The sequence below is a fragment of the Colwellia sp. BRX8-4 genome (assembly GCF_014077345.1).
In the GTDB taxonomy this organism is placed as follows: domain Bacteria; phylum Pseudomonadota; class Gammaproteobacteria; order Enterobacterales; family Alteromonadaceae; genus Colwellia_A.
In genome coordinates this window covers 288,358-403,700 of sequence record NZ_JACGVS010000001.1, presented here as the reverse complement: position 1 = coordinate 403,700, position 115,343 = coordinate 288,358, and the positions used below count along the sequence as shown (strand labels likewise).

General features: G+C 37.9%; 102 protein-coding genes, 1 pseudogene and 1 riboswitch (2 of these 104 only partly in view). Of the genes and pseudogenes, 67 read left to right on the top strand and 36 right to left on the bottom strand.

Annotated features, from left to right (window positions below; all coding sequences use genetic code 11):
• From H4J56_RS01765 to H4J56_RS01740, 6 genes are all read right to left on the bottom strand, one after another.
• Positions 1–1,394, bottom strand: partial view of an acyl-CoA synthetase gene (locus H4J56_RS01765; protein WP_182222573.1) — the 5' portion only. 232 nt of this gene lie to the left of the window's left edge; the window shows 1,394 of its 1,626 coding nt (coding positions 1–1,394); its start codon is at positions 1,392–1,394; the stop codon falls past the left edge of the window.
• A 254-nt stretch (positions 1,395–1,648) separates the two neighbouring features.
• Positions 1,649–2,152, bottom strand: a complete 504-nt coding sequence (gene purE, locus H4J56_RS01760; RefSeq protein ID WP_070375268.1) for a 5-(carboxyamino)imidazole ribonucleotide mutase — start codon at positions 2,150–2,152, stop codon at positions 1,649–1,651.
• Positions 2,153–2,190: 38 nt separating this feature from the next.
• Complete coding sequence (locus H4J56_RS01755) at positions 2,191–2,766, bottom strand: topoisomerase DNA-binding C4 zinc finger domain-containing protein (RefSeq protein WP_182243351.1); 576 nt, start codon at positions 2,764–2,766, stop codon at positions 2,191–2,193.
• Between the two features lie 75 nt (positions 2,767–2,841).
• Positions 2,842–3,315 (bottom strand): DUF494 family protein, encoded by a 474-nt coding sequence (locus H4J56_RS01750; protein ID WP_070375270.1) that lies wholly within the window; start codon positions 3,313–3,315, stop codon positions 2,842–2,844.
• 9 nt (positions 3,316–3,324) lie between these two features.
• Complete coding sequence (gene dprA, locus H4J56_RS01745) at positions 3,325–4,482, bottom strand: DNA-processing protein DprA (protein ID WP_310733822.1); 1,158 nt, start codon at positions 4,480–4,482, stop codon at positions 3,325–3,327.
• Between the two features lie 57 nt (positions 4,483–4,539).
• A complete protein-coding gene (locus tag H4J56_RS01740) occupies positions 4,540–5,637 on the bottom strand; it encodes a LysM peptidoglycan-binding domain-containing protein (protein ID WP_182217480.1) in 1,098 nt (365 codons plus the stop codon).
• 124 nt (positions 5,638–5,761) lie between these two features.
• Here H4J56_RS01740 and def point away from each other — a divergent pair, with 124 nt between their 5' ends.
• From def to trkA, 4 genes are read left to right on the top strand one after another with little or no spacing between them, the layout of a single operon-like run.
• The gene (gene def, locus H4J56_RS01735; RefSeq protein ID WP_070375272.1) at positions 5,762–6,271 is read left to right on the top strand and encodes a peptide deformylase; all 510 of its coding nucleotides are present in this window, start codon (positions 5,762–5,764) and stop codon (positions 6,269–6,271) included.
• 35 nt (positions 6,272–6,306) lie between these two features.
• Positions 6,307–7,299, top strand: coding sequence for a methionyl-tRNA formyltransferase (gene fmt, locus H4J56_RS01730; protein ID WP_182250785.1), 993 nt, complete (start codon positions 6,307–6,309; stop codon positions 7,297–7,299).
• Positions 7,299–8,600: a 16S rRNA (cytosine(967)-C(5))-methyltransferase RsmB gene (rsmB, locus tag H4J56_RS01725; RefSeq protein WP_182258763.1), complete on the top strand. Its 1,302-nt coding sequence runs from the start codon at positions 7,299–7,301 to the stop codon at positions 8,598–8,600. Before fmt ends, rsmB begins: the two co-directional genes overlap by 1 nt.
• 54 nt (positions 8,601–8,654) lie before the next feature.
• Positions 8,655–10,034, top strand: a complete 1,380-nt coding sequence (trkA, locus tag H4J56_RS01720; protein WP_070375275.1) for a Trk system potassium transporter TrkA — start codon at positions 8,655–8,657, stop codon at positions 10,032–10,034.
• A gap of 82 nt (positions 10,035–10,116) precedes the next feature.
• On the opposite strand, the gene H4J56_RS01715 is transcribed toward trkA, so the two are convergent.
• From H4J56_RS01715 to H4J56_RS01695, 5 genes are all read right to left on the bottom strand, one after another.
• On the bottom strand, positions 10,117–11,568 hold the full coding sequence (locus H4J56_RS01715; RefSeq protein WP_070375276.1) for a TrkH family potassium uptake protein: 1,452 nt from the start codon (positions 11,566–11,568) through the stop codon (positions 10,117–10,119).
• Positions 11,569–11,675: 107 nt separating this feature from the next.
• On the bottom strand, positions 11,676–12,035 hold the full coding sequence (locus H4J56_RS01710; RefSeq protein ID WP_182222570.1) for a 5-carboxymethyl-2-hydroxymuconate Delta-isomerase: 360 nt from the start codon (positions 12,033–12,035) through the stop codon (positions 11,676–11,678).
• 34 nt (positions 12,036–12,069) lie between these two features.
• Positions 12,070–12,687 carry a YigZ family protein gene (locus H4J56_RS01705; RefSeq protein ID WP_182258762.1) on the bottom strand — a complete coding sequence of 206 codons (618 nt, stop codon included), beginning with the start codon at positions 12,685–12,687 and terminating at the stop codon, positions 12,070–12,072.
• Positions 12,688–12,719: 32 nt separating this feature from the next.
• Complete coding sequence (gene pepQ, locus H4J56_RS01700; protein WP_070375279.1) at positions 12,720–14,039, bottom strand: Xaa-Pro dipeptidase; 1,320 nt, start codon at positions 14,037–14,039, stop codon at positions 12,720–12,722.
• Between the two features lie 56 nt (positions 14,040–14,095).
• On the bottom strand, positions 14,096–16,015 hold the full coding sequence (locus H4J56_RS01695) for a transglycosylase SLT domain-containing protein (protein WP_182222567.1): 1,920 nt from the start codon (positions 16,013–16,015) through the stop codon (positions 14,096–14,098).
• Positions 16,016–16,335: 320 nt separating this feature from the next.
• Between H4J56_RS01695 and tusA the strand changes: the two genes are divergently transcribed.
• Positions 16,336–16,596 carry a sulfurtransferase TusA gene (gene tusA, locus H4J56_RS01690; protein ID WP_182222566.1) on the top strand — a complete coding sequence of 87 codons (261 nt, stop codon included), beginning with the start codon at positions 16,336–16,338 and terminating at the stop codon, positions 16,594–16,596.
• Positions 16,597–16,656: 60 nt separating this feature from the next.
• Here the strand turns inward: tusA and glyS are convergent, their stop codons facing one another.
• The 6 genes from glyS to dnaA form a co-directional block, all read right to left on the bottom strand.
• Positions 16,657–18,723 (bottom strand): glycine--tRNA ligase subunit beta, encoded by a 2,067-nt coding sequence (glyS, locus tag H4J56_RS01685; RefSeq protein WP_182250791.1) that lies wholly within the window; start codon positions 18,721–18,723, stop codon positions 16,657–16,659.
• A gap of 2 nt (positions 18,724–18,725) precedes the next feature.
• Positions 18,726–19,646 (bottom strand): glycine--tRNA ligase subunit alpha, encoded by a 921-nt coding sequence (gene glyQ / locus H4J56_RS01680; RefSeq protein ID WP_182258761.1) that lies wholly within the window; start codon positions 19,644–19,646, stop codon positions 18,726–18,728.
• Between the two features lie 211 nt (positions 19,647–19,857).
• A complete protein-coding gene (gene gyrB, locus H4J56_RS01675; RefSeq protein WP_070375292.1) occupies positions 19,858–22,302 on the bottom strand; it encodes a DNA topoisomerase (ATP-hydrolyzing) subunit B in 2,445 nt (814 codons plus the stop codon).
• Positions 22,303–22,312: 10 nt separating this feature from the next.
• Positions 22,313–23,401, bottom strand: coding sequence for a DNA replication/repair protein RecF (gene recF, locus H4J56_RS01670; RefSeq protein WP_070375293.1), 1,089 nt, complete (start codon positions 23,399–23,401; stop codon positions 22,313–22,315).
• Positions 23,401–24,504 carry a DNA polymerase III subunit beta gene (dnaN, locus tag H4J56_RS01665; protein WP_070375294.1) on the bottom strand — a complete coding sequence of 368 codons (1,104 nt, stop codon included), beginning with the start codon at positions 24,502–24,504 and terminating at the stop codon, positions 23,401–23,403. Before dnaN ends, recF begins: the two co-directional genes overlap by 1 nt.
• 42 nt (positions 24,505–24,546) lie before the next feature.
• Positions 24,547–25,902 (bottom strand): chromosomal replication initiator protein DnaA, encoded by a 1,356-nt coding sequence (gene dnaA, locus H4J56_RS01660; protein ID WP_070375295.1) that lies wholly within the window; start codon positions 25,900–25,902, stop codon positions 24,547–24,549.
• 475 nt (positions 25,903–26,377) lie between these two features.
• Here dnaA and rpmH point away from each other — a divergent pair, with 475 nt between their 5' ends.
• From rpmH to glmS, 22 genes are all read left to right on the top strand, one after another.
• A complete protein-coding gene (gene rpmH, locus H4J56_RS01655) occupies positions 26,378–26,512 on the top strand; it encodes a 50S ribosomal protein L34 (RefSeq protein ID WP_070375296.1) in 135 nt (44 codons plus the stop codon).
• A 40-nt stretch (positions 26,513–26,552) separates the two neighbouring features.
• Complete coding sequence (rnpA, locus tag H4J56_RS01650) at positions 26,553–26,909, top strand: ribonuclease P protein component (RefSeq protein WP_070375297.1); 357 nt, start codon at positions 26,553–26,555, stop codon at positions 26,907–26,909.
• Complete coding sequence (yidD, locus tag H4J56_RS01645) at positions 26,876–27,124, top strand: membrane protein insertion efficiency factor YidD (protein ID WP_070375298.1); 249 nt, start codon at positions 26,876–26,878, stop codon at positions 27,122–27,124. The genes rnpA and yidD overlap by 34 nt, the downstream gene beginning before the upstream one ends.
• Positions 27,125–27,130: 6 nt before the next feature.
• On the top strand, positions 27,131–28,768 hold the full coding sequence (gene yidC / locus H4J56_RS01640) for a membrane protein insertase YidC (protein WP_182222564.1): 1,638 nt from the start codon (positions 27,131–27,133) through the stop codon (positions 28,766–28,768).
• 101 nt (positions 28,769–28,869) lie between these two features.
• Positions 28,870–30,246: a tRNA uridine-5-carboxymethylaminomethyl(34) synthesis GTPase MnmE gene (gene mnmE / locus H4J56_RS01635; RefSeq protein ID WP_182230301.1), complete on the top strand. Its 1,377-nt coding sequence runs from the start codon at positions 28,870–28,872 to the stop codon at positions 30,244–30,246.
• A 39-nt stretch (positions 30,247–30,285) separates the two neighbouring features.
• Positions 30,286–30,729, top strand: a complete 444-nt coding sequence (locus H4J56_RS01630; protein WP_182230302.1) for a flavodoxin domain-containing protein — start codon at positions 30,286–30,288, stop codon at positions 30,727–30,729.
• 436 nt (positions 30,730–31,165) lie between these two features.
• Positions 31,166–33,055: a tRNA uridine-5-carboxymethylaminomethyl(34) synthesis enzyme MnmG gene (gene mnmG / locus H4J56_RS01625; protein ID WP_182217500.1), complete on the top strand. Its 1,890-nt coding sequence runs from the start codon at positions 31,166–31,168 to the stop codon at positions 33,053–33,055.
• Between the two features lie 27 nt (positions 33,056–33,082).
• Entirely contained in the window at positions 33,083–33,715 is a 633-nt protein-coding gene (gene rsmG / locus H4J56_RS01620; RefSeq protein ID WP_182222561.1) for a 16S rRNA (guanine(527)-N(7))-methyltransferase RsmG, read from the top strand.
• Positions 33,716–33,736: 21 nt separating this feature from the next.
• Complete coding sequence (locus tag H4J56_RS01615; RefSeq protein ID WP_070375304.1) at positions 33,737–34,534, top strand: ParA family protein; 798 nt, start codon at positions 33,737–33,739, stop codon at positions 34,532–34,534.
• 27 nt (positions 34,535–34,561) lie between these two features.
• Positions 34,562–35,446 carry a ParB/RepB/Spo0J family partition protein gene (locus tag H4J56_RS01610; RefSeq protein WP_182217502.1) on the top strand — a complete coding sequence of 295 codons (885 nt, stop codon included), beginning with the start codon at positions 34,562–34,564 and terminating at the stop codon, positions 35,444–35,446.
• Between the two features lie 311 nt (positions 35,447–35,757).
• Entirely contained in the window at positions 35,758–36,153 is a 396-nt protein-coding gene (locus H4J56_RS01605) for an ATP synthase subunit I (protein WP_182217504.1), read from the top strand.
• A 47-nt stretch (positions 36,154–36,200) separates the two neighbouring features.
• Positions 36,201–37,055, top strand: coding sequence for a F0F1 ATP synthase subunit A (gene atpB, locus H4J56_RS01600; protein ID WP_182175911.1), 855 nt, complete (start codon positions 36,201–36,203; stop codon positions 37,053–37,055).
• Positions 37,056–37,127: 72 nt separating this feature from the next.
• Positions 37,128–37,355: a F0F1 ATP synthase subunit C gene (gene atpE, locus H4J56_RS01595; protein ID WP_086745850.1), complete on the top strand. Its 228-nt coding sequence runs from the start codon at positions 37,128–37,130 to the stop codon at positions 37,353–37,355.
• A gap of 40 nt (positions 37,356–37,395) precedes the next feature.
• Positions 37,396–37,866, top strand: a complete 471-nt coding sequence (gene atpF / locus H4J56_RS01590) for a F0F1 ATP synthase subunit B (RefSeq protein ID WP_070375308.1) — start codon at positions 37,396–37,398, stop codon at positions 37,864–37,866.
• Positions 37,867–37,880: 14 nt separating this feature from the next.
• Positions 37,881–38,414: a F0F1 ATP synthase subunit delta gene (gene atpH, locus H4J56_RS01585; RefSeq protein WP_070375309.1), complete on the top strand. Its 534-nt coding sequence runs from the start codon at positions 37,881–37,883 to the stop codon at positions 38,412–38,414.
• Between the two features lie 16 nt (positions 38,415–38,430).
• Positions 38,431–39,972: a F0F1 ATP synthase subunit alpha gene (atpA, locus tag H4J56_RS01580; protein ID WP_070375310.1), complete on the top strand. Its 1,542-nt coding sequence runs from the start codon at positions 38,431–38,433 to the stop codon at positions 39,970–39,972.
• Between the two features lie 27 nt (positions 39,973–39,999).
• Positions 40,000–40,860 (top strand): F0F1 ATP synthase subunit gamma, encoded by an 861-nt coding sequence (gene atpG / locus H4J56_RS01575; protein ID WP_070375311.1) that lies wholly within the window; start codon positions 40,000–40,002, stop codon positions 40,858–40,860.
• Positions 40,861–40,918: 58 nt separating this feature from the next.
• Positions 40,919–42,304 carry a F0F1 ATP synthase subunit beta gene (gene atpD / locus H4J56_RS01570; RefSeq protein ID WP_070375312.1) on the top strand — a complete coding sequence of 462 codons (1,386 nt, stop codon included), beginning with the start codon at positions 40,919–40,921 and terminating at the stop codon, positions 42,302–42,304.
• 74 nt (positions 42,305–42,378) lie between these two features.
• On the top strand, positions 42,379–42,801 hold the full coding sequence (locus H4J56_RS01565; protein WP_070375313.1) for a F0F1 ATP synthase subunit epsilon: 423 nt from the start codon (positions 42,379–42,381) through the stop codon (positions 42,799–42,801).
• Between the two features lie 266 nt (positions 42,802–43,067).
• Positions 43,068–44,441, top strand: a complete 1,374-nt coding sequence (glmU, locus tag H4J56_RS01560; RefSeq protein WP_182250792.1) for a bifunctional UDP-N-acetylglucosamine diphosphorylase/glucosamine-1-phosphate N-acetyltransferase GlmU — start codon at positions 43,068–43,070, stop codon at positions 44,439–44,441.
• Between the two features lie 191 nt (positions 44,442–44,632).
• On the top strand, positions 44,633–45,394 hold the full coding sequence (locus H4J56_RS01555) for a DeoR/GlpR family DNA-binding transcription regulator (protein WP_182217845.1): 762 nt from the start codon (positions 44,633–44,635) through the stop codon (positions 45,392–45,394).
• 12 nt (positions 45,395–45,406) lie between these two features.
• Entirely contained in the window at positions 45,407–47,239 is a 1,833-nt protein-coding gene (glmS, locus tag H4J56_RS01550) for a glutamine--fructose-6-phosphate transaminase (isomerizing) (RefSeq protein WP_182222558.1), read from the top strand.
• Positions 47,240–47,736: 497 nt separating this feature from the next.
• Here the strand turns inward: glmS and H4J56_RS01545 are convergent, their stop codons facing one another.
• Complete coding sequence (locus H4J56_RS01545) at positions 47,737–50,757, bottom strand: TonB-dependent receptor (protein WP_182258760.1); 3,021 nt, start codon at positions 50,755–50,757, stop codon at positions 47,737–47,739.
• A 1,057-nt stretch (positions 50,758–51,814) separates the two neighbouring features.
• Here H4J56_RS01545 and H4J56_RS01540 point away from each other — a divergent pair.
• Positions 51,815–52,696 (top strand): NAD(P)-dependent oxidoreductase, encoded by an 882-nt coding sequence (locus H4J56_RS01540; RefSeq protein WP_182217840.1) that lies wholly within the window; start codon positions 51,815–51,817, stop codon positions 52,694–52,696.
• 175 nt (positions 52,697–52,871) lie between these two features.
• Here the strand turns inward: H4J56_RS01540 and H4J56_RS01535 are convergent, their stop codons facing one another.
• Entirely contained in the window at positions 52,872–53,612 is a 741-nt protein-coding gene (locus H4J56_RS01535) for a FadR/GntR family transcriptional regulator (protein ID WP_182217838.1), read from the bottom strand.
• Between the two features lie 430 nt (positions 53,613–54,042).
• Between H4J56_RS01535 and H4J56_RS01530 the strand changes: the two genes are divergently transcribed.
• From H4J56_RS01530 to pgi, 9 genes are all read left to right on the top strand, one after another.
• Positions 54,043–56,313, top strand: a complete 2,271-nt coding sequence (locus tag H4J56_RS01530; RefSeq protein WP_404842629.1) for a polysaccharide lyase 6 family protein — start codon at positions 54,043–54,045, stop codon at positions 56,311–56,313.
• A gap of 85 nt (positions 56,314–56,398) precedes the next feature.
• Positions 56,399–58,564 carry a heparinase II/III family protein gene (locus tag H4J56_RS01525; RefSeq protein WP_259368140.1) on the top strand — a complete coding sequence of 722 codons (2,166 nt, stop codon included), beginning with the start codon at positions 56,399–56,401 and terminating at the stop codon, positions 58,562–58,564.
• A gap of 9 nt (positions 58,565–58,573) precedes the next feature.
• Positions 58,574–58,951, top strand: a complete 378-nt coding sequence (locus H4J56_RS01520; protein ID WP_182217836.1) for a cupin domain-containing protein — start codon at positions 58,574–58,576, stop codon at positions 58,949–58,951.
• Positions 58,951–60,249 (top strand): MFS transporter, encoded by a 1,299-nt coding sequence (locus H4J56_RS01515; RefSeq protein WP_182217835.1) that lies wholly within the window; start codon positions 58,951–58,953, stop codon positions 60,247–60,249. The genes H4J56_RS01520 and H4J56_RS01515 overlap by 1 nt, the downstream gene beginning before the upstream one ends.
• Positions 60,250–60,312: 63 nt before the next feature.
• Positions 60,313–61,263: a sugar kinase gene (locus H4J56_RS01510; protein WP_182258759.1), complete on the top strand. Its 951-nt coding sequence runs from the start codon at positions 60,313–60,315 to the stop codon at positions 61,261–61,263.
• Between the two features lie 20 nt (positions 61,264–61,283).
• Positions 61,284–61,907 (top strand): bifunctional 4-hydroxy-2-oxoglutarate aldolase/2-dehydro-3-deoxy-phosphogluconate aldolase, encoded by a 624-nt coding sequence (gene eda, locus H4J56_RS01505; protein WP_182217831.1) that lies wholly within the window; start codon positions 61,284–61,286, stop codon positions 61,905–61,907.
• Between the two features lies 1 nt (position 61,908).
• Positions 61,909–62,997 carry a class II fructose-bisphosphate aldolase gene (fbaA, locus tag H4J56_RS01500; RefSeq protein WP_182258758.1) on the top strand — a complete coding sequence of 363 codons (1,089 nt, stop codon included), beginning with the start codon at positions 61,909–61,911 and terminating at the stop codon, positions 62,995–62,997.
• Positions 62,994–63,971, top strand: coding sequence for a class 1 fructose-bisphosphatase (locus H4J56_RS01495; protein ID WP_182258757.1), 978 nt, complete (start codon positions 62,994–62,996; stop codon positions 63,969–63,971). The genes fbaA and H4J56_RS01495 overlap by 4 nt, the downstream gene beginning before the upstream one ends.
• Before the next feature lie 104 nt (positions 63,972–64,075).
• A complete protein-coding gene (gene pgi / locus H4J56_RS01490; RefSeq protein ID WP_182217826.1) occupies positions 64,076–65,704 on the top strand; it encodes a glucose-6-phosphate isomerase in 1,629 nt (542 codons plus the stop codon).
• Between the two features lie 107 nt (positions 65,705–65,811).
• Here pgi and H4J56_RS01485 read toward each other — a convergent pair whose 3' ends face one another.
• Positions 65,812–66,132: a hypothetical protein gene (locus tag H4J56_RS01485; protein ID WP_182217824.1), complete on the bottom strand. Its 321-nt coding sequence runs from the start codon at positions 66,130–66,132 to the stop codon at positions 65,812–65,814.
• 238 nt (positions 66,133–66,370) lie between these two features.
• Here H4J56_RS01485 and H4J56_RS01480 point away from each other — a divergent pair, with 238 nt between their 5' ends.
• From H4J56_RS01480 to H4J56_RS01470, 3 genes are all read left to right on the top strand, one after another.
• Positions 66,371–67,135: a SapC family protein gene (locus tag H4J56_RS01480; RefSeq protein WP_182217822.1), complete on the top strand. Its 765-nt coding sequence runs from the start codon at positions 66,371–66,373 to the stop codon at positions 67,133–67,135.
• Positions 67,136–67,248: 113 nt separating this feature from the next.
• A complete protein-coding gene (locus H4J56_RS01475) occupies positions 67,249–67,848 on the top strand; it encodes a YjaG family protein (RefSeq protein WP_182217821.1) in 600 nt (199 codons plus the stop codon).
• A 46-nt stretch (positions 67,849–67,894) separates the two neighbouring features.
• A complete protein-coding gene (locus H4J56_RS01470; RefSeq protein WP_182258756.1) occupies positions 67,895–69,463 on the top strand; it encodes a serine hydrolase in 1,569 nt (522 codons plus the stop codon).
• A gap of 62 nt (positions 69,464–69,525) precedes the next feature.
• Here H4J56_RS01470 and rsmD read toward each other — a convergent pair whose 3' ends face one another.
• A complete protein-coding gene (gene rsmD, locus H4J56_RS01465) occupies positions 69,526–70,110 on the bottom strand; it encodes a 16S rRNA (guanine(966)-N(2))-methyltransferase RsmD (RefSeq protein ID WP_070375326.1) in 585 nt (194 codons plus the stop codon).
• A gap of 341 nt (positions 70,111–70,451) precedes the next feature.
• Between rsmD and ftsY the strand changes: the two are divergent.
• The 3 genes and pseudogenes from ftsY to ftsX form a co-directional block, all read left to right on the top strand.
• Positions 70,452–71,378: pseudogene (ftsY, locus tag H4J56_RS01460) on the top strand (signal recognition particle-docking protein FtsY); the annotation flags it as partial.
• A gap of 71 nt (positions 71,379–71,449) precedes the next feature.
• A complete protein-coding gene (ftsE, locus tag H4J56_RS01455) occupies positions 71,450–72,148 on the top strand; it encodes a cell division ATP-binding protein FtsE (protein ID WP_182217164.1) in 699 nt (232 codons plus the stop codon).
• Positions 72,132–73,118 carry a permease-like cell division protein FtsX gene (ftsX, locus tag H4J56_RS01450; RefSeq protein WP_404842489.1) on the top strand — a complete coding sequence of 329 codons (987 nt, stop codon included), beginning with the start codon at positions 72,132–72,134 and terminating at the stop codon, positions 73,116–73,118. The genes ftsE and ftsX overlap by 17 nt, the downstream gene beginning before the upstream one ends.
• A 21-nt stretch (positions 73,119–73,139) precedes the next feature.
• Here ftsX and H4J56_RS01445 read toward each other — a convergent pair whose 3' ends face one another.
• Positions 73,140–74,357, bottom strand: a complete 1,218-nt coding sequence (locus tag H4J56_RS01445; protein WP_259368136.1) for an EAL and HDOD domain-containing protein — start codon at positions 74,355–74,357, stop codon at positions 73,140–73,142.
• A 336-nt stretch (positions 74,358–74,693) separates the two neighbouring features.
• On the opposite strand from H4J56_RS01445, the gene rpoH reads away from it, so the two are divergent.
• Together rpoH and H4J56_RS01435 are read left to right on the top strand one after the other, a co-directional pair.
• The gene (rpoH, locus tag H4J56_RS01440; protein ID WP_182175927.1) at positions 74,694–75,557 is read left to right on the top strand and encodes an RNA polymerase sigma factor RpoH; all 864 of its coding nucleotides are present in this window, start codon (positions 74,694–74,696) and stop codon (positions 75,555–75,557) included.
• Positions 75,558–75,846: 289 nt separating this feature from the next.
• A complete protein-coding gene (locus H4J56_RS01435; protein ID WP_182258755.1) occupies positions 75,847–78,480 on the top strand; it encodes an EAL domain-containing protein in 2,634 nt (877 codons plus the stop codon).
• Positions 78,481–78,498: 18 nt separating this feature from the next.
• On the opposite strand, the gene H4J56_RS01430 is transcribed toward H4J56_RS01435, so the two are convergent.
• The gene (locus H4J56_RS01430; RefSeq protein ID WP_182230307.1) at positions 78,499–79,521 is read right to left on the bottom strand and encodes a hypothetical protein; all 1,023 of its coding nucleotides are present in this window, start codon (positions 79,519–79,521) and stop codon (positions 78,499–78,501) included.
• Positions 79,522–79,613: 92 nt separating this feature from the next.
• On the opposite strand from H4J56_RS01430, the gene tatA reads away from it, so the two are divergent.
• From tatA to H4J56_RS01395, 7 genes are all read left to right on the top strand, one after another.
• The gene (gene tatA / locus H4J56_RS01425) at positions 79,614–79,853 is read left to right on the top strand and encodes a Sec-independent protein translocase subunit TatA (protein WP_070375334.1); all 240 of its coding nucleotides are present in this window, start codon (positions 79,614–79,616) and stop codon (positions 79,851–79,853) included.
• Between the two features lie 3 nt (positions 79,854–79,856).
• Positions 79,857–80,276, top strand: coding sequence for a Sec-independent protein translocase protein TatB (tatB, locus tag H4J56_RS01420; RefSeq protein WP_182217157.1), 420 nt, complete (start codon positions 79,857–79,859; stop codon positions 80,274–80,276).
• 4 nt (positions 80,277–80,280) lie between these two features.
• The gene (tatC, locus tag H4J56_RS01415; RefSeq protein ID WP_182217156.1) at positions 80,281–81,024 is read left to right on the top strand and encodes a twin-arginine translocase subunit TatC; all 744 of its coding nucleotides are present in this window, start codon (positions 80,281–80,283) and stop codon (positions 81,022–81,024) included.
• 21 nt (positions 81,025–81,045) lie between these two features.
• Positions 81,046–81,834 carry a TatD family hydrolase gene (locus tag H4J56_RS01410; RefSeq protein WP_182221389.1) on the top strand — a complete coding sequence of 263 codons (789 nt, stop codon included), beginning with the start codon at positions 81,046–81,048 and terminating at the stop codon, positions 81,832–81,834.
• Complete coding sequence (locus H4J56_RS01405) at positions 81,834–82,673, top strand: GGDEF domain-containing protein (RefSeq protein WP_182258754.1); 840 nt, start codon at positions 81,834–81,836, stop codon at positions 82,671–82,673. The genes H4J56_RS01410 and H4J56_RS01405 overlap by 1 nt, the downstream gene beginning before the upstream one ends.
• Before the next feature lie 38 nt (positions 82,674–82,711).
• Positions 82,712–83,731 (top strand): porphobilinogen synthase, encoded by a 1,020-nt coding sequence (gene hemB, locus H4J56_RS01400; protein ID WP_070375340.1) that lies wholly within the window; start codon positions 82,712–82,714, stop codon positions 83,729–83,731.
• 154 nt (positions 83,732–83,885) lie between these two features.
• A complete protein-coding gene (locus H4J56_RS01395) occupies positions 83,886–84,737 on the top strand; it encodes a DMT family transporter (RefSeq protein ID WP_182221386.1) in 852 nt (283 codons plus the stop codon).
• A gap of 72 nt (positions 84,738–84,809) precedes the next feature.
• Here H4J56_RS01395 and H4J56_RS01390 read toward each other — a convergent pair whose 3' ends face one another.
• Together H4J56_RS01390 and rhlB are read right to left on the bottom strand one after the other, a co-directional pair.
• On the bottom strand, positions 84,810–86,348 hold the full coding sequence (locus H4J56_RS01390) for a guanosine-5'-triphosphate,3'-diphosphate pyrophosphatase (RefSeq protein ID WP_182230310.1): 1,539 nt from the start codon (positions 86,346–86,348) through the stop codon (positions 84,810–84,812).
• Positions 86,349–86,354: 6 nt separating this feature from the next.
• Entirely contained in the window at positions 86,355–87,617 is a 1,263-nt protein-coding gene (rhlB, locus tag H4J56_RS01385; RefSeq protein ID WP_070375343.1) for an ATP-dependent RNA helicase RhlB, read from the bottom strand.
• Between the two features lie 177 nt (positions 87,618–87,794).
• Here rhlB and trxA point away from each other — a divergent pair, with 177 nt between their 5' ends.
• The 5 genes from trxA (at position 87,795) to arfA (ending at position 92,265) form a co-directional block, all read left to right on the top strand.
• The gene (gene trxA, locus H4J56_RS01380) at positions 87,795–88,121 is read left to right on the top strand and encodes a thioredoxin TrxA (RefSeq protein ID WP_070375344.1); all 327 of its coding nucleotides are present in this window, start codon (positions 87,795–87,797) and stop codon (positions 88,119–88,121) included.
• Positions 88,122–88,335: 214 nt separating this feature from the next.
• Positions 88,336–89,595: a transcription termination factor Rho gene (gene rho / locus H4J56_RS01375; RefSeq protein ID WP_070375345.1), complete on the top strand. Its 1,260-nt coding sequence runs from the start codon at positions 88,336–88,338 to the stop codon at positions 89,593–89,595.
• Between the two features lie 138 nt (positions 89,596–89,733).
• Complete coding sequence (ubiD, locus tag H4J56_RS01370) at positions 89,734–91,236, top strand: 4-hydroxy-3-polyprenylbenzoate decarboxylase (protein ID WP_070375346.1); 1,503 nt, start codon at positions 89,734–89,736, stop codon at positions 91,234–91,236.
• 53 nt (positions 91,237–91,289) lie between these two features.
• Entirely contained in the window at positions 91,290–91,985 is a 696-nt protein-coding gene (fre, locus tag H4J56_RS01365; RefSeq protein WP_070375347.1) for an NAD(P)H-flavin reductase, read from the top strand.
• Positions 91,986–92,061: 76 nt separating this feature from the next.
• Positions 92,062–92,265 carry an alternative ribosome rescue factor ArfA gene (arfA, locus tag H4J56_RS01360; protein ID WP_070375348.1) on the top strand — a complete coding sequence of 68 codons (204 nt, stop codon included), beginning with the start codon at positions 92,062–92,064 and terminating at the stop codon, positions 92,263–92,265.
• A 100-nt stretch (positions 92,266–92,365) separates the two neighbouring features.
• On the opposite strand, the gene H4J56_RS01355 is transcribed toward arfA, so the two are convergent.
• Genes H4J56_RS01355 through cyaY form a run of 7 tightly spaced genes read right to left on the bottom strand, consistent with a single transcriptional unit; the run spans position 92,366 to position 98,149 of the window.
• On the bottom strand, positions 92,366–92,794 hold the full coding sequence (locus H4J56_RS01355; RefSeq protein ID WP_182258777.1) for a hypothetical protein: 429 nt from the start codon (positions 92,792–92,794) through the stop codon (positions 92,366–92,368).
• Between the two features lie 53 nt (positions 92,795–92,847).
• Positions 92,848–93,486: a hypothetical protein gene (locus H4J56_RS01350; protein ID WP_182217145.1), complete on the bottom strand. Its 639-nt coding sequence runs from the start codon at positions 93,484–93,486 to the stop codon at positions 92,848–92,850.
• A complete protein-coding gene (locus H4J56_RS01345; protein ID WP_182258753.1) occupies positions 93,483–94,727 on the bottom strand; it encodes a heme biosynthesis HemY N-terminal domain-containing protein in 1,245 nt (414 codons plus the stop codon). The genes H4J56_RS01350 and H4J56_RS01345 overlap by 4 nt, the downstream gene beginning before the upstream one ends.
• Positions 94,727–96,151 carry a uroporphyrinogen-III C-methyltransferase gene (locus tag H4J56_RS01340; protein WP_182230313.1) on the bottom strand — a complete coding sequence of 475 codons (1,425 nt, stop codon included), beginning with the start codon at positions 96,149–96,151 and terminating at the stop codon, positions 94,727–94,729. The genes H4J56_RS01345 and H4J56_RS01340 overlap by 1 nt, the downstream gene beginning before the upstream one ends.
• Positions 96,144–96,902 (bottom strand): uroporphyrinogen-III synthase, encoded by a 759-nt coding sequence (locus H4J56_RS01335; RefSeq protein WP_182221380.1) that lies wholly within the window; start codon positions 96,900–96,902, stop codon positions 96,144–96,146. The genes H4J56_RS01340 and H4J56_RS01335 overlap by 8 nt, the downstream gene beginning before the upstream one ends.
• Positions 96,889–97,824: a hydroxymethylbilane synthase gene (hemC, locus tag H4J56_RS01330; RefSeq protein ID WP_182258752.1), complete on the bottom strand. Its 936-nt coding sequence runs from the start codon at positions 97,822–97,824 to the stop codon at positions 96,889–96,891. The genes H4J56_RS01335 and hemC overlap by 14 nt, the downstream gene beginning before the upstream one ends.
• 4 nt (positions 97,825–97,828) lie before the next feature.
• A complete protein-coding gene (cyaY, locus tag H4J56_RS01325; protein WP_070375355.1) occupies positions 97,829–98,149 on the bottom strand; it encodes an iron donor protein CyaY in 321 nt (106 codons plus the stop codon).
• An 81-nt stretch (positions 98,150–98,230) separates the two neighbouring features.
• Between cyaY and H4J56_RS01320 the strand changes: the two genes are divergently transcribed.
• From H4J56_RS01320 to H4J56_RS01285, 8 genes are all read left to right on the top strand, one after another.
• Positions 98,231–98,437, top strand: coding sequence for an LPS translocon maturation chaperone LptM (locus H4J56_RS01320; protein ID WP_070375356.1), 207 nt, complete (start codon positions 98,231–98,233; stop codon positions 98,435–98,437).
• Between the two features lie 2 nt (positions 98,438–98,439).
• Complete coding sequence (gene lysA, locus H4J56_RS01315) at positions 98,440–99,690, top strand: diaminopimelate decarboxylase (RefSeq protein ID WP_182221378.1); 1,251 nt, start codon at positions 98,440–98,442, stop codon at positions 99,688–99,690.
• A gap of 25 nt (positions 99,691–99,715) precedes the next feature.
• The gene (gene dapF / locus H4J56_RS01310) at positions 99,716–100,546 is read left to right on the top strand and encodes a diaminopimelate epimerase (RefSeq protein ID WP_182221377.1); all 831 of its coding nucleotides are present in this window, start codon (positions 99,716–99,718) and stop codon (positions 100,544–100,546) included.
• 48 nt (positions 100,547–100,594) lie between these two features.
• Complete coding sequence (locus tag H4J56_RS01305) at positions 100,595–101,278, top strand: DUF484 family protein (RefSeq protein ID WP_259364684.1); 684 nt, start codon at positions 100,595–100,597, stop codon at positions 101,276–101,278.
• Positions 101,279–101,286: 8 nt separating this feature from the next.
• Entirely contained in the window at positions 101,287–102,048 is a 762-nt protein-coding gene (locus tag H4J56_RS01300; RefSeq protein WP_182221376.1) for an HAD-IA family hydrolase, read from the top strand.
• A 46-nt stretch (positions 102,049–102,094) separates the two neighbouring features.
• Positions 102,095–104,269 carry a DNA helicase II gene (uvrD, locus tag H4J56_RS01295; RefSeq protein WP_182221375.1) on the top strand — a complete coding sequence of 725 codons (2,175 nt, stop codon included), beginning with the start codon at positions 102,095–102,097 and terminating at the stop codon, positions 104,267–104,269.
• 63 nt (positions 104,270–104,332) lie between these two features.
• Complete coding sequence (locus H4J56_RS01290) at positions 104,333–105,586, top strand: diguanylate cyclase (RefSeq protein WP_182221374.1); 1,254 nt, start codon at positions 104,333–104,335, stop codon at positions 105,584–105,586.
• A 116-nt stretch (positions 105,587–105,702) separates the two neighbouring features.
• Positions 105,703–107,613, top strand: a complete 1,911-nt coding sequence (locus H4J56_RS01285) for a YfiR/HmsC family protein (protein ID WP_182258751.1) — start codon at positions 105,703–105,705, stop codon at positions 107,611–107,613.
• A 233-nt stretch (positions 107,614–107,846) separates the two neighbouring features.
• Here H4J56_RS01285 and rarD read toward each other — a convergent pair whose 3' ends face one another.
• Both rarD and H4J56_RS01275 read right to left on the bottom strand, forming a co-directional pair.
• Positions 107,847–108,770, bottom strand: coding sequence for an EamA family transporter RarD (gene rarD / locus H4J56_RS01280; protein WP_182258750.1), 924 nt, complete (start codon positions 108,768–108,770; stop codon positions 107,847–107,849).
• Positions 108,771–109,023: 253 nt separating this feature from the next.
• Positions 109,024–109,491, bottom strand: coding sequence for a thioesterase family protein (locus tag H4J56_RS01275; protein ID WP_182230316.1), 468 nt, complete (start codon positions 109,489–109,491; stop codon positions 109,024–109,026).
• A gap of 165 nt (positions 109,492–109,656) precedes the next feature.
• Here H4J56_RS01275 and recQ point away from each other — a divergent pair, with 165 nt between their 5' ends.
• Positions 109,657–111,468, top strand: a complete 1,812-nt coding sequence (recQ, locus tag H4J56_RS01270) for a DNA helicase RecQ (protein WP_182217126.1) — start codon at positions 109,657–109,659, stop codon at positions 111,466–111,468.
• A 72-nt stretch (positions 111,469–111,540) separates the two neighbouring features.
• On the opposite strand, the gene H4J56_RS01265 is transcribed toward recQ, so the two are convergent.
• Both H4J56_RS01265 and H4J56_RS01260 read right to left on the bottom strand, forming a co-directional pair.
• Complete coding sequence (locus tag H4J56_RS01265; RefSeq protein WP_182217124.1) at positions 111,541–111,840, bottom strand: cytochrome c; 300 nt, start codon at positions 111,838–111,840, stop codon at positions 111,541–111,543.
• 250 nt (positions 111,841–112,090) lie between these two features.
• Entirely contained in the window at positions 112,091–113,092 is a 1,002-nt protein-coding gene (locus H4J56_RS01260; RefSeq protein ID WP_182230318.1) for a GGDEF domain-containing protein, read from the bottom strand.
• Between the two features lie 230 nt (positions 113,093–113,322).
• Positions 113,323–113,405, bottom strand: a riboswitch (cyclic di-GMP riboswitch).
• 159 nt (positions 113,406–113,564) lie between these two features.
• Between H4J56_RS01260 and H4J56_RS01255 the strand changes: the two genes are divergently transcribed.
• Positions 113,565–115,343 carry the 5' portion of a hypothetical protein gene (locus H4J56_RS01255; protein ID WP_182244642.1) on the top strand. Its footprint extends 54 nt past the window's final position, so 1,779 of the gene's 1,833 nt are visible here — the first part of the coding sequence; its start codon is at positions 113,565–113,567; its stop codon lies off the right edge, out of view.

Sequence of the window (115,343 nt, the reverse complement as noted above, 5' to 3'; positions counted from 1 at the left end):
AATATGTCAGGGTGTTGATATAAAATACTTTCGACTTCTACTGAAGATATATTTTCTCCACCTGAAATAATAATATCTTTAGAACGATCTCGTATTTCAATATAACCATCAGGATGCTTAACGGCTAAATCACCAGAATGGAACCAGCCATGTTTGAATGCTTCATTGGTCGCTTTCTCATTTTTTAGATAACCTTTCATCATACTATTACCACGAAACATAATTTCACCAACCGTTTCAGCATTACAAGGGACGGGCTGCATAGTTTCAGGGTCTAATACATCGACTTCTTCTTGTGTAGGATAGCGTACACCTTGACGTGCTTTTAACGCTGCTCGTTCATCATCGCTTTTATCATTCCATTCATCTTTCCACTCACTTACCACACAAGGCCCATAAACTTCAGTTAAACCATAGCCTTGGGTAATATCAAACCCCATTGCTTCCATCCCTTTAATAACGGATGGTGGTGGCGGAGCCCCCGCGGTCATGATATTTATGCCACGTGGTACTTTTGCCAGTAACTTTTGGTCTGCATTTAAAATCATATTTAAGACGATTGGCGCACCACAAAAATGGCTGACCTTATGTTCAATTAAACTTTCAATGATTGCGCCAACTTCTACCTGCCTTAAACAAACTTGTGTTCCACCCACAGCAACAACAGTCCATGGAAAACACCAACCATTACAATGGAACATTGGCAGTGTCCATAGGTACACTGAGTTATTGCCTAATGGCCAGATCATGTTGTTACCCAGCGAATTTAAATAAGCGCCGCGATGTGAATAGACCACACCTTTTGGGTTACCCGTTGTCCCTGAAGTATAATTTAACGCCAGCGCTTGCCATTCATCATGAATTAAATTTCCGGTGAAATTTTCATTACCTTCGGCAAGTAAGTCTTGATACTCAACAGAACCTAAACGTTCACCGCCTTCACTCATTACATCGTCGATATCAATAATCAGCGGTTGACGTGAACATAAGGTTAGTGCTTTTTTTACCACACAAGAAAATGCCGTATCGGTTAAGAGTACATCACATTCGCCATGGTCGAAAAGAAAAGCAATACTTTCAGCGTCTAAACGAATGTTTATAGAATGTAATACTGCACCCGTTAACGGCACACCATAATGGGCGTCTAGAAAGGCAGGAATATTAGCCGCCATGATGGCTACTGTATTACCGGGCTTAACACCGCGTTGCATTAATGCTGAGGCTAGCCGTCTAACATTATTACGATATTCACGATAAGTGATTTTTTGTTTACCATGAATGATGGCAACGCGTTCAGGATGTACGTCGGCGGTTCGATTTAAAAAGTTAATCGGTGTTAAAGGCTGGCTATTGGCTGCAACTTTGTCTAAGCCTTGGTCATAAATATTGTTCATCGACTTTCCTCATTATATTACGGTGCTGGTAGCTATTTAGTGCTACTTAACTTCTGCACTTACTAAGGATAGTTTACGCCTATTATTGCGTATAAAAATTATCCTTTGGTCTAATGGGGGAATTGGGGTATTCACATTCGATCGCAGTAAATATCTAGCGGAATATTTATATTTTAGCTAAACAAAAGTATCAGGGTAAATTTTGGACATAAAAAAACCAGCAAGTAGCTGGTTTCTCAAATAACACATAAAATTTATGTTAATTTTTCTTGCATCGCTTCATCTTTTGCAAGTAAAGCAATAACATTAGCAGCGCGTTCTGCTTTTACTTTTTCTGCAATAGACGGATCAGCAACACCTAATATTTGTGCGGCTAAATAACCCGCATTTTTTGCACCAGCTTTACCAATAGCAACTGTTGCAACCGGTATTCCACCAGGCATCATAACCGTTGAAAGTAAGGCATCATGACCTTGTAATGGTCCGTTATCAATTGGAACACCAATAACTGGACGTGTGGTCATTCCTGCAACAGCACCGGCTAAATGAGCCGCTAAACCTGCAGCACATATAAAGACTTTACAGCCACGTTCTTCGGCATCTTTTACGTAAGCTTTAGCAGCATCAGGGGTTCTATGTGCTGAACGAACACGTACTTCATGTTCAATACCAAATGTTTTTAAAACGCTGATGGTTGCTTGCATAACAGGTAGGTCAGAATCTGAACCCATTAAAATTGCAACAAAAGTTGATGACATTTTGTCTCTCCAGAAGTTTAGTTAAATAATTGCGCGTATTATATCTCTTTACGCTTATAGGTGCATTTCTTTTCTGGACAGATTATGACGTTACCACTCGCCATTTTACGCTTCACTAATATCGGCCAATGGCATTCAGGGCAATTTTCAGCAACGGGTGGATAATTAAGGACATACTTGCATTTAGGATATTGTTCACAAGAATAAAATGTTTTGCCATAGCGATTGGTACGCTCAATTAATTCGGCTTGCTTACCCTTTTTCTGGCACTGTGGGCAAGCTACGCCAACATCTTCTTGACCACTAGTATCTTCAATATGATGGCATTGGGGATAATTGGAACAACCGATAAACATTCCATATCGCCCTTGTTTAACCGCAAGTTCATGTTGGCACTCTGGGCATTCAGTTCCAGCTAAAATTTTATCTTCGACACGTTCGTGTTCGACAACTGGACGAGTGAAATCGCAGGCAGGATAGGAAGCACAACCAAAAAACTTTCCCGACTTACTATTCTTTATAACAATTTCACTGCCACATTCTGGGCACACTTCATATGCTTTTTCTAAAGCATGTTCGTGCTGTGAAAATAAGGGTTTATCAGAATTAGGCATAATGCAATCACTAGAATATTGTTAACGTTATTATGCCACGATTAGCCAAACTTAAGCGAGTTATACGATTGACACTTAATGTAATGGGCCTTCTTGCTCATCAAAAATAAGATCTTCCATTTGCGAGTAAGCATTTTCTTTACCTGGCACGTTAAATAACACCATAAGTACCACCCACTTTAAATCATCAATCGAGAAGAACTTAGTATCTAACTCCATCACGCGGTCAATAACCATTTCTCGTGTGGTAAAATCTAGGACATTCACTTGCTCTAAAAATAAAAGAAACCCTCGACACTCGACATCAAGTAATTGCATTTCATCATCAACATAGACACGTACTGAACGACGCCCTACTCGCGTTAAATACGGATAAGCATCGGTGTCTTGAAGTGCTGCTAGCTTTTCTAACCAACTTAGCGCTTTATATATTTCGTCTTGATGAAAACCTGCTCGGGTAAGTTCATCCGTTAATGACTCATGATCCACCATAATTTCGGCTTCACTATGTATATAGTTTTCAAAAAGATACATCAGTATATCAAACATAATTAGCCCCTATTTTACTCTTAGGTAACCCCCTGGAACCGAAGCAACCAGACCTTTAAGCTCTAACATTGTTAACCGAGTTAGTACGACATCTATCGGTAATTTGCTTCGTGAAACCACCATATCTACGGGGGTGATCTCATAACCCACACTAGCTAACAATGAATCGTTAAACAAGTGTTGTTTTTGACTTTTTTCTAAGCGTTGTTCTTTCTCTTTGTTTATCGTTAAGTGTAGACCTCTTTGTGGCAGTAGATCTAATTCATCAACTATATCGGCAATATTATCGACAAGTTTAGCACCTTGTTTAATCAGCCAGTGACACCCTTTAGCTTGTGGGTTATTAATGGTACTTGGGATAGCAAACACGTCACGATTTTGTTCTATGGCACAACGAGCGGTTACCAAAGAGCCACTTTTAATAGTGGCTTCAACCACCAGCACCCCCACACTTAAACCACTAATCAATCTATTTCGTTTGGGGAAATAACCTGGCTTAGGTGGGGTGTTTGGAGGAAACTCACTGATAATAGCACCGTCATTGTCTAGAATGTTTTTTGCTAATAATCTATGTCTTGCTGGATAGACCTGATCTAAACCGGTCGCGACAACCGCGATGGTTTTACCTCCTGCCGATAACGTCCCCTGGTGAGCGGCGCCATCTATACCTAGCGCTAAACCACTCGTGACCACTAATCCAGCATTTGCTAACTGTTGTGCAAATTTAAACGCATTCTCTCGACCATTAATACTGGCATCTCGGCTACCGACCATCGCAATTTGCATTTGGTTTAATAGGCTAATATTTCCTTGGGCAAATAAAACCAATGGCGGATCATAAATTTGCTTTAACTGTGAAGGGTAACGAGAGTCAACAAAAGGAATAATGGCACTAATACATCGTTCAGTGGCGGCAATAATTTCAGAAATTCTTTGCCAATCAGGAGATCTAATCGCCGCTATCTGTTTTTGAGTAAGGTTTAATGATGACAGTTCTTGTGAGGAATGAAAAAGTTGTTCTACTCCAAAGAGTTCAACAAGTCTTAATTTTTTATCGATAGCTAGGCGTGGTATAAGCTTAAGCGCCAGCCAAAAGTGACTCGCGCTTTTCTTTTTATACTCATCACCCTGTTGAGGGATAACAGCTAAATTATACTTTATTGTCACTGTCTTCTCCCTAAGTACAGCGGTTTTACTTGTAAATTAAGATGAATTGCCTGTTGGTTAGTTTTCCACGGGTGAAGTAATAATATCTTGTAATCGAAGCGGTTTACTTGAACGCATAACGAGCGCTAAACTCACTTGCTGATACACTTTAAAAATCATCATTTCGCCAACAACCTCTTCTGGCATTTTATAATCAGAGCTCTCAACATTTGCCATACGATTCCACCGTGAAGCATCTTTGCTATACGTTGGGCCGTTACTTGTTTCAACAACACCTGGGCTGATTCGTTTTACCGAAACAATATCTCCTTGCTCAACGGCATGTTCGGCGCCACGATTAATCATTACGACGTCGAGTTTTCCAAATTCACTTAACCCACTCATACTGTTGATAATTAGTCCACGTAACGACTTAGTCGCTGGCTTTAGACTAAAAAATGACGGGTATTGTTGGTTTTCATTGACGGGCAGAATGAAATCACCGGAACGAATCTCTTCTTTAACGCCATCGACATACAAGGTAGCAGGCACTTTATTGTCAATATCACCGGTGCGTAAGACTTTTCCGGTACCTACAACACTAATGTTGTAGCCTAAAAGTTCTTGTGTTTCAGGGTCATAAATAGGCTTTTCTTTCTGATATATACCATAACCTTTGCCTAACTCTAATTCGCCGTTTACATAGAGATTAAAGCCGTCAATACTAGAGTTATAACCTTCATCACTCCCTAGTATATAAGGGAGCTTTGCAATGTCATCTTCAGATAAAATGCTACTGTAATTAATATAAGGCGCAATCACGTCCAAGGATAAACTTGAAATAGCAGATTGATCTTTTAATTTAACTCGTGCTCGGGGCGACCATTTAAGTTCAGGCTTTCCTCGCACTAACATTGGTTGCCCTTTTTCGTCAAAAACTAAACGAAGCTCGTCACCAGGATAAATTAAATGAGGATTATCAATATCAGGATTCAATCGCCACAACTTTGGCCAGAGCCAAGGCTGCTTGAGAAATATTGCTGAAATATCCCACAAAGTATCCCCCTTTTTAACAAAGTAAGATTTTGGGGCATTTTTATTTAATGTTAACTCATCAGCAGTAACCAATACTGAAAAAGACAAGCAGAGTATTAACAAAAAACTACGTATTAGCATGATAGTTCGCCTATTAAACAGATATATTAAGCTTTTAGCCTAAACCACTATTATTAATTATATTTAATAGCTAAAATTGAAACATAACACTCAATGCGATATTTCGCGAATTATTTGAATATTTATGACTATTTTAAACGTACTTAGATTTCCTGACGAACGCTTGCGCACTAAAGCGTTACCTGTAGAAGATATTAACAGTGATGTACAACAAATAATTGATGACATGTTTGAGACCATGCGAGAAGAGAACGGTGTTGGTTTAGCTGCCACCCAGGTCAATATCCATCAACGTATTGTCGTCATTAATGTTTCAGAAGACGAAGACCAGTCTTATGTCTTGATTAACCCAGAAATAATTAGCCATAGTGATACAACCGAAATCAATGAAGAAGGTTGTTTATCTGTGCCCGGTTGTTACGCAAAAGTTGACCGTTACACAGAAGTTACCGTGAAAGCGCTCGATCGTGAAGGACAAGCCTTTACCTTAAATGCAACTGAGTTACTCGCAGTTTGTATACAGCATGAATTAGATCATTTAGATGGTAAGTTATTTGTTGATTATCTATCACCATTAAAACGCCAGCGGATAAAAGCAAAACTAGAAAAAGAAGCTCGTTTAGCCAACAATTAATTATTGTTTTTATTAATATAATTCGGAATAAAACTTTGTCAAAAGCTCTTAAAATTATTTTTGCTGGCACGCCAGACTTTGCTGCACAACATCTGGCGGCGCTAATTAACTCTCATCATGAAGTGGTCGCGGTTTACTGTCCACCCGATAAACGTGCTGGACGTGGTAAAAAGCTAACCGCTTGTGCTACCAAAGAACTCGCTTTATCGCATGGTATTGTTGTTGAGCAACCAGTTAATTTTAAAGACGCTGGCGATCAAGAAAAGCTAGCCAGTTATAATGCTGATATTATGGTTGTTGTCGCTTACGGCTTATTATTGCCAATGGTTATTTTAGAAGCTCCGCGTTTAGGCTGTGTAAATGTACATGGCTCGATATTGCCAAAATGGCGTGGCGCCGCACCTATTCAACGTTCATTAGAGGCCGGTGATAAAGAAACAGGTGTGACGATTATGCAGATGGACAAAGGTTTAGATACCGGAGACATGATAGCTAAAGCAACCTGTGAAATTACTCAACAAGATACTAGCGCCACACTCTATGAAAAATTAGCGGATATCGGCCCTATTGCTTTACTAAGCACGCTTGATTTAATGGCTGAGAACAAGCATAGCGCCGAGCCTCAAGATAATAATTTAGCTAACTATGCGGCCAAACTTGATAAAGATGAAGCAGAATTAGATTGGCAATTACCCGCTGTAGAACTTCATCGTAAAGTTCGTGCTTATATGCCATGGCCAGTTGCACAATTTACCTTTACTGATGAAAAAAATATCGAACATCGTATTCGGGTTTGGCAAGCCAGCTATACTGATGAGGCTCATGGTTGCCTGCCTGGCACAATAATTTCGGCAAATAAAAACGGCGTTACTGTTGCTACAACTTCAGGTTCACTGTGCTTAGAGTCATTGCAATTACCCGGTAAAAAGCCAATGCCAGCGCGTGATATTTTAAACGGAAAAGCACTATGGTTTGCTGAAAACAGCCATATTAATAATTTAACTGCAAACAACATGAGTGAACAATAATGGCGACTAATATTAGAGCCCTAGCGGCAAGGTGTTGTTTTGCTGTTGTTGATAAAGGCAGAAGCCTTAGCGATGAGTTACCCAAAGCTCAAGCAAAAGTAGAAGGGAAAGATAAAGGACTTTTACAAGAACTTTGTTACGGCGTTTTACGGTATTTACCGGCACTTGAATATGACTTACGCCAGCTAATGGATAAGCCATTAAAAGGTAAACAACGGGTTGGCCACTTTCTTATTCTAGTGGGCATATATCAAGTAAAGCATACGCGTATTCCTGACCACGCGGCGGTAAGTGAAACAGTAGCAGCAACAAAACCTTTAAAGTGCGACTTTTTAAGAGGTTTAATTAATGGTGTCTTACGTAATGTTCAACGTAACCTAGCCAAAGACGATGCAGCAGAAATCGCAGCGAAGTTACCTGATCCAATAAAATATTCACACCCAAGCTGGTTTATCAAAAAGGTACAAAACGCTTACCCTGATCAATGGCAAGAAATTCTTAATGCTAATTTAGAGCGACCGCCGATGTGGTTAAGAGTCAATCAACGCCACCATAATGTGACTGAATATTTAGCTTTACTCGAGCAAGCAGAAATCCCTGTAGCACTCGTTGACGATAAATCATCAGCGATTAAACTCATTGCTGCTGTAGATGTTAATAAGCTTCCTGGCTTTATTGATGGTTGGATCTCAGTTCAAGATGGTGCGGCTCAACAAGCCGCGATATTACTCGATACTCAAGCGGGTGACTTTGTACTTGATTGTTGTGCTGCCCCAGGCGGTAAAACTTGCCACATTCTAGAATTAACCCCTGACTTAGCAAAAATGACGGCCATTGATATTGAAGAAAGTCGTTTATTAAGAGTAGAAGAAAACTTATCGCGCCTTAACTTATCAGCCGAGGTAATTACTGCTGATGCTGCTTCACAAGAATGGTGGGATGGACAACTTTTTGACCGTATTTTACTCGACGCCCCCTGCTCGGCTACCGGTGTAATTCGTCGCCACCCCGATATAAAATGGTTGAGAAAAGCAGAAGACATTGAAAAACTGGCAATATTGCAGCAAAAAATATTAAAAAACATTTGGTCTTTACTTAAACCTGGCGGTATTTTGCTTTATGCAACCTGTAGTATTTTACCCGAAGAAAATATTCAACAGATAGAAGAGTTCTTATCTGAGAATAACAATGCTAAATTAGTACCAATAACAAATGAAAAAACCGACATAGGCTGGCAAATTTTGCCAAATGAGCAATCAATGGACGGTTTTTATTACGCTAAATTAGAAAAAACAATATAGGCTCTGATGATCTTTCAACCTTGCCGCTTAAAGACTAAAAATGAAAGTTAACTTATGAAAATAATAATAATTGGCGCAGGGCAAGTGGGCGGAACATTAGCTGAAAATCTTGTTGGTGAGCGTAACGATATTACGCTCATTGATACCAATGCAGAAACCTTGCATGAATTACAAGATAAAATGGACTTGCAAGTTGTTATTGGTAATGGCTGTCACCCTGATGTATTAAAGCAAGCGGGTGCAGAGGATGCCGAGTTGGTTATCGCGGTAAGTAGTGATGATGCAACGAATATGCTCGCCTGCCAAATTTGTTATACTTTATTTAACACCGCAAATAAAATAGCCCGAATTCGTTCATCACAAATATTGCGCTACCAAAAAGAACTCTTTCAATCAAAAAACATACCCGTAGACCATGTTATTGCTCCAGAACAATTAGTTACTCGTGATATTGCGCGTTTAATTGATTACCCTGGCGCACTACAAGTCTTAGAGTTTGCACAAGGAAAAGTCAGTTTAGTTGCCGTAAAAGCTTATTACGGGGGGTTATTGGTTGGTCATGCCCTGTCAACTTTGCGCGAGCATATTCCTAATGTTGACACACGAGTAGCGGCTATTTATCGTAACGGAAAACCTATCCGTCCGCTGGGTACTACCGTTATTGAAGCAGATGATGAAGTGTTTTTTATTGCTGCCACTATCCATATTCGTGCGGTAATGAATGAACTGCAAAAACTTGAAGCCTCATATAAAAGAATTATGATCGCTGGCGGTGGTAATATAGGCGCCGGCTTAGCTAAAATCTTAGAAAAAAATCATCAAGTTAAACTTATTGAACGTTCACCAAAGCGTGCGGAATACTTAGCCTCTGAGCTCAATGATACCTTAGTTTTTATTGGTGACTCTTCCGACCAAGAACTGTTACTCGAAGAACATATTGATCAATTCGATGTGTTTATTGCGGTCACCAACGACGATGAAGCAAATATTATGTCATCTTTGTTAGCAAAACGCTTAGGTGTACGTAAAGCGATGGTGCTAATTCAGCGAAGTGCTTACATAGATTTAGTACATGGCAGCGATATCGATATTGCCGTATCACCGCAACACGCTACTATCTCGGCATTATTGACACATGTACGCCGTGGTAGTATTGATAACGTATATAGCTTACGTGGTGGTGCTGCAGAAGCGATTGAAATTATTGCTAAAGGTGATGAAAAATCTTCAAAAGTAGTCGGCAAAACCATCCAAGCAATAAAGTTGCCGCCGGGGACCACCATTGGCGCCATTGTTAGACAGGATGAAGTGTTAATTGCTCACTCTGACACTAAGATAATGTCAGAAGATCATGTTATTCTTTTCTTAGTCAATAAACGTTATATTTATGATGTAGAAAAACTTTTCCATGTTGACGCGCTAACATTTTATTAAGATAAAAAGTGAATATCGAGACATAAAAAACCCCAGATTTATCTGGGGTTTTTTATGTCTATTATTACACTATACTCTACATCTAAGAGCGCCAGAAACCTGGAGTAAAGAGTACTAATAAAGTAAATATTTCTAATCGCCCAAAGAGCATAGCAACAATTAATACCCATTTACTGAAATCGGTGATCTCAGCAAAATTTGCGGCTACAGCACCTAAGCCTGGACCTAAGTTATTCAGACAAGCAGCCACTGCTGTAAAAGCCGTAATGTCGTCCATACCTGTGGCAAGCAGTAACAACATACAAATAATAAATACCGCAGCATAAGCTGAGAAAAAGCCCCATATCGCTTCAACAACACGATCAGGTAAAGCTTTACGACCTAATTTTATTGTAAAAACGGCTTTAGGGTGTACTAAACGGTTTAATTCTCGTAAGCCTTGTAGATATAAAAGTACCACTCGTACAACTTTCATTCCGCCACCTGTACTCCCCGCACAGCCACCAATAAAACTAGCAAAGATTAAGAGTATTGGCAGTAATGTCGGCCAATCGGCAAAGCTGGTTGTTGCAAAGCCGGCGGTGGTACTAATAGAGACTGACTGGAATAAGGCTTGGTCGAATGCTTCAAAACCATCTTCGTAAGTGCCCGTTGCTAACAGCACAATTAAACAAATGAGCGTTAAGACAAATTGGATAGCAATAAAGACTTTAAATTCTGGATCGAAGAAGTAATTTTTTAAGGAGCGACTGTGCAATACAGCAAAATGCAGCGCAAAATTTACCCCTGCGATCAGCAAGAAAAACACACAAACAAAATTTATCGCGGGGCTATTAAAATAGCCGATACTGTCGGTATGTGTAGAGTAACCCCCGATAGCAATTGTTGAGAAAGCATGACAAATGGCATCAAAGATAGACATGCCTGCTCCCCAATAGCTAATCGCACAGGCAATAGTTAAAAATAAATATATATACCATAAATGTTTTGCTGTATCGGCAATGCGCGGCGTCATTTTTGAATCTTTAACCGGTCCCGGTGTTTCAGCACGGTAAAGCTGCATACCACCAATACCTAGCATAGGTAAAACGGCAACCGCTAAAACTATAATACCCATACCGCCAAGCCACTGTAATTGCTGGCGATACCAAAGTACTGCATGCGGTAAACCATCAATCTCTTTTAAGATGGTCGCCCCAGTTGTTGTTAAGCCAGAAAATGATTCAAAAAAAGCATCTGCAACAGATAAATTAGGCTTGTCTAAGAGCAAAAGCGGCACCGCAGAGAAACTCGCCAGTACTACCCAGAATAAAACGACAATTAAAAAGCCTTCACGTGCGCGCAAGTCACTTTTTTCATTTTTAAACGGATACCAAGCAAGTAAACCTGCAAATAAGCAAAACAGAAATGCAGTCAGAAAGGAGACACCACCACCATCACGGTATAATAGTGCAATTAAAGCAGGCGGTAACATGGTTACACTCAACAGAGCAACCAGTAAGCCAAGAATTCGAATGATATTTTTTATTTGCACGAGTTAATTTTTATTATTCAGTAAAGTCATCGACCACATGTTTTTTGATGATAAAGCATAAAGATAAACACTGCGACTTTAAATCACCTATTTCGTCTTTAATTTATTCAGCTGACACGTTTATTATAAGATTCACGTTCCATATCGACTATTTCGACGCTAATTGAAATTGATTTAATAGCAAAGGAATTTAGATGACTTAACACGAGTTTAGATAGCTCTTGCCTTTGTTCTAAATTGCGACCTGACAGGATTTTGCAACAAACATGAATAAACCTTTGTTGATTATTGCTAGTTTGACTTTCATTTCCCACAGTAAAATATGTAAAGGGTGTTGCTCTTACTTTAATATCAGTCGGAGAAAATAATAAAGACTTAACTGCTCCTGCAAAAACGGCAGACATAATTTCTTTAATATCTAGTTCTTGAGCCAGTTCTTGTGAATATTCGATAATACAATGTGGCATGAAGGTATCCTTTTTTATCTGATATTATCTTATATTACGGTTCAGTAGACCTAAGGGTTAATAACCCGGCAGAAAGCGTTTGTAATTGTTGCTTAACTTTTGTTAGTTGTTCTTCAGGTAACGCTATAATCAATTCTACTTGAGCGGCAAAGTCTTGTTGAATAATTTCACCCTTAGCTTGTTCAACAAAATACAAGACATCGTTTATCTGTCCGTAATCGCACGTTAATTGCTTTTCTACCATAGGAACTTTTGTACTTGTTTCTACTAACAATAATGCTTGACGAACACTGCCACCATAAGCCCGTTGTAACCCACCCGTACCGAGCTTAGTACCGCCAAAATAACGAACAACTATTGCACATAACTCACCAACATCACCTCCTTGTAAAACAGCTAACATCGGTCGTCCTGCTGTACCCGAAGGTTCACCATCATCAGAAGAGCCATAACCTTGGCTATCATCTGGTTTTCCTGTGAGGAATGCATAGCAATGATGGCTTGCTTGAGGATGTAATTTTCGACAGTTAATTAATAGTTCTTTAGCATCTTCGTGGCTTGTACATGGGGAAATAAAACAAATAAAACGACTACGGCTAACGATTGTTTCATCAACAATACTGTTAGCCGCTACTTTGTAAGGTTTGTTCATAAAATATAAAGTCGTAAATATAGTCTTAAGGGTTATTTCAACTCTAATTCACGGGTCATATTTTCGTTATGCAATTGATGAACAATAATATTATCTTCAATACGAATGCCACCAAATGGACGCATAGCCTCTATTTTTTCCCAATTTATCATTTTGCCATTTTTTGAAGCTTTAAGATCGGCCAATAATGATTCAATAAAATATAAGCCTGGTTCAATGGTAAACACTTGATTACTTTCAATAATACGTGAAGTACGTAAAAAAGGATGTTGTTCTGGTGTATTAGCATGAGTACCGCGTTCATCGGCCATAAAGCCGCCAACATCATGAGTTTGTAAGCCTAAATGATGACCTAAACCATGCGGAAAGAAGGTTGAAATAATACCCGTTTCAACTGCTGTATCAACATCAACATTAATAAAGCCGAATTCATGTAAGACATTACCAATATCACGATAGGTTTCAATATGTAAATCTACATAGCTTTTCCCGGGTTTTAAGCCATCAACAGCATTGAGCATCAATTTGTTCATGCGGGCAATCAATTCAGCAAACTTATCTCGTTTAAATGAATAAGTACGTGTTATATCAGAGGCATAACCATTAAAGCTTGCGCCTGCATCAATTAAAAATGAACGATGTGCTTGCGGTACACCGCGGTCTAAAGCGGTGTAATGTAAAATTGAGGTATTCGTGTTCAGTGCAACAATATTGCCATAAGGTGTTTCGTCACCGGTATGATTGGTTGCTTTTAAATAGGCTTGCTGAATATCAAACTCTGACGAGCCTTGCAAGAAAGCGCTTTTTGCCGCTTTATGACCAGTAACAGCAATCGCGTTCGACTTACGTAAACACTCTTGTTCATATTGCGTTTTATAAGCGCGATGATAATGTATGTAATTGAGTAAAGGCTCAGGGTTTATATTTTTAAATCCTAGCGCTTTTGCTACTTCGATATGTTCGCCTATGTAGGCAAAATCGGTTTTATCATAGGGTAGCAATTTCTCAACATCAGTCGCTTTGGTCAGCACTTTAACATCAAAAAAATCATTCCAATAGTCATTAGCTAAAGGTGTAATTTTATGCCAAAAATCAACAGGTTGGTAATAGATAAGTGTTGGTTTATCTTCACCATTAATAATCAACCAGCAATTGGGAATATTCACTAATGGTAACCAAGCTTTAAAATGAGGATTTACTTTAAAGGGGTAACCATAATCATCGAGAAATACTTTAATTTCTTGACCAGAATGAATCACTAAACCTTGTAGATTCTCACGTTTTAAAACAGACTTCGACCGTTGCTGAAGTTCGCTAATATGGGCTGGGTAAAGTGTTGCTAATTTGATCATTGATCGCGCCTCTGAAAATTTTCCAATATCATATCATACTCTTCTAACGTTTGAATTTACTGAGCAATACTCATCGTAAATATCTGATCAAAGAGTGATACATCCTGCCCTACTTTTATTTGATATATTTCTTGATACGCCATAACACTTTTCACATACTCACGTGTTTCTTTATAAGGAATCGTCTCTATCCAAATATCCGCTGGCATAGGCTCCAAGCCTTTTAACCAACTCCGAACACGATACGGACCGGCATTATAAGCTGCTGTAGCAAGCACTTGATTACCATCATGTCGGTCAAGTAAACGCTTTAAATACTTTGTACCTAGCTTTATATTGTCTTTCGCATTCATTAAACGCTTGTTAGTCACTTTACGCTTCTGTAAATGTTTAGCTGTTGCGGGCATAACTTGCATTAACCCCTTTGCGCCTGCGGGTGAGTTAGCATCGGCCATAAATGAGCTCTCTCTGCGCGCTATTGCAAATGCCCAGGCAGGGTTTATTTTGTAAATTCCGGATGAATGCGTTATTTCATCAGCAAATGCTAATGGAAAACGTAAATCAACATCATTCAAATAACCCACTTTAGATAAGGTAAAAATGGCGCGATCAAACCACTGTGCTTCATAAGCTATTCTTGATGCGGCCAATTTTTCTCGATCACTTAACTGCGATAACCAATAATTCCATTCAAGCCGAGCTTGATGAAAACGTCCAATATGGAAGAATTCAAAAGCCCGCTTTGCTGCTGGGTTTTTCAATAAGTCGACTTTTTCAGCATCAGTAATCGCTAATGGATAATTTTGTAGGTTAACACTTTGCTTTATAGCACTTGCGGCAAGGAACCCATAGTAATGACGTTTATTCGCTAGTTCACTTAATACTTCATGCCCTAGTGCTGTTTCTCCAGTTTCAAGTAGGCTACGTCCATACCAGTAGCGCCATTGATTTTTCTGGTGTAATGTTTCAGGTAGTGCCCTTAAATCAGCTTTAATCGCTGGCCAATCTTGAGCTCTAAGTAGATCAGCCATTCTCCATTGCACAATGTTTGTCGACTGCAGTTTCTCATCCACTTTAGCTAGCCATGTCGCTGAGCTTTTATGGTTTTTACTGGCTAACGCAATAGCGAATTTTAAAACAATTTGCTGTTGTTGTGCTTCTGAAAAAGGTAATACTTCGATAGCCTTACTATATGTCTTTAACGCTTTTTCAGAGTCACGCCAAATTAAACGTTTTAAACCATAAGCGGCAATAGAGGCTTCTTTAACAGATTTCTGTGGAAAGCGTTTCATATTGCTAATGTAGGCAGGATCACGTCGCACTTTATGCCATAAGCTGCCTAAATACTGATCTTTTTTTGGTAGTAGTTGAGTCAAATAAGGGATTAAGGTGTGTTTACCGCCATCTGCAGCCAGAGCTATACGTTGCCATATACGTTCATCGGTTCTATAACCTGCTTTTTGCCAAAGCGTAAAAAGTGGATCACACACTTTCGGCTGAGACTTTCCTACCACCCATAGTTTAGTGACTTCAGGTAAAATTTTTGACTCCGCCACGCCTGATTGTAATTGATAACGATAATACTGACAGGTTAATTCCACATCAGAGGTCGGCTTAAAGAAGTCCTGAAATAATAATGCGTTGTCTTGTTTAGCTAAATAGTTCAGCCATTTTTTACGCAGTGGCCAGTCGAGTGGTGATCCGCGATATGTTTCAAGGAACTGACTAATTTCACCTGTATATGACATATTCATGCCATACATTAATCGTTGCTGATCTAAGTAAGGCTGCAATGGGTAATAGTGTAACTGCTGATACAAGGTTTGATAATGCAATGAATTGGGTTGCCAGACGTACTTTTCTGCTTCTTGAAATGCATCACGAATACTGGTTTGACTTATTGATGTTGTTGCACTAATTGTACTTGAGAGGAAAAGTGAGAATATTATTAACACTGACGATGTTAAACGAAACATAGCGTTACCTTAATTATAAGAAAATTTACTTCCCTTGGCCGTTAATTGACCCGTTCTACCTAAAAATATTTCTGTTTACATCTGTAACTCTACCCTTAACAGACTAGTTAGCAGTTACCCTTAATTTTTCATGCATAGCCCAACAAAGCAAGTGAAATTAGCATTCTGTAATGCTTGATACTTATCATCAATAAATTAGCTTTTAAAGTCGTTACAAGGTAATGATAATTTAGTTTTTATAAATAAAATTTAGTCTTGATACCCTGCTTTCATTTTTTTTGCTAACATTGCCTTATTAATTATCTCCTTTGTATATCACCATGAATAATAACCCTGAAGATGTTTTCAAAAATCCCGACCATTTATTAGATGCTGTTGGGTTACGTTGCCCAGAGCCCGTCATGATGGTAAGGAAATCGATTCGAAAAATTTCCGCTCAAGAAACTTTATTAATAACGGCAGACGACCCTTCCACAACTAGAGATATACCCAGTTTTTGTCGTTTTATGGATCATGAACTTATCGCCCAACAAACTCATGAAAAACCTTTCCTTTATTTGATCAAAAAAGGGAAAGCTTAACACTTTCCCTTTTTAAATATTCAGCACTAATAAGTAAGTGTCGATACGACTAACGCTTACCTATTGTAAAAGTGCAACATCAGCAATCGCAAAGAAACTATTCCTAATTTCATTTAATAGCGTTAAACGATTAGTTTTTATCGCTTCATCGTCAGCCATCACCATAACATTATCAAAAAAGTTGTCTATCGGTGCTTTTAAACAAGCAAGCTCTGTTAATGCCGCCTGGTAATCTTTTGCCAACATCATCGGTGCAATCGTAGCTTTCACTTCATTAAATGCTTCAGCTAACGCTTTTTCTTGTGTTTCAGTGGCTAAATCAGCTTTAAACGTTGGGTAAAGTTCACCGCTAAATTTAGCTAAAATATTACCAACACGTTTATTAGCGGCAGCTAGTGTTGCGGCTTGTTCCAATGATTTAAAGTGACTTACCGCTTTAATACGTTTTTCAAAGTCTAAAGGTTCAGTTGGCGCATTGGCTAATACTGCTTGAATAACGTCAACTGATATACCTTGCTCTTGGTAATAGGCTCTAAATCTACCCAAAACAAAATCAACAACTTGGACATTAACGTTTTCATTTGAAAGTTTTTCACCGTATAAACTAACACTCTCTTCAATTAAGGTATTGATATCTAATGGTAATTTTTTCTCGATGATAATTCGAATCAAACCAATTGCCGCACGACGTAACGCAAAAGGGTCTTTATCACCTTTAGGAGCTTGGTTAATACCAAAAATACCCACTAAGCTGTCAATTTTATCTGCAATAGCGACTGCACAACCAATATTACCTTCAGGTAAGGCATCACCAGCATAGCGAGGTCTATATTGATCTTCTAAGGCTTGAGCAACTTCAGGTGCTTCGCCATCATTCTCAGCGTAATATTTACCCATAGTACCTTGTACTTGAGGAAACTCTAAAACCATATCAGACATCAAATCAGTTTTACTGAGTAAACCTGCTCGTTTTGCTTGTTCCGTGTTCTCGCCTATTTGTCCGGCAATAACTGCGCTTAATGAAGCAATACGTTCAGATTTCTCTTTTAATGTTCCTAACTGTTTCTGAAATAATACCGATGATAAACTTTCTAAACGTGACGCTAACGTTTTGCTCTTATCCGTTTTAAAGAAAAACTCCGCATCTGCCAAGCGTGGACGAATGACTTTTTCATTGCCCTTAATCACTTGAATAGGGTCTTTACTTTCAATGTTGGTTACAAAAATAAACTTATTTAATAACTGACCATTTTTATCATTTACCGGAAAGTATTTTTGGTGATCTTTCATTGAATAAATAAGTGGTTCAGCGGGAACATCTAAAAAGGCTTTGTCAAAACTACCAATTAATATTACCGGCCATTCAACTAAACCAGTAACTTCTTCCAATAACTCATCGTCAATTAATGCAATGCCATCTAATTGCTGAGCGGCTTTATTAATTTCTGACAAAATTAATGCTTGGCGCTCTTGGTAATTAACTTGAACGAATGCCGACGTTAGTTTGTCTTCGTATTCATTTGCATGCGCTAAAGTAACGAAACCTTCATGATGAAAACGATGTCCCGTGACAACATTACTTGAACTTACTTCTAAAGTTTCACCGGCAATGATTTCTGCGCCAAACATTATGGTCAAGGTATGGACTGGGCGAATAAATTGAGTACGAGTACTGCCCCAACGCATAGGTTTAGGAACAGGTAGTTTACTTACCGCAATATTGACCATAGCAGGAATTAACTCTGCTATGGTTTTTCCTGTTTGTGTCGCACGATGTAATAACCATTCACCTTTGTCAGTCTTTAAGCGCTGAGCTTCTTCAACACTAATACCATTGGAACGTGCCCAACCTTGCGCGGCTTTGCTAGGATTGCCTTCAGCATCAAATGCTACATCAATGGCTGGACCCCGTTTTTCAATTTCTTTATCGGCCTGTTTTTCAACTAACTGACTGACCTTTACCGCTAAACGACGTGGTGTAGCAAACCATTGAATATCTTCGTAAGTTAAACCTGCGCTATCTAGTTGATCTTTTATTTGCTGATAAAATGTAACGGCAAGATTTTTTAATGACTTCGGTGGTAATTCTTCAGTACCTAGCTCTATTAGTAGTGTTTCTGTGTTCATTATTATTTCCCACCAGCAGTATTATTATTTTTACAAAGAGGAAAACCTAATTCTTCACGCTTATCGTAATAAGCCTGTGCACAAGCTTTTGATAATGTTCTGACTCTTAGTATATAACGTTGGCGTTCGGTCACTGAAATAGCGTGACGAGCGTCTAATAGGTTAAAGGCGTGTGAGGCTTTCATAACTTGCTCGTAAGCGGGTAATGCTAAACCTGCTGCAATTAACTTCTGGCTATCTTTTTCACATTGATCAAAAGTATTAAACAAAGCATCGACATCTGCATGTTCAAAATTATACGTTGACTGCTCAACCTCATTTTGATGAAAAACATCACCATAAAGTACAGTACCCATAGGACCATCAGCCCATACTAGGTCATAGATACTATCAACATTTTGGATATACATAGCTAAGCGTTCTAAGCCATAGGTTATCTCACCTGTGACTGGCGTACACTCTAAGCCACCTACTTGTTGGAAGTAAGTAAATTGTGATACTTCCATACCGTTTAACCAAATCTCCCATCCTAATCCCCACGCGCCTAGCGTTGGTGATTCCCAGTTGTCTTCAACAAAGCGGATATCATGAACTAAAGGATCAATGCCCAGTTCTTTTAAAGAATTTAAGTATAATTCTTGAATATTTTTCGGCGAAGGTTTTAACATGACTTGGAATTGATAGTAATGTTGTAAACGATTAGGGTTTTCACCATAACGGCCATCAGTTGGACGGCGACAAGGTTGAACATAAGCACTGCTCATTGGCTCAGGACCAATAGAACGTAAAAATGTCATTGGGTGAAAAGTACCAGCGCCGACTTCAAGATCAAGCGGTTGTACGATGACACAACCTTGGCGTGACCAGTAGTCTTGCAACTGAAAGATTAATCCTTGAAATGTTTTTATATTGAACGTACTCATAATTTTCCGATTCATTATTCGTGTGAGTTTTACCGATAACGGCTAATGATATTAAGTATACCGATTGCATTATTATTAACCTAGTAACAAGTTAACAAACTTTGAGTTTTTACTCGGTAATCAATTTACTTTAGCTATTACCGTATTGCAGAATGTTAAAATGCCCAGATTTGATGTCCGGGCATTTATAATTTTAAAATAACGCGCTTAACTATATATCTAAGTTAGCTACATTTAACGCATTCGCTTCAATGAAGTTTCTACGTGGTTCAACATGATCACCCATTAATGTAGTGAACAATAAATCCGCGGCAATAGCATCTTCAATGGTAACTTGTAACATACGACGAGTTTCAGGATCCATGGTGGTTTCCCATAACTGGCTTGGGTTCATTTCACCCAATCCTTTATAACGTTGTATATACTGACCACGTTTAGATTCAGCCATTAACCATGTTAGTGCGTCTTCAAAAGTAGTAACCGTTTTAATTTTTTCACCACGTTTAACATAACCACCTTCTTCAATGAGACCATTGATAGCAGTATTTAAACCAAAAATAGTTTCAAATTCTTTTGAATGAATGAATTCATAACCACAATCATAAATATGATCAATACCATGTTGGCGAACGTTAAAACTTGGATAGTAGATATTTCTTTCTTGGTCATGCTTAATATCTGCAGAATAGATAGAACCATTACCATCTTGTTCGTCTAATTGTGCGACTAAGTCACCAACCCATGCTTCTACTAACGCTTTATCATGAAAATCAGTTTTAACAATTTCTCTGCTGTAGATCATTTTTTCTAATATATCAGCAGGTATTTGACGTGAAACACGCTTAATAATGTCATGCGTTTTACGATACTGTTTCACTAACTGTTCTAAAGCTAAGCCTGAAATAGCTGGTGCTGATTCATTAACATAAATCTCGGCACTATCTAGAGCTAACGTTGTTAAGTACTCTGTTAAGCCGTCATCATCTTTAATGTAACGCTCTTGCTTACCTTTTTTCACTTTATAAAGTGGTGGTTGAGCAATAAAGATATGACCACGTTCCATTATTTCTGGCATTTGACGATAGAAAAACGTCAGTAATAATGTACGTATGTGAGAACCATCGACATCGGCATCGGTCATAATGATGATACTGTGATAACGAAGTTTTTCTGGATTATATTCATCGCGACCAATACCACAACCTAAGGCGGTGATTAATGTTCCAACTTCTTGTGATGAAATCATTTTATCAAAACGTGCTTTCTCAACGTTAAGAATTTTACCTTTCAACGGTAATATTGCTTGGTTTCTACGATTTCGCCCCTGCTTGGCAGAGCCGCCAGCAGAGTCTCCTTCGACAATATATAGTTCAGAAAGAGCAGGATCTTTTTCCTGACAATCAGCTAATTTACCTGGTAAGCCAGCAATATCTAATGCACCTTTACGGCGCGTCATTTCACGGGCTTTACGAGCAGCTTCTCGCGCTCTAGCTGCATCAACAATCTTCATGATAATAGTACGAGCAACAGAAGGTTTTTCTAAAAGGTATTCACCAAGTTTTTCGCCCATCGCTTGTTCAACAGCTGTTTTTACTTCTGAAGATACCAATTTATCTTTGGTCTGCGATGAGAACTTAGGATCAGGAACTTTAACCGATATTACCGCGGTTAATCCTTCACGAGCGTCATCACCCGAAGCACTTGTTTCTGTGCTACCACCTTTCTTCGTTTTATTAAGGCCTTCTTTAACCATGTAACTATTTAGTGTACGTGTTAAAGCAGTACGGAAACCGCTTAAGTGAGTACCACCATCACGTTGAGGAATATTATTAGTAAAACAATGAATACTTTCTTGGAAACCATCATTCCATTGCATAGCAACTTCAACAATAATGCCGTCTTCACGCGCTAAATCAAAATAGAATATTTCTTCATTGACGGGTGTTTTATTGGTATTAAGGTAATCGACGAAAGCTTGAATACCACCATCAAATTTAAAATGGTCTTCTTTGCCTTTTTCACGTTCATCAATTAAACGAATTGAAATACCAGAGTTTAAGAAAGATAACTCACGGATACGTTTAACTAATAAGTCATAGTGAAATAAAATATCTGTGAAGGTATTTTCACTTGGCCAAAAACGTACTTCAGTACCTGTTTTATCACTAACACCAACTTCAGCTAAAGGAGCTTCAGCAACACCTTCGTGATATATCTGCTCAAATAATTTACCTGCTCGGCGAATATTCAGTTTTAGCTTACTACTTAAAGCATTTACTACAGAAATACCAACACCATGAAGACCACCTGAAACTTTATAGCCAGAGTCTTCACCACCGAATTTACCACCAGCATGAAGTACTGTCATGATAACTTCAGCAGCAGAAATACCTTCTTCAGGGTGAATGTCAGTTGGAATACCACGACCATCATCTCTAACCGATACAGAGCCGTCTATGTGTATTTTAACAACAATTTCAGTACAATGACCTGCTAAGGCTTCATCGATAGAATTATCTAAAACTTCAAATACCATATGATGCAAGCCACTGCCATCATCCGTGTCACCAATGTACATTCCTGGTCTTTTACGTACAGCATCAAGTCCTTTTAGAACTTTGATACTGTCTGAGCCGTATTCATTTTCTACTGTCATAGCGTATAGCCTATTTACCTATTGCTGAGATTTGTCCATGTTTCACGTGAAACATCTTATAATTATTATCAGTAGGAACCAAGGGTTCTACTGCGATTTTATCAATTGCCGTGATGATAACTTGGCAGTCTAATTTATTTATCGCGTTGTTTAATAAGGTTCTAGAATTTAAATCTAGTTCCGCACCAACATCGTCAATTAATAAAATTGGTTTTACTCGCTTAACTTTTTCTATTAACTTAGCTTGCGCAAAAGTTAACGCCAGTAAAAACAACTTTTGTTGGCCACGTGATAACTGATTGTCGATTACCACATTACCCGTTAAAAATTTCACATCAAACTTTTGTGCACCGTATAAACTAAAGCCTGCTTTTTTTTCTCTCTCTCTATTTTGTAATAACACATCACTCAATGTTTTTTTACTATTCCAACCTTGGCTATAAGATATCGATATACCTTCAGCTAAGCTAGGCAACATCAACTCTAACCAAGGTTGAAGCTCTAAAGAAAGCTCCTTAATATATTCGTCACGTAATTTTGCAACCCTTACCGATGCCTCGCAGAATACTTGGCTCCAATAATCTAAGGTATCAACATCAGACCTATTACGTAAACAAGCATTTCTTTGTTTTAGTATTCTTGAAAATTCTTTCCAACAATCTGAAAATGAATGTTTCACGTGAAACAATCCTAAATCAATGAAACGTCTTCTTTGTTTCGGTCCACCAAAAAATAATTTAAAACTTTCTGGTGTAATAACTTGTACCGCAATATTTATTGCTAATTGAGAAAGCTGTCTATGCTTTTCACCAGCAATTTTAATTTCTGTTAAGCCGGTAGCAAAATCTTTGGCAACACCTAACTGTAATCCTTTATCGTCTTTAGCACTAACAATGAATTTACTTTTATTGTGAGTGACTAAATTTTCAACTTGCGACGTTCTAAAAGACTTACCATGACCCAAGTAAAAAATAGCTTCAAGTAAACTGCTTTTACCACTGCCGTTATCACCGATAATAAAATTTATATTATCGTTTAATTCAATGGTATCTGCTGCTAAATTTCTAAAATCATAAGCGGTAAGTTTTTCTATACTCATTAAAGTCGCATTGGCATAACAACATAAATAGCTTCGTTACTTTCAGCACCTTCGATAACTACACTACTATTTGCATCGGCTAAAGTAAATTTAACCTCAGGCTCTTTTATTGCGTTTAGAACATCTAGAACATAATTTACGTTGAAACCTATTTCAACTTCCTCGTAAGGAAAATCAATTTCTAATATTTCTTCGGCTTGTTCTTGTTCAGGGTTATTAGCGGTAATTTTTAATTCGTGTTTAGAAAAATTAAGACGGACACCTTTAAACTTATCATTAGATAATATCGAAGCGCGGGATAATAATTGTCGTAAATTTTCTTTACTGGTGTTGAGTACTTTATCACCATTGCGTGGTAAAACACGACGATAGTCAGGAAAACGACCATCAACTAATTTACTGGTAAATGAAAAGCCACTATCAATAATACGAATATGATTTGAGCCTAAAAAGACTTGAACGTTTTCTTCGACTGGGTCAAGTAAACGAATAATTTCTAAGATACCTTTACGAGGCACAATAACTTGTCTAGACGGCAGTGTTAATTCATTTGACGAAATTTTACATATCGCTAAACGGTGACCGTCAGTAGCTACAGAGCGAATTTCGTTACCTTCTGTCTCTATAGACATACCGTTAAGGTAGTACCTAACATCTTGATTTGCCATAGAAAAATGAGTGCTTTCTATTAATCGAAGCAAGTCAGATTTAAATATTTGAAATTCAACATCACCTTTCCACTCTTCTATATTAGGAAAGTCAGCAGCAGGTAGCGTTGCTAAAGAATATTTACTTCTACCGGTACTGATAATGATTGCTTCATTATTCGATTCAAAAGATAACATTGAATCTTCGGGTAAACTTTTACAGATATCGAGAAGCTTGCGGGCGGGAATAGTAATTTTTCCATCCTCACCTTGGTTATCTATTTGCGTACTAGATACCATTTCAAGCTCTAAATCAGTGGCTGTTAACGTAAGTGACTGCCCACTTATATCTAAAAGAATATTACCAAGGATAGGTAATGTACTTTTACGTTCTACGGCACCAGAAACCAATAAAAGTGGTTTCAGTAATAATTCCCTATTTAATGAAAACTTCATTTATCTACCTATCTTTTTATGTACTTATTATTATAACGAAAGCTATGACGAAAGTGTTCTAGTTAAATTAGAATAATCTTCCTTAATGTCATGCGACTCTTCGCGTAACGCTTTAACTTTTCGACATGCATGGAGAACAGTCGTATGATCTCGCCCACCGTAGGCATCACCTATCTCAGGTAAACTATGATTAGTTAACTCTTTAGATAATGCCATTGCTATTTGTCTAGGTCTAGCAACAGATCTATTTCTACGTTTTGAAAGTAGATCCGCCACTTTAATTTTATAATATTCTGCAACAGTTCGTTGGATATTATCGATAGTAACTAACTTGTCTTGTAAGGCAAGCAAATCTCGTAATGCTTCGCGGACAAAATCAATAGTAATTGGCCGGCCGGTAAAATTAGCATTAGCAATAACGCGATTCAATGCGCCTTCTAACTCACGAACATTAGAACGTAAACGTTTAGCTATAAAAAACGCAACTTCATCAGCCAAATTAATATGACTTTCTTGTGCTTTACGCTTAAGAATGGCGACACGCGTTTCTAGTTCGGGTGGTTCTATTGCTATCGTTAATCCCCAACCGAAGCGAGATTTAAGTCTGTCTTCAACATCGACTTCTTTAGGATAACGGTCGCTGGTTAAAATAATTTGTTGATTGCCTTCAAGCAAGGCATTAAAAGTGTGAAAAAATTCTTCTTGGGTACGATCTTTACCGGCAAAGAATTGAATATCATCTATCAGTAATGCATCGACACTACGGTAGTAATGCTTAAATTTTTCCATCGCATTATTTTGTAACGCACGCACCATATCTTGAACAAAACGTTCAGAGTGCATATAGGCGATCTTTGCATTGGGTTTATTCAGTAAAATACCATTACCAACAGCGTGTAATAAATGGGTTTTACCTAACCCTGTACCACCATAAATAAATAAAGGGTTATAAGCAGAACCAGGATTATCAGCAACTTGAGAAGCGGCAGCACGTGCTAATTGGTTAGACTTACCTTCAACGAAATTGTCAAAGGTATATTTAACTCTAACATTGGTCGTTTTAGGTAAATTACTTTGTGGCTCTTCTCGTTTTTTATTCGAGGTAACAAGTTGAGGAATAGTATTAATAATATTCTGAGAGCTACTTTGGTTTGGAATACTGCCAACATCAAACCTGAGTAAAGGAGGATTTGTACTTTCTTGCAAAGTGACCAATTCATTTATACGACTTACATACTTATCTCGAACCCAATCAAGCACAAAACGATTAGGCGCATATAAAGTCATGATATTATCGGCAACAACACACTGTAATGGACGTATCCACATACTAAATTGCTGTGCAGGCAATTCTTCTTGTAGAACTGAAAGGCATCGCTGCCAAAGTGAATGATCCAACCAAATGCTCCTGAAATTACGCTATCTTTTGTTAAATCATCTTTTAGCTAATATGACAAATAAAACAAAAGTCGGTAAATATGGTATTTTGTAATGTGTCTATTATCACCATAGTTATCCACAACATCAATATTGACTTTTAAATAGTTGCCCTTTTAGAGAAAATAAATAAAAAAAACCACACATAAGCAATTAAAACGGTCTTCTTAGACTAATTTACTGCTAAAATATCGTTTACATATTATTTAGCTATTAGTGGCAATTGCTTATATTATTATGGAAATTATTTGATCAAATGTTATAAAACTGTGGATATAAATAATTAACCTAAAGATCTATTAGGATCTTTTTAAAATAGATTACTATAAGCATTGACAACACCTGCTACAAACTATAAAATTCGGCCTCTTTTTTTAGAACCAGTGTGCTCAATACGGCTGTTTGCCAGGGCAACAACAACAGACGGATGAGCGTAATGAAAAGAACATTTCAACCTAGTGTATTAAAGCGTAAACGCAACCACGGTTTCCGTGCACGTATGGCTACAAAAAACGGTCGTGCAGTAATTTCACGTCGTCGTGCGAAAGGCCGTAAAAGCCTTAGCGCATAATCTCTTCTTTAATCTTTAATTAAGAGATATTTTAACCATCATGGTTAATTATGAATTTAATCGGGAGTCACGCTTGTTGACTCCCGGTCACTTTCAATCTGTATTTTCTAAACCTCTTCGTTTCGGCTCTAGCCACATAACCATTCTTGTTAGTCCAAATATTGATGAACGTAATCGTTTAGGCTTAGCTATTGCTAAAAAACGCGTTAAATTAGCTGTTCAGCGAAATCGTATTAAACGTCAAATCAGAGAAAGCTTTCGACTCAATCAGCACGACTTACCTAACATCGATATGGTTGTAATGGTAAAGTCTGGTACTGATCAGTTAGAAAATGCCGAAATAAGAAAACAATTAGAAAAAATATGGCGAAAGATAATTCAGCGGCACAACAGCTAGCCATAGCTCTTGTAAAAGCTTACCAGCGCTGGCTTAGTCCACTACTGGGTAATAACTGCCGATTCCATCCAACTTGCTCTTTTTATGCTGTTGAAGCGATAAATCGCTTCGGTGTGATAAAAGGTTGTTGGTTAGCAGCCAAACGTATACTAAAATGCCACCCATTAAACGCGGGTGGATTAGATCCCGTGCCACCATCAAAAGAAGAGAAATAATAAATTATGGAATCTCAACGCAGTTTTCTTTTTATTGCGCTTATGGTTGTTACTTATTTGCTATTCACTGAATACCAAAAAGATAATGCACCCGTAGTAGCTCAAACAACAATGACTCAAACATCTGATCAAATTGCTACCGGCAATGGAGATTTTGTTCCTGAATCATCAAGCTCAGCAATGCCAATGTCAGCGCCTACTAAAGCAAAAGAACAAGTCATTACAATTAATACTGACGTGTTAATAGTAAAAATTGCGACTAGCGGTGGTGATATCATTGATGCGAAATTAGTCAAATTTAATACCGAACAAGGAAACGATATTCCTTTTACCGTTTTGCAAAACGGTAGCCGTAAATACATCGCACAAAGTGGTTTAATAGGCGCGCAAGGCATAGATAAAGTGTCCGGACGTCCTATTTACCAAACGAGTAGCAAAAACTACCAGTTAGAAGGCGATGATCCATTAATCGTTGATTTACAATATACTGCTGAAAATGGCTTAAACGTAACAAAGCGTTTTACATTTACAAAATCAGACTACAGCGTAAATGTTGAATATATTATAAACAACACTGCAACTACCGCTGCTACCGTTCAAATGTACGGACAACTAAAACAGTCTACTTTAGTAGAAAGTGGCAGTTCATTAATGCCTACGTATCGTGGTGCAGCCTATTCGACAACTGAAGATCGCTATGAAAAATACGATTTTGGTGACATTGAAGAAAAAAGATTAAATGTAGCTACTGCTGGTGGATGGGTTGCAATGCTTGAACATTATTTTGTTTCCGCATGGGTACCGAGTCTAACTGCCGATAACAATATTTATTCAAGTTATTCTGCTAACAATGAAGCAGTTATTGGGTTTAAGTCACCATCTGTGACTATTCAACCAAATAGCCAAGCGACAACCTCAGCTATTTTTTATGTTGGTCCTAAGGATCAATATAAGCTTGATGAGATAGCGCCAAACTTAGGGTTAACTATAGATTACGGCTTTTTATTCATGATCAGTAAGCCACTATTTTGGTTATTACTTCAAATTCAGTCTTTAGTTACTAACTGGGGTATTGCGATTATTGTAATTACCTTAGTCGTTAAGGGTGCTATGTATCCATTAACAAAAGCACAATACACCTCAATGGCTAAGATGCGTGAACTTGCGCCTAAAATGGCACAGTTAAAAGAACGCTTTGGTGATGACCGTCAGAAAATGTCACAAGCTACCATGGAAATGTACAAAAAAGAAAAAGTGAACCCAGCCGGTGGTTGTTTACCAATGATCATTCAAATGCCAATATTCTTAGCATTGTATTGGGTATTTTTAGAAAGTGTTGAACTACGACATGCACCGTTCTTTTTCTGGATAGAAGATCTTTCTACTATGGACCCTTACTTTATATTACCGGTATTTATGGGTGTAAGTATGTTCGTTATGCAAAAAATGCAACCGATGACGATACAAGATCCGATGCAACAGAAAATAATGCAATACATGCCAGTGGCATTCTCTGTATTTATGGCTTGGTTCCCATCAGGTTTAGTACTTTACTGGTTTGTCAGTAACATGATTTCAATTGCTCAAATGAAAATTATTTTCAGTGGTATTGAAAAAGCTAAACTAGCCAAAGCTAAAGATTAATTTCTACAGCGTAAAATTATTAAAGGCGGCCTATTAGGTCGCCTTTTTTATTTCCAGTGAAAAATGTTTATAATAGCTAAGCTATTATCTAGGAAATGATTATGACCGAAATTTTATATCAAAAAGAAACCATTGCCGCACAAGCTACTGCACCTGGTAGAGGTGGCGTTGGTATTATCAGAATATCTGGACCTGAAGTTAAGAGTGTTGCTCAGGCTATTTTGGGCAAGATACCTGAAATTAGAAAAGCTGAGTATTTACCCTTTAATGATGCTAACCAGCAAACGCTCGATCAAGGCATTGCCTTATATTTTAAAGCGCCCCACTCATTTACTGGTGAAGATGTCCTTGAATTGCAAGGACATGGTGGACCCGTGATTTTAGATATGCTGTTAAAAGAAATTTTAGCACTACCTAAAGTACGTATGGCAAAACCCGGTGAATTTAGTGAGCAGGCATTTATTAATGACAAATTAGATTTAACACAAGCTGAGGCCATCGCTGATTTAATCAACTCGAGTTCAGAGCAAGCGGCTCGTTGTGCATTACATTCACTACAGGGTGATTTTTCTAAGCTTGTTAATCAACTTGTCGAAAGTACTATTCATTTAAGAATGTATGTTGAAGCCGCAATTGATTTTCCTGAAGAAGAAATAGACTTTCTTGCTGATGAAAAAGTTGTTGGCGATCTGAAAAAAATCATAAGTCAGGTAGAAAAGGTTCAAAGCCAAGCCCATCAGGGCAGTATTATTCGTGAAGGAATGCGCGTAGTTATCGCTGGACGACCTAATGCCGGTAAATCAAGCTTGTTAAATGCATTAAGCGGACGTGAAGCAGCTATTGTCACAGATATAGCAGGAACAACACGAGATGTCCTTACAGAGCAGATACACATCGATGGTATGCCACTGCATATTATTGATACGGCCGGCCTACGTGAAAGTAACGATCAAGTAGAGCAAATTGGTATTGAACGCGCTTGGCAGGAAATAAATCAAGCAGATAGAGTGCTTCTTATGATCGATGCTTGTGATGATAATAATGATGATCCACAGAAATTATGGCCAGAATTTTTTGCCAAACTTCCCAAAAATATTGGTTTAAGCATTATTAAAAACAAAGCAGATATTAAGGGCATAGCGACCGGTTTATCGGCGACTAATGATATTCCTACGGTAACCTTATCGGCAAAAAATGGTGATGGCATAGCAGAGCTCAAAGACCATTTAAAAAGTATTATGGGCTATCAGGGCAGTACCGAAGGAGGATTTATGGCAAGGAGACGACATTTAGCCGCATTAGAACAAGCTCACCATCATTTAATTATTGGTTTAGAACAGCTTGAATCTTATGTCGCAGGAGAAATTCTTGCTGAAGAGTTACGTTTATGTCAGATAGAACTCAATAAAATAACTGGTGAATTTACCAATGACGACTTATTAACAGAGATATTTTCGTCTTTTTGTATCGGAAAATAACGCTAAATACCACTTTAAATTTAAGAAAAAAGGGACAAAATGAGCTCATTTCAAATCATTGTTGGCAGTATGTTAGGTGGATCTGAGTATGTTGCTGAAGCCTGTGAAGAGACATTATTGGCACTAAATCACCAAACAACTCTTCACTTGCAGCCCGAATTTGAACAAATAATAGCCGATAATCAAACTTGGCTAATTTGTACATCGACTCATGGTGCTGGAGACTTTCCTGACAACATTCAAAAATTTGTTGAAGATCTTAAAAATAGCACTATAGATCTATCCCCAGTTAAATTTATGATCATAGGTTTGGGTGATTCAAATTATGATACCTTTTGTAAAGCCGCTAAAGATTTTCAAAAGTTATTACTATCAAGGGGTTGCAATGAAATAGTCGTGATCAAAACCTTAGATATGAGTGATGAAATAGATCCAGAGGATCTTGCTCAACGTTGGTTAGAAACTAATAAAGATCTTTTATAAAGATCTTACTCATAAGTTATCAACAAAACTGTCCCCTACAACAACCATCTGTGGGTAAGTCTGGGTAAAAGCTATTAATTTCTTATTATTATTCAGTGTATAGAATTCTAATTTATTTAGCTTGTGGATAACTAGCCATTTTGATCATAGGTTTAAAACCCTTTGATCAAAGTTTGATCACAGTGTTATGATCGTACTAATGAACTGTTATTTATAAGAAAAAAGGACTTATCAACAGAAAATGGCTTTACTAATAAGTAATAGTAATAAGATCTCTTTAAAGATCTTATATATTATAAGAAGGATCACACTCAGATCTTTTTAGTCATTTGATCATTCCCCTCATCGCAAAAAAGCGCTAAAATACGTTCCCTAATTTTTGAATAACAAATTATTCATAAAAATATTTTTAACGTTTAATCAAGGCCTGAAATTTATGTGGTACCAAGAATCTTATGACGTAATCGTAGTGGGTGGTGGTCATGCCGGAACTGAAGCATGTCTTGCAGCAGCACGTATGGGTTGTAAAACATTATTGTTAACGCATAACATCGACACCTTAGGTCAAATGTCATGTAATCCAGCCATTGGCGGAATTGGCAAAGGACATCTTGTTAAAGAAATTGATGCCTTAGGCGGATTAATGGCAACGGCTACAGACCATGCTGCAATTCAATTTAGAACATTAAATGCCAGTAAAGGTCCTGCTGTTCGTGCTACACGAGCACAGGCTGATCGAATTTTATATCGCTCGTATGTTAGAAGTCATTTAGAAAATCAAGAAAATCTTACTATTTTTCAACAACCTTGTGACGATCTTATTCTAGAAAATAATAGAATTGTCGGTGTATCTACACAAATGGGATTGAAATTTAAAGCGAAGTCCGTTGTTTTAACCGTTGGCACATTTTTAGCAGGACAAATTCATATCGGTTTGAATAATTACCAAGGTGGCCGAGCAGGAGATCCTGCAAGTGTAAATTTAGCAAAAAATCTACGTGATATGCCATTTCGAATGGATCGTTTAAAAACAGGTACCCCACCTCGTTTAGATGCACGCAGCTTAGATTTTACTAAAATGGAGCAACAACCAGGCGATGATCCTCGACCGGTATTTTCATTTATGGGATCAAGAGATGATCATCCAGCTCAAGTACCTTGTTACATTACCCATACCAACAGTAATACCCATGATATTATTAGAAATGGTCTCGATAGATCGCCAATGTACACTGGCGTTATTGAAGGCGTTGGACCAAGATATTGTCCTTCAATAGAAGATAAAATAACTCGCTTTGCAGATAAAGATTCTCATCAAATATTTGTTGAACCTGAAGGGTTAACAACCCATGAAATATATCCTAACGGTATATCAACAAGTTTGCCTTTCGATGTTCAAATGGCATTAGTACGTTCAATCAAAGGTTTTGAAGACGCTCATATCACTCGACCGGGCTACGCTATTGAATATGATTACTTTGATCCTCGCGATTTGAAACAAACCCTTGAAAGTAAATTTGTTGAAAATTTATATTTTGCTGGACAAATTAACGGTACGACTGGTTATGAAGAAGCTGGAGCTCAAGGGCTATTAGCGGCGACGAATGCTGCAGCTCGAGTACAAGGAAAAGAAGAACTTATTTTAGGCCGCGATGAAGCTTACATGGGCGTATTGGTTGACGACTTAGCGACGCTAGGCACTAAAGAACCTTACCGTATGTTTACTTCACGTGCTGAATACCGATTATTGTTACGCGAAGATAACGCTGATATCAGATTAACAGAAAAAGGTTATAAACTGGGCTTAGTTGATGAAGCTCGCTGGAAAGCCTTTAACGAAAAAATAGAGATGGTTGAACTAGAGCGTCAACGCTTAAAAACAACCTGGATCCAAAAAGATCACTCTGGCGTAGATCAAATCAATGAGCTACTTAAAGCCGATATCAGTCGAGAAAATAGTTTAGAAGATCTGATCAGACGCCCTGAAGTTCGTTACGATGATTTAATGAAAATAGAAGGTTTAGGACCGGCAATTACAAATAAACAAGCTGCAGAGCAAGTTGAAATTCAAATTAAATATGCAGGTTATATTGATAGACAACTTGATGAAATATCAAAAAAGAAACGACACGAAAATACGCTGATCCCACTAGATTTTGATTTTACCCAAATATCGGGTTTATCAAATGAAGTTGTGGCAAAATTAAGTGATTCACGACCTGAAACAATTGGCAAAGCATCACGTATATCCGGTATTACACCAGCAGCGATATCGTTATTATTGGTTTATCTTAAAAAGCATGGTTTGTTACGTAAGATTGCCTAATTAAAATTATTAAAACGCGAAAAAAAAATGACACTTAAAACTGAACTAACATTACTCATTGATAAAAGCGAATTAACACTCGATGAAGCACAAATAGATTTATTAATTCAATATGTTGAATTGTTAGATAAATGGAATAAGGCTTATAACCTAACATCTGTCCGTAATACCAGTGATATGCTGGTTAAACATATAATGGATAGCCTAATGGTAGGCAAAGAGTTAAAAGGTCAATCATTTATTGATGTAGGTACAGGACCAGGTTTACCAGGTATACCGCTAGCTATTTTATACCCTGAAAGAAATTTTGTTTTATTGGACAGTTTAGGTAAAAGAATCACTTTCTTACGACAAGTGGTTTTTCAACTAAAGCTCAAGAATGTCACACCAGTTTTATCCAGGGTTGAAAAATATCAACCTGATGAACTCTTTGATGGTGTGTTAAGTCGAGCATTTGCATCACTTGAAGATATGGTCAATTGGTGTCAACATCTGATTGCGGATGAAACGGGGCGATTTTATGCACTAAAAGGTCAATTTCCCCGCGAAGAAATAGAACAATTACCAGAACATATAAAGTTTGTAGACAGTAGCGAAATAATCGTGCCTAATTTACAAGGCGAACGCCATGTTATTAAACTAAAAAAAATAATAATATAATAAAATACTTTCGAGGTCATTGTGGGAAAAATCATTGCGGTTGCTAACCAAAAAGGTGGGGTTGGTAAAACAACAACATCTGTTAATTTAGCTGCCTCACTAGCAGCAACCAAACGAAAAATATTATTAATTGATTTAGACCCTCAAGGCAATGCCACTATGGGCAGTGGAATCGATAAGTATGAAGTACACGCAACATGCTATGAATTACTTGTCGAACAAAAGTCTTTCGAAGAAGTGGTATGTCGAGAAACGTCAGGTTTATATGATTTAATTGCCGCCAACACTGATGTTACTGCTGCTGAAATCAAATTAATGCAAGTGTATTCTCGAGAACATCGTCTAAAAAATGCCTTAGCCCCTATTCGCGATCAATATGATTATATTATAATTGACTGCCCTCCTTCATTGAATATGCTGACAGTGAACGCCATGACTGCTGCTGATTCGGTGTTGGTGCCCATGCAATGTGAATACTATGCATTAGAAGGCTTAACAGCACTTATGGACACAGTTTCGCAGTTAACATCGGTAGTGAATGCTGACTTACACATAGAAGGCATTTTGCGAACGATGTACGACCCCCGTAACCGATTAGCTAATGATGTCTCAGAACAATTGAAACGTCATTTTGGTGATAAAGTTTACCGAACCGTAATTCCACGTAATGTCCGTTTAGCTGAAGCACCCAGTTTTGGCTCACCAGTAATGTATTACGATAAGTCATCAACTGGTGCAAAAGCGTATTTAGCACTTGCCGGTGAAATATTACGTAAAGCAGAACAAAAAAAACAAAAACCTGAAAAAACAATTGATTAACTATTTAGATAAACCCGAAGGAAAATTATGAGTCCAGCAAAACGTAGAGGCCTAGGTCGTGGCCTTGATGCATTATTAACATCAAATAAAGAAACTGATGATGCGACTCAACGTAATTTATCTTCTAATCAAGACAGTGAATTACAATATTTACCCATAGAGCAATTACAACAGGGTAAATACCAACCCCGCAAAGATATGTCGGCTGAGGCTTTAGAAGATTTATCAAATTCTATTCTTTCTCAAGGAATTATACAGCCAATTGTTGTTCGAAATATTAGTGAAAACAATTATGAAATAATTGCTGGCGAGCGTCGATGGCGAGCCGCGCAATTAGCTAAAATGGACAAGGTTCCTTGTTTAATTAAAAATGTACCCGATGAAGCTGCAATCGCTATTGCCTTAATTGAAAACATTCAGCGTGAAGATCTTAATGCAATGGAAGAAGCTATTGCATTAGAGCGTTTATTAACAGAATTTGAGTTAACGCACCAAGAAGTAGCCAATGCGGTGGGTAAATCTAGAACGACTGTTTCTAATCTACTGCGTTTAAATAATCTCAACGAAGACGTTAAGACATTGCTAGAACACGGTGATATCGAAATGGGACATGCACGTGCGTTACTAGCATTAGAAAAAGACATACAAAGTAATGCGGCTAGAACTGTTGTTGCTAAAGATTTAACCGTTCGTGAAACAGAAGCGTTAATTAAAAAGATACAAGCACCAGAGAAGGTGATTGAAGAAAAAGAAAAAGACCCAGATACTAAAAGTTTAGAGCAAAATTTATCAGAAAGATTTGGTTCACAGGTGACAATTGCTCATAACAAAAAAGGTAAAGGAAAATTGGTTATCTCCTACAGCGACCTATCTGAGCTTGATAGTATTATTTCTCGCTTCAACTCTTATTAGATTGCGCGCATATTATATTTAAGGTAGTTAACGGGTAATAATAAAAAATATTGTTTATTACCCATTAACCACGATAAAAAATAAGTTTTATTTAACTATTTTATCTTTAGTTATGTCATTCAAAGGTAACGTTTTCATTTTCGATTAAAGCTTTCTAAATTTAGTGTTAAATTTTGTACATATTGGGGCAATCAACGCCCTATTTTGTTGCATTAGTGCTGTAATTAAGTATACTTGCGACGACTTTTTTAAAGTTAAAGTATTAACTTTAAAAAATACTATGACTACGAAGCATTACGTTGGAGACCGCAGTGGCGAAAGGTTATCAAAATTTATTAACTACGCCTGGTCGAAAATTAGCGTCGAGACAAATCGGTATAATGACAATGTTGGTCGTTATATGCGCGGTAATAACATATTTCAATTGGGGACTCTTATACGCTTACTCTTTACTTGTAGGTGGAGTAGTGGTGATAGTTCCTAATATTATTTTCGCTTATAAAGCATTTAAGTATGCAGGTGCAAATGCCTCAAGAAAGGTTATGGAATCTTTTTATACCGGCGTAAAATTAAAAATGCTCTATACAGCGTTATTATTCGCGCTAGTATTTAAATTTTTAGTGATTTCACCCTTAATATTTTTAAGCACATATTGTGTGGTGGTGTTTTTAACATTACTACTGCCAGTTTTTTTAACTGAACGTTAATTCACTGGCGATAAAGATTTATAAACTTTAACTTTTGGGATAATAAAATGGCAGAAGAAGTCACCTTATCAAGCCATATCCAACACCATTTAACTAATGCAAAAATGTGTACAACCGATACTGGTTTAGCATTTAATAAAGCATGTAGTGACAGTGGGTTTTGGACATGGCATATAGATACACTAGCATGGTCAATTGGCCTAGGTATGCTGTTTTTGTGGACTTTTCGCAAAGCTGCTAAAGGAGCTACTGTAGGTGTTCCTGATAAATTTCAATGTTTTATTGAAATGGTTGTCGAGTTTGTCGGTGACAACGTTAATAAAACGTTCCAAGGAAAAAGTACATTAATTGCACCATTAGCCTTAACGATATTTGTTTGGGTCTTTTTAATGAACTTAATGGACTTAATTCCAGTTGATTTCTTACCTGCATTTGCTGGTTTTGTCGGTGAAACTGCTTTCGGCATGGACAGTCACGATGTCTACATGAAAGTTGTACCAACAACAGATATTAATTTAACGGCTGCTCTAGCACTTGGCGTGTTTTTATTGATGATTTTTTATTCAATAAAAATAAAAGGTCTTGGCGGTTTTGTTAAAGAATTAACCTTGCACCCGTTCAACACCAAAAACAAGTTAGCGATGGTATTTTTGATCCCTTGTAATTTATTACTTGAAACCATTGCTCTTGTTGCTAAGCCATTTTCGTTAGCACTACGTTTGTTTGGTAACTTATATGCAGGTGAATTAATATTCATCTTAATTGGCGCTGTTGGTTTGATGCAGCTTCCATTGCACTTTGTCTGGGCTGTATTCCATATATTAGTTATCGTATTGCAAGCATTCGTCTTTATGATGCTAACAATCGTTTACTTAAGTATGGCGAGTTCTGATAATCATTAATTTTTAACCTTTAACCTTAACTTTAACTTTACAATTAAAACTTTGGAGAAAAAAATGGAACAAATATTAACAATGCCTGAAGCGATTAAGTTTATCGCAGTTGCTTTACTAATCGGTTTTGGTGCTATTGGTACTGCAATTGGCTTTGGTAACATGGGTGGTAAATTCTTGGAAGCGTGTGCACGTCAACCAGAACTAGCTCCTTCACTACAAGTGAAAATGTTTATTTTAGCTGGTTTAATCGATGCCGTTGCTATGATCGGTGTTGGTATCGCGATGGTATTATTGTTTGTACTTTAATTTCATTATTTGAACAGCTTACTATTAAGGAGGAGCGGTTGTGAATTTAAACGCCACTCTAATTGGTGAATTAATAGCATTCGTTGTTTTTGTTTGGTTCTGCATGAAATATGTATGGCCACCATTGAACGATGCTATTGAAGCTCGCCAGAAAAAGATCGCTGATGGACTTGCTGCTTCAGACCGTGCTGCAAATGATCTTGAGCTTGCTCAAGAAAAAGCTACTGCTCAACTTAGAGAAGCTAAGTCACAAGCTGCCGAAATTATCGAAGCAGCGAAAAAACGTGAAACGCAAATAGTTGAAGAAGCTGCAGTAAAAGCTCAAGCTGAGAAAGAAAAAATCTTAGCTACAGGTCACACAGAAATCGAAACTGAACGTAACCGTGTTAAAGAAGAATTGCGCAAACAATTTGCTATTCTTGCTGTCGCCGGTGCCGAGAAGATTCTTGAACGTTCTATTGATGCCGCCACACATAGTGACATCTTAGATAAATTCGTCGCTGAACTTTAAGAGGGAATAGAGCTATGTCTGAATTGACAACTGTCGCTCGTCCTTACGCTAAAGCAGCGTTCGATTTTGCTGTTGAAGCAAAGGCTATTGATAGCTGGTTATCACAGCTGACCTTTGCTGCTGAAGTTGCCAAAGATGAAACCATTAAAGGGGTTCTTTCTGGTGGTGCTTCAGTCGAGCAGGCACAAGCACTTTTTTTAAGTGTTTGTGGCGAGCAAATAGACAGTCAAGGCCAAAATTTCTTGAAAATAATGGCAGAAAACGAACGCTTGTTGGTGCTACCACATGTTTTGACGCAATTTTTAGCACTTAAAGCTGAATTTGAGCAAGAAGTTACTGTGGATGTAACCTCAGCTGTAGAAATTACAGCAGAGCAAAAAACAACACTTAGCGCCGCGCTTGTAAAGCGTTTGGCTCGAAAAGTAAAGCTTAATTGTATTGTCGATGCGACTATTATTTCAGGTTTAATTATTAAAGCTGATGACATGGTAATTGATGGCTCTATACAAGGTAAATTGAGCCGTTTAGCAACAATTTTACAATCCTAGAATAAGGGAAAAGAGCATGCAACTGAATTCCACTGAAATCGCCGAACTGATCAAAAATCGTATTGAACAGTTTGACGTTGTCAGCGAAGCTCGCAACGAAGGTACTATCGTTTCTGTAACTGACGGTATTATTCGTATACATGGCCTTGCTGATGTAATGCAAGGTGAAATGATCGAACTTCCTGGTAGCCGTTTTGCTATCGCGTTAAACCTTGACCGTGATTCGGTCGGTGCGGTAGTTATGGGTCCATACGCTGACTTAGCTGAAGGCGTAAAAGTTAAAAGTACTGGTCGTATTTTAGAAGTACCAGTAGGTCGTGGTTTATTAGGTCGAGTGGTTAACACTTTGGGTGAACCTATTGACGGTAAAGGACCTATTGAAAATGATGGTTTTTCTCCTGTTGAAGTTTTAGCACCAGGTGTTATCGAACGTAAATCTGTTGATCAACCTGTACAAACAGGTATTAAATCAATTGATTCAATGATTCCAATTGGCCGTGGCCAACGTGAACTTATCATTGGTGACCGTCAAATTGGTAAGTCTGCCATCGCTTTAGATGCCATTATTAACCAAAAAGATACTGGTATTAAGTGTGTATATGTAGCAATAGGCCAAAAGGCTTCTACAGTTGCTAACTTAGTACGTTCTTTAGAAGAACACGGCGCGTTAGATAATACTATCGTTGTTGTTGCTGGTGCTTCTGAAGCTGCCGCACTACAGTACTTGTCAGCATATTCTGGCTGTACTATGGGTGAATACTTCCGAGATCGTGGTGAAGATGCATTAATCGTATATGATGATTTGTCTAAGCAAGCAGTTGCTTACCGTCAAATTTCATTACTTTTACGTCGTCCACCAGGTCGTGAAGCTTACCCAGGTGACGTTTTCTATCTTCATAGTCGTTTACTTGAACGTGCTGCTCGTGTAAACGAAGCATACGTAGAAAAGTTTACCAACGGTGCAGTTAAAGGTAAAACGGGTTCATTAACAGCTTTACCTATCATTGAAACGCAAGCGGGTGATGTATCTGCTTTCGTACCAACTAACGTAATATCAATTACTGATGGTCAGATTTTCTTAGAGTCTAACCTATTTAACTCAGGTATTCGTCCTGCTGTTAACGCTGGTATTTCTGTTTCTCGTGTTGGTGGTGCTGCGCAAACTAAGATCATCAAGAAGTTAGGTGGTGGTATACGTTTAGCCTTAGCACAATATGCTGAATTAGCTGCATTTGCTCAATTTGCTTCAGATTTAGATGACGCGACTCGTGCTCAATTAGAGCATGGACAACGTGTTACTGAACTGATGAAGCAAAAGCAATACAGTCCATTGTCAATTGCTGAAACAGCTGTATCGTTATTTGCTGCAGAAAAAGGTTACTTAAACGATGTTGAAATCGCTAAAGTGGTTGATTTTGAAGATGCATTACGCACTTACGTAAACAATGATCACGCTGAGTTGATGGCTACTATCAATGAAAAAGGCGACTATAACAAAGATATCGAGTCTGGTTTAGCGAAAGCAATTGAAGCTTTTAAAGCTACTCAAACTTGGTAATTTAGTTCACCTTTTTGGAGAATAGTCATGGCTGGTGGTAAAGAGATTAAATCAAAGATTGGAAGTGTAAAAAATACACAGAAGATCACCAGCGCAATGGAAATGGTTGCAGCTAGTAAAATGCGCAAAGCGCAAGATAACATGGCTGCATCTCGTCCATACGCTGAGAATATGCGAGATGTGATCGGTCGCGTCGCACTTGGTAATTTAGAATTTCGTCATCCATATATGGTTGAACGTGAAGTCAAGCGTGTAGGTTATATCGTTGTCTCAACAGACCGTGGTTTGTGTGGTGGTTTAAATATTAATTTATTTAAAAAGGTACTTGTTGATGCGGGTACACACCAAACAGCGGGCGCCGATGTTGAATTTGCCATAGTGGGTTCTAAAGCTACGTCATTTTTTAACAATATCGGTGCTAAAATAGTGTCGCAGAAGTCTGGATTAGGTGACAATCCTTCACTAACTGATTTAATTGGTAGTGTTAAGGTGATGTTGAATGCCTATGATAGTGGTGAAATAGATAGATTGTTCATTGTATATAACAAATTTGTTAATACCATGACGCAAAAACCAACAATCGATCAACTTTTACCTTTGCCTAAGTCAGATGATGACGCATTTAAGCATAGCTGGGATTATTTATACGAACCTGATGCTCAAGTTTTACTTGAAAAACTGCTCGTTCGTTATACGGAATCGCAAGTATATCAAGGTGTGGTTGAAAATCTCGCCTGTGAACAAGCTGCTCGTATGGTTGCAATGAAAGCTGCAACAGATAATGCGGGTGACTTAATTGATGATTTACAATTGGTATATAACAAAGCGCGTCAAGCAAGTATTACTCAAGAATTGGGTGAAATCTGTGCTGGTGCAGCAGCGGTATAAACAAAAGTTCTTTGTTTATTTTATTAGTAAATAAGAGCACAAGATTAGAGGATTAAACATGAGTACAGGTAAAGTCGTCCAAATCATTGGCGCAGTTGTGGATGTAGAATTTCCACAAAATGCTGTACCTCAGGTATATGACGCGTTAAAAATAACTGAAGGTAACCTTAGTGGCTTAGTACTTGAAGTACAACAGCAACTTGGTGGTGGCGTAGTTCGTACTATCGCCATGGGTTCATCTGACGGTTTACGTCGTGGTCTGAATGTAGAAAACACAGGTGAGAACATCCAAGTTCCAGTAGGTACTGCAACTTTGGGTCGCATCATGAACGTATTGGGTGAGCCTATCGATGAAGCTGGCCCAATCGGCGAAGAAGAAAAGTGGTCAATTCACCGCCAAGCGCCAGCATATGCTGACCAAGCGATGTCAAATGAGCTACTTGAAACTGGTATCAAAGTAATCGATTTAGTTTGTCCATTCGCTAAGGGTGGTAAAGTTGGTTTGTTCGGTGGTGCTGGTGTTGGTAAAACCGTTAACATGATGGAACTTATTCGTAACATCGCGATTGAGCATAGCGGCTACTCAGTATTTGCTGGTGTAGGTGAGCGTACTCGTGAAGGTAACGATTTCTATCATGAAATGAACGATTCAAATGTACTTGATAAAGTATCACTTGTTTACGGTCAAATGAACGAGCCTCCAGGAAACCGTTTACGTGTTGCCTTTACAGGTTTAACAATGGCAGAGAAATTCCGTGACGAAGGTCGTGACGTATTATTCTTTGTTGATAACATTTACCGTTATACATTAGCCGGTACTGAAGTATCTGCACTTCTTGGTCGTATGCCATCAGCGGTTGGTTATCAACCAACACTTGCTGAAGAAATGGGTGTACTTCAAGAGCGTATTACTTCAACTAAGAAAGGTTCAATCACTTCAATCCAAGCGGTATATGTACCAGCAGATGATTTGACTGATCCCTCTCCAGCTACTACTTTTGCTCACTTAGATGCAACGGTTGTATTGAGTCGTGATATCGCTTCGCAAGGTATTTACCCTGCAATTGACCCACTAGATTCTACTTCTCGTCAACTTGATCCATTAGTTGTTGGCGCTGAGCATTATGAAACTGCCCGTGGTGTTCAATCAACATTACAACGTTACAAAGAACTTAAAGATATTATCGCCATCTTAGGTATGGATGAATTATCTGAAGAAGACAAATTAGCTGTGAATCGTGCACGTAAGATTCAACGCTTTTTATCTCAACCGTTCTTTGTTGCTGAAGTATTCACCGGTTCTCCTGGTAAGTATGTGTCACTTAAAAACACTATCAGTGGTTTTAAAGGCTTACTTGCAGGTGAATACGATGATTTACCTGAGCAAGCTTTTTATATGGTTGGTTCTATCGAAGAAGCAGTTGAAAAAGCTAAAAACATGTAATTTGCTTGGGCGTGTTAGGTTAACGTAAGTCATCGACTTATTGACTATCTAACCGCCTACTTTAGGAGGTCAAAATGTCAGCAATGACGGTAAATCTAAATGTAGTAAGTGCAGAAGAGAATCTATTCTCTGGACGTATTGAATCATTACAGATCACAGGTTCAGAAGGTGAACTAGGTATTATGCCTGGTCACGCACCTTTATTGACCTCGCTAAAACCTGGTATGGCTCGTATTGTTAAATATGGTGGCTCAGTAGATGTTATATATCTTTCTGGCGGCATGTTAGAAGTTCAACCAAATAACGTAACCGTATTAGCTGATATAGCGATACGTGCAGACGATTTGGATGAAAAAGAAGTATTAGAAGCTAAGCAACGTGCAGAAAAACACATGAACGCCCATGGCGGAGATGTTGGTTTTGCTGAAGTTGCGGCTGAATTAGCGCGAGTAACTGCGCAATTACGCGTAATACAAGCGTCTAATAAAAAAGTCTAACTTTACAGACAAAGCACTAAGTTTTAGTGACAGAGAAGCGATATTTACTTAAGGTCTATATCGCTTTTTTTTGTCTTTAATATACTGGCTAATTAAGTCTTACTACACAGCCACTCGGTTAAATTTACTGAACCTTGTTAAACAATTAATCTTGATGATGTAAAAATATATCAGATACTTATAGCGCTACTTGGCTATAGTTTATCTGTTAAAACAAGGTTACAATATTTGTTATTACCATCAAAAACATAAATAACGGATATACTATGTCTCTTTCAGTTGTCATTCTTGCCGCGGGTAAAGGTACTCGCATGCGTTCATCACTCCCTAAAGTACTTCACGCAATTGCTGACAAACCTATGGTTAGCCATGTCATTAATGCTGCACGCCAATTAAACGCCGATAATATCTATATTGTCTATGGCTTTGGTGGTGAAGTATTAAAAGCGACAATAGCGAATAGTAGTGCAAATGATGATTTAACATTTATTGAACAAAAAGAACAACTAGGTACCGGACATGCCGTAGATATGGCATCACCTTTCATTAAAGATAATGAAAATGTTTTAGTGCTTTATGGTGATGTACCACTGACCAAAGTTAGTACATTAGAAAAATTATTAGCGGTTAAACCAGACCATGGTATGGGATTACTAACGGTAAATTTAGCTGATCCTACTGGCTACGGTCGTATTATGCGTAAAGATAATGCAGTGGTTGGCATCATAGAGCAAAAAGATGCTTCGGCCGAACAGTTATTAATTACCGAAGCTAATACCGGCATTTTATTAGCAAATGGTGGAGATTTAAAACGTTGGTTAGCAAATTTGTCAAGTGACAATGCCCAAGGTGAATATTACTTAACTGATATTATTGCCGCATGTCATCATGAAGGTAAAACTATTGCTACTGCTCATCCCGATACCGAGATTGAAGTTGAAGGTGCCAATAATCGAGTGCAACTTGCTTCATTAGAACGAGCTTTCCAACTACGTGAAGCCGAAGCGTTAATGATAGCGGGGGCAAGCCTACGTGATCCTAACCGCATCGATATTCGTGGAAACGTAGTCATTGGAGAAGAAGTGCATATCGATATCAATTGTATTTTCGAAGGTGATGTTTCCTTAGCGAGTGGTGTGCAAATAGGAGCCAATTGTATTTTAAAAAATTGTACAATCGGCGAAAATAGCATAGTTAAAGCAAATAGTATTATCGAAGACGCCGTTGTTGGTAAAGACTGTTCTGTCGGACCATTTGCTCGACTGCGCCCCGGCTCTGTAATGAATAAAGACTCTCATGTTGGTAATTTTGTTGAAATGAAAAAAACAACCTTAGGAGCTGGGAGTAAAGCGGGACACTTAACTTATTTGGGCGATACGATTATTGGTCAAAATGTTAATATTGGTGCTGGAACCATCACTTGTAACTATGATGGCGTTAATAAGTTTAAAACCATTATAGATGACGGTGCTTTCGTCGGTTCAAATAGTTCGTTAGTGGCCCCGGTTACTATCGGTGCTAATGCCACCATAGGTGCAGGCTCTGTTATTGCTAAAGATGTAGCAGCCAGTGAATTAGCGGTTGCTAGAGGTAAACAAAGAAATATAACCGGCTGGCAAAGACCGACCAAAAAAAGCTAGGTTAATTGATATTTAAAATGAAAGGGGCGCAATATGTGCCTCTTTTTTATGTTCACTGATATTAATTAGGATTAATATCAGTGAAATAAATATTTATTGCCATAAAAGCATACTTTTGTTCTAATAGCTTAAGTTACTAAACGAAACTTATTCTGTAAGATAAGTGTCGAAACAAAAGATAAACTAATCGCATGTCAAAAAGAAACACCCAGCAGCGTCGCCACAGTATTATCTCTGAGCTTAATGAGCACGGAGAAGTAAGTGTCGATAGTCTTGCAAAAAAATTCGTTACTTCAGAAGTAACCATCAGAAAAGATTTAGCTGCGCTAGAAAATAGCGGATTATTGCTCAGACGCTACGGTGGAGCTGTGCCTTTGCCTAGAGATATTATTGAGCATAAGTCTGATAAAGTTTCGAAACGAAAGGTTTCAATTGCCAGTAAAGCGGCAACACTTATTCGTGATCATAACCGCATCATTATCGACAGCGGTAGTACGACTTCGGCCTTAGTGAAAGAGCTTAATAGCAAACAAGGTTTAATCGTAATGACCAACTCTTTAGCTATAGCTTCTGACTTGCATGCGCTTGAAAATGAACCGACATTATTGATGACCGGGGGCACTTGGGATACACATTCTGAGTCTTTTCAAGGTCAAGTAGCGGAAAGTGTCTTGAGATCTTATGATTTTGACCAACTTTTTATTGGTGCCGATGGTATCGATATAGAGCGTGGCACGACTACTTTTAATGAGCTTTTAGGGCTTAGCCGCGTGATGGCCGACGTCTCTCGTGAAGTTATTGTACTTGTTGAATCTGAAAAAATTAATCGTAAAATACCTAACGTTGAAATTCCTTGGCAAAATATAGACATACTGATCACTGATGCAGATCTGTCTGATGAACTCAAAGCCAAACTCTTAGAACAAGACGTTAAATTACTCATTGCAAAATAAAAGGAAAAAACTATGTGTGGGATCGTAGGTGCTGTAGCACAACGTGATGTAGCAGATATATTAGTTGAAGGGTTAAAACGCCTAGAATACCGTGGATATGACTCAGCCGGTGTTGCTATTATCGATAATAACAACCAATTAAACAGAGTACGCCGCTTAGGCAAAGTACAAGAGTTAGCAGACGCTTTAATAACAACCCCTTTATCAGGTGGAACAGGTATTGCTCATACGCGCTGGGCTACTCATGGTGCGCCAAGTGAAGTGAATGCTCACCCACATGTATCTAGTGAAAATATCGCTGTTGTTCATAATGGTATCATCGAAAATCATCAAAGTTTAAGAATACGTTTGCAGGGCTTGGGCTACGAATTTGTTTCAGAAACAGATACTGAAGTTATTGCTCATTTAGTTCATCTTGAATTGAAAACATCAGCGACCTTACTTGAAGCAGTACAAAAAACAGTTAAGCAGCTTGATGGCGCCTATGGCACAGTTGTACTTGATACGACCGATAAGAGTCGTGTAGTTGTTGCACGCTCTGGCAGCCCTTTAGTGATAGGTTATGGCGTAGGTGAAAATTTTATAGCCTCTGATATGATGGCGCTATTACCGGTCACGCGAAAGTTTGCTTTTCTTGAAGAAGGTGACGTTGCTGAAGTCACTCGTTTTGAAGTTAACGTATTTGATACTAACGGCGTACCCGTAAAGCGTGAAGCAAAAGAACAAGATATCAGTCAAGACAGTGGTGATAAAGGTGAATACCGTCACTACATGCTAAAAGAAACTTACGAACAACCTACGGCTATCCGAAATACTTTAGAGGGTCGCTTGTCTGGTAATGTGCTCGATATGAATACTTTTGGTGAAGGCGCGGATGAAATATTTAAGGGTATCGAACACGTACAGATTATTGCCTGTGGTACTAGCTACCATTCAGGTATGGTGGCACGGTATTGGTTAGAGTCGCTAGCGGGTGTTTCTTGTAATATAGAGATTGCTAGTGAGTTTAGATACCGAAAGTCTCATGTTCCTAAAAATGCCTTAATTGTAACTATCTCTCAGTCGGGTGAAACAGCTGATACTTTAGCGGCACTTCGCTTAGCAAAAGAGCTTGGCTATAAAGCCAGCTTAGTTATTTGTAACGTAGCCGGTTCATCTTTAGTACGTGAATCTGATCTCGCTTTCATGACCAAAGCGGGTGCAGAAATTGGCGTTGCTTCTACCAAAGCATTTACCACACAGTTAGTCGGCTTGTTAATGATGACATGGGCTATAGGTAAACATCACGGTATGAGTGAAACGGTTCAAAATGAAATCGCCAGTTCATTAATGGCTTTACCCAGTAAACTAGAAGAAGTCTTAGCATTAGCAAGTTCTATCGAAGATTTAGCAGAAGACTTTGCTGACAAACACAACGCTTTGTTTTTAGGTCGTGGCGACCAATATCCTATCGCTATGGAAGGGGCTTTGAAGTTAAAAGAAATCTCTTATATCCACGCTGAAGCATACGCCGCTGGTGAATTAAAACATGGACCATTAGCGTTAATCGATGCTGATATGCCTGTAATCGTTGTTGCGCCTAAAAATGATTTAATTGAAAAGCTTAAATCAAATGTTGAAGAAGTCCGTGCGCGCGGTGGCTTAATGTATGTGTTCGCTGACAGTGAAGCAAATTTTGCCAGTGATGATACGATGAAAGTTATTAATGTGCCGGTATGTGACGATTTAATCGCACCCATTGTTTATACGTTACCACTGCAATTGCTTTCATATTATGTCGCAATAATTAAAGGCACAGATGTTGATCAACCTCGTAACTTAGCAAAATCAGTTACCGTTGAGTAATAAGTCTTATATTAAAGAAAATTGTTGTTATCGATAAATAGGTTTGAGATCTAATCAGTAGATATGAGATCTTAATTATAAAGCGACTTACTCTTTTGAGTGGTCGCTTTTTTATTGGTCATAGATTCATTGTTAGGGTCTTTCATCTAATCTAGTCGAGTAATGACTTAAAATAAAATGCTTTAGTGCTTAAGGGGTTAATCTCGTCTGGAATTATAATTTTTTAGTCTACTAATCACTAATGCCACATAGCCGAGCTAATGTAGACACTAATTTGTCTTAATAAATAGTCCGCTTAACCTCCATTACACTTTTATCATTTTAGAAAATCACTCTTTATTTTCTACGATAACCTTGGTTGTTATCACAGCACTATTTTTATTTAAAAAAAAGTCATTAACGAGATTTTTCTCATTAATGACTTAGTTGATGCTTTACCTACAGCGCTTACATACAAATAAATATAACTATAGAACGGAATAAGCGCTTTTTATTTCTTAGAACTTGTAGCTAATACCAAAGGTAATACGACGGTCTGTTATACCTTGAGCACATAACATAGCCCCTTCATTAACACATGACTGTGTAATGTCTGACTCTGTTAAGTTGACAGCTTCAACACCAAGGTTTAAATTTTCATCGACGTCATAACTTACACTAGCATTAAGTTGTCCTCTGTCATGCGTTACGACAGGGAAGCCTAATGTAGAGTTAAGGCTAGCACCCGCTGCAGTATCTTCAGTGCGGAACGCATCACGCCACGTATAACGTAATCTTGCTGAAAGACCAAATTTTTCATAGTAAACAGCTACATTGTAAGCGTTTTCTGAAAAATCAAGTAAACCTCGTTCTGATGAATACGTGACAAAGTTTGCATCGTCATAAACACCTTGTATTGCATTAAGGATATCTGTTCCGCGTGACGCTGAAGTGTAAAAAGCTGAACCGCCTTTATACTCTTGTATGGTGTAGTTGGCGACAATGCCGAAACCTGATGCCCAACCTAAGTCTTCTTCGAAGCTGGAAAGGTCATACTGGACAGCCATTTCTATACCTGATTGAGTCGTTGTTGCAGTATCATTAAAAAGTGTTTCAACATCAACACACAAACCTGTGGTATTTGGATCTCCGATTGCATTAGGCTGAACAGCAGGGTTATAGATACCGCCTCCTGCACATGTAGGTCCAGGTTCACGCCAACCGTTTGCGTCAATTGCAGCACTTTCTAATTGAGTAACAAATAAGTTAGTACGTTCTTTTTTGAAATAGCCGATACTAACTACTGCTGCCTCAGCAAAATACCATTCAGCAGAAAGATCAAACGAAGTGACTTCTTCAGGTTCCAAACCAGCATTACCAATTTCGACAGATTGATTTTCGTTTGTACCAAATGATACCGAGGTATTTAAATCGCCAAAGTTAGGACGAAGAATGTCTTTACCCCAACCTAAACGTAAAACCACATCGTCAGTTACATCGGCAACTAAATTCAAACGAGGTAATGTATAACTATAATCACCTTTGTTTGTTGCTGGCGTTGCAACACCATTGACTACTGTATTACCTGTTGATGCAATATCTGTTGATATATGACGAACACCAAAATTACCACGGAACATTTTATATTCAAAGTTTGCTTGTGCGTATAGCGCATGCGTTTCTTCTTTTATTTTAAAAGCTGCGGTATCTGAAGGTGTTAGGTTTGAAAAGTCTTGGTTACCACCATGAGCAACAATAGCCGCTTCTAAGGTCGCTAACACACCGTCTGGGTCATTGAATGCTAAGTCTGGATTAACAATAAGAAAATTTCTAAGGGCTAGTTCTCTGCCATCAGCATCACCAAAGTGGCTAGGACCAGCAATAAGAAGTTCTGAAAACAAAGCGCCGTTTGGACTATCAACCATTTTGCTGAAGCCACCAATACGATCAGATATTGATACTGCACTATGTTTTGTTTCATTGTAGCGATAACCGAAATCAACAGAAGTGATCATACTTTCATCGATAAAATAAGTGAAATCAGTGCGGAATGCATTTTCAGAATTATCTGTAGAGCTTCTACTTATGTCTACCTGATCTAGCACAACGTTATTTGGATTAAGTAAATCATCAACAGTTGGTGCGAATGGAGAAGCAAAATCAATACCAAATGCCAATGAGTCACCAGTTAAATCATAAATAAATGGCACACTGTTATCGTTACTCGAACCATCAAGAGGCGTCAGTGGGTTAGGGTTAATAAAGTTTAATTGAGTGTTTAATGAAGGGGTAACGGTATCAGAATTTGCTGTAGATAACTCTGCACTTACAAATAAGTTATTACCTTGCCATTCACCACCAAATCTAAAAACTTCGGTGTCTGTTACACGAGCACCAGTATCACTGTTAAAGCGTAAGTTTGGATCGTCGTCATCAACTGAATTGATTGGTTGAATTGTGCCTCTGGTAGCCGCTTGAATACTGCCTAGATTTACACCATCAAGAGAGCCAAAGTTTATTGTTTCAAACTGAGAAGGTAAAGTGTAGTTAAGTACACTATTAACACCTGAACCTTGTACTCGTGTACTTTCTTGACGACGCTCTTGGCTGGTAATAATAGCATCAAAGAAAAATTTTGTGTTGTCGTTAGGGGCAAACTCAAGAGTAGTGGCAATATTGGTTGTTTCATATTCAAAATTTTCTAATTCCTGATTAAGGAATTGAATGCCGAGAAAATCGAAATCTTGAGCTGCAGGTCTTTTAGTTGCTTGATCTTCTAATGTGCCACTTCTATAGACGTCAGCGTTAACATTTTCAACAAGGCTACCATCACGGTCAACGCGTGGACGAAATGACGTAGCTTCTTGTTTAGCGTAGCTACCACTTATAACAAATCCAAATTTACCTGAGTCAAGTTCCCAGTTATCTCCGTATGCTCCTGAGAATCTTGGCTGAACACCATCAGTGGTTAAACTACTGTCTTCACCTTGTAAGCGAAGTGATCCTAATGTCTCAGTCAACTCAAGAGGACGAATAGTACGTAAATTTACCGTGCCACCAATAGAGCCTTCGGTCGTTTTAGCTTCTGGTGATTTTGTTATTTCAACACCCGCGATAATGGCCGCTGAAAGATCTTCAAAATTCATACCACTTCGTCCAGACCCTGAGCCGACTGTAGAAGCACCATTAATTTCAACACGGTTAGCGTTACTACCACGAATTTGAACACCAGTACCTATACCAGCTGTTCTTGTGATTTGAACGCCTGTTACGTTTTCAAGAACCTCTGCAAGGTTTTGGTCAGGTAGCTTACCAATATCTGTAGCCATAATGACTTCGACCAGGTTAGCTGTTTCACGTTTTTCTGCAAGGGCAGTCGTTAGAGAGCTTCGCATACCCGTAACCTGAATTACTTCAATTTCAGTTTCATTGTTTACTTGTGGATCTATTTCAGCTTCTTGTGCACTTACCGATGCTGCAAAATTCAGCGAGGTAGCTGAAAGAATCGCTAATGTTAATTTTGATAATTTTTGTCTCATATATTTCCCCTGTGTAGTTTTTTTGAAATTTGATTTGTAAACATCTCAAAAGCCACATCTTTAATTTATAAAAGTCGTCCCCTAAACCCCCAACACCTTACAAGTAAATTACTTAGTACTGATAAGGAATTACTACAGATAGTTACAATAAAAATTGGAAAGGTCAATCTTTTGGTTATACAAAACAAGTGTAAATATGTGCAAATTGGTATACCAATATTTGCTTTGTTGGTTACCAGGTTGTTTGTTTATTGTTGTTTTATCTTGTAAGTTATTGAATAAACAGTTTTTGGTCGATTATTGTGCATTAGTAATAACGAATGTTTTTATTTTTATATGTATCTTTTATATTCTAATAAAATATAAAGGAGTGTAGTTTATATATTGTAATGGTCTAAATAGGTTATGGTTGAATTTTTTCTGATCAACCATATATTTTTTATTGGTTGACCAGGTGGCGGCGCACAATTGATTCAACACTAATCTATTAGATAATAGCCATTAAAGTGATGTTTATTAGTAACAATATAAACGTTATTGTAAAACTACAGCGCTTTGTATGAGCTAAAAATATAATAAATTATCATATAATGATAAGTATGTATTTAACAATAAACTTTAGTTAAAGGGTATTTAAATCATACACTTGGTTTTTATCTGACTGTTATAAATGAAATGGTTAAACTATAAAATAGCTTAGATGAATACGGGTAACACCTATAAGCTTCATTGTTTTTAATAAGTTAAACCAACTCTATTACCAATAATTATTGATTGGTTGACACCTATTGTCGTTTTGGTTAGTATTTAATGGTTCCTTATTGTTTCGAGTGTTTCTAAGCAATAAGTTTGTATAGACACAAGACAAGCATACCGTGTTTATACCGAAATTATTAACCGCTTGAATATAAGGTTCGGTGTTCGGTTTATATACCGAGTATTACCCTAGGGCTTAGATAATTTAGCTAAATATACTCAAATAAAATAACATGCCCATCGATAAAGTGAGCAATGTTGCACTCAGATAAACAAACAATAATATTTTTAGGAGTTAGATATGACAAAACCTATTATAGGTTTCATCGGCCTTGGCCTTATGGGCGGCAACATGGTCGAAAACTTACAAACGCGTGGCTTTCAAGTAAATGTAATGGATTTAAATAAAGAGGCGGTTGCTAAGGTAATTGCTCGCGGTAATGCTACTGAAGTCACCTCAGCGAAAGAACTCGCAGAACGTAGTGATATAGTAATGCTTGCGCTAACAACTTCTGTTGTTGTTGAAAAGCTAGTTTATGCTGAAGACGGTATTTTAGCGGGGATTAAAGAAGGTGCTGTTCTGATTGATTTTGGTACTTCTATACCAGCATCTACTCGTAAGATTGGTGCAGATCTTGCCAAGAAAGGCGCAGGGATGATTGATGCCCCATTAGGTCGAACACCCGCTCATGCTAAAGATGGCTTACTTAATATTATGGCTGCTGGTGACTTAGATACTTTTAATAAAGTGAAGCCTATTTTAGAACAGCAAGGTGAAAATGTATTCCATCTTGGCGCTCTTGGTGCAGGTCACACGACTAAGCTCATAAATAACTTCATCGGTATGACTACGGTTACAGCGATGTCACAAGCTTTTGCTGTTGCTGATAAAGCTGGCGTTGACCGCCAACAGCTTTTTGATATTATGTCGACAGGTCCATCTAACTCACCGTTTATGGGCTTTTGTAAAAACTACGCCGTAGATGGTGTAAGTGATTTAGGTTTCTCTATCGCTAATGCGAATAAAGATTTAGGTTACTTTTTAGAAATGGTCAAAGACCTTGGTACTGTGTCACAAATTGCTGAAGGTACTTCTGCCAATCTAAATGCAGCAGTTGCTGCCGACATGGGTAATGGTAACGTGCCAGAAATATTTGACTACTTCCTTAAATTGGCGAAGTAATTTCAATGTATGTCATGCTAAAGTAACGAATACTGTTTTAGCATAATGACGCTATTAGTAAGGCGACCGCACTGTTGTTAGATTTTAAGTGATGAGTTGATTGACGATATAGTTAAATAAAAGGCCTCTATTAAAGAGGCCTTTTATGTTTTACCTGATATAAATTTATAATTAATTAAATATCGTTAGAGTGAGGAATTGAATAAAGTCCACGCTTTTCACTGTTTTTTTGTTTTATTTCTTCTAGCGCTCTCGACTCGACGGCATCAAATAAGGCGTTTATTAGTCGGTTAAAATGACTGTGCATAGCAAGCCTTGCTTGAGGAGCGTCTCTTAATTTTAATGCCTGATAGATCGCTTTATGCTCTGCAAGTGTTTTTGAATTATCTTTACTGCAAACACTGTCATAATCTTTAATAATTTCTGGTGTTGATGAGCGAAGCTTCCAAAGATTTTGTACGGTTAAAATCATCGCACTATTACGGGTAGCATTGGCTATAATTTGATGGAATTCTTTATCAGCGGCAGCAATAAACTGACTGTTTTCCATATCAACTAAGGTTTGATGTAAGCGAACCAATTCATCTTCGGTGATGGTTGTTGCCGCAATCGCTGCTACTTCACCTTCAATTAATGCTCTAGCTTGAGTAACCTCAAAAGCATTAATTTGCTTGTGTAAGCCCGATAATTGGTTAACCGGTTTTAAAACATAAACGCCGGAACCTGTTTTAACTTCAATTTTCTCACGAACTTCTAGGGCAATTATTGCCTCTCGAATCGTTGGTCTGCTCACTTTAAATGTTTCAGCTAATTCTCTTTCCGGTGGTAAGCGACTGCCTGCGGTGTAAATTTCAGAATCAATTAAAGCCTCTATTTTATCTACAATACCCCAAAATAGCCTGCGGTTGCTGCTCATATTATTTTCCTTAGCTAAATATAATAAAGTGATGCCCTATATAACTAATCATATAGCCTTCTGGCGCTTATGGCAAAACTATTAGGTGAGGAATTGTCTGTTTATTAATGTTTTGGTCTAGGTGCAAAGATAACTTCTGTATAAAGGTCTAGCGCTAAACTCAACTTTAATTATTACCAATTGATCAGTATTTGGTAATGTGATTTGGTTGACAATGGCTGTTGATATCAGTTAAATTAAATCGATTGTTAGTTAAAAGTACGATGTGAGCAGTTTTATTACATTAGTAATGGCGTTGGATAAGCCCGAAATGTAAAGGGAAGTGATACTTTTATTTTAACTAAATCCAATTAATACCAATATGTTGACGTTATTTAATAGTTATTAGTAAAAACGTTAAATTTTACACTTTAATTTCATAGGTTATTTTATGCAGCAAACTAAACTATCACCCTATCTACTGTGTTGTCTCACCATAACATTTTGCTTAATGTTAACAACAAACCAATTAGCGGCAAAAGAATGGTTAGTTGGCGATCAAACGGCGTATAAAAATGCATTGGAAAAAGTAAAGCCGGGTGACAATATTATCTTGTCTGATGGCATATGGAATAACTTTGAAATTTTGTTTAAAGGCGAAGGTACAAAACAAAAGCCAATAACACTAAAGGCACAAACAAAAGGTAAGGTTTTCCTGACTGGGCAATCAAATTTGAGGTTGTCTGGTAAGCATTTAGTCGTTTCAGGATTAGTTTTTAAAAATGGTTATACGCCTAGTAGTGCTGTTGTCGCTTTTAGAAGTAATAAAGAAAATTTAGCTTATCATTCACGGGTAACAGAAGTTGTTATTGATAACTTCAGTAATCCTGATAAGCGTGAGTCTGACTATTGGGTGGCTATTTATGGTCAATATAATCGTTTTGATCATAATTACCTCACCGGTAAACGTAATAAAGGGGTAACTCTTGCTGTTCGTTTAGATACAGTAGATAGTCAAGAGAATCATCATAAAATAGATCATAACTATTTTGGCCCTCGCCCTATTCTTGGCTCTAATGGTGGCGAAACTCTTCGTATTGGCACCAGCCATTATTCATTATCAAATTCATACACCTTAGTTGAAAATAACTATTTTGATCGCTGTGATGGTGAAGTAGAAATAATATCAGTTAAATCAGGACAAAATAAAATTCGTAATAATGTCTTTTTTGAGTCGAGAGGTACGCTGACCTTACGCCACGGTAATGGCAATATCATAGAAGAGAATGTCTTCTTTGGTAATGGCGTTGACCATACCGGTGGTATTCGAGTAATAAATAAAGAACAAATTATTCGTAACAATTATCTTGAAGGACTAACCGGTTATCGTTTTGGCAGTGGCTTTACTGTCATGAATGGCGTTCCTAATTCATCTATTAATCGATATCACCAAGTTGATAACGCTTTAATTGAAAATAATTCTTTAATTAATGTTGATCATATTCAGCTAGCAGCAGGAAGCGACCAAGAAAGAAGTGCGGTACCAATTAACTCTAAAGTACAAAACAACTTAATTTTTAATGATAATGGTCAACAACCTTTTACGCTATTTGACGATGTAAGTGGCATTAAATTTAAAGGCAATATTGCAAATACTGTCGCGCTAGAAAAGCTAGCATCAGGTATTAGCCAAAAGAATATTGAGCTTAAGCGTGCAGCTAATGGCTTGCTTTACCCTACCGACAAAAAACTTTTGGCTAAGGGAGCTAAAAAGAGTTTATCACCCGTTTTAAAATCAGCAACCGGTCCAAGTTGGTACAAGAAAACTGATGGCTTAGTTGCCTTTGAATCGGGTCATACTATTAATGTTAAAGCAGAAGACGATGCTTTATTTAATGCTGTGGTTTCAGCAAGTAATGGCGATGTCCTTATATTGGCTGATGGAAATTACGATGTTAGAAAGATGATTGATATTAATAAAACGGTATCGATTAAAGCGCAAAATCAAGGCATGGTTAAGGTAACTTTTCAGCGTTCTACCTTATTTCAAATTTCTGATGGAGGTAGCTTAACTCTTGATGGCTTAAATATAAATGGTAGCAACAGTCCCGATGCTTCAGGTAATACCTTAGTTCGTTCACAGAAATGGGGTATGGTTTATAACTACCGTTTTGTTATGCGTAATAGCAAGGTGAGTGGACTTGATATTAATCATTCGTTTCATTTTTTTGACGCGGGTAATGGTTCGTTTGCTGATTATATTGAGTTAACTAATAACCAATTTAGCGATATCACCGGTGATTTTCTTCGCTTAAACAAAGAAATTGAAGACTTAGGTATTTATAACGCGGAATATGTCATTTTAAAAAATAACACTTTTGATAATGTACAAGGTGCTTTAGTTAACTTATATCGAGGTGGCACTGACGAAAGTACTTTTGGTCCTCATTTAGCGATGTATAAAAACGCTATTAACAATAGTGGTAATGGTAAGCGTAATAAAACTGCATCGAGTCTTTACTTGCACGGTGTACAGGTTACCAATATCGACAATAATACTTTTACTGATACTGCTGAGATCATTATTGAACATACCGTAGGCGAACCCAAAACAGCTATAAATGATAATAACTTTAAGGGTACAGCAGCGCCTAATGTGAAAGAGCTACATGCCGCAGGCCCGCATACCGCTGTGCTATTAAACAACAAGCAATCTAACTAAGAGCTTCTCTATGAAAATTTCTAATCCAATGTCATTTTATTCACCAATATGGTGTTCAGCAAAAAAGGGGCTATTTCTTATTTCCATGCTGATTACCGCGGTACTGGCAAGTAATAAGGTGATGGCATATACGAGCCCTAATCTTGTTATTACCACTGCGGATGTCGCTGATATGCGTGGTGCTATTGAACAAAATGGACAGTTTACCGAAGCTTTTGTTGCTAATAAATTAATAGTTAATAAGCAAATAGCACAAGTGATAACCGTACCTCTACCAAAAGATGGCGGTGGCGGTTATACCCATGAGCGCCATAAGAAAAATTATAAATTAATGTACGATGCAGGGATTATTTATCAATTAACGCAAGATGAAAAATATGCAAATTACGTACGTGACATGTTGCTTGAGTATGCAAAGCTCTACCCTACTTTACCTTTGCATCCAAAAAGAAAAATGGGTAAACAAAACCCAGGTAAACTCTTCTGGCAAAGCTTAAACGAAGCGATGTGGTTGGTATATACCAGTCAAGCTTACGATTTAATTATACCTTCTTTAACATCTGCTGAAAAATCGACCATTGAAAAAGGGCTATTTCATCCTATTGTAAAATTTTTATCTGTCGATTCTCCTGAAACATTCAATAAAGTTCATAACCATGGTACCTGGACAACGGCTGCTGTTGGTATGACAGGTTATGTATTAGGTGAGTTGGACTGGGTAGAACAAGCGCTTTATGGTTTAGATAAATCTGGCAAGGGCGGATTTTTAAGACAGTTAGATGAGCTTTTCTCTCCCGCAGGTTATTACAATGAAGGTCCTTATTACCAACGTTTTGCGTTACTGCCGTTTATTACCTTTGCTAAGGCTATTCAAACCAATCAACCTGAACGTAAAATTTTTGAATACCGCGATGGAATCGTATTAAAAGCGATTGATACGACGATACAATTAAGCTACAACAATTTATTCTTTCCAATTAATGATGCGATTAAAAGTAAGGGTATCGATACTATTGAGTTAGTTAATGGTGTTGCCATAGCCTATGGTTTTACAAAAGACACAGGTTTACTTGATATTGCTAACCTGCAGAAACAGATTTTATTAACTGGCGACGGTTTAAAAGTGGCAAATGCTTTAGATAATCATCTAGCTACGCCTTATAAATTTAAGTCGGTTGCCTTTGGTGATGGTAACGATGGCGAGCAAGGTGCCTTAGTGATCATGCGCCAAAATGTTGGTGGAGAACAAGCGGTACTGTTTAAACCCGCCGCGCAAGGTTTAGGTCATGGACATTTTGATAAACTGACTTGGCAATTTTATGATAAAGGTGAAGAGATAGTCTCAGATTACGGCGCTGCTCGATTTTTAAATGTTGAAGCTAAATTTGGTGGGCGATATTTGCCAGAAAACCAAACATGGGCTAAACAAACTGTTGCGCATAACACCGTTGTTGTTGACGAAAAGTCACATTTTAATGCCAATGTTGCCGTGGGTAATGCCAATTACCCTAAACTGGTGTTTTTTGAAAAAGATACTAATGTGACCATCAGTTCTGCACGTATCAATAGTGCTTATGACGGTGTTTCATTAACTCGCACCATAGCGTTAATAAAACTGCCAGAGCAGGAACAATCATTGGTTGTTGATGTTTTTGATGTTATGTCAAAGCAAGCACATCAGTATGATTTACCTGTCCATTACAAAGGTCATTTAATTAGCACAAGCTTTGACTTAAACACCCATTTAACTAGCTTGCCAGTCCTTGGCAAAGAAAATGGCTATCAACACTTATGGTTAAAAGCACAAGCTCAACCCAAGGCTGGCTTATCTCAAATTACTTGGTTAAATGATAATGGTCGGTTTTACACAAACTCGATCGTTATGGACGGTGATGCTTCCTTAATCTTTACTCAGATTGGAGCCAACGATCCGCTCTTTAACTTACGTAACGAAAATGCCTTTATCAACCGTAAAACAAAATCTAAGAATCATACCTTTGTTAGCGTATTAGAGCCGCATGGCGAATATAACCCATCAAAAGAATTTACCATCGCAGCCGTAAGCAGTGTTGAAACATTATCACATCAAAAGATTGATGATATTGATGTGGTAGAAATCATGCTTAGTGGCGATAAACATTATCTATTAGCGTTTAATGCAACTGAAAAAAATCAACGCAATGCATTTTCATTTAATGGCTCAAAATATAAATTTGATGGCCGTTTTAAATTGTTCGAAATTAAAAAATAGAGGTCAACCATGAGTCAAAGTGAAAATTTTTCATTTGGTAATGAAACAGAAATAGAAGATATAGGCGGCGGTTTAAAGCGTCAAATGTTGGGTTACAACCATGAGTTGATGGCAGTTAAGATCTGGTTTGAAAAAGGTGCCATTGGTTACAATCATGCTCACCGGCACTCTCAAGTAACCTATGTTGTTGAAGGAGAATTTCACTTTAACATTAATGGTGTAACTAAAATATTAAAGCCAGGTGATAGCTGTATGATACCACCCCATGCTGACCATGGTGCGACTTGCCATACCGGTGGAATTTTAATTGATACTTTTAGCCCTGCTCGGGAAGATTTTGTCGAAGAAGGTGCTTTTGATCATATTCACAATAAGGAAAGCAGCTAATGAAACTTAAAAATCTCCGTTGGTGGGTTATTACGTTAATCGCAATCGCCACCGTAATTAACTACATTGATCGATCTGCACTTGCTGTATTGTGGCCAGACATCGTTGAAGATTTATTTCCTGATGAATCAGCTTTTGAACGAAAACAAATCTATGCAAATATTTCCATGGTTTTCATTTTATCTTATGCTTTTGGTCAAGCAATTTTTGGCAAGATATTTGATTGGATCGGTACTCGTTTAGGCTTTGTGTTATCTATTGGTGTTTGGTCTCTTGCCACTGCCGCTCACGCATTTGCACAGGGTGTACTGAGTTTCAGTATTTTTCGCGCTATATTAGGTGTTGCGGAAGCTGGAAACTGGCCCGGTGCAGCTAAGAGTAATGCCGATTGGTTCCCGACAAAAGAACGTGCCTTAGCACAAGGTATCTTCAACTCTGGTGCTGCTATTGGCGGTATCATTGCTATTCCGTTAGTGGCCTATTTGACCGTTTATTTCAGTTGGCAAATGGTCTTTGTTGTTATTGGTTTGGTTGGTTTATTGTGGCTTATTCCTTGGATTATATTGGTAAAGGCGCCACCTAAATCACATCCTTGGATCACCGATGAAGAACGCGCATATATTTTAACGGGTCAACGAAATACTAATGTTGATGATTCTTCAACGGAAGACGAATATAACCCAAGTACGGGTGAATTACTGTCACGTAAAGAAAGTTGGGGCGTAATTATTGCTTCAGCGGCTATTGACCCTATTTGGTGGCTATTTGTTTTTTGGATCCCTATTTACCTTAACGAAGTGTATGGCATGGATGTTAAAGCTATTGGTATCTACGGATGGGTACCTTATGTGGGGGCTATGTTTGGTGCTTGGTTTGGTGGTCTTCTTGCACAGAATCGTATAAAGGCAGGCTGGAATATTGATAGAACTCGTAAGTTAACCATTACTTTGGGTTGTTTGATTATGTTGCCAGCACTATTAGCGATGGCAAGCCCTGGTGGACCCACTACAGCGGTAATGATTATGGCTGTTATCTTATTTGGCTTCCAAACCGTTATCAGTAATCTTCAAACATTACCTAGTGACCTTTTTGGTAAAAAATCTGTAGGTACACTCGCTGGATTTTCAGGCATGGCGGCAAAATTTGGCGCATTAGGCTTAACAGCGTTAGTGCCTATTTTAACTGCTGATGGTAACTACACCCCTGCTTTTGTTATCGGTGCGTCTTTAGCTATTATTGCAATGGCCGCTGTTTGGATTCTTATTCCCAAAATAGAACCATTAAAACCTAAAGCTTAAGCATGTAATCATCCGGTAATTAGTTACCGGATAAATTTTAATTAAATTAATAAGGCTATGTAAATGAAGAACATTTATTTATTCGGCGAATGTATGATTGAATTGATGCCTGCTGCACAAGATCAGTCATCTACTCTAATGAAACAATCGTTTGCCGGAGATGTTTTTAACACAGCTGTTTACCTAAAACGCACTTTTGCTGACATGAACGTGCATTTAGTTACCGCTGTTGGTCAAGACCCATTTAGCCTTGATATGCTCCAATACTTTGAGAATGAAAATATTGGCTGTGATTTTGTGTTTAAATCGACAACAAAAATCCCAGGTTTATACTCTATTCAACTTGATGAGCAAGGTGAACGTAGTTTCACCTATTGGCGTGAAAACTCTGCTGCTCGCCAAGTAATGCAACACATTGATGATGAAGTGATAAGTCAATTAGCAAAAGGAGATATGTTTTTTTTCTCCGGTATTTCTTTGGCTGTTATTGAGCCAAGTGCTAGAGCAGCATTCTGGCTTTTAATTGATCAATTAAAAGCCGCAGGAGTACAAATTGTATTTGACCCTAATTACCGTCCTCGTATGTGGAGTGGCGCCAAAGAAGCTCAAGATCAGTTTGAATTAGCCTTACAAAAATCAGATTTATCTTTGCCTGGTGTTGATGATTTTCAACAATTATTTGGCATGACTACCGTTGAAGAAGTTAATCAATACTGTCAGCAATTTGGCTTAACTGAATTAATCATAAAAAATGGCGAGCAAGGCATTTTAGTTGTCGTTGACGGCGAAACGTCTCAATTTGCCATCTCCCCAGTAGAAAATGTGGTTGATACAACGTCTGCGGGCGATTCATTTAATGGCGTTTACCTTGGTGCTCGTATTGAGGGGTACTCAGTAAATGACTCAATCTCCTTAGCATCAAAAGCCGCTGGCTTTGTAATACAACATAGAGGTGCTATTGCACCAGCAGATGAGTTTAATCGGTTTATTAAAACTCAACTCGAATTAGTCTAAAAATTTAATAAGGATCATTCATGAAATCATTTTCCACACTGATGGGAAAGCAGACTCTGCTACCTATAATTCAAGCAGATAATGTTGAACAAGGACTTAATATTGCTAAAGCTATGGCCGCCGCAGGTATCGGTTTAGTTGAAGTGGTACTGAGAACGCCAGCATCACTTGATATTATAAAAGCCATTAAGCAAGAACTACCCGAATTAAAAGTAGGTGCTGGTACGGTGCTTGACGCTAATGTTTTAAAGCAAGCACTCGACGCGGGTAGTGATTTTATTATTACGCCAGCAGTTTCAAGTCAATTACTGACTGTTTTAGCTAAATGTACGGTTCCGGTACTTCCTGGAGTATCTAATACGGCAGATATACTTTTAGCAAAGGAATTTGGCTATAACGAGCTCAAATTATTTCCTGCTTCATTATCTGGAGGTGCTCCGTTTTTAAAAGCTATGGGGTCAGTTTTTAAAGATATATCTTTTTGCCCAACTGGCGGAATTAAGCAGAGTAATCAAGATGAATATTTAGCATTAACCAATGTATTTGCTGTCGGTGGCACTTGGATTGCTGATGCTAACTGGGTAGAATCGGGGCAATGGTCTAAGATCACAGCTGCTTGTTTAACTGCCCAAGGAATTAATTAATATGAAGAGTTTATCAGATCTCGTCAAAAGTGGTTTTGTCTTCGGTGAAGATGTTAGCGTGCTTTTTGATTATGCTAAAAAAAATAAGTTTGCTTACCCTGCGGTTAATGTCATTGGTACTAACTCTATTAATGCAGCACTCGAAGCGGCCAGTGAAATAAACTCACCTATTATTATTCAATTATCATATTCGGGTGCGGCTTTTTTTATTGGTAAAGGGCATAAACTTTCACCTATGGATGCCGCCATTGAAGGCGGTGTTATCGCGGCAAAATATATTAAAGCCGTGGCTAAGTTTTATGATATTCCTGTCATCATTAATACCGACCATGCTTCTAAAAAGCTCTTACCTTGGATTGATGGCTTATTAGCGCACAGCGAGGCACATTTTAAAACAACGGGCGAACCATTATTTAGCTCGCATATGATTGATTTATCTGAGCAAACATTAGTCGAAAATATTGATATTTGTGCTCGTTATCTTAAACGCATGACATCAATGGGTATGACCTTAGAAATTGAGCTCGGCTGTACAGGCGGCGAAGAAGACGGTGTCGATAATACTGGCCTTGATGCTTCATTACTTTATACCCAACCCGAAGATGTTGCTTATGCTTATGAGCACTTAAGTCGTGTCAGTGATTCATTCACCATTGCGGCTTCTTTTGGTAATGTGCATGGCGTTTATAAGCCTGGTAATGTGCAATTAACGCCTAAGATATTGAAAAACTCTCAAGCCTTTGTCGCCGAAAAATATGCTTTGGGACATAACGCGCTGAACTTTGTTTTTCACGGTGGATCAGGGTCTGCACCAGCAGAAATCACTGAAGCTATTGGTTATGGTGTCATCAAAATGAATATAGATACCGACACACAGTGGGCAAGCTGGAAAGGGGTTGCTGACTATTATCAAGACAATAAAGCTTATCTGCAAAGCCAAATAGGTAACCCTACGGGTGACGATAGTCCTAACAAAAAATATTACGACCCACGTGTCTGGTTACGTAAAGTCGAATTGTCGATGGCTGAGCGTTTAATCCTTTCATTTAAAGAACTTAATTGCCTTAATCGGTATAAGGGAGACTTATGAAACGCTTAGTTCACTGTTTAGAAAACGATAAGGTTGATATTGAACTTATTCTGTTAATTGATACCATTGTAACAGCCTGCAAAGAAATTTCTTTTAGAGTGGGACAAGGCGCATTGTCAAATGTGCTGGGCTCTACCTTAGATGAGAATATTCAGGGTGAAACGCAAAAAAAATTAGACATCATCAGTAATCAGTTACTTAAAGATATGTTGTTAGAGAGTGGTCGCGTTAGAACCATTGCGTCTGAAGAAGAAGACTCGGTGGTTGCGGCAACCGAAGGTGCCCCTTATATTGTCGCCTTTGACCCACTTGATGGCTCTTCTAATATTGATATTAATGGTCAAATAGGCACGATATTTACCATCTATCGCGCCAAAGACGACGTTCCGGCAACCAGCGAATTACAATTTGCTCAACAAGGAACCGAGCAAGTATGTGCGGGCTATGTGTTATATGGTCCCTCGACCATGCTGGCGTTGACAACGGGCGGTCCGTCGCGTTTATATACCTTAGATAGAACACAAGGCTGCTACTTACTGACCACCGCACAATTGGAAATACCAACACAGACAGCAGAGTTTGCGGTTAATATGTCAAACTTTACTCAGTGGTCATCGGGCTTTACCGATTACATTAATGCTTTACTGTTAGGCAATGAAGGCCCACGCGCTAAAAAATATAACATGCGTTGGAATGGCGCTATGGTGGGTGATGTTCATCGTGTTTTGTCTCGTGGTGGTATTTTTTGCTACCCCAGCGATACTAAAAATGCTCAGCAACCGGCTAAATTACGTTTGTTGTATGAAGCCAATCCCTTAGCCATGTTGGTTGAAAATGCTCAGGGTAAAGCTTTTACTGAACACCAGCGTATCTTAACAATCATACCATCGCATATTCATCAACGTGTTGCGGTGATTATGGGCTCAACGGAAGAAGTTGATGCATGTTTAGGGTATTTAAAGCCAACGCCCTAATCAGTTGTAATGATTTTTTCGTATAAATATGACCGATAGCTAAAGGTTACGCTATCATGTGACTTTGTAGTCAGTCTCCTCTTTTAAATTAGGATATAACGGGTATGTTACCAAGCACCCCAGAGTGGAAGTCACTCGTCAATCATTATAATAAAAACGTACCGGTACAAATGCGCGATTTATTTACGCAAGATACGGAACGTTTTAATAATTTTTCACTTTCTGGCGCGGGAATAATGCTCGATTATTCGAAAAACCGCGTTACTGATGAAACCATGCACTTACTCATGAATCTGGCACAATCATCCGGTTTAGTCGATAAGCGTGCTCAGATGTTTAATGGCTCAGCGATTAATACCACTGAAAATCGTCCGGTATTACATACCGCGTTACGTAACTTTTCAGGGAACGCTGTCTATGTTGATGGTGTCGATGTGATGCCACAAATACAGACAACGCTGGCTAAGCTCGAAATTTTTGTTAATGATATTTCATCAGGTAAAAAAGTAGGCTATACCGGCAAAGCATTTACGGATGTGATTAGTATTGGCATTGGCGGGTCTTTTCTTGGACCTAAAATAATGTCAGAGGCACTAAAACCTTATCAACAAAGCCAGTTAAACGTCCATTTTATTGCGAACGTTGACGGTTGTCACATTCATGATGTGCTTGCTAAAGTCAATCCTGAAACGACGCTCTTTATTACGTCATCTAAAACATTAACTACCCAAGAAACACTGCGTAATACCCTAACAGCACGTGATTGGTTTGTTGCTACTGCCACCACCGAAAACGTTAAACATCACTTTGCCTGTGTGTCGTCTAATGTTGAGGCCGCGCAAGAATTAGGTATAGATAAAGATAATATTTTTCCGATGTGGGATTGGGTGGGAGGACGTTATTCGGTCTGGTCTGCGATTGGTTTACCCTTAGCTTTAGCGATAGGTTTTGAGCATTACCGTGACTTTTTACAAGGTGCGTTTGAAATGGATGAACATTTCACCCAGGCGCCACTTGAAAAAAACCTCCCGGTTATTTTGGCGTTATTAGGTATTTGGTACCGAAATTTTCATGGCGCGCAATCACAGGTTTTATTACCTTATTACCATTATTTACGGGGTTTACCGGCTTATATCCAACAGTTGGATATGGAGAGTAACGGAAAATCTATTTCACTTGATAATAAATCGATGTCTTATGATACTGGGCCGATCATTTGGGGAAGCGAAGGGACCAACGGTCAGCACTCGTTTCATCAACTTATTCATCAAAGCAAAACCCCTATTCCTGTTGATTTTTTGATGCCGTTATTCCCCTTTCACGAGATGGGGAATCATCATGACATGCTGGCGTCTAACTGTTTTGGTCAAAGTCAGGCCTTAATGGCGGGGCAAAGTCTCGAAGAAGTGAAAGCGGCAATGAAAAAAGCGAACTGTGATGTATCAGAGATTCAAAAGCTGTCTACACATAAAGTTATGGAGGGTAATAAACCCAGTAACACGCTTTTATTTGAAAAGTTAACACCTAAGGTGCTTGGCAGTTTAATTGCTATGTATGAGCATAAAGTGTTTGTGCAGGGGGTTATTTGGAAAGTGAACTCTTTTGATCAATGGGGGGTTGAATTAGGCAAGTCGCTGGGTAATAAAGTACTAACAAAAATAACTGACCCCAGTGAAACGCTAGATATGGATGGCTCAACGAATGCCCTTATTAAGCTTTACAGAGCTCGCTAAATGCTCAAGCTTAGCCAATAGTTGACTATTAGCGCTAGTTTTTTAGCGCTAATTTTTGCTATATTTAAGTGGGATTTATATATTTTATTATCTGCATCTATCAAAAATTAGAAAGTTTGATATTTTAAATATTCGGGATATAAAGTTAAGTAGTCGCACCAAGAACTAAAGCTACGGTATTGAAAACGTTTATCTGTGGCGGTGTACCATTTCGATTCACGAAGTGCCTGTAATCGAAATTTAATTTTGTACCCGTCGATTGCAACATAACAGGCAAGGTTTTCAGTCGTGTTGTTTTTTATTTTAACCTGTGCAAATCCGTCTAAATTACGGCCATAAATAGTTTTTGTTTTTGGCTTCGCATGGACGATATTTGTTAATAACAATATTAATACAGCAAAAAATAGGGTGATGAGTAAGTTTTTCATTAAATTTACATTATTTTCTTTAGATAATAAGGAAGTATTAGCTATTTGATATTCTTTACAAAAGTATAGCTGACTTATTGTGTAGAGTGAAAAGTGATTTAATATTTAAATAAAAAGAACATTTTTTTTTATATACCATTGAAAGCTCTCCCTATTGGCACCATAACTATTTATAACATTATATAAGCGCTAAAATTTTTAAATGAAAAGCGCATGCATTAAAGAGAAGAATATTATTATGGCTAACGTCGTTCCAGTAAGAAAAGATCAACACCAGAATTTAAAAGTTACTACTAAACGTGGCTTAGAACATATTGAGAAGCAACACATTGCTCCAATTACCGCAGCAGAATATACCAAAGCCGCTAACAGCTTTCCTATCTTCTTAGTTAAACAGCCTGAGGGCTCAAGCTTCCGCAGTATCGTTATGCTAGGACTAGAAGCTGGCGAAAACTTATACTATAAAGATGAACGTTGGACTGGTACTTACTTACCACACGGTGCATCTATGATGCCGTTTGGTTTAGGTATAGACCCAGATAAAGAAAAAACGTTAACGACTTATATCGATTTAGACAGTGCTTATGTAGGCGATGATAAAGATAATGCCTTGTTTGACGCTGAAGGTTTGGTTACCGATTTTTATAAAAACGTTCAAGAATCATTAGGCCGTTTATATGAAAATGAAACGATGACTGAACGATTCATGGTTGAATTAGCTGAAAATGATTTATTGCGAGAATTAGAATTGCATATTAATTTCAGTACCGGCGAAAATAAAAAACTGGTTGGTTTATTTGGCATTAATGAGAAAAAACTTCAGGAACTTAGCGAAGCTAAAGTTTTAGATTTCCATAAACGAGGTCTATTTATTCCTATTCATGCGATGTTAGGATCGATTGGTCAGATTAATCGTTTAGCTCAATTACGCAATCTATCTGATAGTGAGCAAAAAGTAACGGCTATTCAAATACAATTTGCTAAAGAAACTGCTGAAGCGTAATCGCTTAACGGTTTTAAAGAGAAGAGCCTTATGGCTCTTTTTTTATATCTAAATAAACGTAATGTTATATTTTGGGATATACTCATTTTTTAAACTTTTCCATGGAGAGTACAGTGGCTATTCAACTTCCTTTTTCCCATTTAAGTCAATGGCAACAGATCGCTTTTTCTGCTGCATTATTAGAGCGAATGATCCCCAATTATAAAGTTTTTTCTGAACATGCAGATTTTGGTGAATTTTCAGTATTACGTAATCAATTAGAGCTTATCTGGCAGTGGCTTGATAAAAATAATCGTTGTAAAATAAATTATGAAGCACAAATAAATAAACTGGAGCCACAAATACCCGATCCAGAAGGTTTTGATTTTTTTGGGGTATTTCCAGCCATTGATGCAACTATGGCAACAATGTCACTTTTACAGGCGATGCAAGATAAAGAGGTAGAAGGCGCTGAAATTGTCTCACGATTATCAGAGAATAGCGTAACTTATTATGTTGAACTGATGATCGCTGATCAAAGAGACGCTAATGACGACAGTGACATTACTACTAAAGAAATAGAACAACACCCATTAATGGAGTGGGAGTTTGATACGCAAAATGAGCTCTATTACGCACTAAAAGATTCTCCTGAAAATAAAGAAACCTGTATTAAAATTAAAGCGATGGTTCTTGAAGAAGGATTATCCAATTTAGGCATTGAAATTACTTAGGACGCACAACCTACTTATTAGAATAACTAAACAATTAGGATAAAAGATGAAATTATTCCACACTATTTTGATGACGGTAGCCTATCTATTTGCCTCTTTAGCTTTTGGTAATCCTGCAAATACGCTTGAACAAAAAAATCAAAATATCGAAAAATCGATTAATAAGGCAATGAATACTTTTCAAGTGCCTGGTGTTGCTGTTGCTATTATTAAAGATAATAAAGTGGTGATGAGTAAAGGTTTCGGTTTAACTGAATATGGTAAAAATAATAAGGTTAATGGCGATACTCTTTTTGGTATTGCCTCTAACACTAAGGCGATGACCGCAGCGTTATTAGCCAATTTGGTGGATCAAGGGAAATTGACATGGCAAACAAAAGTTATTGATATACTCCCTGAATTTCAAATGCCAAACGCTTACGTGACTCGCGAGTTTACCCTGCTCGATTTATTATCACACAACAGTGGTTTAGGCCTAGGTGCAGGCGACCTGATGATTTGGCCAGGTACAACGTTAACCAATAAAGATATTATTAAAGGCTTAAAGCATTTACCCGAGGTTTCAAGTTTTCGCAGTGAGTTCGCTTACGACAATTTAATGTATGTTATTGCCGGTGAGATCATCGCAAAAGTTACCGGTAAAACTTGGCAAGAAAATATTAAAGAAACTATTTTTAAGCCGTTAGGGATGAAGAATACTAAAGCAAAGTTTTCACTGATTTCAACAGACAACAAAAATGTTGCTCGTGCTCATGTTCCGTTAGATGGCAAGCTAAATGTGGTTGGTGGTAACTTCTTAGAGCAGTTTTCTTCAGCGGGATCTGTTGCCTCAAGTGTTAATGATATGTCTTTATGGCTCAAAGCGCAGTTAAACGAAGGCGTTTACGGTGATAACAAAAAACTTTTTAGTGAACGTCAAAGCCACAACATGTGGCAAATGCGAACAATATTACCGGTATCAGCTACCGCGACAAAAAATGATAAAACCCATTTTTCTGGTTATGGTCTAGGTTGGTTTTTAAATGATTATCACGGTGTAAAGTTAGTTCATCACAGTGGTGGCATTCTAGGTATGGTCTCTAAAGTTGTTTTAGTTCCAGAAGAAAACTTAGCGATGGTTATTTTAACCAATCAGCAATCGGGATATGCTTTTAATGCGATTTATCATCAAATATTAAATGAATATTTAGACTTGCCTGAAAAAGACTGGGTGGATTTCTATGCGACGATGAGTGAGCAACGAAAAAGTGCAGAAAAAAATCGTTTAGCAGAAGCCGCCAGTAATGTTGATAAAAATTCACGTCATTCTTTACCTTTAAAAGCTTATGCACAAACCTATCAAGATAATTGGTACGGTGATATTGCGATTAACTATGCAAATAATGCTTTAAGCATGCAGTTTGGTCATACACCGGCATTGCGCGGTGTATTAGAGCATTATCAACATAATACTTTTATTGTGCGCTGGGATGATAGAACCTTGGAAGCCGATGCTTTTGTTAATTTTAATCTGAATCCGGATGGTTCAATTAACGAGGTAACAATGCAAGCTGTGTCGCGCGCAACCGATTTTAGCTTTGATTTTCATGACTTAAAGCTTAAACCTAAGCAGTAAGCGTTTTATTAATAATGTTAAGCTGGGGGCGTTTAAGGTTAACTCCCAGCGATAAACGAAGGTTACATTTTTTGATATAAACGATAAGCGACTTGTCCGGCTATTTTTTCTTTTAATAGTGTCCAGTTCATGGGCAGCTGTTGGTTATTTTGTTCACTTTCCATTTCTATATAAATCAATGCGTTGTCAGCCAAACTATGTTGGTCTAATCGTTTGGCCGTTTGCTCAACTAAATTTTTGCGAAAAGGCGGATCAATAAAGACAATATCAAATTTGCTGATATTTTTTTCAATGAAACTGAGCGCATCACTATTTACTATCGAGATATTAGCTGATTTCAGTAAACGTTGGTTTTCAAGTAATTGCTGAGCCGCCGCTTTGTTTAATTCTACGAAGCTAACATGGCTTGCCCCTCGTGATAATGCCTCAAAACCCAAACCACCAGAGCCAGCAAAGCAATCTAAACAGAGACTGTCTTGAATAAAAGGCATTAACCAATTAAAGACGGTTTCTTTTACCCTATCTGTGGTGGGTCTTAAACCTTCTGCCATTAAAACAGGCAGCTTTCGGCCACGGTGTGATCCGCCAATAATACGAATACTGCCTTTATTGTTAGGTTTTGCTGATTGTTTACGTTGTTTGTTCATATCTTACTCAGCTTTTGTTTTTTGTATTGTTTTTAGGTGCTACTATAGCGAGGATTTTATCCTTGTTTAGTGAACTATTGCCATCAAAATGATGGTGCAGAGAAGAATTTATTGTTATGTCAAAGAAAAAAGGTCTATTTTCCTGGTTAGGTTTGGGACGTCAGCAAGAAGAAGCTGTTGAAGAAGTTACAGATGTTGTTGAAACATCAGTAGAAACATCTGATGTTTCTGAAGAAAAAATCGCAGAGAATGTTGAAGAAATTCAAGGTGAAAGCCTTGTAATCGATGACATTGTTGTCGACAATATTCTTGCAGAGCCAGAGCCAGAGCCAGAGCCAGCAGCTAAGGCTGGTTTCTTTGCTCGATTAAAGCAAGGACTCACTAAAACACGCCAAAATATTGGTGGTGGAATATTTACTTTATTCAGTGGCAAAAAAATTGATGACGAGTTATTTGAAGAACTTGAAACACATTTACTGTTAGCTGATGTGGGTATTGAAACGACCACAAAAATTATTAAATCACTTACAGAAAGTGCATCACGTAAACAGCTTAAAAATGCTGAAGCTTTGTATGATTTACTCAAAGAAGAGTTAAAGAAAATTATTGAGCCAGCAAGTGTGCCGTTAGAGATTAATAATGATTCAGGTCCTTTTGTTATCTTAATGGTCGGTGTTAATGGGGTTGGAAAAACCACCACTATTGGTAAATTAGCGAAAAAATTTCAAGCTGAAGGTAAATCGGTCATGCTAGCGGCCGGTGACACGTTTAGAGCAGCGGCGGTTGAGCAATTACAAGTGTGGGGCGAGCGCAACGATATTCCTGTTATTGCCCAGCATACTGGCGCAGACAGTGCTTCTGTTATTTTTGATGCGATTAGTGCCGCAAAAGCCCGTGGTGTTGATGTACTCATTGCCGATACGGCTGGCCGGCTGCAGAACAAAAGTCACTTAATGGATGAATTGAAAAAAGTTGTCCGTGTTATGAAAAAGATTGATGATAAAGCACCTCATGAAGTGATGTTAACTTTAGATGCAGGTACTGGACAGAATGCGTTAAGCCAAACAAAATTATTTAATGAAGCGGTTGGTTTGACGGGACTAACATTAACCAAGCTTGATGGTACGGCTAAAGGTGGTGTTGTGTTTGCTATTGCCGATAAAAATGCGATTCCTATCCGCTATTTAGGCGTCGGTGAAGGCATTGATGATTTACGTCCGTTTAACGGTGAAGATTTTATTGATGCATTATTCACCCAAGATAGCTAAGATTTACGGTATAGTTTTGATGCCCGACTACACTATGTGAAGAATAATAAAAATAAGAGTATGGCCATTTTATGATCCACTTTAACAATGTCAGTAAAACCTATCCCGGTGGCTTTCTAGCACTTAAAAATGTTAGTTTTGAATTGGCTGCGGGGGAAATGGCATTTTTAACCGGACATTCAGGAGCGGGGAAAAGTACACTCTTAAAGCTAATGAGCTTAATGGAAAAGCCGACCAGTGGTAAAATCCAAATTAACGGTAATGAAATATCAAATATAAAGTATAAAGATATTCCTTATGCTCGCCGAAAAATAGGAATGATTTTTCAAAACCATAATCTATTAATGGACAGAACTATTTTCGATAATGTTGCATTACCTTTAGTCATTGAAGGGTATAGCCACAAGGAAACCCGAAAACGAGTGGAAGCAGCGCTAGATAAAGTCCACTTGAGCGATAAATTACGTTGTTTTCCTAATATGTTGTCAGGTGGAGAGCAGCAGCGAGTTGGCATTGCTAGAGCATTAGTGAATAAGCCATTAATCTTGCTTGCTGATGAGCCAACCGGAAACTTAGATCCTAAGCTTTCCTTGGATATTATTCGCTTGTTTGAAGAATTTAATGATTTTGGCGTTACCGTACTCATAGCTACGCATGATCTGGGGCTAATTGCTAGAATGAAATATAGAACGCTGACGCTTAAGCAAGGTTCAATGATCACCGATGGTATCGTTGAAGGTTTACAAGTTAGGCATGAAAACAATGAATAAACCTACCCGTTTTGGCCAACCTTCGCAGAAATTAAATTTTGCAGCAAAAATAACAGATAGATTAATTCGACATGTTCAACAAGCAGTAGGTAGTTTAGGCGATTTATGGCGTACTCCTTTCACCTCAATAATGACGGTTTTGGTTTTAGGTATCAGTTTAACCTTACCGGCTACGTTACATTTATTTGTCAAAAATGCTAAAGCCATCAGTGAACAGTGGGATACCGCCTCAGAAATCAGTTTGTTTTTGAAATTGTCAGTGACTGACAAAGCGGCACAAAACTTAGTTCATCGAATTGAACTTTATCCTGAGGTTGCCAAAGTTACTTACATCTCGGCAGAGCAGGCTTTACAAGAGTTTAAAACCTTATCTGGTTTTGGACAGGCGCTAGAATATTTAGATAAAAATCCCTTGCCAGCAACACTGTTAGTGACCCCAACAACGCGTGCTAGTCAAACACAGGCGGCTGGAGAGTTATTATTGAAGCTAGAAAAAGAACGAGAGGTTCAGCAAGGAAAATTAGACCTAGAATGGCTTTCTCGATTAGAAGCTATTGCTAAACTTATTGAAGATATCGTGGTAGGTATCGGTGCATTACTGTGTTTGTCTGTGGTGCTCATTATTGGCAACACTATACGCTTGGCTATTTTAAATCAAAAAGATGCGATTGCTGTGATGAAACTTGTCGGCGCGACGGATAGCTTTATTCAGCGTCCTTTTTTATATGCGGGCCTTTGGTATGGTATTTTGGGGGGTGTGGTCTCTTGGTTATGTGTGGCTCTGCTCGCTAAATATTTATCGGGAGCTCTCTCTGAATTAACCCATTTATATCAGAGTAACTTTATTATTAGTGGTTTAAGCTTTTCAGAAGCGATGACACTGATATTATTTGCCGTTATACTCGGTTTATCAGGAAGTTATATTTCAGTGCGTAAGCATATTCGTGCCATAGAGCCTACCGCTGATTAATAAAGCCGACTAAATGTCGATTTAAGTTCCACAGGCGATCATTTCGTCTGCCCATGACAGTGAGTCTTTATAAGCTTGAAAACAAAGTTCACTCTCTAAGGTAATTCTCTTAGCAATTTCTTCACCCTCTGCCCATAAGCCTTGTTCAATGTTTTTTACTAATGACAAGTAATCTCCAAGGTCACACTGCTCGCTTCTTAATGCCGATTTTATGCCTTGATGAATAGGTAATACACCTAATATATATTCTAATTCATGGTCTAAAATACCATCGATTAACGATAATATACCGGTGAGAAAAGCTTTAGGCGGATTTTCACTTTCAAAGCGGTAAAGGGCTATTTTTTCACAAAACTTAGCTCGTGCTAAAGAAAGACGCATAATTTCTGGATTTTTATCTGAGCTTAAATCTGACAGCGCAAGCAACGCAATAAATTTTTTCAGTTCAACTTGTCCTATATAAGCAAGAGCATGTTTTAACGAGGTTATTTCCTGGCTACTACCATAGGTAGGACTATTGATAAAACGCAGTAATTTATAGGTTAAGCCGGGGTCAACGGCAAAAATTTCACTGATTTTGTTAATGTTTAACTCTACTTGGCTTGCTTGGCTGATCAGTTCGAGGATGTTTTGTTTTGCCGTGGTAATTTTTCGCTGTTTTAGCATTTCTGGTTTTGCAAAAAAATAACCTTGAAAAAGTGTAAATCCCAGCATTTTTAATCGTTCAAATTGTTGTGAAGTTTCTACTTTTTCAGCTAATAGTGTTACGTTTAGTCCGGCAAGTTTTCTGACCAGCTTGCTAATTTCTAGAATAGAAAATTGTAGGACATCAATTTTGATAATGTCTATGATGGGGTAAAATGGAGCCCACTTTTCATCAAAGTCAAAATCGTCTAAGGCTAATTTATAACCCTTCTCATGAAGTGACTGGCAAGCAGCTAATAGCTCAGGGGTTACCGGAACGTCTTCTAAAATTTCTAATACCACGTTTTTGGGATCAAGGAAGCTTGGGAAGTGAAAAATCAAGGTATCAGCATGAAAGTTAATATATGCGGGTAGATCACCAGTGACTTGCTCTATGCCTAAGCTTAAATGGTTATTAGTTAGTATGTTAGATGTTGCTTGGTTAGGATCAATATCAGGAAAACTGTTACTTTTACCATCGCGAAAAAGCAATTCATAGGCAACAACATTTTGTTTAATATCTAAGATGGGTTGACGAGCAACATATGAGTACAAATTATGACCCTCTAAAATTCATTTATAAGTTACTTAAATACAATTTATAAGTTACTTAAATACATAAAGTAATAGCCACATCCTTGTTAAATTACATCTTGACACAAAAGCTAAGTTATTGTTTTGTAAGTTTTAAGTGTTTTTTTATGCTTTTATGTTAACAAATGTACACAAAAAAAGCAGATAAATTTACTAGACTGAGTTGTTTCGTCTTGTGTTGTAAGGTAATGTGTGATGCGTTGCTCGCCTACACGGTCGATGTATGCTATTATAGCGAGCTAGAAAGTTAAAAATTATTTAAGAGTTATTAAAGAGCAATAAAGAGGGGTTTTTAAAATGAGTAAACCGATACAATCAATGGCGCTAACAGTTCCACGTAGCGGTAGTATTGAATCTTACATGCAGTCTGCTTATGGCATTCCTATGCTTACTGCACAGCGTGAGAATGAACTCGCCACTCGTTTATATTCAGAAAATGATTTACAAGCGGCACAAGAGCTTATTATGTCGCATTTACGTTTTGTTATTCATGTAGCAAAAGGTTATGCAGGTTATGGTTTACCTCAAGCCGATTTAATTCAAGAAGGTAACGTTGGTTTAATGAAAGCTGTTAAGCGTTTTAACCCGGAAGTGGGTGTACGTTTAGTGTCGTTTGCTGTTCATTGGATAAAAGCTGAGATTCATGAGTTTGTGTTACGTAATTGGCGTATTGTTAAAGTGGCAACAACCAAGGCACAACGTAAATTGTTTTTTAACCTTCGTAAAAACAAAAAACGTTTAGGTTGGTTCAGTAACGACGAAATTAATAATGTTGCAGAGACTCTAGGTGTTACACCTAAAGATGTTTTAGAGATGGAATCTAGAATGAGTAATCAAGATCAGGCTTTTGAGCTGTCATCTGACGATGTTGATAATTCTGCTGGTGGAGGTTACTCTCCAGCCTTATATCTTGAAGATCATCAGTCAGATCTCGCTGTTCAGGTTGAAGATGAAGATCACTCTTCTCATGCTAATAAGCGTTTATCTAATGCCTTAGTCATTCTTGATGAACGCAGCCAAGATATTATAAGAACCCGTTGGTTAACTGAAGATAAAACGACGTTACAAGATTTAGCTAACAAGTATCATATTTCTGCAGAGCGTGTCAGACAGTTAGAAAAAAATGCCCTTAATAAACTTAAAGGCTCAATGGCTGCTTAGTTATTGGCTCATGTCTGTACCAACAAAAAAACCGATTTACGTCGGTTTTTTTATGTCTGCTTTTTGTAGACTTTCTCTTGTGAGCACTGATACTAGCTTGCTTATGTTAATCATTAACGGTCTTTTGTCTCTTTTCGGTAAATGTTGCGCAACTCGTCAATTATAGTGTACAAAAAATAGACATATACTGTATTGATCTTATCAATTCAAATAAGGTACTAGCCAAGTGATATTAATTTGGTAGACTAACCGCTTAAAAATAATACTAATAACTAACTATGGAATAGCCTTGACGGAATTAAAGGCAAAGGAAGACATTCTGGCATTACGTCAGCTTCCCAAATTAAAGTCTCTACTTAAAAAGTATCGGCAGGTTAAAACCATGCAGTCGGGTTTGTTGCAGTTGTCTGAATTGGCAAGCACAGTTACCGATATGGCAGCCTTTTATGCTGAGCTTAAATCGGTGATCAAAACATTATTAATTACCGATAGTTTTCACATCACCCTGATCAATTCAAAAGATAATCTTGAGCTTGCTCATTGTCACAACCCTGAAGAAATTCGTTTACATGATCATTTAAAAGTTGCAGATTGGCGAAAATGCTTAACAGGTATGGTTTTTGAAAATGAAAAGCCGATGCATTGCTCTGCTAAAGAGCGTTTAGCATTAGCAAAATCAGGCGATATTTTTCTTTATGGTTCATCCTGTGTTGATTGGCTTGGTGTTCCGCTTAGACGTGGCAATCAGGTTATTGGTGTTCTGGCATTACAAAGTTACGATGATAAACTTTACTTTGATGAATATGATTGTCAGTTGCTTGAATTTATTGCCTTGCATTTAGTGACCGCTATTGATCGTGTACGTAGTCGTGAATTATTAGAAGAAAGTATTTTACTGCGTACTGAAACGCTAACCGAAATGAATAAGCAGTTACAAGTTGAAATTGCTGAGCGTAAGAAAGCGGTAAAAATGCATAAAGCCTTATTATCAATTTCAGAAATTACGGCTAATTCACAAGATATTGATTGCTTCTATCGAGCTATCCATCAAGAAATTAATACTCTATTAGCCGCAAAGAACTTATATATTGCTCTGTTAGATACGGGTGATAACAAAGATAACTCTATCGTGACTTTTCCCTATTATGACGATGAAAATGTGCATACACCTTTGCCTCGAATGTTAGGTTTTGGGCTGACAGAATTAGCGATAAATGCTGTTGCACCGACATTGATCACCGAAGGTAAAGTCTTTTATTTATCTGAGCAAGGTGAAATAACGAGTGAACCGCTGACGATAGATTATCCTAAAAATAAGATGCCACAAGCATGGCTTGCTGCACCATTGATGGAAGATGGCAAGATATTCGGCATATTAGCTATTCAGCATTACCAAGATTCGCAAGCCTATCAGCAGAGTGACCTAACCTTAATACGCTTTATTAGCCAGCACGTTGATACCGCTATTTTACGTAAGCGTTCGCAAGCCGAAATAAAAAAACACCATGAAAAATTAGAAAATACGGTTAATCAACGTACCCAAGAGCTACAAGCGAGTAATTTAAATTTGCGTATGCAAATTGATGAGAGACGAAAAGCAGAAGCGCAACTTTACTATGAAGCACACCATGATGGCCTAACAAAACTGCCCAATAGAGCGATGTTTTCAGACCGATTGAGCTACTCATTACGACATTTGAAGCGTCATCCCGATCAACGCTTTGCCGTGTTATTTATCGATTTAGATCGCTTTAAAATGATTAACGATACATTGGGACACCATGCTGGAGATGAGTTTCTTATTGAGATAGCACTAAGATTACAAGACTGTGTCAGAGATAATGATATTTTAGCGCGTTTAGGGGGAGATGAATTTGTTATTTTGCTTGATTCACTACAATGTCAAGATGATATTGAAGAAGTGGCCTCACGCATTATTACCGCTGTTGCCAAACCTTTCAGTTTAGGTGGTCATACACTTTACTCGAATGCCAGTATAGGTATTGCGCAATGTAGCAGTCATTATAAGGATTCTCATGAAATTTTACGTGATGCTGATGCCGCTATGTATCAAGCGAAAAACTTAGGTCGTGGTCGTTATGTCTTTTTTGATGAAAGCATGCGAGAACAACTTATGGCAAGTATGACTTTAGAGCAAGAATTACGCGTTGCCATTACCAAGAGTCAATTTGAACTGCATTATCAGCAAATATCCAACTTAACGTTAACAAATACCATTGGTTTTGAAGCTTTATTACGTTGGCAGCATCCAACTAAAGGCTTACTAACGCCAAGTGAATTTTTATATATGGCCGAAGAAACCGGCATGATATTAGACATCGAAGCTTGGGTTATTAAAGAAGTTAGTCAACAATTAAAAAGCTGGCAACAAAATACCGAGTATTTTAATGCTTTTATTGGTATTAACTTATCGGGACGTCACTTAGTTCAAGCGAATCAGCTCAATAAGCTGATCAAGCAAATTAAAGACGCAGGTATAGAGCCTCATCGTTTAATTCTTGAATTTAATGAATCTGCATTTGCTCAACAAAGTGAATTAGCCCTGAAGAACTTACGTCGATTAAAAGAATTTGGGGTTAAACTCGCTCTAGATGATTACGGCGCGGGTTCATCGTCATTAAATTTCTTACACAACTACCCGTTTGAATTTATCAAATTAGACAGAAGTTTTGTTCGTACGCTAAATACTAATAATAAAAATTTATCGTTAGTTAAGGCTTTGCATGATTTGGGCAGTAACTTTGGCTACCATTTAGTCGCTGAAGGAATCGAGTCAGAGGAAATGTTGAAAAAGTTACAGAACGCCGGTTGTGAATTTGGTCAGGGCTTTCATATTAGTCGACCGATAAAAATGCCACGTATAATAACCGAAAGTGAGGTTATAGTTAAAGTTAGCGCCTAATTTTTCGTCAACAATTAATTATATTTTACTAAAAAAACCTTCTATGCGTAATGCAATTCCGGGTGTGGTGGTGTAGTTATCCTCTTTTGACCACTCTAAAAATGGTTCTACTTCAAAAAACAACCATTTTTCTAGTGCATTGAATCGATAACGATAACTCAGCGTATATTTGTCGGTAAAAAAACCATATTGACCATTACGCTCACCTTCAACTTGTAAACCAACAACGGAGGCCGTTGTTGAATCTAATTGATTTAATTGATAAAATCCGTGTTTCCATCGAATGCCACTAAATGATTCAGAGCCGCGAATAGTATAATTGATCCTATATTGTGATTTTTCATTATATTGATAATTATATTCAAGAAATAACTTAGCTCCAAGACCGTCGCCTAAAAAGTAATAGGTTGAAGGTTCAACTTTAAAACCATGCTTTTCATTGAAGGTATACAACTTGCGCTTACGTATTTTTACAAAAATATCGCCGCCTGAAATTCCTAATCGAGTATCAACTAAGCTATCGCTCTTCTTTTTAACCACATAACGTAAGGCAGCGGCGAAGCTTTCTTCATTTATTTCTGGGCGAGTACCAATACCATCGAGGGGTAACTGGCCGTCTTCAACGTCATCTTCATCGGAAAGAATCAAGCTCATCTTATCTTTAAAGTGAGGTAACTTTACTTTTAATCGAAAACGAGAGTCAAGCTCCGCCAAATGACGTGCTTTGGGTATCCAGCCAAAACGTATTTTGGCTGTTGCTTTGGGTTCAATTTGTTGGCTATCTATATCGGTAAAAAAACTATCGAACCAAGTCGCTGATTGATAAACGGAATTAGCGATGGTGTCGTGTACCTCTTGACCCCAGTCATCGGACACAAGTGTGGGTACAACATGCCTTTGTGGATGTTTGATAGGTTTTACTATTTGCTTTTCAGTGTCACTGTCCATGTTTTGATCTTGTTTAGCATTACTCTGAAAAGTAGTGAAAGTAATGCTGATCATCAACAAGCAACTCAGATAAATAAGGTGCTTTTTCTGCAAAGTTTGTCCTATCGCATTATTTTGTCTATCAAAGGATGATTTTTCATTTTAAAACTTTATAATGAATCCATTCTAAATAATAGGGGTTTATCATGGGAAATATGGGTATTTGGCAATTATTAATTGTTGCGGTTATTATAGTGTTGTTATTTGGCACAAAAAAATTACGTAATCTAGGTGGCGATTTAGGCTCTGCGGTTAAAGGTTTTAAAAATGCTATGACAGATAGTAACGCTAAAAAGGAAGAAGAAAGTGCAGAAAATATTGCTGATAAGTCTGTTACTACCGACACCGAAGATAAAGTAAAAACAAAAGAAAAAGATCAGGCGTAAGCGATGTTTGATATTGGCTTTTGGGAGCTGTCGCTGATTGCGATAATAGGTATGATCGTTTTAGGTCCAGAACGTTTACCTGTTGCTATTAGAACGGTGCGCGGTTGGATAAGTGGTGTTCGTAAATTTAGTGATAGTGTAAAAACCGAGCTTACCGAAGAATTACGCATACAAGAATTACATGCTAATTTGAAAAAAGCTGAACAAGCGGATATGAAAAATCTATCACCTGAGATTGCTGAATCATTAAAAACATTACAAGAAGCTGCTGAGATGGTCAATCGTCCTTATCAACTCGATAAAGAGCCTGAAAAAGTTGACTCACAAAGTATTGTCTCAGAAAATATTGAAAAAAATGATAAGGTGACTGAAGAAGCAGCAGTCACTGCTAACCTTTCATCTTCACAAGAAAATAAAAAGTAACACCATGAATCCATCTCCAGCAAGTAGTTATACTTTATTTGATCATTTACTCGAATTACGCAGCCGATTGTTGAACGTTGTGGTGGGCGTTTTGGTTGTCTTTTTAGGCTTATTCTATTTCGCTAATGAAATTTATGAATATGTTTCCAAACCCTTAATGGAAACCTTACCTGAAGGGGGGCAAATGATCGCAACCGATGTTGCCTCTTCTTTCTTTGCTCCTTTTAAATTAACCATGGTACTTTCTATTTTTATTGCCATGCCCTTTATTCTTTATCAAATTTGGGCCTTTGTTGCGCCTGGCTTATACAAGAATGAAAAACGCTTAGTTATTCCACTGATGTTCGGCAGCACCTTGCTATTTTATGGTGGTATTGCTTTTGTCTATTATGTGGTTTTCCCAATAATTTTTGCTTTTTTTACTTCTGTAGCTCCTGAAGGGGTAAATATTGCCACCGACATTACCAGTTATTTAGATTTTGTTCTAAAATTATTCTTTGCCTTTGGGATTGTTTTTGAAATACCCATTGTTATTATTTTACTGTGTTGGACCGGTTTTACCGATCCCGACAGTTTGCGTGCAAAAAGACCCTATGTTGTTGTTGGTGCGTTTGTGGTTGGCATGTTGTTAACACCGCCTGATATTATTTCACAAACATTATTGGCCGTACCCATGCTGTTATTATTTGAATTAGGCGTTTTTATAGCGTCTATTTACCAGAAAAAAAACGAATCTGAAGAAGCTTAGTTTGATGAAACTGGATAGCTAATGATCGATATTGGCGTTAATTTAACAAATACTCGTTTTGATAAAGACCGTGATGAATTAATCGCGCGGGCTAAATCTGCTGGTATCAGGGCTATGTTGGTTACCGGAACTAATATCTCTGAAAGTCATAAAGCTTTACAATTATCTGCACAATATCCTGATTATCTTTATACCACAGCGGGTATACATCCCCATGATGCCGATAATGTCAGTGATAACTATTTAGATGACATTCGATTATTAGCTAAAAATAAAGCGGTAAAAGCGATTGGTGAATGTGGTTTAGATTTTAACCGTAATTTTTCTACGCCAAAGCAACAAGAAAAAGTGTTTGCTGAACAAATATCATTAGCTGCAGAACTTCAATTACCACTTTTTTTACATCAACGGGATGCTTTCCCTGTCTGGTTTCAATTACTATCTCCTTACTTAACCGCTGTGCCCGCTATGGTTTCTCATTGCTTTACCGGTAATGAAAATGAGTTAAATCAATGCTTATCAGCTGGTATGTATATTGGTATTACCGGATGGGTGTGTGACGAACGTCGTGGAGAACCATTACAAGCGCTTATTCCATCAATCCCATTAGATAGGTTAATGATTGAAACAGATGCGCCATATTTAACACCTAGAAGCATTAAGCCTAAACCCAAAAGCAGTCGCAATGAACCAAGCTATTTACCTTACGTCATAGAAAAGCTCGCCCAATTGTACCAATGCCATAGCGACGACATTATTAATGCCACCAGTGAAAATGCGCGAAAAGTTTTCAACTTAGGTGAGCGTTAATGATCTCACTCTTTAATCGGTCAACTTATTACCTTTTTATTGTTGCAATATTAGTGGTGATTTTATCGATAATTCAGTTAGTTGTGCAATTTTCATCGCTGACCTTATTGTTATTAATTATGGCTCTCTTTATGGCGTTGTTAGTCTTTTCACAAGAAAAAAACACTAAAAACGCTCTTGCTAGCAATGCAACAGATCAGCACGTTGAAAATGAAGTTCAAGATAACGATGAGCTTGAAAGTAAAGTACAAGAGCGTACTTTAGAGCTCAATATTGCTTTGCAAGAACTCGAAGAAGTTAATAAAGAGTTAGAAGAAAAGAATACGTTAGACGACCTTACTGGTTTGTATAACCGGAGATTTTATGATCAAAAAATACTCGCTGAATATCGACGTAGTCGCCGTAACTTAACGCCCTTGAGCTTAGTGATTCTTGACATCGATCATTTTAAAAAAGTAAATGATACTTATGGTCACTTAGCCGGTGATGAATGTTTAATCATAGTGGCTGCTTGCATTAAAAGTTGCTTGCGAAGAAGTGCAGACATCAGTTGTCGTTATGGCGGTGAAGAATTTTGTTTAATTTTGCCTGAAACCGATAGCCAAGGGGCATTAGCACTGGCTGAAGAATTAAGGGAAAGTATTGCTAGCTGTCAGGTTAGCTACAATAACACTATCATAAGTCTAACCATTAGCTGTGGTGTTAGCACTTATTTACAACAAAAAGATGTTCAAGCCGAGCATCTCTTTGCCGCAGCAGATCAAGCCTTATATCAAGCAAAACATAATGGCCGCAATCAAGTGAGACAACAAGACTTTGTCAAAGCTAGCGATAGTTAACCGCTAACTTATCAACTTTATTTATATAGGAAAATTTTATGAGTAACGCTTTTGGGCAATTTCCTGCCCGCAGAATGCGCCGCATGCGCCGTGATGATTTTTCGCGTCGTTTAATGTCAGAAAATCAATTAACCGTTAATGATTTAATTTACCCGGTCTTTGTTCTTGATGGTGAAAATCAGCGCGAAGCTATAGCGTCTATGCCTGGCGTCGAACGTAAAAGTATTGATTTATTATTAGAAGAAGCGCAAGAACTGGTTGATTTAGGTATTCCTGCCATTGCTATATTTCCTGTCACTCCAGCAAATAAAAAGTCATTAATGGCTGAAGAAGCCTATAACCCTGAAGGGTTAGCTCAACGTACTGTTCGTGCACTAAAAGCAAAGTTTCCTGAATTAGGGGTAATAACCGATGTTGCTCTTGACCCTTTTACGACCCATGGACAAGATGGCATTCTTGGCATAAAGGGTAAAGATGAGGGTTACGTATTAAATGACATTACCAAAGAAATTTTAGTTAAGCAGGCGTTGTCTCATGCTCAAGCGGGTGCCGATGTGGTTGCCCCTTCAGATATGATGGATGGTCGTGTTGGGGCAATTCGTCAAGAATTAGAAAAACATGGTTTTGTAAACACGCGAATTTTAGCTTATTCAGCAAAATATGCTTCTAATTATTATGGTCCTTTTCGTGATGCTGTTGGCTCTGCAAGTAACATTAAAGGCGGTAATAAATTCTCATATCAAATGGACCCAGCAAACAGTGATGAAGCATTACATGAAGTTGCTCAAGACATCGCCGAAGGTGCAGATATGGTCATGGTAAAACCGGGTATGCCTTATTTAGATATTGTGCGCCGAGTTAAAGATACCTTTCAAGTGCCAACATATGCTTATCAGGTGAGTGGCGAATATGCAATGCACATGGCAGCCATTCAAAATGGCTGGTTAGCTGAAAAACCCTGTGTTATGGAAGGTTTACTCGCTTTTAAACGTGCGGGCGCCGATGGTATTTTAACTTACTTTGCTAAAAAAGTGGCTTACTGGTTAAAAGAACAATAATGTGATCGCCCGATCTTAAGGGGCTTATTGTAAAAATTTTAATTTGCAATGCTATAAGTAGATAGTAAAAATATATAGGCAAACGACTTATTCTATTAGCTGAGCTATTTTAGCTGGTAGAATGGCTTGTTTAATTTTACTAAATCGAGCATGAATGCCCAGTCACAAACAGTCATTATTTTCACTGCATAGTGCGGTGTTACTTTTCGCTATATCGGGTCTTTTTGCTAAGTGGCTAAATATGCCAGCCAGCCATATTGTTTTTGGTCGTGCTGCTTTTGCCGCGGCAACTATTGCGCTTTTTGTTTTACTGATAAGAAAGCAGTCTCTAAAAGTTGAAAAGTCACTACTATTGCCACTTGCTTTTACTGGTTTGGTTTTAGCTTTTCATTGGGGCAGTTTCTTTTATGCTATTCAGGTATCAAGTGTCGCAATTGGCTTGATCACTTTTGCAACTTTCCCTGTTTTTGTTAGTTTCCTCGAACCGATGTTGTTTAAAGAAAAATTCCATTATAAGGCGTTATTGCAGGCTTTACTCACGGTTGTTGGTATCTTATTTATTCTACCACTTGACCATTTAAGTGCAGGGGATATCGATGGTGTTATATGGGGAATGACATCGGCGATGAGTTTTGCTTTGTTAACACTGTTAAATCGAAAGTTTGTTGCCAAAACATCGGCTAAAAAAGTGGCCTTCTATCAAAACGCTTGTGCCACGGTATGTTTATTACCCTTAATGTTTTTATATCCGATCACCATATCTTACCAACAGTTGTCGGTATTAATTATTTTAGGTGTTCTTTTCACGGCAGTTGCTCATACATTATTTAATCATTCTCTAAAGGTGGTTAAAGCGCAAACAGCAAGTATCGCAGTAAGTTTAGAGCCTATCTACGGTTCTATAGCCGCGTATTTTCTTTTAGGTGAACAAATAACGTTCATGATGGTGATTGGTGGCAGTATTGTTATTTTTACCAATCTTTGGGCATCTAAAACTAATAGCTAATGATCATTAAATATTGATATTTAAGTGTGTTATTGAGTTTTCCATAGCCGATATTAAACGATAAATGAATGGTTATTTAAGAGCTTCTTGAGTCTCACAAAAGATGTTAAGTGATAAATGAAGCGTTGTTAAATGGGCACTTTCTTGGAGCAGTTCGTCAGCGATGAGTGGGTGTGCAGCAAGCCAAGTCGTTGGTAAACATAAATTGATAATATCATCACCCGTACTTTTAATAATAGCGGTTTGATAATCGGGCAAAGCATCATCTTTGCGGCGTCGACATAAAATGATGGCTAAACGTAAAATAACTAACAGGTAGCTTGCTTGCTGAAAATTTACTGCCGTTTGATTTTCTAGTAAATCGACATCAATATTACCTTTGTGTAACCGGACTAAGGTGACGAGTAATTGTCGTTCAATTTGATTAAATCCTGGTAAATCAGCGTGTTGTAATATGTAGGCACCATGATGCTGATGCTGCTTAAACTCTAATAACAAACCAATTTCATGTAATTCACAGGCAGCATTCAATAATGCTAAGCTGTTTTCTTCATCTAATGACCAAGTTTCCTTATAGGTGTGAAATAAACTTGTCGCTTGTCTTTGAATTCGTACGGAATGTTGATTATCAATATGAAATTTTTCAGTGAGAGAATTAATCGTACTCTGACGGATACTCATATCTACCCTTTTAGGCAGCATGCTGTAAAGTAAACCTTCACGTAAAGCACCACTTGATAACTGAATGTTCTCAATGTTGAAGCTTTCAATGACGGCAATTAAAATAGCGACGCCACTGGCTATAACGGGCGATCTTTCCTGGCTAAGCCCAGCAATCTTAATTTCACTGATGGTTTTACATTGTATTAACTGTTGTTGAATAGTCTGTAAGAAAAGCAGATTAACACCAGTACTCTTATGGTTAAATTGTTGCATTTCGGTCAGGGCTTGCATGGTGCCAGAGCCACTTAACACTAACTTCCAACCCGTTTCTTTAAAACGCTCAACCAAAGGAAATATTACTTTTTTTGCTGCAGCTATAGCAAGAGCAAAATTTTCAGCCGTTAATTTATTATCCGAGAAATAACGGCTATTAAAAGTGACACAGCCAATATCTAAGCTTTCGACTTGCTTAGTTACAAAACCATCACCTAAAATAAGCTCAGTACTTGCGCCGCCAATATCAATAACAAAGCGTTGTTTAGCACCACAACTGGTATGTGCCACCCCTAAATAAATATTTTTGGCTTCTTGTTTGCCACTGAGTAGCTTTATTTTTTGTCCCAAAATTTTATTAGCTTGTGTTAAAAACTCTTCACGATTTTTAGCAAGACGCAGGGTTGCTGTCGCGACAATACGGACGTTTTTTTGAGGAATATCTTGCAGCCGTTCAGCGAAAAAGCTTAAACATTCAAGCCCTCGAGCAATCGCGGCTTGGCTTAGTTGGTTGTCTGAGTTTAAACCGGAGGCTAAACGAACTTTACGTTTAACTTTATCAACCACCTGAACGCTATTAGCTAGCTGTCGGGTGATCAACATATGAAAGCTGTTTGAACCTAAATCGATCACCGCATAAAGAGGTGTGGAAATCTCAGTATGGGTGATCGTCATAGTCGTCTAGTGGCGACGCTGGTTGTTGCCACCCGTTCTGCCACGATTTTGTCCACCATTTTGAGGCTTATGGCGACGAGGACGAGGCTTAGGAGTAGGAAAATCAGTTAATAATGCATCTTGATTATATTTACTTACCGGTAAGGCATGTTCAATATAGGTTTCGATAGGAGGTAAGTTAAAAACATAGCCTTCACATGCGAAACTAATTGCATGACCTGTTGCACCAGCACGGCCAGTACGGCCTATACGATGTACATAATCTTCACAATCATCTGGTAAATCATAATTAAAGACATGACTTACGCTAGGAATATGCAAACCGCGTGCGGCTACATCAGTGGCAACTAAGATATCTAGTTCACCGGCACTAAATTGCTCAAGAATCTTTAAACGTTTCTTCTGAGGTACATCGCCAGTTAATAAACCAACGCGGATGTTATCAATTTCTAAATGTGAATAAACTTTTTCACAAACATGCTTAGTATTGGCAAAGATGATCGCTTTTTCAGGCCATTCTTCTTCAATTAATGTTTGTAACAAAGCCATTTTATCTTCGTTAGAAGGATAAAATAATTCTTCAGAAATTCGAGTGTTTGTTTTTTGTTCTGGCGCGATTTCAACACTTTCTGGCTCATTCATGTGTTCAAATGCAAGTTCTTTTACACGAAAAGATAAGGTTGCTGAAAATAACATGCTTAAACGTGCTGTGGCGGCAGGCATACGATTAAACATATATCTGATATCTTTAATGAAGCCTAGATCAAACATACGATCGGCTTCATCAAGCACAACAACTTCGATATTGTTTAGGTTATAAATACCTTGTTTCATATAATCGAGCAAACGACCACAGGTACCAATAAGAATATCTACACCAGCTTCAAGCTCTAAGCGTTGGCTTTCATAGCCTTCACCACCATAAACTACGCCTAAGCGTAAGCCAGTGCTTTTTGCCATTTCTTTAGCATCACGGTGAATTTGTACGGCTAATTCACGTGTTGGTGCCATGATTAAGGCACGAGGTTGATTATGCTTTGGATCTGGTTTTTGTAATAAGTGATGAAAGGTTGCAGCTAAAAAGGCGATTGTTTTACCTTCGCCTGTTTGTGCTTGGCCTGCAATATCAGTACCTTTCAATAAAATGGGTAAAGATTGCTCTTGAATTGAAGTGCAATACTCAAAGCCCATAGCGTCAAGACCTGCGACAACTTTAGTGTCGAGGTTAAGTTCTGAGAACTTAGTTTCAGTTAAGTGTGTTTTATTCATGCGCACAGCTTAACAGGTTATATAGTTAATAAAAAACGGTATCGAGTAAATGTATTCATAAATACTCAATTAATGTTAGAAATAGCCAACAGTTATAAGATCAAAGTTGGTAATTCATAATGATGGCGTTATAATCCCCACCAATTGGCAAAATGCCACCATTTAACGGAGATAGAAATGAGCGATAGAATTGTTCAGTTAACAGACGACAGTTTTGATACTGACGTAATTACCGCCTCAGGCCTTATATTAGTCGATTTTTGGGCTGAATGGTGTGGTCCTTGTAAAATGATCGCACCTTTATTAAATGACATTGCAGAAGAATATGCAGGTCAAGTAACTGTTGGTAAATTAAATATCGATCAAAACTCAATTACTCCACCTAAATACGGTATTCGTGGTATTCCTACGTTATTGTTATTTAAAGATGGCGCAGTCGCTGATACTAAGGTTGGCGCTTTATCTAAAACTCAATTAAAAGAGTTTATTGATAATAATTTATAAGTTTTCATAAAAAGGTTCGTATTTACGAGCCTTTTTTGTATATATTAGCTTATTAATTAAAGAAGAAAGCCATAGATCAAATTTTGATCCTTTACCTGATTAAATTTTAGTGCTAAATTTAGCTTTCTAATGAACCACATTTCAAACCAAACTCCAATTTCAATGATGCCAACAGGCAAACTCACTTCAATATAAATAGTTAAAGAACCCCACTATGAACCTGATCGAACTTAAAGAAAAACCAATAAGCGAACTTGTCGAGCTTGCCGCATCTATGAAGCTTGATAATTTAGGCCGCAATCGTAAACAAGACATAATTTTTGCTATATTAAATGCTCATGCCGAAAACGATAATGATATTTTTGGTGGCGGTGTTCTAGAAATTTTACAAGACGGCTTTGGTTTTTTGCGTTCTTCAGATTCCTCATATTTAGCAGGACCTGATGATATTTATGTTTCACCGAGTCAAATTCGCCGTTTCAGTATGCGAACGGGTGATACTATTCACGGAAAAATCCGTCCACCTAAAAAAGGTGAACGTTATTTCGCGTTATTAAAAGTAGCTGAAGTTAATTTCGACAAGCCAGAAAATGTTCGCAACAAAATACTCTTTGAAAATTTAACCCCAATCCATCCTGATGAACGTTTAATCATGGAACGTGGTAATGGTTCAACTGAAGATATTACCGCACGTGTTTTAGATTTGGCTTCTCCAATTGGTAAAGGGCAACGTGGTTTAATTGTTGCTCCACCAAAAGCGGGTAAAACATTATTACTTCAAAACATTGCGCAAAGTATTGCTCATAACCATCCTGATGCCGAGTTAATGGTATTGCTTATCGATGAACGTCCAGAAGAAGTGACAGAGATGCAGCGCTTGGTAAAAGGCGAAGTCATTGCATCAACGTTCGATGAACCAGCAAACCGCCATGTACAAGTAGCTGAAATGGTTATTGAAAAGGCTAAGCGTTTAGTTGAACATAAAAAAGATGTTGTTATTCTACTTGACTCAATTACACGTTTAGCTCGAGCTTATAACACGGTTATTCCATCATCAGGTAAAATTCTTACCGGTGGTGTTGACGCCAATGCTTTACACCGTCCAAAACGCTTTTTTGGTGCCGCGCGTAATATTGAGCACGGTGGTAGTTTAACGATTATCGCGACAGCTCTAGTAGAAACCGGCTCTAAAATGGACGAAGTTATTTACGAAGAGTTTAAAGGTACCGGTAACATGGAATTACACCTTTCTCGTAAAGTGTCTGAAAAGCGTGTTTTCCCAGCGATTAATATTAATCGTAGTGGTACTCGTCGTGAAGAATTGATCACTAAACCTGCAGAATTACAGAAAATGTGGATTTTACGTAAAATTGTTCATGAAATGGACGAAGTTGGTGCAATTGAATTCCTCATCGACAAACTAGCAATGACTAAAACGAATAACGAATTTTTTGATTCTATGAAACGTAAATAGTTTATTGGTCGCTTATTCACATCCGTGTGATTGCGACATACCGTACATCCTGTACATAAACGCCAGTGTTAGCAATAACAGCTGGCGTTTTTGCTTAAAACACTGTCAAACTATTAAGCGGATGAGTGATTTAAATTTATGAAATATAGTGACTTAAGAGACTTTATAAAACAGTTGGAAAAAATAGGCCAGCTCAAGCGTATTTCCCAGCCTATTTCTACAGATTTAACGATGACCGAAATCAGTGACCGTACGCTACGTGCTGAGGGGCCAGCGTTATTATTTGAAAACCCCGTCGACAAAAATGGTGTACCACATGGCATGCCAGTACTAACTAATTTGTTTGGTACGCCTGATCGTGTTGCCTTGGCTATGGGACAACCTGATGTGCGTGCTTTACGTGATGTTGGTAAATTACTTGCCATGTTAAAAGAGCCTGAACCTCCTAAAGGTTTTCGTGACGCGATAAGTAAAATCCCGGTTTATAAGCAAGTCTTAAATATGCCGGTAAAAATGATTAAAAAGCCGTTGTGTCAGCAAGTTATTATTGAGGGTGCCGATGTAGATTTAAATAAACTACCTATTCAAAAATGTTGGCCAGGTGATGTTGCTCCTTTAATTACTTGGGGGTTAACGGTTACACGAGGTCCTCATAAAGAACGTCAAAATTTAGGTATTTATCGACAGCAATTAATCAGTAAAAATAAAATTATTATGCGTTGGTTATCACATCGTGGTGGTGCATTAGATTTTCAAGAATTTAAGCAAACCAATCCAGGTGAAAAATACCCTATTTCTGTTGCTTTAGGTGCAGATCCTGCCACTATTTTAGGCGCGGTAACGCCTGTTCCTGATACTTTATCAGAGTACGCTTTTGCTGGCTTACTACGTGGTGCTAAAACAGAAGTGGCAAAATGTATTAGTAACGATTTAGAAGTACCGGCGACGGCTGAGATTATTTTAGAAGGTTATCTAGACCCAGCTGAAGTTGCTCCAGAAGGACCATACGGCGATCATACCGGTTACTATAATGAAGTTGATAACTTCCCTGTGATGACGGTAACCCATATTACTCATCGTAAAGACCCTATTTATCACAGTACTTATACTGGCCGTCCACCGGATGAACCCGCCATTTTAGGTGTGGCATTAAATGAAGTGTTTGTGCCTATTTTACAGAAACAATTTCCTGAAATTCAGGATTTCTATTTACCACCCGAAGGTTGTTCATATCGTTTGGCGATTGTTACTATTAAAAAGCAATATGCTGGACATGCAAAACGCGTAATGATGGGTGTTTGGTCTTTCCTACGTCAATTTATGTATACTAAGTTTGTTATTGTTTGTGACGATGATATTAATGCTCGTGATTGGAAAGATGTAATTTGGGCAATGACCACGCGGATGGATCCAAGTCGAGATACGGTATTAATTGAAAACACACCGATTGATTATTTAGACTTTGCATCTCCTGTGTCTGGTTTAGGTTCAAAGATGGGTATGGATGCAACAAATAAATGGCCAGGTGAAACAAATCGCGAATGGGGTGAACCTATCGTGATGACCGAAGAAGTTAAAACAGATGTTGATAATATTTGGGATGAACTTAATATATTTCCAACAACTGATAAAAAGAATTAGTAACTGTTATCCTGAACATGTTTTAGGATCTGAATAATGAAAGGTTTAAATAAATGAATAAAATTAAGTGTCAGGTAGAATCATTAACATCTCTGACAGAGTTTGTTTATAAAGTGCTATTAAAGCCAAGTGAGCAAATTGATTTTCAAGCCGGCCAATACTTAAATTTTGTGATGAGTGAGGATGATAAACGTCCTTTCTCTATTGCCAGTGCACCCAATGCTGAATTAATTGAACTACAAATTGGTGCTTCAGGTGCTGACAGTTACCCAATGCAAGTTATTGAACATATTAAAGCCAATAATACCGTTACTGTAGAAATGCCACTAGGCAATGCGCAGCTGCGCAGTGAAAGCGAACGTCCGCTTTTACTTTTGGCGGGTGGTACAGGGTTTTCTTATATAAAATCTATGTATGAATTGTTAGCGTCACAAAGGTCATCGCGAAAGATTACTGTTTATTGGGGTTTGCGTGATCAAAGTGCTTGTTATGAACTAGAAAAAACAGCTAAAATTATTGCAGGTCTAGAAAATGGTACTTTTCACCCGGTGGTAGAGAACCCTGATGACAATTGGCAAGGTCAAGTTGGCATGGTTCACCACGTTGTGATGAAAGATATTAAAAATTTAGCCGATTATGATATTTATTTGGCTGGACGTTTTGATATGGTAGGCGCAGTTCGCACCGACTTTTTAGCGCAAGGAGCCTTAGTTGAACATATGTTTGCTGATGCTTTTGCCTATATTTAATATTAGATAAAGTTTTTAAATGAATAACCGATAAAGCCATCATACCGATGGCTTTTATTATTGAAGAGTAAAATTAATGAGTAAAAATAAACAGGGTCAAGTATTGCAAAATACTTTAGCAACAGACTTAGGGCGAGGGAAAATCAAAGATAATTTTTTCGCGGCTCTTGTCACATCGAAAGTTTATAAACTGCAGGTGGTGCAGGCTAAAAAAGGTAAAGGTTCATTCAAACGTAGCAACAAACATCAAGGTAGAGAACCTTATTTAATGAATGCTTAGTACGTTAGTATTTATTAAATAGGGCTTTGTGAAGATAGTCATCATGGCGTAGGTGCCGATGACTATTTTATTTTTTATAATGACTGACTAGATTAAGTGGCTATTTATTCGCGATTCGATTGATACTTAAACCATCAATTAAAAAGCCATGACTCGCTAACCAAGTTGATGCATCTTTAGCATTGGTAAACACTTGCCGTTCATAATACGCATCAGTATGGGGTATTAGCCTTTCTAATTGCATTTCTTTGGCTGCGCTCTTTGTGTAAATATGACAATCTTTGCTGCAACCATTGTCCTTGAACCACTGGCAATGTTCTTCAATATGTTTATCAATTGCAGGAACACCTAACTCCCAATCCTCAAAAGAAGAAACAATAGCCCAAGGACTACCTTTAAGCGGGCTCGCTTTAGCACGAAACTCTTTAACATAAGCAATAATAGCTTCTTCGTTCCAAGTGCCAGAAAACCATTGCACAACAACATTGCCACGAACTTCAATTTTCCATTCTCCGTGAATGCTAAACATAATAGGCCTCTTTTATTTGCTTTTGATATAATGTGCTTAAGCTGAAAATATTTTTAGATTGAGTCTTTTAATATACTTTGTGGGCTAGCAACAAATATTTGATAGGGTAAAGGCTCAGCCAGTAAACTTTCGTCGACGGTAAACTCAACGAAGCCACTTTTAGTAAAAAAGTGAGTGAGATCATCTATCGCCACTTTTTCAGTTTGCAAATCAGCCGCTTGATAATAAGCTTTAATACCTTCATCCTCACATTCATCGGCATCAACAAAGAGATGCATTGGCATGCTTAAGACCGTAATAGATTGAGCCTTTTGATGATGTTTAACAATTTCTTTAAGCAGGTATTGCCCAATCGCTTGTTTACGATATTGTGGCAGAACACTGATCGCTTCAAGTAAAATATGTGTTTTAGCTTTTTTGGTCTCAGCAGTAATGCTTAATTGTTCACATAAGCCTTGTTCAAGGTTTTGGCCTTTAAAATAAAGGTTAAGTGGAATTTCCCAGTCAGTATCTTCGTTGGCTAATAAAGTATAAGAGCCAACAGCATCACGGTGTTTATTGAGGGTGATTAGCTCAATTTCAGCTTTAGCAATAATATCGCCTTGCTCGTTTTTTACATTGATTTCTTGGCATAATTGCCAATCAAAAGCACCGGCAATTTCAGGTTTTTTAAAGTCGACTGTTAAATTCATTTTTGTTCGTTTCCGTTATTTATAACTAAGGTATTATTGTTAAAGCTGCCAATTTGACCTAAAGCTTTATTTAATACTTGATTGGCTTTTTTATATTCGCCTTGCTGCTCTAATACTTGAGAAAAGTTCAGTAGATCAATAACATCATATTGTGTACCTGCTAAATTAATCAGGCTATTAAAGGCTTTTTCTGCCATCGGCAGTTGTTGAGATTTTGCGGCTAAATTAGCTAAACAACTTAACCATTTTCCGCTGTGAGGATCATTATGTAACTGTTTTTGAACGGCACTGATTAATTCATCAGTCGCCGAAATAGGTAGCTGGCGAATATTCTTTAAAAAAGTATCGTCTGCGCCTTTTTTAATCACGGGTAATAATATTTTATTGAGTGGTTCAGTGATCTTGTGCTCGGCTAATACTTGACAATAAGCCCAGAGAATAACTTCATTATGTTTTAATTTTCGAGTAAGTTTGTGCCACCGCTGTGCCAATGAATCGTTATTTTCTTTGCGTATTGTTTCATTAAAAGCACCATAGAAAGCGCTTGCTTCCCATAATGCTATTTTTTCATTCGTAATGGTTTTTTGTTTACGGGCTGAAACAAGTTGCTCTATTACATAATCAAAACGTTTTTCTTGCAAGCTTAAGATGATCTCTAAGCTTAATAACCTTGCATCATGACCAATTTGTTTGTGATGTTTATCAATAATACTCCGTGCCTGTGCAAAGTCTTCCTGAGAGATTAATAACTTAATCGTCACGAGTACTGATTCTAAACCAGAGCCTTTAACGCTATTGTCTTCTTGTGCTAATAAAGCTAAGTAGTGATTAGTGTTTGATCGCAGCGATTGTTTCGACGATGCTGCAGCAGCCAATAGATAAGACGTATGTGTAAATCTTGAGGGTTCAGCCGCTTTAGCAAACAAATGCTCTGCTTGTTGGTTGTCTTCAAGAATAAAAGCAGCAATGCCGCGATTAAAGTCCCTTAAACCTCGACGGCGATTAGCAAAAGCAATTTTGTTCCAGCCGCCAAAACCCAAACGTAGACTGCCACGCACAAGTGTCATCGATAACCCTAAGGCGATAAATAATAGCGTTAACATAATACATGCCATTACTACGGTTGATTCTATGGTTAAATCGCCCATCGCAATTAAGATATAACCTTTTTCATTTATTAGTAGTGGGCTAATCGCAACCGCAGCAAAAAATATTAATATCCACAGTATTAATTTTTTCATTATAAGGCCTCATTCGTGCTGTTAGGCTGCACTTTTGACTCTTGTGGTGCAACTTCTTCAGGTGGTGTTTGAGATGAGCCATTTAGGGCTTTTTCTTTGCCCTCGGGTAATTTATCAGGCATTACTTGAGGCGTTAATTGTTCAAGTGTTGGTTTTAAAGGCGTTTCTGCTAGCACTTTACTCATCGCTTTTAGCGATAAAAGCGTACTGGGGTAATCATAAGTGATTATCTTACCTTTTAGTTTTTGAATAGCTTGATAAAAGCTTTGATTTTCAACTTTTTGCATATCAAAGTATTCTGTTAACCATAGTTGAATGTCATTTAAGGTTTGATTATAAATCTTCTGTTTTTTCTCTGTCACTGCCCACTGAGCTAATTGTAGCTTTAAGCTAAGGTTCTCAATAAGGTTTTGTTGATGTTGTGGCGACATTAATGGTTTTACATTACCACTACTTCTGCGGACAGTAATAAAATCTGCAAGAATTTTTTGCCATGTTTTAGCGAGGTTTTCTCGCCAATCATTGGTGCTTTCAGATAATGTGAAATCACTGCTCTTGTTGTCATTATCTGGAATTTTAACCATAGCCAAGGGTAAGTTTGCCAGTTGATGACTCATCGCCATTAAGGTCATAACGGTTTCTTCGTTGTCTACAACAGGTATTAATGTTAACTGTGCGATGTCTTGACGAATTAATTGACGAATAGGTAAAAACTGCGGATCTTTAAGTTCTTTGAGACGCATATCCGCATCTTGTAACAAGCCAATTGCAGCTCTTGTATCTTGCTCTAGCCACATCGTGCGAGTGGCAATACGAATAAGGTACTCTGCTTCGTGTAATAACCAATCACTGGGTTGATTTTGTGATAATCGTTCAACAGTCTTTTCAAGTTGAGCGATTTTAACTTGGCTGTCTGTTGTTATTGTTGCAATCTCACGGTTTAAGCGCTGTGAAAACATGGTTTGTTGCTGAGCAAATAACTGCTTAACTTTTTGCTCACTACTGGCCAAACTTTGTTGGGTTTTTTGCTCACTAGTGGCTAAAATTTGCTGAGTTTGTTGTAAAAACTCTGCTTTGCTCTGTGCTTGTTGCTGTATATCCCAGTAATATAAACCGCCGACACCAACACTTGCTGCTAAAGCTATGATTAAGGAAACTACAGCAGTCTTAGATAATTTTTGTTTATTCATCTTTGTATCATTTGCCACCGGTGATTTAGCTTTTTTTTCCGAGGTTTTAATGGCTGGTTTTTTCTCGTTAACCACAGCTGAGGCTTTATTTTTTTCAGGGGACTTCTGTTCTTCACTCGAGGATGCTGTTGTCGCTGACGCTAGTGAAATAGAAGTTGAAAAACCTTGCTCTGACTTTTCGTCAGTCGCTTTTGTTTCTGAAGTATTTGACTCGTTTAGCTTTTTATCAGTCATTATTTTTTCCATATGAAGTGATTGCACTAAGCATGGCTTGATCATTAGCACCGTTAGCATTAATGATATTGAGTAATCCTAGTTGTTTCGCTTGTTCGGCAATGCGCTCACTAGCGACAATCCATAAACAAGTAGTTTGCCAATAACTCTCTGAATGCTTTATTAAGTGTACTATGCTTTCTAGCAAAGCGTTACTGGTTATGACAATACAATTTATTCGCTGATTTCGCCATTGTTGAACCTGTTTTTGCGTGACGGGAAGCCAGACTTTTTTATAGCTTTCTAAATAGTGAACTTTGGCGCCTCGCAAGGTGAGTTGCTGGGCAATATGCTCTCGACCACCGTCACCACGAACAATAATAATGGTTTCGCCACTGATTGTTTTTTCATCAAGTATATTAAGTGTTAATAAACCTTCGCTGGTATGAAGTTCAGGGGAAACAGCACTAAGCCCTTTTGCTTTTAAAGCGTTTAGTGTTGCGCTACCGATAGCAATAATGCGTTTTTGTTGCCATTGAGAAAAATCAACAGCGCAATGAGCAAACTCAACCGCAGCGACACTAACAAAAATAACAATGGCTTGCGGATATTGTTTGATGAGCTTTTTAGTGGTGATTTTACAAGCAAGTGATTGATAGTCAAAGAACGGTTGGCAGTGACTGTCAATGCCGATACTTTTTAACTGTTGCGCTAAAGCACGTCCTACTTTTTCAGGACGTGTGATTAAAACGTGTGTGTTACTGTTGTGCATAAACCTGACGCAATATTCTATCAGCGCCTTTTTCAAGGAGTTGCTCAGCCAGTGTATTACCTAGTTGTTCAGCATTTTTACTCTCACCAGTTATTTCACTGGTCAGTATTTCACTACCGTCAGTTGCGCCCACTAAACCACGTAAAAAAACTTGACCATTGTTTTGAATAACAGCGTAGCTCCCAATAGGGACCTGGCAACCACCTTCTAAAGCCCGGTTCATCGCTCGTTCTGCTAACACTCGAATACGGGTAGTTTCACAACCTAATGGCGCAAGTAAAGCTTTAAGGGTTTCATCGTTCGTTCTACATTCAATTCCGACAGCACCTTGTCCGTTTGCTGGCAACATGACCTCAGGTTCAATAAACTCTTGAATTCGCTCAGGCATCGCTAAACGTATTAATCCGGCTGCGGCAAGTATAATGGCATCATATTCGCCATTATCTAATTTTTTTAAACGGGTATTTACGTTACCGCGCAAATCACGAATGTCTAAATCTGGGCGCATGGCTTTAATTTGGCATTGACGACGTAAACTTGAGGTACCAACAACAGCACCCTGTGGCAGTTCGGCTAAACTGTTAATGGTGTTGGAGACGAAGGCATCACGAGGGTCTTCACGAGGACAAATTACTTCTAAGCCTAGCCCTTCAGGAAATTCTACGGGGACATCTTTCATTGAATGAACCGCGATGTCAGCACGGTCTTCTAACATGGCAACTTCGAGTTCTTTAACAAATAAACCTTTACCACCGACTTTAGCTAAAGGTGTATCTAAAATAATATCGCCTTTGGTGGTCATGGGAACAAGTTCAACAATAATGCCAGCGTGGAAATGCTCTAATTGTGCTTTTACATATTCGGCTTGCCATAAAGCGAGTGCACTTTTACGTGTGGCAATGCGTACGGTTGTTGTGCTCATTAAATTATCCTGCGCTAATAGTTATTTCGGTGTCGGCCTGAATACTGATCGCTTTTGATAAGAATTGCCAAAGTTCGCCACCACCACGTTTGTCTGTCCATTGGCCATCTTCACACTGAAAATGATGACCATTAAATTTAGTTGCTACCCATATTTCCTGCAAGGGTGCTTGTTTATTAATGATGACTTTGCTGCCACTTTTAAAGGTCAGTGTTAACATGCCACCCACACCCTCATAATCAATGTCGGTACCACAATCTTCAATGGCTTCTTCTATTTGAAGAATAATTTCATCGGCAAGTAAATTGTATTGGCTGTCGTTCATTAATGCTTCCTTTTCTAGCGCAATGAAATTTATTCATCTTTGCTAGCTATTTGTTGGTCATGAGATTATAAAACGTCTATCATGAGAAAAAAATCGAATAAATCAAGTATGCGTAAACAAAATTCAATTATTTTAGCGTTTTTTATTATATCAGTGCTTTTAAGTGGATGTGGAATTAAAGGTCCACTAACGCAAAAATCTGTGCAAGTAAAAGTACAGCAGCAAACTGAACACGCTAATACACAGCCAAAACAAAACTCACCAGCACCAAAATCGCAGGAAAATTAATCGTGGATTTTTTCAATTACAAAAACACTTCTCTGTATGCTGAAGATTGTGCCGTTACTCAACTTGTTAAGCAACATGGTACGCCGTTATATATATATTCACGAGCGACTATTGAGCGCCACTGGCATGCGTTTGACCAAGCGGCCGGTGATAAACCACATTTAGTGTGTTATGCGGTGAAAGCCAACAGTAACATTGCCGTACTCAATGTGATGGCACGTTTAGGTAGTGGTTTTGATATCGTTTCAAAAGGCGAACTTGCTCGTGTATTACAAGCCGGCGGTGATGCCCGCAAAGTGGTGTTTTCGGGCGTTGGCAAAAAGTCAGATGAAATTGCTTTTGCCTTAGAAAAGGGTATTTACTGCTTCAATGTTGAATCAGCAGCAGAGCTAACGCGTATTCAGCAGGTAGCCGAGCGCATGAAAATGACTGCACCGGTCTCTTTAAGAGTAAACCCTGATGTAGATGCTGGTACGCATCCTTATATATCAACAGGCTTAAAAGAAAATAAATTTGGTATTAGCATTGATGATGCCTTTGAGCTTTACCAACACGCCAATAGTTTATCGAATATTGCGGTAAAGGGCATTGATTGCCATATTGGTTCGCAGTTAACTGAAGTACAACCCTTTTTAGACGCACTTGACCGAGTACTAGCACTCGTTGACCGCCTCGCAGAGGTAAATATTGCCTTATCGCATATCGATGTTGGCGGTGGTTTAGGCGTATGTTATAACGACGAAACGCCACCTCATCCTAATGAATACGCGAAAGCGATTGCGGATAAGTTAGCTGATCGTGATATTACGCTGATTTATGAGCCCGGTCGTGCCATTATGGCTAATGCCGGAATTTTAGTGACCGAAGTTGAATTACTAAAAACGAATCAAGATAGACATTTTGCGATTGTTGATGCCGCGATGAATGATTTAATTCGTCCGTCGCTTTATCAAGCATGGCAAGCGATTATCGAAGTTGAAAAAAATGAACTCACCAGTAAAAAAACTTACGACATTGTTGGTCCTATTTGTGAAACGGGTGATTTTCTGGGTAAAGCTCGAGAACTAAGTATCGTGGCCGGTGATCTCTTAGCGATCCGCTCTTCGGGTGCCTATGGTTTTTCGATGAGTTCAAATTATAATAGTCGCCCAAAAGCGGCTGAAATTATGGTCGATGGTGAAGAAAATCATTTGATCCGTGCTCGGGAAACACTTGAGCAATTATGGCAAGGCGAGTCTTTGTTACCAAAATAAGTATCAAATTGAATATGGGAAGTAAATGTTAGTTAATTTTTCAAAAATGCACGGTTTAGGTAATGACTTCCTAGTACTAGACAATGTTACCCAGAATGTTTATTTGTCTAATGAGCAAATAAAGCAGTTATCCGATCGTAATTTCGGTGTCGGTTTTGATCAAGTGTTAGTGGTTGAGCCACCGTACGATCCCGATTTAGATTTTCATTATCGCATCTTTAATGCCGACGGTAGTGAAGTTGGGCAGTGTGGCAATGGTGCTCGTTGTTTTGCTAAATTTGTGCGTTTAAAAGGCTTAACGAATAAAAATAAAATTAAGGTGTCGACACAGTCAGGCAAGATGACCTTATTTGTTGAGCGCGATGGTAACGTTTCAGTGAATATGCCAACACCTAAGTTTGAACCAAGCCAGATTCCATTTACTGCCCAAAAAGTAGAAGGTACTTACATTCTTCGCAGTGATGAAGATACCGTATTGTGTGGCGTGGTTTCTTTAGGTAATCCGCATTGTGTGCTGACAGTTGACTCGGTTGATGAGGCTCCTGTTGAGACGTTAGGTAAAGCCTTGTCACATCACGAACGCTTTCCCCAGCAAGTGAATGTTGGCTTTATGGAAATTGTTGCCCCTGACTATATTAAACTTCGTGTTTATGAACGTGGTTCAGCTGAAACGTTAGCCTGTGGTAGTGGTGCTTGTGCAGCAGTAGTTATTGGCCAAATACAAAATAAATTAGGTCGAGATGTTACGGTGGAATTACCGGGCGGTAACTTAAAGGTTTATTGGAAAGGACCGGGTAATTCAGTCAAAATGACTGGCCCAGCCGTACATGTATTTGACGGGCAATTAAATTTATAATCAGCATAAAGTTAGCTTATTTAACTATTCAAGATATAGAGAATTAATTTGAACGACTCAACCCCAATGCAATTAGATGAAGTAAGTTTAACGGATGATCTCATTGTTGATTACTTACATGATAACCCAGAATTTTTTAATCGTAATCCTGAGCTGATCACTAGTCTACGTTTATCCGATGTTAATCGTGGCACCGTCTCGTTAGTGCAAAGACAACAAAGCCAGCAACGTCAAAAAATTCATGGTCTAGAAGAAGAAATCACTCAACTTATGGCGATAGCTAACCATAATGAACAGCTTTTTGCTTTGTATAGCGACTTGTATTTACGCTTGCTAGATTGCAGCTCCGCACCTGAGTTGCTTGATTGTTTGTATCAAGCAACCACAGAATTATTGTCATTATCGGGTTTGAAAGTCTGGTTAAAAGAGCATACTGAGGTTGACCATGCTAGCATCGTTAAAAACGATTGTGCAGGGGTGATGAATAATCGTTTATCCAAAGATGATTATTATTTTGGGCGCTTACAAAAAAGCGAGCAAGAACTTATTTTTTCGCAACATCAAGAAGGCTCTGTGGTCTTAATTAAGCTAAATCATATTAATGATGACATTGGTTTTATGGCAATAAGCAGTGCCGACGCCGACCACTTTGATCCACGCATGGATACTTTATTGCTTAGTCAATTTAGAAAGCTGGTGGCAAAATTACTTTTTCAACAACTGTATAAATAACACAGACAATGAAATTTTATCGTCGCTTAGCCCCCTTTCAAGCCATTAGTTTTGACCTTGATGATACCCTGTATAGTAATTATCCGGTAATGATGGCAACAGATGCCAAAATGGTTGCTTATTTTTCGGCACTTTTCTCATTACAGATCATCGCCACTCATGCGACAAAAAATACTCTTTTTGATTACCGGTTTTGGTCACCTTTTCGCGAGCAAGCCATAGCCGCGAATCCACAATTAATACACCATGTGGGTGATATACGTTTAGCCACTTACACCCTAGGCATGAAAGCATTGGGTTTAGCTGATGACATTGCGAGTGACCAAGCACAAAAAGCGTTAGATTATTTTGTTCAACAACGCAGTGATTTTGTGGTGCCAGAAGCTGTGCATCAATTATTGCAAAGCTTACAAAAAAAATATCCCTTGGTGGCCATCAGTAACGGCAATGTTGATACTGATAAAATAGGTATTTCAGCTTACTTTAGCTATCGATTTCATGCCGGGGATTTATCAACAACAGCTTTAAATAAAAATCAACGACTACGGCAAAAGCCCGCAGCAGATATGTTTGTTGAAGCTTGCGAAAAATTAATAATAAAACCGTCACAACTATTACATGTTGGTGATTGTGGTCGCTCTGATATTTTAGGTGCTATCGATGCTGGCTGCCAAACCGCATGGATTTCCTGCTATGATGTTGGTAAACCACTAACTGTTTTACCTAATATTGAGCTAGCAGATATTAGCGAATTGTGTCACTTGTTATAATTTTATCTATACTTACTTTCTACTTTTCTAAGGTTATTTTTCCGTTATGGACGTTTCTGAACTACTTGAGTCACTCAATGAAAAACAACGAGATGTTGTCGCCGCTCCACTACAAAATATGTTGGTATTAGCTGGCGCAGGAAGTGGTAAAACTCGGGTATTAGTGCAACGTATTGCCTGGTTAATGCAAGTTGAAAACGCCTCTTCTCATAGTATTTTAGCCGTTACTTTTACCAATAAAGCAGCAGCAGAAATGCGAGTGCGTGTTGAAAAAACAGTTGAAGGTAATGTTCACGGTATGTGGGTCGGTACTTTCCATGGTTTAGCCCATCGCTTACTTCGTATGCATTTTCAAGAAGCTAAATTACCACAGAACTTTCAAGTGCTTGATTCAGATGATCAACTGCGCTTAGTGAAGCGCATCGTACGTTCGTTAGGTATTGACGAAAAACGTTGGCCACCCAAGCAGATGCAGTGGTATATCAATGGAAAAAAAGATGAAGGCATTCGTCCACAGCACATAGAGGTTTACGATGATCCCACTGAGCAAACATTTGTTAAAGTTTATCAAGGATATCAAGAAGCTTGTGATCGAGCCGGTTTAGTCGATTTTGCCGAGTTATTATTGCGTGCTCATGAACTTTGGTTGAATAACCCCGTTTTGCTTGCCCATTATCAGCAACGTTTTAAGCATATTTTAGTCGATGAATTTCAAGACACCAATGCCATTCAATACGCCTGGTTAAATATTCTAGGTAACGCATCGAGTAAGGTGATGATTGTTGGTGATGACGATCAATCAATTTACGGCTGGCGTGGCGCAAAAATTGAAAATATTCAGCGTTTTCTCAATGAATTTGACGACACAAAAACTATCCGTTTAGAGCAGAATTATCGCTCCACAGCCAATATTCTTAATGCGGCTAATAAACTTATCGCCAATAATAATAACCGCTTAGGTAAAAAGTTATGGACCGAAGATGAAGCGGGCGAAAAAATATCTATTTATACGGCATTCAACGAAATAGATGAAGCTCGCTTTATTGCGGGTCGAATTACGGATTGGCGTAAAGAAGGCAGCTTAGATGATGTCGCTATTTTATATCGCAGTAATGCGCAATCTCGTTTACTCGAAGAAGCGCTCTTGCAGAGTCGCTTACCTTATCGTATTTATGGTGGTCAACGCTTCTTTGAACGTTTAGAAATTAAGGATGCACTTGCTTACTTACGCTTATTAAATAATCGCGATGATGATGCGGCTTTTGAACGTATTATTAATACCCCAACACGTGGCGTTGGTAATACTAGCCTGTCGTTAATACGTGACGCTGCGCGCAGTTTAGAAATGACATTATGGCAAGCGTGTCAATTCATGCTAAAAAATGATGAATTGAAAGGACGAAGTGCGAAAGTCATTCAAAATTTTATTAATATTATCGACACCCTCGAAGATGACTCTAGCCACCTTGACCTCGACCAACAGGCCAACTATGTTATTCAACACAGTGGTTTAAAAGCCATGTATCAAGCTGAAAAAGGTGAACGTGCCGAGGCAAGAATAGAAAACTTAAATGAGCTTGTTACCGCTTGTCAGACCTTCGAAGCGGACCCCGAGTTAATAGAAGAACAAACAAAACTCACCTCATTTTTAACCCATGCCGCCCTTGAAGCAGGCGAGTCACAAGCCGATGATTATGAACCCGCTGTGCAGTTAATGACTATGCACTCTGCGAAAGGTTTAGAGTTTCCATTAGTGTTTATTGCCGGCTTAGAGGAGGGAATGTTTCCCTCACAAAAATCAGTAGAAGAAATAGGACGTTTAGAAGAGGAAAGACGTTTATGTTACGTCGGCATGACACGTGCTATGAATAAGCTATACTTGTGTCATGCAGAAAGCCGTCGACTTTATGGACAAGAAAAATTCCATAAAGCCAGTCGCTTTTTACGTGAATTACCTCCTGAATGTACCGAAGAAATAAGATTACAAAACCAAGTGACTCGTCCATCAACTAAAGGTAAGTTTTCTTCGACTTTTACACTGGAAACGTTTGAGAACAGCGGTTTTAGTTTAGGACAGTCAGTCGTTCATGCTAAATTTGGCGAAGGCGTTGTCTTAAATTATGAAGGTTCTGGAGCTCAAAGCCGTATTCAAGTTAATTTTGCTGGTGTAGGTAGTAAATGGCTGGTGGTCGCCTATGCTAATTTACAAGCCAACGTTTAATATCACATAAAAATCATTGGTTCTTTCATGTGATGCCATTATAAAAATAAGGTATGAAATTATATGTCAATGCAGTTACTCGTAGTAGAAGACAGTAAGCCTATTGCTCGTGTTATTAAGCAAATTGGCGAGGCATTAAATTATCAGGTAACTATTGCTACCACACTTGCTGAAGTAGAAGAAATTTTACAGGGCAAAAATGATTTTTTTGCTGCCACTATAGATTATGCCTTACCAGATGCTCCCAATGGCGAAGCAATAGCTTGTGTGCTCTCTCATGGTATTCCAAGTGTCGTTATGACAGGTAAAATGGATGAAACGACTCGACAGCAAATACTTGCTCAGCCCGTTGTTGACTATATCCCTAAAGAGAATAGCCAAGCTTTCCTTTATTTAAAACGTATTTTACATTGGCAAATAACCAACAGCAGTACAGGTATTCTTGTTGTTGATGATTCTTTAGCGGCACGAAATTATGTTTCTCAGCTCTTAAAGCGCCGCAACTTTAATGTTTATTTAGCCAATGACGGTGTGCAAGCGCTAGAACGCTTAAAGCAGCACAAAGACATTAAATTGGTGATCACCGATCTGGAAATGCCCATCATGGACGGTATCGAATTAACCAATGAAATCCGTAAAATCTATAGTCGTGATCAACTCGCTATTATTGGTATATCTGGAGCAGACAACGGTATGCATTCGGCACGCTTTATTAAAAATGGTGCTGATGACTTTTTACGTAAACCTTTTTGCCCAGAAGAGTTTTATTGTCGAATTACCCAAAATATTGAGAATTTAAACAATATTGAACAAATCCAAAAAGCAGCAAACGTAGACTATTTAACCGACTTACCTAACAGACGGGCTTTTTTCTCTAAAGCAGAACAACTGGTACCGCAATATATTAAAAGAGACATGCCTTATTGTGTTGCTATGCTCGACATTGATTTTTTCAAAAAAATCAATGATAACTACGGAAATGATGCTGGCGATCATGTCTTAAAAGTACTGGCATTATATATGCGTAAACATCTAGGATCAGGTTTGTTGGCCCGCTTAGGTGGTGAAGAGTTTGCCGTCTTAATGTACGGTACTGATGAGGATCAACTTTACACTAAATTAGACGATCTTCGTCGAGACATTTCTGTTTCTCAGCTAACTTTTGAAGAGCACCATATTGCCTTTAACATCAGTATAGGCTTGGTTTGTAATAGTACAGAGACGTTTGCTAAACAACTGAATCAAGCGGAAAGTGCGCTTTATAATGCTAAAGAAAATGGCCGCAATCAATTGAGTCTTTTTGGCGTCGATGATTAACGCTTTAGTTAAAATGTAGATGTTAAAGTTATGCCGAGCTTGAATTAACTTAAAGGTGCTTTTTTTTATAAAAAAAAGTAAAGTGGTTAAACTATTTTAACAACAGGGTGCACTAAATGAAGAAAAAAATAATGCTCATGAGCAAACATTTGCTGATGTTGTTTTGTTTTTTTATTAGCACCTCAAACTCAATTTTTGCACAGCAAATTGATAGTGAGCAAGTTAAAGCCGCTTATATTTACAATTTTATTAAACATGTTAGCTGGCAAAATGAAAATAACAAACAGCAATTTGTTGTTGGTGTTTATGGTGATGATATCTTTGCTGCCTTGCTTAATAAAACTTTGGCTAAGCGTGTCATTAGAAACAAGCCAATCAAAGTTATTGTCATAAAAAATATCGAAGCGGGTAAACAAACTGACTTGTTTTTTACTGCGGCCAATACCAATACTGAAATAGCCGATATTGCTGCCATTCTTCGCAGTAGCAGCACACTTTTGATTACTGATAACAGTATTGATAAGCATAATGTGATGATCAACCTAGTTAACGATGTTGAAAATTCTGCGATAGATTTTGAAGTGAATAAATCAAATATTGTCTTTGAGGGTTTGGTGATGTCTGCTGAATTATTATTGTCAGGTGGGACTGAACTTCAGGTGGCTACCTTGTATAGAGAAACAGAGTTGGCATTACAAGTCATTAGGGCGCGTGAAGCAAGGTTGAACCAAAAGTTAACCGATCAAGAAAATCAAATATCCTCAGCAAAAGAAAAGCTTAATACCTTAAATAAGAATTTAACACAGCAAGAAAAAATGGCGGGTAAGCGTCAGCAAGAGCTAAATATCCTAAAAATAGATACTGAACAACAGCAACGCTCGATAAAAACCAAAGAGCTGCAATTACAGCAAGTAGCAACCCAGTTAAAAGTAGCAAAAACAAACTTAGAGAACCAGCAAAGCTCGGTTGTCAATAAAGAACAAGAAAATAGGGCTATGGCTGAAAAAATATTGACTAATAAAGATATTTTGCAACGGCAACAGCAACAAATAAGTTTTCAAGGCATGCAATTAAATAAAAAAAATGAAGAGTTAGATAATCGCGAAGAACGCATTGATAAACAGCGACTTTATTTGATTGTAATGGCGTCCTTTCTTACCCTGTTAGTAGTGATTTCAGGATTGGTAGTCGTACTTTTTGTTAAAAATAGGCAGACAACACGAACATTAACTCGTACGCTCGAAAATTTACAAAAGATGCAAAAAAAATTAATTCAATCTGAAAAAATGGCGTCGTTAGGCACCTTAACTGCAGGGGTTGCCCATGAAATTAATACCCCGCTTGGTATTGCAGTAACATCAACAAGTACAGCTTTAGAAAGTACTCTCAAGATTCGTAAAAACTTTGAAACAGGCAACTTAACCCGCACGGCAATGCAACATTACTTTAGTGGTATGGAGAAGGCTTCTAACTTGAATACTAACGCTTTAGAGCGTGTTATTGAGTTGTTGAATAACTTCAAGCAAGTCGCAGCCGATCAAATGGTGGGAGAAGAGCGAGAAATTGATTTAGTCAGTTATATTGAAGAGGTCATGTCTACGTTATCGGCAGAAATGAAGCGCTTTAGGGTGAGTTATCAATATAGCGGTGAAAGTGAATTGAAAATAACCACCATTCCAGGAGCGTTAGCGCAGGTGCTAACAAATTTAGTCACGAATGCGTTAAAGCACGCTTTTGAAAATAAAGCACAGGGCAATATTGCTATCAACTTAACGAAAACCCAAGACGGTCATGTTGTTATCGTCTTTAAAGATGATGGCCATGGCATGACTCAACATGTGCTAGATAATATTTTTGAACCTTTCTTCACCACCAAAAGAAATTCTGGCGGTACTGGCTTAGGAATGAATATTGTTTATAATATTATATGTCAAAAACTACAAGGCAATATCAAAATTAAAAGTAAACTAGCCCTAGGGTCTAGTTTGCAGATCACCCTGCCAATAAAGCTTAAAGCCAATACTTAACTTAACTAAATGACATAGTCTTTTTAAATAGTCTCTACAGCATTGCTAACAGTTAAAAACTACAAGATAAGATCAAGATTGAAAGTAAACTAGCACTAGGGTCTAGTTTTCAGATCACCCTGCCAATAAAGCTTGAAAGTAAACTAGCACAAGTTTCTAGTGTTCAGCTTACTCTGGCAAAAAAGCTTAAGGCCAGTACTTAACCAACCTTAGATATAATCCCGGTAATACAATTAACGGCTTAATCCTTCATTCAATGCTAATTTACGTTTTTCATTTCTGGCTTTTAGTGAGTCAAGGCTATAAATAACTAAAGCTAACCAAATCGCAGCAAAGGTGGCTAATTTAGCAGGTTGCAATGTTTCTTGATAATAGAAGGTTGCTAAAAAAAACATAATACTGGGTCCAATGTATTGAAAAAAACCTAGCGTTGATAATGTTAATCTCTTTGCCGCAGCAGTAAAACATAACAGTGGCGCTGTAGTAACTACGCCTGCAGCGATCAATAGCAGGTTTAAATTTGAGCTGTTTTCAAACATGTTAGCGGTATTAGTATTAACAAATAACAACCAATAAACAATCGCGAGCGGTAGCATCATGCTTGATTCAATTAATAAACCAACAAAAGAATCAAGGTGCATTTTTTTACGTAACAAGCCATAAATACCAAACGTTCCAGCAAGTGCTAATGAAATTACCGGTAATGAACCTAATGCAACCAGTTGAATTAACACGCCACATAATGCCAGCGCAACGGCAAACTTCTGCATTTTTCGCAAACGCTCACCTAAAAAAATAACACCGAGTGCGACACTAAATAAAGGATTGATAAAATAACCTAAACTCGCGTCTAGTAGATGATCATTATTTATCGCCCAGATGAATAAAAACCAATTTACTAATAGAAAAGTAGCGGATAAGGCAAGTTTAGCCAATAACCTAGGTTGTTTGAGTGTATCGATTAATACCCGAAATCTTTTACTGATGATAACGATTAGAAATAACAGTAGGCTCGACCAAATAATACGATGAACCATAATTTCATCAGGGCTGATAGAAGAAATTAATTTGAAATAGATGGGCGCTAAACCCCAAAGCAGATAAGCACTAATCGCGTTAATTACGCCATTACGGTCTTTGTTATCAGTTACAGTCATGATTTTCAGTAAACTTTAGCAGCAAAAATAAAGAGCCGAATTATAACACAATGATTTTAATTTCAGCGCTTTACTTGTTCGATAACCGCAAACTGTCGGCTGTATATTGATAATACTTTTGCTAACGTTATTCACTTTAATTAGCTAATAACTACTCATTTACAATGAATATCTGTTGTACGTTTTTAAATAGACCTGAATCTAGCTATCGTATGAACACAAAGCCAGCACTTTAAAAATTAACGGGTGAATATTAACCAACTAGATAAGTACCGGTGCCAAAAGCAATGTGGTCACCTTTTTCGTTATGTAATTCCATGCGAGCAACCGCGACTTTATTGCCACTACGAATAATATGAGCTGTAGCGATAAACTCCTCACCACGACCTGGTCGTAAATAATCGGTACGCAGATCTATCGTTCCTAGGCAGCTCAAACTTTGTTGAATTGTTGTTGGTGTTTTGTGCTCAAGTTGTTCAATCATATTCGCTGCCACGACAACACCACCAGCAAAATCAAGGGCTGATGCAGTGACACCACCATGTAGCGTTTTCTGTAATGGGTTGCCCATTAACTTATCTTGCCATAAAAAACGTACTTCAGAGGTATTACAATCAAATTTACTAACGGTTAGGCCCAGTAATTTATTAAAGGGAAGGCTGTGTGACCAAAAATGAGTAAGTTGCTCAATCATTTGTTTTTCATCTAAATTATTTGTCATAATCCTTCCAATTTAACCAGCAGATTCTTCTAACTGGTCTAATGTCTTCATTGTAGCTTAGCACTTATCTTTCTAAGCATTCAATAAATACTAAAATAGTGCTCTCGACTTTTTTTGTGGCTGGGGTAAAATAACAATAATTGTCGTTTAATAAAGTTTACTCCGTTGCTAAAAGCTCCCCCCACAGTCTCACAAGCTCAGCTTGAAGATGCGTTAAAGCATCATTTTGGTTATCAAACTTTTCGAAGCGGACAATTAGAAATTATTCAGCAATTATTTCAAGGTCGAGACAGTTTAGTACTTATGCCAACGGGTGGTGGTAAATCGATGTGTTATCAACTGCCTGCCGTATTATTACCAGGAATAACCATCGTTGTTTCACCCTTAATAGCTTTAATGAAAGATCAAGTTGATGGTTTGACTCGACAAGGTATTTCAGCGGCTTTTGTTAATTCGAGTTTAGATCAAGAAACAATCAATGATATTTTTGAGCGCTTATCTCGTAGTGAGCTTAAGTTGTTATACATAGCTCCAGAGCGTTTAAAAAATTATTATTTTATGCAACGCTTGGCAAGCATACAGATAAGTTTATTTGCTATTGACGAAGCACATTGTATTTCACAATGGGGACATGATTTTCGGCCGGCATACACACAACTTCATACAATTAAACAACGATTTCCATCGGTACCGGTTATGGCGTTAACAGCAACTGCCGATGTTACAACCCGAAGAGATATTCTTCTTCAACTCGCATTGACTGATCCTTATATTCATCTTGATAGCTTTGACCGGCCTAATATTCGTTTTACCTTAGCGGATAAATATAAGGGCGATCACCAGGTGTTACGCTACATTAAAAAGCGTGGTGATGATTGCGGCATTGTTTACTGTAGTAGCCGCTGGCAAGTTGAGAAATTATCTAAAATGTTAGCAAGTGCGGGTATAAATTGTTCTGCCTATCATGCTGGCATGGAAACAGAGATGCGCAATATTGTCCAAGATGGTTTTGCCAAAGATAATATTCAAGTGGTTATTGCCACCGTAGCTTTTGGATTGGGCATCAATAAATCAAATATCCGCTTTGTGATTCATTTTGAACCTCCAAGAACACTCGAGTCATATTATCAAGAGATTGGCCGTGCTGGCCGAGACGGTTTAGCGGCAGAAGCGTTATTTTTGTATGATGAAAAAGATGTAGAACGCATTACCAAGTATATAGCTGATGGTGATAATGAAGAAAGGGTGAACGTTGAACAACAGCGTTTTCAAGCGTTAAAAGGCTTTATTGAAGCTCAAACCTGCCGTCGACAAGTTGTACTTAATTATTTTGCAGAATTTACCACTAAAAAATGTGGTAACTGTGATATTTGTTTAGATCCACCCACTCAATTTGACGCTACTGAAGCGGCACAAAAAGTCTTATCTTGTGTGTTTCGTATCCAGCAACAAGGTGATATTGAACATGTTGTGCAAGTGCTCAGAGGGGAGTTAACTGAAAAAGTTAGGCAACTGCAGCATGAAAAAGTGTCCACTTTCGCTATCGGTAAAAGTAAAACTCCGGGATATTGGTTTGCTATTATTAGACAATTGATTCATTTGGGATTTTTACAGCAAGATATTTCTCAACAATCTGCGTTATTTTTAACACAAGCATCGCGCTCGGTGTTGAAAGGGGATGAACCCTTAATGTTAGCTTCACCAAGGTTGCAAAAAGCGAGTTATTGGCAACAAGATAAAACCGATAAACGTTATGACCGTGTCTTATTTGTTAAATTAAGAAGTTTGCGTAAAACGATTGCAGATGCAGAGGATATTGCGCCATTCATTGTTTTCAATGATGCAACGTTGTCAGAGCTTGCGCGTATAAAGCCAAAAACATCACAGCAAATGCTAAATATTAATGGTATTGGTGATACAAAACTTGCCCGTTATGGACATGACTTTTTGCAAGTTATTCAACAGCATAATGCTTAAAACAAAAAACGCTCAATTGAGCGTTTTTTAATTTTATTTTTGATGAACCAGGTTCAACAATAATTACTGAGTTTATTTTAAACTAGCGTAATAAGCCGAAATATTTGCGATATCTTCATCACTTAAACCCATAGCCATAGGTCCCATAACAGGATCTTTACGTTTACCCGCTTTAAAGTCTTTCAACTGTTTAGCAAGATAAGCTTCTTTTTGACCAGCAAGGTTTGGGTACATAGGTACCGCAGAGATACCAGCAGCACCATGACAAGCAGCACACATACCAGTTTTTGCTTTACCAGCAGCAGCATCACCAGCAAAAACAGGAGACGCCATCATTAAAGTAGCAGCAACAGCTAAAGTAATTTTTTTCATAAATTATTTCTCTCTTAGTCGTTAGGAATTTTACACTGCATTCAGTATATGAGAAAACAAGGAGGCTGTCGTCGACTATTTTTAGCTAAGCACTCGCAATGTAATCTTCTTTGATTTACCACCGAGTATATTAAGATTATTACCGATTATATTGAGTAAAGTTGGGCATACTATCACTGATATTATTTATTGAAGTGAAAATATCAGCGAGAGAAAAATGTCATCAAGCAAAAAGTATCTTGTTGAGCGATTAAGAACTTAATGTATTATTTTTTTTGTATAAATCGGGTAGTAACAGGCGTGATTTTTTTAAGATACTGCTGGCATTTTCAGCAATATTAAAGGTGTCTACACCAGTAGACAATGTCATTTGAGGTAATCTAATACCAGACTTACTACTAACAAAGCGCAGCTTTTCAACGCCATGTGTTATTTTACTGGCAATTTCTCGAGCACTTTCTTTGTCAATATCAGGTAACAGAATTAAAAATTCATCGCCACCTGAACGTATTGGTAGACCGCTGCCATCAACATAACTACTCACTTTACTGGCTATTTTTGATAAGAGAACATCACTAATTAAATGACCGAATTGCAGATTAACTTCTGAAATTTGATCAACACAGACGACAATTGCGGCAACTTGCCGACTTGGATCTTCTGTTAGCCATAAATCTAAATGCTTAGACATAGCTTTACGATTATAAAGACCGGTAAGTGGATCCATGTAAATTTCTTCACGTACTTCTTTTAATTCAACTTTTAACGCCTGGGTCTTTTTACGGGTAAAAGAAATATGTTCAGCAAATTTTTGTTGGTGTAGTTTAAAGGCTTTAGATGCCTGGCGAATGCTATTTACCGCAACGACTATTTTTTCTTTATCGGCAGATTGTAGATCAGAAATATTGCCGTCTAGCGTGGTAATCAGTTTATTAATACTCTGCGATGATTTTTGGCTGTTTTTTTCAACATGGGTGACAACGTCATCTAGGTCGTCAATGAGTTCATCTCTGAATTTACTTTGGCCTAAAATGAATTGGCGATAGTTTTCTTCAATGAAAAAATCATCAAGCTTTTTACCCGTGGCAAGTTTATTTTCAATGGCAGTATTAAGAAGAATGTTTTTTTTATTAATATATTCGTAGCTAACTGAATAATTAATTGGGCTGACAGGTAAAAACCACCGCTGTAATTGTTTTACGGCCATGTTCATTTTTAGTTCAGCTTGTTTTATGGAATCATGATATTTCATTGTTCCATCTCAATTTGCACACCCAATTAATAATATCAATAGACCATTTTCTAGTATAAACAAGTAAAGTACCACATATATTTTTTGTCTATAAAAAACATATATTTAGTTATATAGTATTTTAAATGAAGGTAATATATGACAGAAAATAATTAAAAATAAGGGAAGGACCGCAAAGTATACCGAAAGCAAACTGTTCAAAATAAAGACAAGCCCCCACTATATCTATACTTGGCAGTTCCGCTATCCTAGGTTTCCCCTTAGACCGGTAACTTTGCGTCTCTAGCTTTCACTAGATTTGCCCTTTTCGAGTTTTAGAAACTCTAAATTCATTATAAGCGTTGAACTATGCTTGTAAACCTTTATTATGAATAATTTGTTGAACCGTAACGAAAACCTATAAGTAATAGATAAATTTATAGGTTATGGCTGATCACTCTACTGATCATTAGATAAAGGATTTTAGTTAATAATGCCCTGTAAACTGTTGTTGATCCTTTGTTTTTTTATAGCTCCTTTATTTTGTTTTGCCAATGATGCTTTAAACGTTGAGCAAAACATTAAAGATGTTGAGCGCTATTTTTTACAAGACGCTGAAAACCTTCCCTACGAAGAGATCATTACACTTTCAAAAAAAATTTTGGGATCTCAAGAAAATTATACCGTCCAAATTCGTGGAAAAACCTTCATCCTTCTTGCTGATGTTGCCAATAATAAGGGTGAAAATAGCGAAGCATTTCATTTTGCGCAAGATGGAATTTCTCTGCAAGGACTTGAACCAGCCATAAAGTTTAATTTATTGCTGAAAGTTGCAGATGGCTATTATTTACAAGAGAAGTATGAACAAACTCAAAATATGGCAACCAATGTTATTTTAATGGCAGATTCTCCACAAGTGCTAAAATATCGTTTAATTGCTTTGAGTTATCGAGCTGTTACCTATGCGTTGCAAAATAAAAACGATTTATCGATGAATGATCTTAATCAAGTTAAGGTGCTGATTTCGGTAAATCCTCAGTATGAGGATCACCTTTGTCTTTTAGAAATTTTAGCAACGGCATATTATTATTTAGGCGATTATCAAACATCGCTAACCATGCAAAATAAGCTATTAACGTTAAAATTTGATTTAGACAAACTGGCTAATATTGACCAAACTTATTTACACTTAGGCCGTGCTTATTTTCAGTTAAATTTATTTGATGATGCTTACAATGCTTTTTGGGAAGCACAAAAACACGGCAAAAATAAAAATGCTCCAATTAGTGCTGCCTATGCTGAATTAGGATTGGCAGAGGTGTTATTAAAGCAGGGAGAATTTAGTGACTCACATAATTGGCTATTATCAGCCAGTGCTACATTTAATGAAAAGAGCTTAAATAAGCCTTATTTAACCTCGTTAATTCTATTAGCAGAGACCTCAAGTCTATTAAACAATAAAGCTGTATACCAACATTACCTTCAATTAGCTGAATTAACTGCTAAACACATAAAGCTATCAAAAAAGCAGGCTAAATTATTACTTTTATTAAGTCATATGTATCAGCAAAACGGTGATTATAAAAATGCGTTAATGGCCCATAAAAATTATCTTGAATTACTTCAACAGTTTCAGAAAAAGGCTGAACCCTCTTTAATTATTGACTCCAGTCAAATGTTAAGTGCAAATGATAAAAGTCGAAATTTAATCCTGAATCTCGCTGAACAGAGTAAGCTACAAACTCAATTCAGTGCAAAATTTATCGCGCAAAAAGAAGTTATATATTTATTGATTGTGATCGTTATTTTATTAGTCATTACGTTGGTTTTTTTTGGGTTAAGACAAAGAACGTTGCGCTTAAATCAAGTATACGATGAAGAGGAACAGCCATTATCTTATTTGGTAACGCCCTCCCAAACGAAAAGAAATTATCAACTGAATTATAAAATGGCGAGGAAATACGACTATCCCTTAGCGATTGGCTACTTATCAGTTGTTAACTGGCAAGAGCTTACCTTTCACTTTAATGATAAAATTATGCTCGAAGTTTCAAAAACATTAGCGACCTTACTTAATGAGTCAAAAGGTGAATTTGATGAAGCGGGTACGATTAACGATGGTGAATATTTACTGATAGGTCCTCACCAAACTCAAGCTGAAATAGCGATTAAGTTAAATAGTTTAGCTAATGCAATTAAACTGAGATTCTTCGCTAATTTAGGTGATTATTCACTTAAAATTGGCTACGCCTATGGCTCACCCACAGCACAA

Coding starts and splice junctions, on each gene's coding strand:
- purE (WP_070375268.1), bottom strand. CDS start 2,152: ATGTCATCAACTTTTGTTGCAATTTTAATGGGTTCAGATTCTGACCTA.
- H4J56_RS01755 (WP_182243351.1), bottom strand. CDS start 2,766: ATGCCTAATTCTGATAAACCCTTATTTTCACAGCACGAACATGCTTTA.
- H4J56_RS01750 (WP_070375270.1), bottom strand. CDS start 3,315: ATGTTTGATATACTGATGTATCTTTTTGAAAACTATATACATAGTGAA.
- H4J56_RS01740 (WP_182217480.1), bottom strand. CDS start 5,637: ATGCTAATACGTAGTTTTTTGTTAATACTCTGCTTGTCTTTTTCAGTA.
- def (WP_070375272.1), top strand. CDS start 5,762: ATGACTATTTTAAACGTACTTAGATTTCCTGACGAACGCTTGCGCACT.
- rsmB (WP_182258763.1), top strand. CDS start 7,299: ATGGCGACTAATATTAGAGCCCTAGCGGCAAGGTGTTGTTTTGCTGTT.
- trkA (WP_070375275.1), top strand. CDS start 8,655: ATGAAAATAATAATAATTGGCGCAGGGCAAGTGGGCGGAACATTAGCT.
- H4J56_RS01710 (WP_182222570.1), bottom strand. CDS start 12,035: ATGCCACATTGTATTATCGAATATTCACAAGAACTGGCTCAAGAACTA.
- H4J56_RS01705 (WP_182258762.1), bottom strand. CDS start 12,687: ATGAACAAACCTTACAAAGTAGCGGCTAACAGTATTGTTGATGAAACA.
- pepQ (WP_070375279.1), bottom strand. CDS start 14,039: ATGATCAAATTAGCAACACTTTACCCAGCCCATATTAGCGAACTTCAG.
- H4J56_RS01695 (WP_182222567.1), bottom strand. CDS start 16,015: ATGTTTCGTTTAACATCGTCAGTGTTAATAATATTCTCACTTTTCCTC.
- tusA (WP_182222566.1), top strand. CDS start 16,336: ATGAATAATAACCCTGAAGATGTTTTCAAAAATCCCGACCATTTATTA.
- glyS (WP_182250791.1), bottom strand. CDS start 18,723: ATGAACACAGAAACACTACTAATAGAGCTAGGTACTGAAGAATTACCA.
- glyQ (WP_182258761.1), bottom strand. CDS start 19,646: ATGAGTACGTTCAATATAAAAACATTTCAAGGATTAATCTTTCAGTTG.
- gyrB (WP_070375292.1), bottom strand. CDS start 22,302: ATGACAGTAGAAAATGAATACGGCTCAGACAGTATCAAAGTTCTAAAA.
- recF (WP_070375293.1), bottom strand. CDS start 23,401: ATGAGTATAGAAAAACTTACCGCTTATGATTTTAGAAATTTAGCAGCA.
- dnaN (WP_070375294.1), bottom strand. CDS start 24,504: ATGAAGTTTTCATTAAATAGGGAATTATTACTGAAACCACTTTTATTG.
- rpmH (WP_070375296.1), top strand. CDS start 26,378: ATGAAAAGAACATTTCAACCTAGTGTATTAAAGCGTAAACGCAACCAC.
- rnpA (WP_070375297.1), top strand. CDS start 26,553: ATGGTTAATTATGAATTTAATCGGGAGTCACGCTTGTTGACTCCCGGT.
- yidD (WP_070375298.1), top strand. CDS start 26,876: ATGGCGAAAGATAATTCAGCGGCACAACAGCTAGCCATAGCTCTTGTA.
- yidC (WP_182222564.1), top strand. CDS start 27,131: ATGGAATCTCAACGCAGTTTTCTTTTTATTGCGCTTATGGTTGTTACT.
- mnmE (WP_182230301.1), top strand. CDS start 28,870: ATGACCGAAATTTTATATCAAAAAGAAACCATTGCCGCACAAGCTACT.
- H4J56_RS01630 (WP_182230302.1), top strand. CDS start 30,286: ATGAGCTCATTTCAAATCATTGTTGGCAGTATGTTAGGTGGATCTGAG.
- mnmG (WP_182217500.1), top strand. CDS start 31,166: ATGTGGTACCAAGAATCTTATGACGTAATCGTAGTGGGTGGTGGTCAT.
- rsmG (WP_182222561.1), top strand. CDS start 33,083: ATGACACTTAAAACTGAACTAACATTACTCATTGATAAAAGCGAATTA.
- H4J56_RS01610 (WP_182217502.1), top strand. CDS start 34,562: ATGAGTCCAGCAAAACGTAGAGGCCTAGGTCGTGGCCTTGATGCATTA.
- atpB (WP_182175911.1), top strand. CDS start 36,201: ATGGCAGAAGAAGTCACCTTATCAAGCCATATCCAACACCATTTAACT.
- atpE (WP_086745850.1), top strand. CDS start 37,128: ATGCCTGAAGCGATTAAGTTTATCGCAGTTGCTTTACTAATCGGTTTT.
- atpH (WP_070375309.1), top strand. CDS start 37,881: ATGTCTGAATTGACAACTGTCGCTCGTCCTTACGCTAAAGCAGCGTTC.
- atpA (WP_070375310.1), top strand. CDS start 38,431: ATGCAACTGAATTCCACTGAAATCGCCGAACTGATCAAAAATCGTATT.
- atpG (WP_070375311.1), top strand. CDS start 40,000: ATGGCTGGTGGTAAAGAGATTAAATCAAAGATTGGAAGTGTAAAAAAT.
- atpD (WP_070375312.1), top strand. CDS start 40,919: ATGAGTACAGGTAAAGTCGTCCAAATCATTGGCGCAGTTGTGGATGTA.
- H4J56_RS01565 (WP_070375313.1), top strand. CDS start 42,379: ATGTCAGCAATGACGGTAAATCTAAATGTAGTAAGTGCAGAAGAGAAT.
- glmU (WP_182250792.1), top strand. CDS start 43,068: ATGTCTCTTTCAGTTGTCATTCTTGCCGCGGGTAAAGGTACTCGCATG.
- H4J56_RS01555 (WP_182217845.1), top strand. CDS start 44,633: ATGTCAAAAAGAAACACCCAGCAGCGTCGCCACAGTATTATCTCTGAG.
- glmS (WP_182222558.1), top strand. CDS start 45,407: ATGTGTGGGATCGTAGGTGCTGTAGCACAACGTGATGTAGCAGATATA.
- H4J56_RS01545 (WP_182258760.1), bottom strand. CDS start 50,757: ATGAGACAAAAATTATCAAAATTAACATTAGCGATTCTTTCAGCTACC.
- H4J56_RS01540 (WP_182217840.1), top strand. CDS start 51,815: ATGACAAAACCTATTATAGGTTTCATCGGCCTTGGCCTTATGGGCGGC.
- H4J56_RS01535 (WP_182217838.1), bottom strand. CDS start 53,612: ATGAGCAGCAACCGCAGGCTATTTTGGGGTATTGTAGATAAAATAGAG.
- H4J56_RS01530 (WP_404842629.1), top strand. CDS start 54,043: ATGCAGCAAACTAAACTATCACCCTATCTACTGTGTTGTCTCACCATA.
- H4J56_RS01525 (WP_259368140.1), top strand. CDS start 56,399: ATGCTGATTACCGCGGTACTGGCAAGTAATAAGGTGATGGCATATACG.
- H4J56_RS01520 (WP_182217836.1), top strand. CDS start 58,574: ATGAGTCAAAGTGAAAATTTTTCATTTGGTAATGAAACAGAAATAGAA.
- H4J56_RS01515 (WP_182217835.1), top strand. CDS start 58,951: ATGAAACTTAAAAATCTCCGTTGGTGGGTTATTACGTTAATCGCAATC.
- H4J56_RS01510 (WP_182258759.1), top strand. CDS start 60,313: ATGAAGAACATTTATTTATTCGGCGAATGTATGATTGAATTGATGCCT.
- eda (WP_182217831.1), top strand. CDS start 61,284: ATGAAATCATTTTCCACACTGATGGGAAAGCAGACTCTGCTACCTATA.
- fbaA (WP_182258758.1), top strand. CDS start 61,909: ATGAAGAGTTTATCAGATCTCGTCAAAAGTGGTTTTGTCTTCGGTGAA.
- H4J56_RS01495 (WP_182258757.1), top strand. CDS start 62,994: ATGAAACGCTTAGTTCACTGTTTAGAAAACGATAAGGTTGATATTGAA.
- pgi (WP_182217826.1), top strand. CDS start 64,076: ATGTTACCAAGCACCCCAGAGTGGAAGTCACTCGTCAATCATTATAAT.
- H4J56_RS01485 (WP_182217824.1), bottom strand. CDS start 66,132: ATGAAAAACTTACTCATCACCCTATTTTTTGCTGTATTAATATTGTTA.
- H4J56_RS01480 (WP_182217822.1), top strand. CDS start 66,371: ATGGCTAACGTCGTTCCAGTAAGAAAAGATCAACACCAGAATTTAAAA.
- H4J56_RS01470 (WP_182258756.1), top strand. CDS start 67,895: ATGAAATTATTCCACACTATTTTGATGACGGTAGCCTATCTATTTGCC.
- rsmD (WP_070375326.1), bottom strand. CDS start 70,110: ATGAACAAACAACGTAAACAATCAGCAAAACCTAACAATAAAGGCAGT.
- ftsE (WP_182217164.1), top strand. CDS start 71,450: ATGATCCACTTTAACAATGTCAGTAAAACCTATCCCGGTGGCTTTCTA.
- ftsX (WP_404842489.1), top strand. CDS start 72,132: ATGAAAACAATGAATAAACCTACCCGTTTTGGCCAACCTTCGCAGAAA.
- rpoH (WP_182175927.1), top strand. CDS start 74,694: ATGAGTAAACCGATACAATCAATGGCGCTAACAGTTCCACGTAGCGGT.
- tatA (WP_070375334.1), top strand. CDS start 79,614: ATGGGAAATATGGGTATTTGGCAATTATTAATTGTTGCGGTTATTATA.
- tatB (WP_182217157.1), top strand. CDS start 79,857: ATGTTTGATATTGGCTTTTGGGAGCTGTCGCTGATTGCGATAATAGGT.
- tatC (WP_182217156.1), top strand. CDS start 80,281: ATGAATCCATCTCCAGCAAGTAGTTATACTTTATTTGATCATTTACTC.
- H4J56_RS01410 (WP_182221389.1), top strand. CDS start 81,046: ATGATCGATATTGGCGTTAATTTAACAAATACTCGTTTTGATAAAGAC.
- H4J56_RS01405 (WP_182258754.1), top strand. CDS start 81,834: ATGATCTCACTCTTTAATCGGTCAACTTATTACCTTTTTATTGTTGCA.
- hemB (WP_070375340.1), top strand. CDS start 82,712: ATGAGTAACGCTTTTGGGCAATTTCCTGCCCGCAGAATGCGCCGCATG.
- H4J56_RS01395 (WP_182221386.1), top strand. CDS start 83,886: ATGCCCAGTCACAAACAGTCATTATTTTCACTGCATAGTGCGGTGTTA.
- H4J56_RS01390 (WP_182230310.1), bottom strand. CDS start 86,348: ATGACGATCACCCATACTGAGATTTCCACACCTCTTTATGCGGTGATC.
- rhlB (WP_070375343.1), bottom strand. CDS start 87,617: ATGAATAAAACACACTTAACTGAAACTAAGTTCTCAGAACTTAACCTC.
- trxA (WP_070375344.1), top strand. CDS start 87,795: ATGAGCGATAGAATTGTTCAGTTAACAGACGACAGTTTTGATACTGAC.
- rho (WP_070375345.1), top strand. CDS start 88,336: ATGAACCTGATCGAACTTAAAGAAAAACCAATAAGCGAACTTGTCGAG.
- ubiD (WP_070375346.1), top strand. CDS start 89,734: ATGAAATATAGTGACTTAAGAGACTTTATAAAACAGTTGGAAAAAATA.
- fre (WP_070375347.1), top strand. CDS start 91,290: ATGAATAAAATTAAGTGTCAGGTAGAATCATTAACATCTCTGACAGAG.
- arfA (WP_070375348.1), top strand. CDS start 92,062: ATGAGTAAAAATAAACAGGGTCAAGTATTGCAAAATACTTTAGCAACA.
- H4J56_RS01355 (WP_182258777.1), bottom strand. CDS start 92,794: ATGTTTAGCATTCACGGAGAATGGAAAATTGAAGTTCGTGGCAATGTT.
- H4J56_RS01350 (WP_182217145.1), bottom strand. CDS start 93,486: ATGAATTTAACAGTCGACTTTAAAAAACCTGAAATTGCCGGTGCTTTT.
- H4J56_RS01345 (WP_182258753.1), bottom strand. CDS start 94,727: ATGAAAAAATTAATACTGTGGATATTAATATTTTTTGCTGCGGTTGCG.
- H4J56_RS01340 (WP_182230313.1), bottom strand. CDS start 96,151: ATGACTGATAAAAAGCTAAACGAGTCAAATACTTCAGAAACAAAAGCG.
- H4J56_RS01335 (WP_182221380.1), bottom strand. CDS start 96,902: ATGCACAACAGTAACACACACGTTTTAATCACACGTCCTGAAAAAGTA.
- hemC (WP_182258752.1), bottom strand. CDS start 97,824: ATGAGCACAACAACCGTACGCATTGCCACACGTAAAAGTGCACTCGCT.
- cyaY (WP_070375355.1), bottom strand. CDS start 98,149: ATGAACGACAGCCAATACAATTTACTTGCCGATGAAATTATTCTTCAA.
- H4J56_RS01320 (WP_070375356.1), top strand. CDS start 98,231: ATGAGAAAAAAATCGAATAAATCAAGTATGCGTAAACAAAATTCAATT.
- dapF (WP_182221377.1), top strand. CDS start 99,716: ATGTTAGTTAATTTTTCAAAAATGCACGGTTTAGGTAATGACTTCCTA.
- H4J56_RS01300 (WP_182221376.1), top strand. CDS start 101,287: ATGAAATTTTATCGTCGCTTAGCCCCCTTTCAAGCCATTAGTTTTGAC.
- uvrD (WP_182221375.1), top strand. CDS start 102,095: ATGGACGTTTCTGAACTACTTGAGTCACTCAATGAAAAACAACGAGAT.
- H4J56_RS01290 (WP_182221374.1), top strand. CDS start 104,333: ATGTCAATGCAGTTACTCGTAGTAGAAGACAGTAAGCCTATTGCTCGT.
- H4J56_RS01285 (WP_182258751.1), top strand. CDS start 105,703: ATGAAGAAAAAAATAATGCTCATGAGCAAACATTTGCTGATGTTGTTT.
- rarD (WP_182258750.1), bottom strand. CDS start 108,770: ATGACTGTAACTGATAACAAAGACCGTAATGGCGTAATTAACGCGATT.
- H4J56_RS01275 (WP_182230316.1), bottom strand. CDS start 109,491: ATGACAAATAATTTAGATGAAAAACAAATGATTGAGCAACTTACTCAT.
- H4J56_RS01265 (WP_182217124.1), bottom strand. CDS start 111,840: ATGAAAAAAATTACTTTAGCTGTTGCTGCTACTTTAATGATGGCGTCT.
- H4J56_RS01260 (WP_182230318.1), bottom strand. CDS start 113,092: ATGAAATATCATGATTCCATAAAACAAGCTGAACTAAAAATGAACATG.